The 115,343-nt window shown below is 41.2% G+C and carries 99 protein-coding genes, 2 pseudogenes and 1 other annotated feature (2 of these 102 cut by a window edge); of the genes and pseudogenes, 66 read left to right on the top strand and 35 right to left on the bottom strand.

Annotation, left to right across the window (positions count from 1 at the left end):
- The 4 genes from MKY17_RS23505 to MKY17_RS23490 all read left to right on the top strand — a co-directional run.
- On the top strand, positions 1-257 hold the 3' end of the coding sequence (locus MKY17_RS23505; protein ID WP_179891188.1) for a DUF2705 family protein. The gene continues 700 nt to the left of window position 1, outside the view; only the last 257 of its 957 coding nucleotides appear in the window; its start codon lies beyond the left edge, outside the window; the stop codon is at positions 255-257.
- A 161-nt stretch (positions 258-418) separates the two neighbouring features.
- Positions 419-571, top strand: a complete 153-nt coding sequence (locus tag MKY17_RS23500) for a hypothetical protein (RefSeq protein ID WP_179891187.1) — start codon at positions 419-421, stop codon at positions 569-571.
- Positions 572-635: 64 nt separating this feature from the next.
- Positions 636-1,178, top strand: a complete 543-nt coding sequence (locus MKY17_RS23495) for a hypothetical protein (protein WP_260398206.1) — start codon at positions 636-638, stop codon at positions 1,176-1,178.
- A 187-nt stretch (positions 1,179-1,365) separates the two neighbouring features.
- Entirely contained in the window at positions 1,366-1,569 is a 204-nt protein-coding gene (locus tag MKY17_RS23490) for a zinc ribbon domain-containing protein (RefSeq protein WP_098373407.1), read from the top strand.
- A 64-nt stretch (positions 1,570-1,633) separates the two neighbouring features.
- On the opposite strand, the gene MKY17_RS23485 is transcribed toward MKY17_RS23490, so the two are convergent.
- Complete coding sequence (locus MKY17_RS23485; RefSeq protein WP_098373406.1) at positions 1,634-2,500, bottom strand: LysR family transcriptional regulator; 867 nt, start codon at positions 2,498-2,500, stop codon at positions 1,634-1,636.
- Between the two features lie 137 nt (positions 2,501-2,637).
- On the opposite strand from MKY17_RS23485, the gene MKY17_RS23480 reads away from it, so the two are divergent.
- On the top strand, positions 2,638-3,774 hold the full coding sequence (locus MKY17_RS23480) for an NADH-dependent flavin oxidoreductase (protein WP_339200887.1): 1,137 nt from the start codon (positions 2,638-2,640) through the stop codon (positions 3,772-3,774).
- Between the two features lie 40 nt (positions 3,775-3,814).
- On the top strand, positions 3,815-4,711 hold the full coding sequence (locus MKY17_RS23475) for a DMT family transporter (RefSeq protein ID WP_144529908.1): 897 nt from the start codon (positions 3,815-3,817) through the stop codon (positions 4,709-4,711).
- A 31-nt stretch (positions 4,712-4,742) separates the two neighbouring features.
- Here MKY17_RS23475 and MKY17_RS23470 read toward each other — a convergent pair whose 3' ends face one another.
- On the bottom strand, positions 4,743-6,152 hold the full coding sequence (locus MKY17_RS23470) for a LysM peptidoglycan-binding domain-containing protein (protein ID WP_339200886.1): 1,410 nt from the start codon (positions 6,150-6,152) through the stop codon (positions 4,743-4,745).
- Positions 6,153-6,684: 532 nt separating this feature from the next.
- Here MKY17_RS23470 and MKY17_RS23465 point away from each other — a divergent pair.
- The 3 genes from MKY17_RS23465 (at position 6,685) to argS (ending at position 10,354) form a co-directional block, all read left to right on the top strand.
- The gene (locus MKY17_RS23465; RefSeq protein ID WP_142324010.1) at positions 6,685-7,716 is read left to right on the top strand and encodes a fatty acid desaturase; all 1,032 of its coding nucleotides are present in this window, start codon (positions 6,685-6,687) and stop codon (positions 7,714-7,716) included.
- A gap of 93 nt (positions 7,717-7,809) precedes the next feature.
- Positions 7,810-8,355 (top strand): response regulator transcription factor, encoded by a 546-nt coding sequence (locus MKY17_RS23460; RefSeq protein ID WP_144529910.1) that lies wholly within the window; start codon positions 7,810-7,812, stop codon positions 8,353-8,355.
- 67 nt (positions 8,356-8,422) lie between these two features.
- Positions 8,423-8,640: a binding site (T-box leader), on the top strand.
- A 40-nt stretch (positions 8,641-8,680) separates the two neighbouring features.
- Positions 8,681-10,354 (top strand): arginine--tRNA ligase, encoded by a 1,674-nt coding sequence (gene argS, locus MKY17_RS23455; protein ID WP_098373401.1) that lies wholly within the window; start codon positions 8,681-8,683, stop codon positions 10,352-10,354.
- Positions 10,355-10,463: 109 nt separating this feature from the next.
- Here the strand turns inward: argS and MKY17_RS23450 are convergent, their stop codons facing one another.
- Both MKY17_RS23450 and MKY17_RS23445 read right to left on the bottom strand, forming a co-directional pair.
- Positions 10,464-10,841: an SET domain-containing protein gene (locus MKY17_RS23450; RefSeq protein WP_260398209.1), complete on the bottom strand. Its 378-nt coding sequence runs from the start codon at positions 10,839-10,841 to the stop codon at positions 10,464-10,466.
- A gap of 63 nt (positions 10,842-10,904) precedes the next feature.
- Positions 10,905-11,984, bottom strand: a pseudogene (locus tag MKY17_RS23445) (CotH kinase family protein); the annotation flags it as partial.
- Between the two features lie 160 nt (positions 11,985-12,144).
- Here MKY17_RS23445 and MKY17_RS23440 point away from each other — a divergent pair.
- The gene (locus MKY17_RS23440; protein ID WP_339200883.1) at positions 12,145-12,402 is read left to right on the top strand and encodes a hypothetical protein; all 258 of its coding nucleotides are present in this window, start codon (positions 12,145-12,147) and stop codon (positions 12,400-12,402) included.
- 285 nt (positions 12,403-12,687) lie between these two features.
- On the opposite strand, the gene MKY17_RS23435 is transcribed toward MKY17_RS23440, so the two are convergent.
- Both MKY17_RS23435 and MKY17_RS23430 read right to left on the bottom strand, forming a co-directional pair.
- Positions 12,688-13,869 (bottom strand): NAD(P)/FAD-dependent oxidoreductase, encoded by a 1,182-nt coding sequence (locus MKY17_RS23435; RefSeq protein WP_098373865.1) that lies wholly within the window; start codon positions 13,867-13,869, stop codon positions 12,688-12,690.
- Between the two features lie 39 nt (positions 13,870-13,908).
- Entirely contained in the window at positions 13,909-14,340 is a 432-nt protein-coding gene (locus MKY17_RS23430; protein WP_192206535.1) for a DUF1641 domain-containing protein, read from the bottom strand.
- A 318-nt stretch (positions 14,341-14,658) separates the two neighbouring features.
- Between MKY17_RS23430 and MKY17_RS23425 the strand changes: the two genes are divergently transcribed.
- The 3 genes from MKY17_RS23425 to MKY17_RS23415 all read left to right on the top strand — a co-directional run bounded on the left by MKY17_RS23425 (position 14,659) and on the right by MKY17_RS23415 (position 19,338).
- On the top strand, positions 14,659-14,835 hold the full coding sequence (locus MKY17_RS23425; RefSeq protein WP_179891223.1) for a hypothetical protein: 177 nt from the start codon (positions 14,659-14,661) through the stop codon (positions 14,833-14,835).
- A gap of 464 nt (positions 14,836-15,299) precedes the next feature.
- Positions 15,300-17,339: a hydantoinase/oxoprolinase family protein gene (locus MKY17_RS23420; protein ID WP_144528781.1), complete on the top strand. Its 2,040-nt coding sequence runs from the start codon at positions 15,300-15,302 to the stop codon at positions 17,337-17,339.
- A 16-nt stretch (positions 17,340-17,355) separates the two neighbouring features.
- The gene (locus MKY17_RS23415; protein WP_286177271.1) at positions 17,356-19,338 is read left to right on the top strand and encodes a hydantoinase B/oxoprolinase family protein; all 1,983 of its coding nucleotides are present in this window, start codon (positions 17,356-17,358) and stop codon (positions 19,336-19,338) included.
- Between the two features lie 222 nt (positions 19,339-19,560).
- Here the strand turns inward: MKY17_RS23415 and MKY17_RS23410 are convergent, their stop codons facing one another.
- Positions 19,561-20,145, bottom strand: coding sequence for a DJ-1/PfpI family protein (locus MKY17_RS23410; RefSeq protein WP_098373784.1), 585 nt, complete (start codon positions 20,143-20,145; stop codon positions 19,561-19,563).
- A 149-nt stretch (positions 20,146-20,294) separates the two neighbouring features.
- On the opposite strand from MKY17_RS23410, the gene MKY17_RS23405 reads away from it, so the two are divergent.
- Together MKY17_RS23405 and MKY17_RS23400 are read left to right on the top strand one after the other, a co-directional pair.
- A complete protein-coding gene (locus MKY17_RS23405) occupies positions 20,295-20,726 on the top strand; it encodes an Lrp/AsnC family transcriptional regulator (protein ID WP_098373785.1) in 432 nt (143 codons plus the stop codon).
- Positions 20,727-20,853: 127 nt separating this feature from the next.
- The gene (locus tag MKY17_RS23400) at positions 20,854-21,681 is read left to right on the top strand and encodes an STAS domain-containing protein (protein WP_098373786.1); all 828 of its coding nucleotides are present in this window, start codon (positions 20,854-20,856) and stop codon (positions 21,679-21,681) included.
- A gap of 215 nt (positions 21,682-21,896) precedes the next feature.
- Here the strand turns inward: MKY17_RS23400 and MKY17_RS23395 are convergent, their stop codons facing one another.
- Positions 21,897-22,028: a hypothetical protein gene (locus tag MKY17_RS23395; protein WP_339200880.1), complete on the bottom strand. Its 132-nt coding sequence runs from the start codon at positions 22,026-22,028 to the stop codon at positions 21,897-21,899.
- Between the two features lie 29 nt (positions 22,029-22,057).
- Entirely contained in the window at positions 22,058-22,582 is a 525-nt protein-coding gene (locus MKY17_RS23390) for a GNAT family N-acetyltransferase (protein ID WP_339200878.1), read from the bottom strand.
- A 157-nt stretch (positions 22,583-22,739) separates the two neighbouring features.
- Between MKY17_RS23390 and MKY17_RS23385 the strand changes: the two genes are divergently transcribed.
- The gene (locus MKY17_RS23385; protein ID WP_141994063.1) at positions 22,740-22,886 is read left to right on the top strand and encodes a hypothetical protein; all 147 of its coding nucleotides are present in this window, start codon (positions 22,740-22,742) and stop codon (positions 22,884-22,886) included.
- Between the two features lie 115 nt (positions 22,887-23,001).
- Positions 23,002-23,967, top strand: a complete 966-nt coding sequence (locus tag MKY17_RS23380) for a quinone oxidoreductase (protein ID WP_098373818.1) — start codon at positions 23,002-23,004, stop codon at positions 23,965-23,967.
- Between the two features lie 398 nt (positions 23,968-24,365).
- Here MKY17_RS23380 and MKY17_RS23375 read toward each other — a convergent pair whose 3' ends face one another.
- The gene (locus MKY17_RS23375; RefSeq protein ID WP_098373788.1) at positions 24,366-25,757 is read right to left on the bottom strand and encodes a hypothetical protein; all 1,392 of its coding nucleotides are present in this window, start codon (positions 25,755-25,757) and stop codon (positions 24,366-24,368) included.
- A 201-nt stretch (positions 25,758-25,958) separates the two neighbouring features.
- Here MKY17_RS23375 and MKY17_RS23370 point away from each other — a divergent pair, with 201 nt between their 5' ends.
- A complete protein-coding gene (locus tag MKY17_RS23370; RefSeq protein ID WP_141994066.1) occupies positions 25,959-27,761 on the top strand; it encodes a hypothetical protein in 1,803 nt (600 codons plus the stop codon).
- 102 nt (positions 27,762-27,863) lie between these two features.
- On the opposite strand, the gene MKY17_RS23365 is transcribed toward MKY17_RS23370, so the two are convergent.
- Complete coding sequence (locus MKY17_RS23365; protein ID WP_339200876.1) at positions 27,864-28,556, bottom strand: FHA domain-containing protein; 693 nt, start codon at positions 28,554-28,556, stop codon at positions 27,864-27,866.
- 788 nt (positions 28,557-29,344) lie between these two features.
- A complete protein-coding gene (locus tag MKY17_RS23360) occupies positions 29,345-30,586 on the bottom strand; it encodes an AraC family transcriptional regulator (RefSeq protein WP_339200875.1) in 1,242 nt (413 codons plus the stop codon).
- Positions 30,587-31,022: 436 nt separating this feature from the next.
- Here MKY17_RS23360 and MKY17_RS23355 point away from each other — a divergent pair, with 436 nt between their 5' ends.
- On the top strand, positions 31,023-33,824 hold the full coding sequence (locus tag MKY17_RS23355; protein WP_098373792.1) for a beta-glucosidase: 2,802 nt from the start codon (positions 31,023-31,025) through the stop codon (positions 33,822-33,824).
- A gap of 118 nt (positions 33,825-33,942) precedes the next feature.
- On the top strand, positions 33,943-35,367 hold the full coding sequence (locus MKY17_RS23350; protein WP_339200874.1) for a glycoside hydrolase family 30 beta sandwich domain-containing protein: 1,425 nt from the start codon (positions 33,943-33,945) through the stop codon (positions 35,365-35,367).
- A gap of 362 nt (positions 35,368-35,729) precedes the next feature.
- Here MKY17_RS23350 and MKY17_RS23345 read toward each other — a convergent pair whose 3' ends face one another.
- Positions 35,730-36,107 (bottom strand): phosphotransferase, encoded by a 378-nt coding sequence (locus MKY17_RS23345; RefSeq protein ID WP_339200873.1) that lies wholly within the window; start codon positions 36,105-36,107, stop codon positions 35,730-35,732.
- A 323-nt stretch (positions 36,108-36,430) separates the two neighbouring features.
- Between MKY17_RS23345 and MKY17_RS23340 the strand changes: the two genes are divergently transcribed.
- On the top strand, positions 36,431-37,888 hold the full coding sequence (locus tag MKY17_RS23340) for a YdiU family protein (protein ID WP_339200871.1): 1,458 nt from the start codon (positions 36,431-36,433) through the stop codon (positions 37,886-37,888).
- A gap of 82 nt (positions 37,889-37,970) precedes the next feature.
- Here the strand turns inward: MKY17_RS23340 and MKY17_RS23335 are convergent, their stop codons facing one another.
- Complete coding sequence (locus MKY17_RS23335; RefSeq protein ID WP_076372141.1) at positions 37,971-38,399, bottom strand: MarR family transcriptional regulator; 429 nt, start codon at positions 38,397-38,399, stop codon at positions 37,971-37,973.
- 121 nt (positions 38,400-38,520) lie between these two features.
- Here MKY17_RS23335 and MKY17_RS23330 point away from each other — a divergent pair, with 121 nt between their 5' ends.
- Positions 38,521-39,108, top strand: coding sequence for an NAD(P)H-dependent oxidoreductase (locus tag MKY17_RS23330; protein ID WP_339200869.1), 588 nt, complete (start codon positions 38,521-38,523; stop codon positions 39,106-39,108).
- Between the two features lie 347 nt (positions 39,109-39,455).
- Here the strand turns inward: MKY17_RS23330 and MKY17_RS23325 are convergent, their stop codons facing one another.
- From MKY17_RS23325 to nikC, 7 genes are all read right to left on the bottom strand, one after another.
- Positions 39,456-40,784, bottom strand: coding sequence for a transporter (locus MKY17_RS23325; RefSeq protein ID WP_144548760.1), 1,329 nt, complete (start codon positions 40,782-40,784; stop codon positions 39,456-39,458).
- A 3-nt stretch (positions 40,785-40,787) separates the two neighbouring features.
- Positions 40,788-41,486, bottom strand: a complete 699-nt coding sequence (locus MKY17_RS23320; protein ID WP_098373799.1) for an AraC family transcriptional regulator — start codon at positions 41,484-41,486, stop codon at positions 40,788-40,790.
- On the bottom strand, positions 41,483-42,250 hold the full coding sequence (locus MKY17_RS23315; protein WP_339200866.1) for a histidine kinase: 768 nt from the start codon (positions 42,248-42,250) through the stop codon (positions 41,483-41,485). The genes MKY17_RS23320 and MKY17_RS23315 overlap by 4 nt, the downstream gene beginning before the upstream one ends.
- Before the next feature lie 88 nt (positions 42,251-42,338).
- The gene (locus MKY17_RS23310) at positions 42,339-43,328 is read right to left on the bottom strand and encodes a dipeptide ABC transporter ATP-binding protein (protein ID WP_339200864.1); all 990 of its coding nucleotides are present in this window, start codon (positions 43,326-43,328) and stop codon (positions 42,339-42,341) included.
- Complete coding sequence (locus MKY17_RS23305) at positions 43,328-44,353, bottom strand: ABC transporter ATP-binding protein (RefSeq protein ID WP_339200863.1); 1,026 nt, start codon at positions 44,351-44,353, stop codon at positions 43,328-43,330. The genes MKY17_RS23310 and MKY17_RS23305 overlap by 1 nt, the downstream gene beginning before the upstream one ends.
- Positions 44,354-44,362: 9 nt before the next feature.
- On the bottom strand, positions 44,363-45,283 hold the full coding sequence (nikB, locus tag MKY17_RS23300) for a nickel ABC transporter permease (protein ID WP_034304259.1): 921 nt from the start codon (positions 45,281-45,283) through the stop codon (positions 44,363-44,365).
- A 12-nt stretch (positions 45,284-45,295) separates the two neighbouring features.
- Entirely contained in the window at positions 45,296-46,198 is a 903-nt protein-coding gene (nikC, locus tag MKY17_RS23295) for a nickel transporter permease (protein ID WP_053536318.1), read from the bottom strand.
- 210 nt (positions 46,199-46,408) lie between these two features.
- Here nikC and MKY17_RS23290 point away from each other — a divergent pair, with 210 nt between their 5' ends.
- The 8 genes from MKY17_RS23290 (at position 46,409) to MKY17_RS23255 (ending at position 58,420) form a co-directional block, all read left to right on the top strand.
- Positions 46,409-47,965 carry a glutathione ABC transporter substrate-binding protein gene (locus MKY17_RS23290; RefSeq protein ID WP_339200862.1) on the top strand — a complete coding sequence of 519 codons (1,557 nt, stop codon included), beginning with the start codon at positions 46,409-46,411 and terminating at the stop codon, positions 47,963-47,965.
- A 66-nt stretch (positions 47,966-48,031) separates the two neighbouring features.
- Positions 48,032-49,540 (top strand): amidohydrolase family protein, encoded by a 1,509-nt coding sequence (locus MKY17_RS23285; RefSeq protein ID WP_141994081.1) that lies wholly within the window; start codon positions 48,032-48,034, stop codon positions 49,538-49,540.
- 1 nt (position 49,541) lies between these two features.
- Positions 49,542-51,041, top strand: a complete 1,500-nt coding sequence (locus MKY17_RS23280) for a chlorohydrolase family protein (RefSeq protein WP_339200860.1) — start codon at positions 49,542-49,544, stop codon at positions 51,039-51,041.
- 100 nt (positions 51,042-51,141) lie between these two features.
- Complete coding sequence (locus tag MKY17_RS23275) at positions 51,142-52,707, top strand: glutathione ABC transporter substrate-binding protein (RefSeq protein ID WP_144528796.1); 1,566 nt, start codon at positions 51,142-51,144, stop codon at positions 52,705-52,707.
- Positions 52,708-52,873: 166 nt separating this feature from the next.
- Positions 52,874-54,121, top strand: coding sequence for an amidohydrolase family protein (locus MKY17_RS23270; RefSeq protein ID WP_339200858.1), 1,248 nt, complete (start codon positions 52,874-52,876; stop codon positions 54,119-54,121).
- A 24-nt stretch (positions 54,122-54,145) separates the two neighbouring features.
- On the top strand, positions 54,146-55,393 hold the full coding sequence (locus MKY17_RS23265) for an amidohydrolase (RefSeq protein ID WP_339200857.1): 1,248 nt from the start codon (positions 54,146-54,148) through the stop codon (positions 55,391-55,393).
- Between the two features lie 28 nt (positions 55,394-55,421).
- On the top strand, positions 55,422-56,669 hold the full coding sequence (locus MKY17_RS23260) for an amidohydrolase (protein ID WP_339200856.1): 1,248 nt from the start codon (positions 55,422-55,424) through the stop codon (positions 56,667-56,669).
- A 455-nt stretch (positions 56,670-57,124) separates the two neighbouring features.
- Positions 57,125-58,420: a uracil/xanthine transporter gene (locus MKY17_RS23255; protein ID WP_339200855.1), complete on the top strand. Its 1,296-nt coding sequence runs from the start codon at positions 57,125-57,127 to the stop codon at positions 58,418-58,420.
- 269 nt (positions 58,421-58,689) lie between these two features.
- Here MKY17_RS23255 and MKY17_RS23250 read toward each other — a convergent pair whose 3' ends face one another.
- On the bottom strand, positions 58,690-59,475 hold the full coding sequence (locus tag MKY17_RS23250; RefSeq protein WP_339200853.1) for a LuxR C-terminal-related transcriptional regulator: 786 nt from the start codon (positions 59,473-59,475) through the stop codon (positions 58,690-58,692).
- Positions 59,476-60,278: 803 nt separating this feature from the next.
- Here MKY17_RS23250 and MKY17_RS23245 point away from each other — a divergent pair.
- The 9 genes from MKY17_RS23245 to MKY17_RS23205 all read left to right on the top strand — a co-directional run bounded on the left by MKY17_RS23245 (position 60,279) and on the right by MKY17_RS23205 (position 73,623).
- Complete coding sequence (locus MKY17_RS23245) at positions 60,279-61,742, top strand: aldehyde dehydrogenase family protein (protein WP_063235107.1); 1,464 nt, start codon at positions 60,279-60,281, stop codon at positions 61,740-61,742.
- Positions 61,743-61,795: 53 nt separating this feature from the next.
- On the top strand, positions 61,796-64,111 hold the full coding sequence (locus MKY17_RS23240; protein WP_339200851.1) for a stalk domain-containing protein: 2,316 nt from the start codon (positions 61,796-61,798) through the stop codon (positions 64,109-64,111).
- A gap of 455 nt (positions 64,112-64,566) precedes the next feature.
- On the top strand, positions 64,567-64,842 hold the full coding sequence (locus MKY17_RS23235; RefSeq protein ID WP_098373812.1) for a heterocycloanthracin/sonorensin family bacteriocin: 276 nt from the start codon (positions 64,567-64,569) through the stop codon (positions 64,840-64,842).
- Between the two features lie 143 nt (positions 64,843-64,985).
- Positions 64,986-66,932 (top strand): putative thiazole-containing bacteriocin maturation protein, encoded by a 1,947-nt coding sequence (locus MKY17_RS23230; RefSeq protein WP_339200848.1) that lies wholly within the window; start codon positions 64,986-64,988, stop codon positions 66,930-66,932.
- The gene (locus MKY17_RS23225; protein ID WP_339200846.1) at positions 66,929-68,872 is read left to right on the top strand and encodes a TOMM precursor leader peptide-binding protein; all 1,944 of its coding nucleotides are present in this window, start codon (positions 66,929-66,931) and stop codon (positions 68,870-68,872) included. Before MKY17_RS23230 ends, MKY17_RS23225 begins: the two co-directional genes overlap by 4 nt.
- 23 nt (positions 68,873-68,895) lie before the next feature.
- Positions 68,896-70,461: a SagB family peptide dehydrogenase gene (locus tag MKY17_RS23220; RefSeq protein ID WP_339200844.1), complete on the top strand. Its 1,566-nt coding sequence runs from the start codon at positions 68,896-68,898 to the stop codon at positions 70,459-70,461.
- A 206-nt stretch (positions 70,462-70,667) separates the two neighbouring features.
- Positions 70,668-72,098 carry a PLP-dependent aminotransferase family protein gene (locus tag MKY17_RS23215; protein WP_098373816.1) on the top strand — a complete coding sequence of 477 codons (1,431 nt, stop codon included), beginning with the start codon at positions 70,668-70,670 and terminating at the stop codon, positions 72,096-72,098.
- Positions 72,099-72,685: 587 nt separating this feature from the next.
- Entirely contained in the window at positions 72,686-72,880 is a 195-nt protein-coding gene (locus tag MKY17_RS23210) for a hypothetical protein (RefSeq protein ID WP_339200842.1), read from the top strand.
- Positions 72,881-73,179: 299 nt separating this feature from the next.
- Positions 73,180-73,623, top strand: a complete 444-nt coding sequence (locus tag MKY17_RS23205) for a YfmQ family protein (RefSeq protein ID WP_098373427.1) — start codon at positions 73,180-73,182, stop codon at positions 73,621-73,623.
- A gap of 141 nt (positions 73,624-73,764) precedes the next feature.
- Here the strand turns inward: MKY17_RS23205 and MKY17_RS23200 are convergent, their stop codons facing one another.
- The 3 genes from MKY17_RS23200 to MKY17_RS23190 all read right to left on the bottom strand — a co-directional run bounded on the left by MKY17_RS23200 (position 73,765) and on the right by MKY17_RS23190 (position 77,009).
- Entirely contained in the window at positions 73,765-74,643 is an 879-nt protein-coding gene (locus MKY17_RS23200) for a MurR/RpiR family transcriptional regulator (RefSeq protein WP_260397913.1), read from the bottom strand.
- A gap of 106 nt (positions 74,644-74,749) precedes the next feature.
- Positions 74,750-75,442, bottom strand: coding sequence for an N-acetylmannosamine-6-phosphate 2-epimerase (locus MKY17_RS23195; protein WP_098373428.1), 693 nt, complete (start codon positions 75,440-75,442; stop codon positions 74,750-74,752).
- A gap of 31 nt (positions 75,443-75,473) precedes the next feature.
- The gene (locus MKY17_RS23190) at positions 75,474-77,009 is read right to left on the bottom strand and encodes a maltose/glucose-specific PTS transporter subunit IIC (protein WP_098373429.1); all 1,536 of its coding nucleotides are present in this window, start codon (positions 77,007-77,009) and stop codon (positions 75,474-75,476) included.
- A 360-nt stretch (positions 77,010-77,369) separates the two neighbouring features.
- Between MKY17_RS23190 and MKY17_RS23185 the strand changes: the two genes are divergently transcribed.
- The 12 genes from MKY17_RS23185 to MKY17_RS23130 all read left to right on the top strand — a co-directional run bounded on the left by MKY17_RS23185 (position 77,370) and on the right by MKY17_RS23130 (position 90,594).
- A complete protein-coding gene (locus MKY17_RS23185; protein WP_094246708.1) occupies positions 77,370-77,720 on the top strand; it encodes a DUF2294 domain-containing protein in 351 nt (116 codons plus the stop codon).
- Between the two features lie 192 nt (positions 77,721-77,912).
- The gene (locus tag MKY17_RS23180) at positions 77,913-78,950 is read left to right on the top strand and encodes an ABC transporter substrate-binding protein (RefSeq protein WP_098373430.1); all 1,038 of its coding nucleotides are present in this window, start codon (positions 77,913-77,915) and stop codon (positions 78,948-78,950) included.
- A 21-nt stretch (positions 78,951-78,971) separates the two neighbouring features.
- The gene (locus MKY17_RS23175) at positions 78,972-79,901 is read left to right on the top strand and encodes a nucleoside hydrolase (RefSeq protein WP_098373431.1); all 930 of its coding nucleotides are present in this window, start codon (positions 78,972-78,974) and stop codon (positions 79,899-79,901) included.
- Between the two features lie 24 nt (positions 79,902-79,925).
- Complete coding sequence (locus MKY17_RS23170; protein WP_076372199.1) at positions 79,926-80,750, top strand: ABC transporter permease; 825 nt, start codon at positions 79,926-79,928, stop codon at positions 80,748-80,750.
- 6 nt (positions 80,751-80,756) lie between these two features.
- Complete coding sequence (locus MKY17_RS23165; protein WP_076372201.1) at positions 80,757-81,545, top strand: ABC transporter permease; 789 nt, start codon at positions 80,757-80,759, stop codon at positions 81,543-81,545.
- Between the two features lie 14 nt (positions 81,546-81,559).
- Positions 81,560-82,624, top strand: a complete 1,065-nt coding sequence (locus MKY17_RS23160) for an ABC transporter ATP-binding protein (RefSeq protein WP_098373432.1) — start codon at positions 81,560-81,562, stop codon at positions 82,622-82,624.
- Between the two features lie 16 nt (positions 82,625-82,640).
- Positions 82,641-84,356: an adenine deaminase C-terminal domain-containing protein gene (locus tag MKY17_RS23155; RefSeq protein ID WP_339200839.1), complete on the top strand. Its 1,716-nt coding sequence runs from the start codon at positions 82,641-82,643 to the stop codon at positions 84,354-84,356.
- Positions 84,357-84,580: 224 nt separating this feature from the next.
- A complete protein-coding gene (locus tag MKY17_RS23150) occupies positions 84,581-84,733 on the top strand; it encodes a hypothetical protein (RefSeq protein WP_155726505.1) in 153 nt (50 codons plus the stop codon).
- Positions 84,734-85,429: 696 nt separating this feature from the next.
- Positions 85,430-87,334 carry an endonuclease MutS2 gene (locus tag MKY17_RS23145; protein WP_339200837.1) on the top strand — a complete coding sequence of 635 codons (1,905 nt, stop codon included), beginning with the start codon at positions 85,430-85,432 and terminating at the stop codon, positions 87,332-87,334.
- Positions 87,335-88,282: 948 nt separating this feature from the next.
- Positions 88,283-88,696, top strand: coding sequence for an Rrf2 family transcriptional regulator (locus MKY17_RS23140; protein WP_339200836.1), 414 nt, complete (start codon positions 88,283-88,285; stop codon positions 88,694-88,696).
- A gap of 66 nt (positions 88,697-88,762) precedes the next feature.
- Positions 88,763-89,668 carry an NAD(P)/FAD-dependent oxidoreductase gene (locus MKY17_RS23135; RefSeq protein WP_339200834.1) on the top strand — a complete coding sequence of 302 codons (906 nt, stop codon included), beginning with the start codon at positions 88,763-88,765 and terminating at the stop codon, positions 89,666-89,668.
- Between the two features lie 293 nt (positions 89,669-89,961).
- Positions 89,962-90,594 carry a class I SAM-dependent methyltransferase gene (locus MKY17_RS23130; RefSeq protein ID WP_098373438.1) on the top strand — a complete coding sequence of 211 codons (633 nt, stop codon included), beginning with the start codon at positions 89,962-89,964 and terminating at the stop codon, positions 90,592-90,594.
- 271 nt (positions 90,595-90,865) lie between these two features.
- Here MKY17_RS23130 and MKY17_RS23125 read toward each other — a convergent pair whose 3' ends face one another.
- Positions 90,866-91,009, bottom strand: coding sequence for a hypothetical protein (locus tag MKY17_RS23125; RefSeq protein WP_169803985.1), 144 nt, complete (start codon positions 91,007-91,009; stop codon positions 90,866-90,868).
- A gap of 33 nt (positions 91,010-91,042) precedes the next feature.
- Positions 91,043-92,008: a DMT family transporter gene (locus MKY17_RS23120; RefSeq protein WP_339200832.1), complete on the bottom strand. Its 966-nt coding sequence runs from the start codon at positions 92,006-92,008 to the stop codon at positions 91,043-91,045.
- 134 nt (positions 92,009-92,142) lie between these two features.
- Between MKY17_RS23120 and MKY17_RS23115 the strand changes: the two genes are divergently transcribed.
- Positions 92,143-93,039: a LysR family transcriptional regulator gene (locus MKY17_RS23115; RefSeq protein WP_339200831.1), complete on the top strand. Its 897-nt coding sequence runs from the start codon at positions 92,143-92,145 to the stop codon at positions 93,037-93,039.
- Between the two features lie 93 nt (positions 93,040-93,132).
- Positions 93,133-94,026, top strand: a complete 894-nt coding sequence (locus MKY17_RS23110; RefSeq protein WP_339200830.1) for a LysR family transcriptional regulator — start codon at positions 93,133-93,135, stop codon at positions 94,024-94,026.
- Positions 94,027-94,173: 147 nt separating this feature from the next.
- Here MKY17_RS23110 and MKY17_RS23105 read toward each other — a convergent pair.
- Positions 94,174-94,284, bottom strand: a pseudogene (locus tag MKY17_RS23105) (site-specific integrase); the annotation flags it as partial.
- 500 nt (positions 94,285-94,784) lie between these two features.
- Here MKY17_RS23105 and MKY17_RS23100 point away from each other — a divergent pair.
- The 6 genes from MKY17_RS23100 (at position 94,785) to MKY17_RS23075 (ending at position 101,359) form a co-directional block, all read left to right on the top strand.
- Complete coding sequence (locus MKY17_RS23100; RefSeq protein ID WP_179086174.1) at positions 94,785-94,961, top strand: hypothetical protein; 177 nt, start codon at positions 94,785-94,787, stop codon at positions 94,959-94,961.
- 782 nt (positions 94,962-95,743) lie between these two features.
- Positions 95,744-96,448, top strand: a complete 705-nt coding sequence (locus MKY17_RS23095; protein WP_098373443.1) for a hypothetical protein — start codon at positions 95,744-95,746, stop codon at positions 96,446-96,448.
- A gap of 410 nt (positions 96,449-96,858) precedes the next feature.
- Entirely contained in the window at positions 96,859-98,055 is a 1,197-nt protein-coding gene (locus MKY17_RS23090) for a M20 family metallopeptidase (protein ID WP_339200828.1), read from the top strand.
- 64 nt (positions 98,056-98,119) lie between these two features.
- Positions 98,120-99,550 carry a C4-dicarboxylate ABC transporter permease gene (locus tag MKY17_RS23085; protein ID WP_339200827.1) on the top strand — a complete coding sequence of 477 codons (1,431 nt, stop codon included), beginning with the start codon at positions 98,120-98,122 and terminating at the stop codon, positions 99,548-99,550.
- A 372-nt stretch (positions 99,551-99,922) separates the two neighbouring features.
- Positions 99,923-100,789 (top strand): RNA polymerase sigma-70 factor, encoded by an 867-nt coding sequence (locus tag MKY17_RS23080; RefSeq protein ID WP_339200826.1) that lies wholly within the window; start codon positions 99,923-99,925, stop codon positions 100,787-100,789.
- A gap of 108 nt (positions 100,790-100,897) precedes the next feature.
- Entirely contained in the window at positions 100,898-101,359 is a 462-nt protein-coding gene (locus MKY17_RS23075; protein WP_339200824.1) for a carboxymuconolactone decarboxylase family protein, read from the top strand.
- Positions 101,360-101,567: 208 nt separating this feature from the next.
- Here MKY17_RS23075 and MKY17_RS23070 read toward each other — a convergent pair whose 3' ends face one another.
- The 3 genes from MKY17_RS23070 to MKY17_RS23060 all read right to left on the bottom strand — a co-directional run bounded on the left by MKY17_RS23070 (position 101,568) and on the right by MKY17_RS23060 (position 103,212).
- The gene (locus tag MKY17_RS23070) at positions 101,568-101,795 is read right to left on the bottom strand and encodes a hypothetical protein (RefSeq protein ID WP_098373446.1); all 228 of its coding nucleotides are present in this window, start codon (positions 101,793-101,795) and stop codon (positions 101,568-101,570) included.
- Positions 101,795-102,115: a YbjQ family protein gene (locus MKY17_RS23065; RefSeq protein ID WP_098373447.1), complete on the bottom strand. Its 321-nt coding sequence runs from the start codon at positions 102,113-102,115 to the stop codon at positions 101,795-101,797. The genes MKY17_RS23070 and MKY17_RS23065 overlap by 1 nt, the downstream gene beginning before the upstream one ends.
- A 398-nt stretch (positions 102,116-102,513) precedes the next feature.
- Complete coding sequence (locus MKY17_RS23060; protein ID WP_179891193.1) at positions 102,514-103,212, bottom strand: LuxR C-terminal-related transcriptional regulator; 699 nt, start codon at positions 103,210-103,212, stop codon at positions 102,514-102,516.
- 660 nt (positions 103,213-103,872) lie between these two features.
- Between MKY17_RS23060 and MKY17_RS23055 the strand changes: the two genes are divergently transcribed.
- From MKY17_RS23055 to MKY17_RS23035, 5 genes are all read left to right on the top strand, one after another.
- The gene (locus MKY17_RS23055) at positions 103,873-104,988 is read left to right on the top strand and encodes an endospore germination permease (RefSeq protein WP_098373450.1); all 1,116 of its coding nucleotides are present in this window, start codon (positions 103,873-103,875) and stop codon (positions 104,986-104,988) included.
- Positions 104,989-105,320: 332 nt separating this feature from the next.
- Positions 105,321-107,138 (top strand): sensor histidine kinase, encoded by a 1,818-nt coding sequence (locus tag MKY17_RS23050; protein WP_286177226.1) that lies wholly within the window; start codon positions 105,321-105,323, stop codon positions 107,136-107,138.
- Positions 107,110-107,856, top strand: a complete 747-nt coding sequence (locus MKY17_RS23045; RefSeq protein WP_098373451.1) for a LytTR family transcriptional regulator DNA-binding domain-containing protein — start codon at positions 107,110-107,112, stop codon at positions 107,854-107,856. The genes MKY17_RS23050 and MKY17_RS23045 overlap by 29 nt, the downstream gene beginning before the upstream one ends.
- A gap of 141 nt (positions 107,857-107,997) precedes the next feature.
- On the top strand, positions 107,998-109,791 hold the full coding sequence (gene cstA / locus MKY17_RS23040) for a carbon starvation protein CstA (protein ID WP_098373452.1): 1,794 nt from the start codon (positions 107,998-108,000) through the stop codon (positions 109,789-109,791).
- A gap of 163 nt (positions 109,792-109,954) precedes the next feature.
- The gene (locus MKY17_RS23035; protein ID WP_065310844.1) at positions 109,955-110,110 is read left to right on the top strand and encodes a DUF1540 domain-containing protein; all 156 of its coding nucleotides are present in this window, start codon (positions 109,955-109,957) and stop codon (positions 110,108-110,110) included.
- A gap of 609 nt (positions 110,111-110,719) precedes the next feature.
- Here MKY17_RS23035 and MKY17_RS23030 read toward each other — a convergent pair.
- Together MKY17_RS23030 and MKY17_RS23025 are read right to left on the bottom strand one after the other, a co-directional pair.
- Positions 110,720-111,370 carry an O-methyltransferase gene (locus tag MKY17_RS23030; RefSeq protein ID WP_098373453.1) on the bottom strand — a complete coding sequence of 217 codons (651 nt, stop codon included), beginning with the start codon at positions 111,368-111,370 and terminating at the stop codon, positions 110,720-110,722.
- Positions 111,357-111,692, bottom strand: coding sequence for a hypothetical protein (locus MKY17_RS23025; protein ID WP_098373454.1), 336 nt, complete (start codon positions 111,690-111,692; stop codon positions 111,357-111,359). The genes MKY17_RS23030 and MKY17_RS23025 overlap by 14 nt, the downstream gene beginning before the upstream one ends.
- Before the next feature lie 237 nt (positions 111,693-111,929).
- Here MKY17_RS23025 and MKY17_RS23020 point away from each other — a divergent pair, with 237 nt between their 5' ends.
- Together MKY17_RS23020 and MKY17_RS23015 are read left to right on the top strand one after the other, a co-directional pair.
- Positions 111,930-112,490, top strand: coding sequence for a TetR/AcrR family transcriptional regulator (locus MKY17_RS23020; protein ID WP_098373455.1), 561 nt, complete (start codon positions 111,930-111,932; stop codon positions 112,488-112,490).
- A gap of 36 nt (positions 112,491-112,526) precedes the next feature.
- A complete protein-coding gene (locus tag MKY17_RS23015) occupies positions 112,527-113,882 on the top strand; it encodes a DHA2 family efflux MFS transporter permease subunit (RefSeq protein ID WP_098373462.1) in 1,356 nt (451 codons plus the stop codon).
- Between the two features lie 45 nt (positions 113,883-113,927).
- Here the strand turns inward: MKY17_RS23015 and MKY17_RS23010 are convergent, their stop codons facing one another.
- Positions 113,928-114,371 carry a MarR family transcriptional regulator gene (locus tag MKY17_RS23010; protein WP_339200820.1) on the bottom strand — a complete coding sequence of 148 codons (444 nt, stop codon included), beginning with the start codon at positions 114,369-114,371 and terminating at the stop codon, positions 113,928-113,930.
- A gap of 133 nt (positions 114,372-114,504) precedes the next feature.
- A protein-coding gene (locus MKY17_RS23005; RefSeq protein ID WP_098373457.1) for a low temperature requirement protein A crosses the window boundary here: on the bottom strand, positions 114,505-115,343 show its 3' portion. 253 nt of this gene lie beyond the right edge of the window; 839 of the gene's 1,092 nt are visible here — the last part of the coding sequence; its start codon lies off the right edge, out of view; its stop codon occupies positions 114,505-114,507.

Here is a 115,343-nt window from a genome sequence, read left to right as displayed (position 1 = left end):
TTGCAGTAGGTATATCCATTTTCATCCTATTTGCTTCCTCGACATTAAATATGGTCATTCAATCATTCATCGGCAAATACGAGTGGTTAAAATTCGTTCTATTCCCCCACCTTGATTTAAGGGGCTATATTTCCGGAACCATGGAAATGTTCGATGGAGCTACACTTGGATTTTCAATGAGTGTACTCGGCATCTATTACCTTATCTTTTTAGCGCTAACTTTCTTCTTCTTCCAGAAAAAAGATATCACTAATTAAACAGTCAATTACCGGAAAAACCGAAATCAGTAGCTGATTTCGGTTTTTCTTATGCAATATAGAATGCATGAGCCAGTTGCTGCTGGATAAAGTGAAACCTTTATCCAAATTTATCCGTATAAGATAATATGAGGATATTTAGTAGGGTATAGGGGTGTAAAATGAAAAAAAATAAGGTTCTGTTAATTGGGCTTATAGGATTCTCTTTATTTCTACTAGGCATGATCATTTCACAATGGACAATTGTTGGCGTAGTGATCGGGATAGGCGGAGGATTCATAATGGGAATCAGTTCCTACCTGTTCGCTAGTTAGCAGCTCCATTTACAGAATAGTCGACCCACGGAAATAATCCGATAGAGATGGAGTAGATTCAAAGATGGGAAAAATGCATGATAAACGAAAGTTAATAATTGTACTTATTATTATTGGAACAGCATTAGGTTTCTATGTGTACTCGGCATTCTCTGAAAAATTGACAAAATCAACAGATTTGTCCGATGAATCTATCGGGGGATTTAAGGTTTTGGATAGCATATCGAGTCCAGAATTTATTAGGGAATATGGAGAACCCATCGATCAAGATAATAATAATGCATATGATTATTATTATTGGAAAGGCGGGTTAAAAACGGCCTCTATCAATACAGACGAGGATAAAGGGAAGATTAAGCGGTTAATCATTTTAAGTACGGACGACGATCTATTTGAAAACTCCCTACAAACAAGCAAAGGTATTAAATTAGGAAGTAAGAAAGCGGACGTTCTTTCGAAGTATGGAGATCATTATTATAAAAGTTATGAACAGGGAGCGGATATTATCGGCTACATTGACCATAAACAGAATATTACTTTAGAATTTTGGTGTGTTCAAGGTGGAAGGGTTGCTGAAATACGATTGGATGATGCAGAGGTCATGTAATGTTTTTTCTCGAGTGTCCTCGATTAATAGGTTTGACTGTATAAGAAAGCGATGCGATAAAGAGTAGATTATAGGAATTAATTTCCACTTTTTTATAAGTTCTGAAACCATTCATTACTTTATCCGTATATTTAATTATGTACGGCGCTGGACCGGTATTTATATATAGATTGGGAGATGAAGGATCATGAACGAAAAGGGTTGCATGAAATGCGGAAGCAATGATGCTGCTAAGAAGGACGTAGCCATGACAGGAACAGGATTGTCAAAAATGTTCGATGTCCAGAATAATCAATTTACGGTTGTGTATTGCAAGAATTGCGGTTATTCGGAGTTTTATAATAAGCAATCATCTGCAGGCAGTAATCTGCTGGATCTATTCTTCGGATGATCACTGCGCGAAAAGAATCCCCTTTTTCAAAGGGGATTCTTGTTTTTTTCATAAAGTCAGCTCATTATCCAGTGAAATGGTCTTGAACGACTTTTGAAAATTCCTTTGCGACGGGTGAAAGGTCTTTAGACGACTTCATGACCAATCCAATCTCCCGGGTAAGTTCCGGATTCAAGGGCAGGCTTTTGATCTGTTCGGGCTTTTCCGGTAATGCAAGGTCGGGCATTATCGTGATGCCTAATTTTCCTGCTACCATTGAGAGCACCGTTTGATTGTCTTTAATGTCGTATGAAATGTTTGGTTTTAGCTTGGCTTCAAGGAATCTATCTTCTATGAGTGTTTCACAGCCGGATCGCAGCATGATGAATGGTTCATCAACGAAGTCCTCTAGGTTAATTACGGTTTTCCCTGAAAGTGGATGGCCTTCGTACACGACAGCTGATAAAGGATCTGTTAGCAGATGGATGAATTCCACGTTCTTCACTGGTTTAGCTGCAAAGCCGATATCCACTGTTCCTTCTTCGATCCATTTTAAGATTTCCTCATATCCACCTTCATGAATCAGCAATTCGATATTAGAGTATTTTTCTTTAAAGGCAGAGAATAGCTGCGGTATGAATCTGGCAGTGAAGCTTGGAAAACTGCCAATCGTTATTTTCCCGATTTCCATTCCATTCACAGCTGCAATTTTTTGTTCGATATGTGCGAGGTTGGCAGCGATGGCCCGCATATGTGGAATTACCTGCTCTCCCGCAGTCGTGAGTGTTACACCTTTTCGGTCACGCTTTAATAAAGTCACACCAAGCTCCGCTTCAAGCGCTGTAATGTTATGGCTCACACCTGATTGAGTCAGTCCGATCCGGTCTCCCGCTTTCGTAAAACTTCCGTGTTCAACAACATGTAAAAACACTTCCAACTGGAAAAAATTCATATGCCCCACACCTTTCTTGTAAATAAATTATACATGAGAATCTCTAATCCAAGTAATGAAAAACATTCATTTTACTTATGATGTGGCCGAGAATACAATAAGATTACAAAAATAAAATACGAATGGGTGATGGAAAAATGATGAAACGGAAATACGAGCGAATTTTTTCACCATACACGCTTTCTAATGGAACGGCTCTTAAAAACAGGATTGTAGTTGCGCCCATGACCACTTATTCTGGTCAAGAGGATGGCTTGGTTTCTGACCAGGAATTAACTTACTATAAAAGAAGGGCAGATGGACCTGCCATGTTCATTACTGCCGCTGCCGCCATTTCCCCTGTTGCTACAAGCTTTCCCCGGCAAATGAAAGTATATGATGAACAAAGCATCGCAGGACTCACACAGCTTTCAAAAACAATCAAATCAAAAGGTGCAAAAGCCATTCTCCAGCTTCATCATGGCGGAAGCGAGAGCCTTCCAAGCTGTACAGGCGGAGAAAAAATGGTTAGTCCGAGTGGCATCATCGCAAGCGTTTATAAAGAAATGGGCGGGGAATACATTCCTAGGACAATGAGCCACACTGAGATTCTATCCACTATTCAAGACTTTGGAAGAGCCACCCGCCATGCCATTCGTTCAGGATTCGATGGCGTCGAAATCCATGGAGCGAATGGATATCTCCTTCAGCAGTTTTTCTCACCACACTCTAACAGACGGAGAGATCATTGGGGCGGGAATTTGGAGAAAAGAATGCATTTTCCACTTGCCGTCATCGCGGAGGTGAAGCGGATCCGTGACCTATACGCAGACAAGGAATTCATTATTGGGTATCGCTTCTCCCCCGAAGAACCGGAAGAAGGCGGATTGAAAATGGATGACACAGCTGCATTGGTGGATAAATTGGCAAGTCAAGAGCTTTCCTATATACATCTTTCTGTTAAAAATGTCTGGTCCATCCCCAGAAGCGGATTGAACATGGGGTTAACAAGGACCGAAATCATCCGTGATATCATCGCTGGCAGGACCAGTTTCATATCACTTGGATCGATTCATACTCCAGAGGAAGCAAATGCTGTGCTTGAGAAAAATATACCGCTTTTCGCATTAGGAAGAGAATTGCTGATGGAACCGGACTGGGCCGCCAAAATAAAAGAGGGCAGGGAAGACGAGATCATGACGACATTGCCGCGCGATAGCAGGTGTACATTAATGATTCCAGATCAAATGTGGGCGAATATCATCACACGTGACGGCATGCCCGAGAAATGTTAGTATGAATGTAAAAAATGGGAATTTCTTGAGGGGAAATTAAATGAATAAAATAGCACTTCTTCAACTGTCTCTAGCCATGACGATCTTTGGTTCTGTCGGTTTCTTTTCAGAACTATCAGGACTTCCGGCATTGGAACTGGTTTTTGTTCGCTGCATCTGTGCTGCCATTTTCTTATGTGCAGCATGGATGATTACTGGACATTTCAAGAACGAAATATGGAATTCCAGAGAGGTAATGCTCATCATTTTTTGCGCAGTGACCAACTTGTTAAACTGGATATTCCTTTTTAAATCTTTCGAACTGATATCCGTGACAATAGCCATTTCGCTCTATCATCTAGCCCCGATCATTGTACTCATTATCGGGAGCTTCATCTTTAGGGAGAAAATGAGTTTATTTTCCATCCTGGCCATTTCACTTTGCTTCATTGGCACATTATTCATTATGGGAACAGATGGATTTCGATCATCAACCCCTGAATGGGAAGGGATCATTTATGGGATCATTGCTGCATTTTTCTATGCGGCAACGATGCTTTTAGGAAAGAGCATTTCAAAGACAAGTGTATACGCGACAACTTTTCTGCAAATGTTCATTGGATTTCTATTACTGATTCCTTTTGTTGATTTTTCAGTCTACACAACGCTAAAATCTTCCGAATGGTTTTATACTGTACTTACCGGCATCATCCATACAGGCGTCGTGTATCTTCTGTTTTTTAATAGTATCCGCCATTTGCCTACAAATGTAGTATCTTTCATGATTTTTGTCGATCCGGCAGTGGCCATCCTTTTGGATATTCTGCTTTCAGGATTTCAGCCGGACAGGATTCAAATCTTGGGTATTTCTTTGATATTTATTGGGGTGCTCTATTCACTTAAGACGACAAGACCGACTGAAAAGGATGTCATGCAAAAAAGGCCGCACACAATGTGAGGCCTTTTTTCTTTATGGTTTTTCTATCAATCTATTGATTAAAATGATATACATCCCAAATGTCGGGGGTTTCTGATCCAAGGTACCAAGCAGATACACCGCCTAGATGATTTTGTTTTACCAGGTCAATACGGAGCTTCATCGATTTTTTATCTTCTATCCATATTTGATGCTTTTCCCCTTTGGAAGTATACTCCACGTAATTTTGTTGAGTCTTTTTATCCCATACCTTCTTAAGTTTATGAGATGAAATGATTTTGTTGACCTCTGCCATGGTACGGTCATGGCTTTTCACTTTTTTGGTCGATAAATCGGTTACCCATTCTCTCGTATAAAATGGTACAGCCAATATGATCTTATGGGCGGGTACTTCTTTCATTAAAAGCTTAGTTCCTTCTTTGATCCAAGGTAACGAGGAAACGGACCCGGCTACTGGGCTCCCTCCCCAATGCTCGTCATAACCCATTATGATGATGTAGTCTGCTATTTTGCCAAGTGCTTTCCTATCCAGACTTTTTGACCAAAAAGGGTCTTCATTTTCTCGGGTGACATCCACGGATACTTTAATTCCATGCGGTTTTAGTGCCTTTTTCAGTTCGCCTATGAAAAGAACAAAGTCCTTCTTGTTTTTTGGATCGATGTTTTCAAAGTCTACATTTATTCCATCACTTTTAGTTTTAACAAGTGAATCACATAAAGTTGAAACTAATTTCTGGCGTTTTTTTGTATTGCCTAGTACAGAACCAGTTAAAACAGGGTCAAATTGATTTCCGATAAGCTGCCAAACTTGTTTTCCTTGTTTATGGGCGTTTTGGACGAATTTTGCATCCGCAGAAACGGAAACGAAATTACCGGAATCCTTCAGCGTATAGGAACGGGGAGATACTACATTTAAATTAGGTTGTTTAATTTGTTGGGTGTAGTTTTCTTTCGATCCATTATGCGTCCAGCTCATGACGATAGGTTTTTGCGCCTTTTTTTGAAGCTGGGATGTCTTTATCCATCCCTTTTTACCATCAAGCAATTGAACTTGGTAGTAATAATCAGGAATCTTCAATTTTTGGCCAACTTTAAGGGTAACCGTATGTAAGTTGTTTAATTTCGTCAAATCACTTGTGGTTACCTTATATTTAGTAGAAATCTTCCACAATGTATCTCCTGATACAACCTTATGGATCTTATATTTCTGGGGAATCTTCAGGTTTTGGCCAACATTTATTTCGGTCGAAGTTAATTTATTTTCTTTTTGTAACTCACTTACTGAAACACCATATTGATTTGCTACTTTCCATAATGTGTTTCCAGCCTTTACTTTATGGATAATAGGCCCCGCGGAATCCCCAACGGAAGAAGAAATGACGGGAAACTCCTCGCCCTTTTTTAAGGGCTTTAATTGAGTGGAACCTAATTTAGGAGAACTAAAAACTTTTGTATTGTCCACTTTAACAGAACCTATGTAAAGGGTTTTGTTTGATGAATTACCGTTAGTTGGAAATAGACATGCACAAAGAAGGCTTAATATAATAAAACATCCAAAGAATTTTTTCACAATTATTTTATTCCCCTTTGTAAAATTTAACTTTACCAGTTTACTATGGAGAATCGCTATAAAATAGAGGTACATTGTGGAAAGGCCCTATATAGAAGAAAATAGGGAATCTAATTACGATTCTTCTGTTGTAGTTCCACTCTAGGGCAGGTCGAATTATTTTTGTTTACTGCTGGGAATGTAAGCCTGATATTGACAGTCCCGTTCTTAAAGTAAGGCTACCTGTTATTTCAAGATAACGAAATCCTTTACATATGAACAGGTTAATCAGTTTTTCCTGGTTGGCCTTTTTTACGCTTGCCGTTGAAAATGACTTGTACATGACATTTGTCATCTTCTAGTCATGACACCTGGTACTAATAATTTCAGGTTGATTTCTTTATAATATGAAATAACGACAAATAAAAGGAAGTGCAATTAAATAATGACCTTGCAAAATACAAAAAACTTGAAAAAACAAATTGCTCCTTTTGAACAATCAACGACAAAGCAAAGTATATGGCAGATCGTCAATACCTTGGGGCCGTTCATTATTTTATGGTACCTAGCATATATAAGTCTTTCCGTTTCTTATTGGTTAGCTTTAATTCCAGCTGTGTTTGCTGCTGGCTTCTTGACAAGGATATTCATCATTTTTCATGATTGTACGCATCATTCATTTTTCAAAAACCGCCGTGCGAATAGAATAGTCGGTACGATCATGGGTGTTTTGACTTTATTCCCGTTTGATCAATGGGGACATGAGCATTCTGTGCATCACGCGACAAGCGGTAATTTGGATAAGCGGGGTACAGGGGATATTTGGACCCTTACGGTGGATGAGTATTTGGCTGCACCGCTTAAACTTCGTTTTGCCTATCGTTTTTATCGCAATCCATTGGTTATGTTTGGTTTGGGACCAATTTATGTTTTCCTTCTTAAAAACAGATTTAACCGTAAAGGTGCTAGAAAGAAGGAAAAAATGAATACGTATTTGACGAATGTAATAATCGTCGCTTTAGTGGCATTGCTTTGCCTGGCAGTAGGCTGGCAGTCATTCCTTCTGGTACAAGGTTCCATCTTCATGATTTCTGGTTCAGTGGGCATTTGGCTGTTTTACGTCCAGCATACATTCGAGGACTCTTATTTTGAAGAGAATGAGGAGTGGGAATATGTATTGGCGGCAGTGGAAGGAAGTTCTTTTTATAAGCTTCCAAAACTGATGCAGTTCCTTACTGGTAATATCGGTTACCATCATGTTCACCATTTAAGTCCAAGGGTACCTAACTATAAATTGGAAATGGCGCACAATAATACGCAGCCTTTAGAGAACGTTCCAACGATTACTCTTGCGACAAGCTTGCGCTCACTCCGATTCCGTTTATGGGATGAGGATTCCAAGAATTTTGTTAGCTTCAAAGACATTAAATATTTAACGAAAAAAAGTGTTCCCGTTCAAGTGAAATCTGAACTGTAACGTTCATGTATCATTCCAGACTCCCTTAATAATCCTTGGATTTGGGGGAGTCTTTGCTTCATATAAGGAACTCGATAAAGGAGAGAACTTTAAATGATTCGAATTGTCATTGCAGAGAATCAGCAAATGCTGTTAGAGGCAATAAGTTCTCTACTCAATCTTGAAGAAGATATAGAAATTGTCGGGCAAGCCAGTAATGGAGAAGAAGCGATGGCCCTTGTACACCAATTACAGCCTGATGTGTGTATCATGGATATGGAGATGCCTGTAATGAGCGGATTTGAGGCAGCAGAAGCATTAAAGTCATTTGAATGCAAAGTGGTCATTTTAACGACATTTCGAAGGACTGGTTATTTTCAACTCGCATTAAAAGCTAATGTAAGTGGTTATTTATTGAAGGATAGCCCGGGTGAAGAGTTAGCCTGCTCGATTCGCGGCATAATGGACGGCAAGCGAATATACTCCCCAGAACTTATAGATGAGTCTCCCAGCAATAATGGCCGGGAAATGGGAGTTTTAGGGCTGTTAGCCGATGGTCAATCCAAAATGGAACCGTCTAATAAGCAAAGCAACACAATAGGGACCGTAAGGAAATATTTTTCGACCATCAAGGACAAAATGAAGTTACCGGCTGGTTAGGATTTGTTTCCTAAATCCTGTTGACACGTTTTTTTAAATTGTGTACGATGGATTAAATTATAATATTGAAAATTCTGTGATGAAGAGAGTAGTTCATTTCGAAATGGAAAGCGAGTTAGGGATGGTGGGAGCCTAATGCAGGACGGATGAATGAAGCGCACTTTGGAGAAATTTCTTGAAACGTTTAGTAGGGAACATCGGGGAGTCACCTCGTTAACAATGGAAAGTGGTCACAATTGTGGCAACTAGAGTGGTACCACGGGAATTCATGCTCTCGTCTCTTATTTAGAGGCGAGGGCTTTTTTGTTTAGGAGGGAAAATGTCGATGAATAAACCAATTGCAGAATTGATTTCAACTGCTTTGAACAATGAAATGCCAGCAAGTGAAATAGAAAAATTAATGGAAAAGCCTAAATTGATGGAGTTAGGTGATGTCGCCTTTCCGTGTTTTACTCTTGCAAAAAAATTCAAAAAATCGCCTCAAGTGATTGCATCTGAAATAGCCCAACAATTAAACAGTGAGTTGATCCAAGAAGTGAACGTTGTGGGTGGTTATCTGAATATTTTCGTCAATCAACAGATGGTGACGGAAAACGTTCTGCAAACGATATTAAGGGAAAAGGATCAGTATGGTTCACTGCAGCCTGTACAGGAAAATGTCGTGATTGATTACTCATCCCCGAATATTGCCAAGCCTTTTTCCATGGGGCACTTACGCTCAACGGTCATAGGGAATGCACTGGCTAACATTGCCGAAAAAAATGGCTACAATGCCGTGCGTATTAATCATTTAGGAGATTGGGGCACGCAATTCGGCAAGTTGATCGTCGCGTATAAGCTGTGGGGCGACAAAGAGGCAATTGAAGCTTCGCCGATTCAGGAATTATTGAAAATCTATGTGAAGTTCCATGAAATAGCTGAAACGGATGAATCGTTGAATGAACAAGCACGCGCAAGCTTCAAGTCGCTTGAAGATGGGGATGAGGAAGCACTGGCATTATGGAAATGGTTCAGGGATGCGTCCTTAAAAGAATTTGAGACGATTTATGATTTATTGGGCATCCGTTTTGATTCCTATGCCGGAGAAGCGTTTTACAATGACAAAATGGATGCTGTTGTCGGGGAACTAAAAGAAAAGGGCTTGCTTACCCTATCCGAAGGTGCCTATGTCGTGCAATTGGAAGATATGCCGCCTTGTTTGATTACGAAAACCGATGGGGCGACACTTTATGCGACGCGTGATTTGGCTGCAGCCATGTATCGTAAAAAACAGTACGGGGCGAAGAAAACATTTTATGTTGTCGGGAACGAACAATCCCTGCACTTTAAGCAACTTTTTAACGTCGTTGAAAAAATGGGATATGATTGGTCAAAAGATTTGCAGCACGTAGCATTTGGCATGATGTTAAAAGACGGCAAGAAAATGTCGACACGTAAAGGGAAAGTCGTGCTGCTTGCGGATGTATTGGCAGAGGCAATCGAAACTGCGAAGCGCAATATTGAAGAAAAAAATCAAGCGCTTGAACAGAAAGAACTGGTTGCAAGACAGGTTGGTGTCGGAGCGGTAATCTTTAATGATTTAAAAAATAACCGCATGAACGATATTGATTTTTCATTAGAGCAAATGATGAATTTTGAGGGAGAAACGGGTCCATATGTACAGTACACATTTGCGCGTATTTCCTCATTGCTTGAAAAAGGTGAATTTAAAGAGCAGGCCATCACTTTTGAAGCTTTAGGAGAATATGCGTGGCCGGTCATCCAGATGTTGGAGCAATACCCGATCATTGTCCAAAAATCATTTGAACAAGCCGATCCATCACAAATCGCGAAATTCAGCTTGCATTTATCGCGTGCATTCAATAAGTATTATGCACATACGAAAATCTTGGTTGAAGATGAATGGAAACAAATGAAGCTCTCATTCGCTTTTTCCGTAGCGATTGTATTAAAGGATGCGCTAAGTTTATTGGGAATTTCAGCGCCGAATAAAATGTAAGTTAAAGAGTCCTTGCATTAGCGAAGAAAACTGAATAAAAAAAGAATCCATTTTGATCAATTCTCCTTCAAAATGGATTCTTTCAAAATAAAATGGAAGCAAAAAACGCCTACTCGATGACATCGAACCATAACGGGGATTTATTATCAGGTTCACCATTGTAATTGATCATTATTTCCTCGCCAGCCTTTATATCTTTATGTGCATAAAAGTCTATCGTTAAATCTTCTAAATTATTATCGAATGTCGCATTTGGAGTGTATGAATGATTGAATAGTGAACCATTTCCTAAGGCAATGACAGTTTCATCGTCATCTCCCCAATAGAAACAGTGAGGAAAGAGTGCGGTTTTCTTTAGATATTTCCATTCATGTTTGGGTGAAATGATGACAGGTGATACCTCAATAAGTTCATCTTTTTTAATATCCCTTGTAGCATATACTCCCCTGCCATACTTCCCCGTATTTTTAATGCAGATTGGTGACACGGAAGCAACTCCCCCTTTTCGGTCCTGTTTGGCTATCAGTTGTGTCGTGGCATTTTTTTCATCTAGGCCACCAAGGTGCTTATTTAAGTAATCACTGCGTTTGCGGATGAATTCGAAGATGAATTCCGGTTCTTTGTCGAATAGATCAATCTTTCTCTTTTTATATGGATCAAGAAGGATGTGGGGGCGTATGCCCTGGTGCAGTGGTAATACTTTATTTTCCATATGCTTCACAGTAAATGTGGTTTCCAATGTTTCAACCAAGAGGTCTTTGTAGAACTTACTGTATTCCGGAACCTGCAAGAGCAGAGGAATAAGGTGGTTTGTCTTTTTCCCTCCGATAGGGACATATGTGTGCTCCATGATCCCCCCACTGACTTTGCGTCCCCAAGTGGCATCGTAATCCCAAGGAATGATTTCAAATAACTTCGTTTTACTATTGCGATATAGTGCATAGTTATGAGTGAAACCGTCGTTATTCATGGTGCAAACGGCTCCAACCAGCCAGCGTAAGTATTTATGGATATCAAGATGCTGCGAGACTACTTCAGGAAACTTTGCAAGTGGGGTGGTGTTGATTTTTTTGATGAATTCGATTAGATATTCATCATCGGCGGGTTTGCCAAACGCTTGTTTATAGCCTGACGTAAGGGAGTCTTTCGCTTTCCCGTCCCTTTCCAATGAAAAGTTGGCATTATTGTTGACAGCATAATAAATCGGGCCGGCAGGAAGTCCTCTTTTTTCTAAAAAAACCCCATCGACGGAATCCAATTGTAAATACACACCTTTAAACGTGCCATTTCGGAATAGGTTGATGTGTTGGCTATGAGGGGAAAGGACACCAAGGTCTTGAAAGAAATCGAGTGAGAGTTTATTGCGAATGAGGGAAGGATCCCTGTATTCTGCATTGAGATGGATTTTGTGGGCGCCAAAGAATCGTTCTGGCTCGATGAAATCAATCCAATAGGATCTTTTCCGGAATTTGCGGGTATAAGAGCCCCGATAGGCAATATCGATAACATAAATGTCGTTTTCTACTTTCAAATGGGCGGGAATAGGGTCATCGCTCCAAATATCCGCACGTAAATCTTCTAGATCTTCTTCTTCTATCATTAAGAAATAAGATGGAATATGATAAGACATACACTCACCTTCCTTCCTTGTATAAGATGTTTTATGGACAGTCTTGACCTTAATGAAGCCGTAATATCATAAAATACTTCCACTTGATCAATCAGGGATTAATCAAGCTGAAGCATTTTATATTTAAACTATCTATCTTCTTCTTTTTTTGCCACGTCCAGTGGACGAGCTTGAACTTGATGAAGTAGATGTTGTTGTTGTATATGTGATACCAGTAGTTATGATACCAGTAGCTGTGTTGCCAGTAGTTGTGCTGCCAGTAGATTATTTTCCAGTGGATTTATTGCCAGTGGAATTACTGCCAGTAGAAGTGCTACCAGTAGAAGTGCTACCGGTAGATGAACTGCCAGATGAAGCTGCTTTTCCTTTTTTCCCTTTCGGCATACAAACTCCTCCTTTAATAAGATTAATTTTATGATATGCAGTATCGTACATACTTGAGCGTCAGTTAATGACAAACGGGCTAATAAAAATTAACGGAGAGGATTTAGGAGAGTTGCCTAATCCCAGGAGATTTATAGAATGGATAAGCAACAAAATGGAGTACCGTCCATTGTTAACATCTTTCGTCAATCATTGCATCATGATCAGGCATTATAATAAATTCATGAAAAAAATGCCCTTTAATCCCGATGACCGGGAAGAAAGGGCATGTACCGCGGACATATCAATGAACTGGATGTCACGTCACGGCTATAATAAATTAATAAGCCAGGCTAAATAGGGCTTTGATGTGTGATAGATAGCGAACATTACTTGCTTCTTTCATCAATGTAGCCGGAAGGCCTTTAAGGGAAGTGTTATTGGCCCCAACGGTTGCCACCGCATCCTTACGGCCAAGGCTCGCAAGTGTACCTGAGTTTACAGGTGAAAATTCTTCAAGTTTCTTGCCTTCAAAGGCTGCATATAGGTTGTATCCAACAAGCTCACCCATTTGCCAAGCATTTTGTGCAGTAGGAGCGTATGGACGGCCGCCTTCTGGAGGGAACGCAACGGCACTGTCCCCGACAACGAATACGTCATTATGGGATTTGGATTGCAAATACTCATTAACGGTCGCTTTGCCGCGATCCACTTCAAGGCCTGATTCGCCTACGATAGGAAGAGCCGCAACTCCGCCTGTCCAAACAAGTGTATTGGCCGTTATCGTTTGTCCATCTTTCAATTCGATTTGATTTCCTTTAACACCCGTTACAGGCAGACCTGTCAAGAATTCAACGCCGCGTGCTTCCAAGCTTGTCATCGCACGTTCGATCAAGTGGTCAGGCAGGACCGGAAGGATTTTTGGACCAGCTTCTACAAGCTTGATTTTCAAGTCCTTGAAGTCCACTCCGAATTTTTTGGCGATTTTAGGGAAATGATCCACGATTTCACCGATTAACTCGACGCCCGTCAATCCGCCGCCGCCGATCACGATGGTTGCGTCCGCTTCATTATTCGTTTGTGCATATTCGCGGATGCGATCTTCGATATGTTTGTAAATCTTGTTTGCATCGTTTACGGATTTCAAGACCATGCTGTTTTCCTCAAGTCCCGGAATGCCGAAGAATCCTGTTTGGCTTCCTAAAGCAACAACCAGGGCATCATAAGATAAAGTGGAACCATTGGCAAGTTTCACTTCTTTGTTATCGACTGAGAAAGAATCCACTTTGGAAATGATAAGGTCGATATCTTTTCCTTTGAAAAGTTTTTCCAACGGAATGGAAACAGCTTGTTCAGAAATGGATCCGCCTGCAAGACGGTGCAATTCAGTGATGATTTGGTGTGTTGGAAATTGGTTCACCACTGTAACCTGTACTTCATCTTTTTTGTAATATTCACGTACGGATAAGGCAGATAGCAATCCAGCGTAACCTGCACCTAAGATGACGATTTGTTTTGACATAGTTAATCCCCCGTCCTTACTGATTGAAAGTTTATCAAATTATTTTTGGTTTTTACGTTCTGAAGAGACTTCAAGAAAAGCTTGGGCGAAACGGAAAAGTTTTTGTGCTTGAGGGTCTTTCATCATTCTTAACAGACCAAAAAGACCGATCACGTCATGATTCACTTCAGCACGATCCTTAGCTTCGATGGCAGTAACCGCAAGCCCTTTCACTGAATCGACTACAGGTGTCGCGATCTCCGAAATGGCGCTGACCGTATCGTTTTTCAAAACATCATCAGTCGCAACCGATTGAGCGAAATCATAAGACTTTGTTAAAATATTCACTAACTCAGTTAGTTTTGGTAACTGCTCAACTAAAGTGTTCAATGATTCCTGAACCTCAGGGTTTAATAATTGGTCCAGTACATCTAATTGTTTTTGGCTGGCATTAAGTTGTTCAGTTTGTGATTGGGTAATCGTTTCTGACATATCCAATTCTCCTTTGCAATAAGCATTTTGTTGATGTAAATAGAAAAACTTGTAAAATATTACACAATGTGTGGCAAGAAAAAATACTAACAAAAATGTAATAAAAGCTAAACTATAGTATATCCCTTTAGTTCCATGAAAACAGCTGATTTTTAAAAAAAGATTCATAAAATAATCTTTTCTCGCTTATTTAAGTACAGATTCTGCTGGAAGGTTCCATTCTTTACCTAAAATGGACTTTGAGGGTGTCTATCATCATCGCCTGTCATACATATTTCCATCTTGATTTGCCATCCTAAATGATGGAGGTGAAAAAATGTGACTGATTCAGAATCTAAACTTACAGACGAGAATGATGATAAGAAGCTTCATAAACTGGTTGGCAGTATGGAATATACTAAAGCACAACTATCGGAAGGCATGAATGGAATTTCTGAAGTTTACCTCAAAAACAGTGAGGAAGGCACATCGGAAACACCTGATAATGTTGTGTAAGCATAGCGAAACAGTTATGGTTCCTTAATTTTACTTATTTTTGTAAACTTCTTACCCTTGTAAGTTGTTTGACTATTCTAAAAAATACCCTTGACTTTATGGTGGATTGACGTAAGATAAAGTATATAGCCATAGTGAACAGGTAGTTTTATCTAGCAAATACTACTCTGCCATCGCCTTAAATGGACTTGGTGATTTAAAAGATGAATTCTATAATAACTGTCGAATCTAATAGACTTCGCCGCCCAGCGAAGCTAAACCTAGATCAAAAACCAGTTATATCAATGATTTTTTATTGATATGACTGGTTTTTTTTATTTCATCATTCATCTTGTCCCTTTTTTGGCCTAAGAAAATCCAGCGGCTGGCTGACACTCTTTCACCCAATTAAGCGGTGAAATGGGCACGAAGCAATGTCAAAAGGTATAAATTATTTTAAATCTTGTAGCAGGGGTGGGAATTAAATGATAGGTACGAAGCAAACTAGGCTCGCAATTGATGTAGGAGGAACATTTACGGATGTGTTCGTTTTTGATGAAAGCACGAAGGAAATTTCAATCACGAAAACGTCGTCGACTCCTCTGAATCCAGAAATCGGCATTTTGGATGGAATTGCAAAGGCGGAAATAGATTGTGAAAATATTAAAGTGTTTTCCCATGGTACAACAGTGGGCACCAATGCCTTGATTGAAAGGAAATTGCCAAAGACAGCATTGATCACATCCGCTGGATTTCGGGATGTATCGGAAATCCGCCGAGGAACCAAGCTTGAGTTATGGGATACATATGATGATGTAGCCAAACCGTATATCCAAAGAAGAGACCGTTTTGAAGTGGAAGAGCGCATCGATTTTGCAGGGAATGTCTTGACGGAAATCAATGAAGAGGAAGTACGGTCACTGGCAAGGAAACTAAAAAGACGCGGTACCGAATCAATTGCGGTTTGCTTCATGAACTCGTATGTAAATGGAAGCAATGAGGCGAAAGTGAAACGAATCATCCAGGAGGAACTCCCGGAAGTCTATATATGCATTTCAAGTGAAGTCCTTCCTGAGATTTTTGAGCATGAGCGCATGAGTACGACGATCGTCAATGCGGTTTTAGGACCGACTGTCAGCAACTATATTAAAACCCTTGAAGGTGAAATGAATAAACGGGGGTATGAAGATGACATATTAGTGCTTCACTCCGGCGGAGGGGTAATGACATCCCAAACCGTACCCCGTTATGCGGCAAGGCTGGCAAGTTCCGGAATCGCTGCAGGTGCTATTGCCAGTAAACATATCGCCCAGCTTTGCGGGTTCAATAATGCAATTGGGCTGGATATGGGAGGAACGAGCACCGATATTTCCTTGATGCATGAAGGTGATTTGCGGATTACTAAAGATTGGTATATCGAGTATGGATATCCGATTGGATTCCCAAGTATCGAAATCTTGACGATAGGAGCAGGAGGCGGAAGCTTAGCTTGGGTGGATGAAGGCGGTTCCTTACGCAATGGCCCTCAAAGTGCAGGCGCGGTTCCTGGACCTGCTTGCTATAGCAGGGGTGGCGTGGAACCGACCAATTCCGATGCCAATATTGTATTGGGACGGCTTGGCACAAAACTATTGGATGGACAAATGGAACTTGATAAACAAAAAGCGATTGAAGTCGTGGATAAGATCGCCAAGAAATTCGATTATACGATTGAAGAAGCGGCGAATGCCATCACACGGGTGGCCAATGCCAATATGTGTGATGCGTTAAGGCTGATCTCAGTCAGAAGGGGATACGACCCCCGCGACTTTGCACTTGTGGCTTTCGGCGGGGCTGGACCCTTGCATGGAGCGTACCTGGCCAAGGAAATGGAAATCCCGACTGTCATCATCCCGCCGCATCCGGGTGTTGCCGCCGCAATGGGATGCCTGTTGGTCGATGTTCGTCATGATATATCCAAAACCTATGTCAAGAACGTCAAGGATGTATCGTTAAAGGATTTAGAGAAGGAATTCATCGGAATGGAAAAAGAGGCAGCGGAGTTATTGCAAGAAGAAGGGGTCGCTAAGGAAGCTTCCACATTGGTGCGCTATATTGACATGAGGTATTTGGGACAGTGGCGTTCATTGGCGATAGAAGTCGATTGCCCGATTTCTTCATTGGAAGAGACCCTTGACCGTTTCCATCAAGAGCATGAACGGGAATTTTCTTTCTCCGATAAAGAACAGACTGTGGAAATCTACGGGCTGCTCGTTACGGCTATCGGAACTGTGCCAAAACCTGAATTCCCGACTTATGAACCAGGGGGCACACTTGCTGATGCCTTGAAGGAAACGCGTGATGTCTATTTCGAAGAGGAAGGGTATGTGAATACGAACGTGTATAACCGGGAACTCATTCCGGCCTTTTCTGAAATCTCGGGACCTGCCATAGTGGATCAGCTTGATACAACGACTGTCATTCCGCCAAATTTCACGGCAAAAGTTGATAAATACAGAAACTTGATTCTTTCCCAAAATAAATAAAAAGAGGTGGATTTCATTGTCGAATAAACAGTTAATTGACCAATCTGGAGTTGGAACAGGTTTAGATCCGGTGACATTTGAAGTGATAAAAAATGGCTTCGTTAACCTTGTAGATCAGATGGCTGAACAAATCCTTCGGACATGCTATTCCTTCGTCATTTATAATCGGGATTTCAGCTGTGCGCTTTGTGATGCAGAAGGAAATACAGTCATGCAAGGGACGCAGGATATTTCGGTTCATGTAGGAACACTGCATCTAACGGCAAAGGCGGTGCTCGAGGACTTCGATGGTGATATCCATCCCGGGGACGTATTCTTGGTCAATGACCCGTATCGGGGCGGTACTCATTTCAATGACACACGGGTTCTCTTGCCAGTCTTTCATGAGAACAAGCTCATTGCGTTCATGCAGACGAATGGCCACTGGGCCGACATGGGGGGCTCGACACCTGGCTCCTTTGATATCAATGCCAAGGAACATTTCGGCGAGGGAGTAAGGATTCCGCCGCTAAGGATATATAGTAAAGGAACATTTTTAAAAGATGTCGTCAATGTGCTCGTTTCGAACATGCGCGTCCCTGAGGAACGTGTCGGCGATCTTCGTGCTCAAGTGGAAGCGGCCAAGGTAGGCGAGCGCCAGTTGTTTGCCATCATCGAGAAGTATGGAATCGATACGACTTTGTCTGCCTTTACGGAAGTTCAGAATTATGTGGAGCGATTGGCAAGGGCCAAGGTTGCGGCTTTACCGAATGGAACCTGGGAGACCGTTGATTATATTGATATGGACCCGGAAGCCGGAGACGGTCTGATCCCGATCCGGGTTAAGATGACCATCACGGATGACGAGATCCATTATGATCTTTCTGGATCGCATTCTTATATCGGCTGCTTTTTGAATGCCGGTTTCGGGGCATCTTTATCAGCAGCATACTCGGGAACCAAGACATTCTTTCCTGAAATACCTTTGAACTCCGGCTTTTACAGAGTGGTGAAGATCGAACTGCCGGAAAACTCCGTCGTCAATGCCCCGGCACCGATTGCCGTAACCGGTTTTTGTTCAGGGGCCTATGAAAAAATCATGAGTGCGTGCTTCGAGCTCTGGTCCAACATCATGCCGGAAAGAGCGATCGCATGCTCATTTAACCTGGAGTATTTACTTATCGGCGGTTGGGATCAACGCCAGGAGCAAGATAAATACTTCATGTGGTATGACTGGATGGCCGGCGGTCATGGAGGACGCTATGACCGGGATGGTGTGAACGCCACTTCGCCGACATTCGGTTTGGGCCTCAGTGTACAGCCTTGCGAAGGGCAAGAAAGATTGTCACCAGTCGTGACGATGAAGCATGAAATCATCACCGACTCTGCCGGGCCTGGGAAATACCGCGGCGGGTGCGGCGTAGAAAAGGGTGGAACACTCACGAATGTCAAAAACACCGTCATGTCCTATTGCTGTGACCGTTCCCGTTCAATAACATGGGGGATTTTTGGAGGGCTTCCTTCTTCCCCGCATGGAGCATGGCTGAATCCTGGTAAGGAAGACGAACGATATTTAGGTGCGATTTTCTCAAATGTGAAGGTGCAGCAAGGAGATTCCTTTGTACGCCCATCCGCTGGGGGCGGGGGACTGGGAGATCCGCTTGAAAGAAGTCCCGAAGATGTCTTGGAAGATGTTATCGATGAGTATGTTTCAATTGAGCGAGCCAAAAAAGACTATGGAGTCGTGATCAAGGAAATCGATAAAGATCTCGATTTATTCGAAATAGATGTTGAAGCAACAGAACAAGCTAGGGCGTATATCAGGAACAACCGTAAACAATGGCTTGAGGAAAACATAGAAAGCGTGGAAGATAAATTCGCCAATGGCGAGCTGGATAGTCTGGATGTCATTCGCCAGTATGGTGTCATCATCGATTATGCAACGAATAAAGTCCTGCCAGAATCAACAAAACAGTTCCGTGAATCAATGAAAACCCGTTCATTGGCTTATTGGAAGTAACGTGAAAAAGGTTCCGAATTCATTCGGAACCCCTGACTGTAGATGAACTCGAAAAAAACGAGTTTGCCTGCAGTTTTTTTAGTTGAAAAAAGTTTCAGTTGATTGGAGCGGGTGTTCGAGAAACCTGCTTAGAAAAGCGCGTCCAGGGGAGACCCCGCAGGCGCAAGCCGAGTAGGCTCCCCGACCGCCGAGGAAAGCGAGTGCCTGGAGCGGAAATCAACCTTAATGGAAGCCCATCAATTCCTTCACATGTTTACAATTATCTTTGGAAGTGAGCATTTCCAAGAGCGTAAAGGCAACGTCGAATCCTGTGGAAGGATTGTAGGATGTAATGATATTGTCCGTGACGACAATCGGTTCATTAACGACAATCGCACCAAAATCTTTTAGCTGCCCCTGTCTCTTACTGGTTGGATGATTGTATGTAGTGGCCTTTCTTCCATTCAATATCCCGCTTCTTCCTAGTGGTAGAGAGCCTACACAAATGGTTGCTATGATTTTGTTTTTATCATGAAAATACTTGATCACATCAAGAAACCTCTGATCATAAGCATCCTCATAGAAACCGGCTTCTTCAAAACCTCCTGGAATGGCCAAAGCATCGAAGTCATCAAGGTTCACTTGATCGAGGGTCAATTCCGGCTGCACGATGAAATTCCATGTGCATTTCAATTGTTCATGAAGTCCTACCGTAACCAGATCAGTCGTACCATCACCCTCTAATTTATTCCAGCCCAATACATCTGTAAACACACTTGCTTCAACCGCTTCGAATCCATTGGATAGCAGCATCAATACTTTTTTCATCGTGAATCCCCCTTATTTATATTTGTATTTATTATATAAAAAGCGAATTCCCTAATACATACGATAAATTACGTAATCATTTCTTTTCTGTTTATTTTATAATGTATTTAGGTGAATTCTATTAATAATAAAAAGTGGGAGTGATTGAATTGGATCGAACGGATAAAAAGATACTTTCCTTGCTGGAGAATAATGGGCGCATGTCCATGAAAGAACTGGCACAGGAAGTTTCCTTAACGGCTCCAGCAACGAAAGAACGTGTGAATAAATTAGAGGAAAGCGGAGTGATAAAAGGATATAAAACGGAAATATCACTTGAAAAACTTGATAGGAGCATAACGGCATTCATATTATTCGAAACGGATAGATGCAAAGACTTTTATCAATTTAGCTTGAACCATCCGGAAGTACTGGAATGCCACCGGTTAGCCGGTCAATACAGTTATTTGGTTAAAATAAGTACATTTTCCATGGAAACGCTGGAAGACTTCGTCGATGAAGCCATTAAATATGGGAAATCGTCCACCCATCTGATATTTTCTTCCGCATCGAAAAATATTTTTTCAGGCGAGGAGATGTAACCGGTTTTAACCCATTTACTATCCGTATTTTTAATATAGGAGCAATTAGCAGGAAAAAACTCCACCCATATAGAAAGTAATTAGTAACAAAAATCACAGTTGGAGTTCAAAAAGGGAGTGGGGAAGAGTGAGTTTTGTTTATGAGGAAGAAAAGATAATGGAATTCCTTTTGCAGAATAAAAGTGAGTTTGAAGAATATCTTTTATCAGAAGCTGTCAATGTCAGGGGTAAAATTGAAGAAATTCTGCTGATTGGAAATGTCGACCTTTTGAATAATGCCCATAAGCTCATCCGTTATATAGTGGAACAGAATGAAACGGATATGATTGCATTTGCCGAACAAGAGGGAGTTACGTGGGCAACCCACTCTTTGACGCTTTCATTCAAGCTGGAATGGATTCAGGCCATCCGCAGAACGCTTTGGACATTTCTTTATAAGTTCGAAAGTGCAAAAGTAGTGTTCAGTGAATCCAAAACCTTTTTTGAATTAGAGAAAAAAGTTAATGAAAAGGTTGATGTATTTCTTAAATCCTTTTTCGTCAGCTACTCCGATTACAAAGACAAATTGATTCTGGCTCAGCAAAACTTGGTGGAAAATCTATCCGTCCCGATCATTCCAGTCACTTCCACTACCTGCGTCCTTCCGTTAATTGGTACAATCGATAATACACGTATACAGATAATCGAGGAAAAAGTATTGCAGGAGATAGGTAAACTGCGGATACAGACCTTGATCTTGGATTTATCCGGTATCATCGAAATGGAAGTTGAAATCATTAATGATTTATTGAAAATCCTCGATGGAACGGCAATGATGGGGTGTAAAGCTGTAGTGACAGGATTACGCCCTGAAGTGGTAACGAAAATGATCCGTTCAGGGGTTCAAATCGAGAATAGAGCAGAAACAAAGGGTACGCTGCAGCAGGCCTTGAAGGACTATCTTGTAGTCACCTAATCGTGAGGTGAAGTCGCCATGTTTTGGTGACTTTTTTTTATAGGTAATTTGGAATATTAAGGAAATGGTTTTGCTGTTTTTTTCGACTCGGATAAGTAAATGGAATGGGGAAACGGATGCTCCGATGCCGTTGAACCGAATGAGCTTGGTATCAATATGAAGAGGGTTACAGACTGTAGAAGAAAATCCAGTTTGCCTACAGTTTTTCATTTTCATTAAAAAAAGTACCAGCTGTTTTCAGAAATCCGCTCCCTTTCCGCCGACTGTCTGCCAAGCCTCATCAAAGCAAACGTATCCGGGGTCTTGGCTAGCCAGTTATTCGGTAGGAGTGTCGCAAATTTCTTCAATGGAACCCTCTAAAGAGGTTTTCTTTATTTCACTTCAGCAAAGAATACACATATGTATCATGAGGGATACCGTTTTGGTAAATATAGCTCCTTAATATTCCTTCCTGGATGAAGCCCAGCTTAAGCAAGAGCTCACTTGATGGCTCGTTTTCCAGGAAAACGACCGCGCCGATGCGGGTTAAATCAAGGTCGTTGAAACCGTAAGCGATAATTTCTTTAAGAGCTTCTGACGCAAATCCTTTACGCCAATGTACTGGATGGATTTCATAACCGATTTCCGCCCGTCTGTATTTGGGACTGTGGGCATGAAAACCGATGGTACCAATCAATTCCTGTGTATCTTTTCTTTCAATCCCCCATCGGATTGCTCGTTTTTCAAGATAGTTTTTCGCAAAAGACGTTATGATGTCCTTCGCCTGTTCGACATTTTTCAAAGAATCCTGGCCATAAAAGCGGGTGACTTCATCTTTTGATAAGCATTGGAAAACAGCTTCCGCATCACTTTCACGAATTTCCCGAAAGCGTAACCTTTCTGTGTTCAATACAGGAAACATTTTTTTCCCTCCTTATATATCAGTTTTACATCTATTCGGTCTCCGCGATGGTTTTTCCTTTATTATGAAGCGCTTATTTTGCCGGTATTTTCGGTGGTAATCGGACAAGCTAACAATAGTTCAACATAAATAGCATTGAATGAAGGGGAGATAGATCATGGGAAAAAAACATCGTAACCGTACCGGTTCACCGAAAAAGAATAACCATATTCCGAAAGCGGACATCATTGCAGAACATGAAGCACACGGTAAGGAATATTCTGCGAATAAACGAAAGAACGGCCCTGGTTCCAATACAGATTGAGTAAACTTAGTGACCGCTCTTGCCTTTAAGGGAGGGCGGTTATTTGTATTTCTTGCCAGCAAAGGGTTCATCCTATATCTTAAAGAATGAAGAAGCATTGAAGGGAGTTAGGATGATGAAAGCACTTGTCTTTGAAGATTTCGGCGGGCCGGAAGTCCTGTCTGTAAGGGAAATTGCAGAACCTGAACATTCAAAATCAGCCGTGATCGTTCGAATGAAAGCAATCGGATTGAATTTTGCTGATGTATATAGAAGGAAAGGGAATTATCATTTGGTGGGTGATCCCCCATTCATTCTAGGTTATGAGGGGGCAGGGGTCATCGAATATGTTGGGGAAGATGTCCATCATGTGAAAGTCGGTGATCGTGTCGGGTTCGCTGATGTTCCCCATGCCAATGCGGAGCGGGTTTCAGTTCCAGCTGATAAACTGTTACCGCTGCCTGAGGGCATTTCCTTTGAAACGGCCGCATCCGTTTTACTTCAAGGATTGACTGCCCAATATTTAACTCATGACAGTCATCAAGTTAAAGCAGGTGAAACCATTCTGGTCCATGCTGCTGCTGGTGGAGTCGGTCAATTACTGACACAGATGATCAAGATGAAGGGCGGTCAGGTCATTGGCTTGACCTCATCAAATGATAAAGCGGCTGTTGCTAAACAAATGGGTGCGGCTCATGTTTTCCTTTACGGATCGGACTGGGTGGATTCCATTATGGATGTAACCGGCGGTAAAGGCGTTGATGTCGTTTATGAATCAGTGGGACAAACCTTGATGGATAGTTTCAAGGCGACCAAGACTGGAGGAACTGTTGTATTTTTTGGGATGGCAGGCGGTGATCCTGAGAAAATCGATCCAAGAATGTTAATGGATACATCGAAAGCATTAATAGGTGGAGACCTTTGGAACGTCCTGACTACCCATGAAGAACGGACAAGAAGAACAGCAGAGCTGTTCCAATGGATTCTGTCAGGGGAAATCCTCATCAAAGAACCGACTCTTTTCTCGTTGGAAAATGGGGCGGATGCACATAGACTTCTTGAAAGCCGGAAAAGTTCGGGGAAAATATTATTAATGCCATAACAAGTCATGAGGGCTTTCCATTCTAAATGGGGCCCATTTCTTTTACCCGTATAGCGGCCTGCCTAGATTCAACCCCTTATTCATACTGATGATCAAAACCTTTTTCAGTTCCTTTATATAGACCCATTCTTAGACCCTTAGAATAACTCCATATAAATGCCCTCGCCCATGCAGGGGTCATGGCCTGCCGTCAAAAAAAACTTCTGCCCAAGTTCCCTTATCCACAAGATCCATATGCAACACACGAATTCAGGGGAGAAATCCACAATGTGCCAATTGCCAAACCACAATCGTCATTCTGCAATTCACAGTCGGTTTTCGTTACAAGCAAAAAAAAGAGAACGGATCCGTTCTCTTGGAAAACAAATGACATATAAAAAGGCTTAAACCGTCTGATTTTAAGAGGAAATGGAGAGAACGCCGAGACGTTCCTTTTGGATTGCAAAATAGGATTGGAGGGTTTCCTTTTTCTTAGTGAGAGGGAAGTCCCGGACAGTCGGGGCCACTGCATGATTGCTGAATTTAAGCAGCAAGGTCAACAGCCTGTCCAACTGGTCATATGTATCGTTTCTAATGCGCGTCATATATTCGGCCGCGACCTGCTTATCATAATCGGTACTTTTCCTTTTTCCTTCTGCCCGGAATTCTTCTGTTACTGTCTTTACACGGGAAATGAGCCATGTTTCGCACCAGTCGTTCAGCACATGACGGATGAAGTCTGCTTGATGGTACTTTTGGAGAATGGGCTTGATATGTTCAGCCATTTCCAATTCATTCACTTCCCGGCAGAGAGCTTTCTCGGAGATGTTTCTATGAAAATGAACGCGTTCAAGCAGGCTTTTGATGGATTCTGCCTGGTGGGCATACTTGACCATCTGTTCCAATGTTTCATTGTACATGATCTTGCTTAAATAAGCAGAGGCTTGTTTTGGGGCAAGAAGTAACTGCTCATTGGCAGAAATCGCCTGGCCAAATTTCTTAAGGGAATGAGAATAGACGAAACGGGCTAACTTCTGCAGTTCCTTTTGGATATCATTGGAGATGTTTTTCGTTTCCTGCAGAAATGAACGGAAAATATATTTGCCTGCCCGTTCCAATTCCTTGCATACAGAATCATTGATATGCCCAATGTAGCCAGAGTTGAAAATCGTTCTCCGCAACCATGTCCGTTCCGCCCTATTTTCCTTATATTGCTCCAAGACGCCTTCGGTAAAGGTGAATACCAGAATTTCTTTCTTTGAAAAAGCCCTGCTTGCAAAAGAAATCGTCACTAAATGGCCTAAAGCGTCATGGATGGCATCGACTGCATCCAATAAGCGCTTTCTCGTGAATGGCGAGCTGGAATCAGGAACGATTTCATTATAATCGAATAGAACTTCTTCAGACTTCAAAACAGACATTCGGAAAGCGCCCATAAGCAGCAGCCGTTTTCCATGAATCGTTAAGGTTTTGAAAGCATCGCAATAAAAGAAACGGTATTTCTTGCAATAACGGTCCGTCTTCCTGTTATAGCCAAGATTACTTGCAGGACCGAGGTTAAACTTATATAAAGTATCTTCACCTTGATGAACAGGCACAAACACTTTTTTTAGTGATCCTTGTGGTGCGGTGAATTTATTGATGATCTGCCTTAAGTACTTTTCTGTCGTTCCTACTCCTCGGGCCATCATATGAAGCGGGCTCTGGATGACCCCGTCCCAATCACTGTGGAGCAAGGCATACAAACACGTATCGAATTCAGTAGAAGATACATTCCTTAATAGGTATTGGTAAGTTTCTTCATAAATCATAAGGCTTCGCCCCCTTTGGCATCTATCCTTTTCTAGAGTCTATATAAATATTAAATCGATAAAAGTAGCATCGTAGGAGTAAATAATATTGGTAGTTTTTTTACGTTATTTCGATATATTTTAAAAATAGTAAATTAGTTGTACAAAAGTGATAAAATAGGTAAATGGAAACATACATGACAAGGAGAGATTTTTAAAACCATGATACTTTCACTACTCGTTTTCATCTTGAAAGGAATTTTATTGAAAATGCCATTTGCCATATTGGGACTTTCCTTGATTCCGCAGAGATGGATAAACGCAATCACCAAAAAGGAAATACCTTTTTTCATTGAACAGGTGCTGAGACTTTTAGTTTCTGCTACCGTACTGTTTTTCGTTATCGATATCATGCTGCTGGATCTTACTGCCGCTGCATTCTTTTCGAGTTTTGCCATTATTCTAGGGCTCATTCTCATCATCGATTCAAGAATGTATATGTACAGTGCCAGTGAATCTTCAAGTACCCGACGGAATCGGAGGGGAAATGAAGCTTTGATGCAACCAAAAACACCTTGGAACGTACATTTCAACAGTTTGATAGGTGTCGTTTTGATATTAGCATGGGGCATCATGCAGTTTTACTCCATCACTTTTGCCGCTGATCTGCATGGGTTGGCGAAGGTCGATAAGAAAAAAGAGCTGGAAGAAGTTCAAGATATAAAAACCATGCCGCTTGTTACAGTGAAAATGGCTGACGCAAAAGGCGATGCAGCGATTAATAAAATAGAAAATGCATCATATTTCACTGAAGGCGAATACCGTCTAACCAATATCAATGATGAATTGGCTTATACATCACCCATTGAAATGGACGGGTTTTTGAAAGCCGGGAAAGCGGAATACACGCCAGGTTATAATCTGATTTCCGCCGTATCGACGGATAAAGGGGCAAGTACTGTCAAAGGGAAGATGCTGTATGCTCCCTCACAGTACCTCGATCATGATTTGGAAAGAACCATCCGCAAGGCATATCCGAATAAAATCATCCATGATTCATATTTGGAACCGAACGAAGATGGAAAGCCTTTCTTCGTAGCTTCAGTCGGACATTATTTGAAATACCGCAGCGGTCCCGTAGTCGACGGGGTGGTATTGGTAAATCCGGAAACGGGGGACACGAAATACTATCCAAAAGGAAAAGAACCTAATTGGGTAGATCGGACTTTCACATTGGAAACAGCCCTGGAATATTGGACCTACTGGGGAAAATATGTTCACGGATGGAAAAACCAGTCCTTGATTGGGCCGAAGAAAGATGTCCTGATTCCTAATGAGGATAATATGCAAGTTACGTTTAACGAAAAAGGCGAATTGATTTATGTAGTGGATTTTACCCGGGCTAAATCAAAAGGCAACTCCAAAACCCTTGTAGGTTATGGTGTTTTCAATGCCAAAACCGGTGAAATGACGTACTATAAAGGCGTTACGTCCGTTCTGACTGGAAAGGAGGCAAAATCCAACGCAAATGCGAGTGAGTTTTTGTCTAAATATCCAGGCTGGAAAGCCACTAATGGAATTTTCTATACGATTTACGGTGCTCCCACTTATGTAATTCCGGTTACAAAGGGCAGCAAGTTCCAAGGTGTGGCGATCGTTTACGCCAATAGCGATAATCCCCAAGTGGTCTTTGGGAAAACGAAAGACGAAGCTTTCCGCAATTATAAAAAACTGATTGCCTCTTTAGGGAAAGTGAGTGGTGTGACGCCTCAAAAAGGCTTTGAGATGAAAGAAATAAAGGGGAAGGTAATAAGGATCAATGATGCCAATCTTTCAAATGGATACGTATTCCATTTGATCGTCGAAGGCAATGCCAAGAGGTTCTCGGTGGACCCTGGGGTCAACGCGCTATCTGATATTGTGTTGACGAATGTAGGAGACCGGGTTGTGCTGAAGGTGATGGATATGGAAGAAGACATCGTTCCAGTCGATGAATTCACTAATCTGGACTTGCCAAAGAAATGATAATGGACCGGGTGGATACCTGCTTGCCGTCCTCGATATAAACATGAAAAAAAAAGCATTGTTATCAGCAATGCTTTTTTTCATGTCTTCGAATGATTGTCATTATAAGTCCGATAGATTGAATGAATGGATGGATTCCATATAATATCCTTTTTGAATGACGGCTTTTATTGCGAAGTGCCCATTTATCCGTTTCCGCACCCGGTACAGCAGTGAAGCGATTTCTTCTGCCGTCACAATTTGCTCGGGATCACCGACTCTCTCTGGCCATACATGCTGGACAATCTCTTCTTTTGAAATAAGGTTGTCCAAATTTTCATAAAGCAGCTTAAAGCAATTGAATTCCTTTGTCGGCATTTTAATGGGTGCTTCTTCATTGATGATCACGGTCTGAAGGTGCTCATTGATAGTGACGGTTTGCTGGAAATCGGGGTTCACCGGAGTGAAATCCCGTGTTAAATCGTTGTCGATGGAAATCATGAATTCAATCAGTCCATTGATCAAAGTAATGGAATCCCCCGGTTCAATGTGACGGGGATTTCCCGGTACGAGCGGCATCTGGTTCACCGAGGTACCGTGTTTGCTTGCCAAATCCTCAATGAAGAGTTGTCCTTCCTCCATATAAATCCGGCAATGTTCCCTGGAAACGAAGTCATTGTAAAGCTTGAAATCAGCTTTGGAGTGTTGGCTTGCACGGCCGATCAGCAAGCTTTTCCCTTCAAAAACATAAGCGAATTCCTCGGTTTGGCCTTTGTGCAAGGCTCTTAATACAACCTTGAAAGTTTTATAGATCATTCACTTCATACTCCTTAAAAAGTCTGAATATTTAAATTATTTTTATAGATTTATCATTTTGGCTACATGGCTGTTTAGTGGATTCAATTTTATAATTATAAATTATCAGTCGCTTACTTACTAACGAAAAATGAAAAAATACAAATTAGGCACAAAGCCATTATAACAAAGTGAATGAAGGATGAAGAAGAAACTCTATTTTTGCTGATGTTGGCTTTGACTGTGGGAGGAGTGCTTCCTCAAAGCCGGCCAGGCAGCACCGGAAGAAGTTTGCGATGAAAATGTACCTTACGCTTGTGGAAAAGGAGTTGACCAAAGGTGAGTATGTGGAGAGATAGGATAAATGCCTTCAGCATCCTGCTGATGATCATTAGTATGATAGTATATATTATTTTTCCCCAGCCCTTTACCCTCATTCTGTACTGTATATTTGGCATTGCCTTTATCAGCCTGACTTTACTGAATTAAGTCTATCCTGGATTGGAAGAGGGAAAGAAGAAGACAGAAAAAGGTGGGGGAGCATGGTGAAAACATCAAGACCCATATTTTTTAACCTTTCAATCGCTTTTTGAGAGGTTTCTTTAATAGTATCCGCGACAGCAATCACGTTGGGTTAGCTTGATGGGCATGTGGCGGTACCCCATTATACAAAAAAGTACCCTATAGGTAGACTTTTTTAGTGTCTACTCTATAGGGTACTTTTTAGCAGAATACTCACGCTGTTTTTAGTAGGCTAAATTCCTCAATACGACCCTTGTCATTAGAAAAGTAACAAGAAAAACTGTTAACTAGATTTCAAATTCGTGGCTATTCCTGAACTGTCTTGGCGTAACGTCTGTATGTTTTTTGAATACTTTTGTAAAGTAACTCTGGTCATTAAAATTAAGTATGAAACTTATCTCTGATACAGTATAATCGGTAAGAATTAGAAGCCTTTTTGCTTCCTCGATACGCTGCCTCTGAATATATTCACTTACTGGAATACCCGTTTCCTTTATGAATAACTGTGACAAATAGCTTGGATTTAATCCGGTGTGCTCACCAAGGTTTTCCAGGGTTATCTTCCTATATAAATGCTTAAAAATATAATTTTGACAGGACAATACCGGTTTAGAAACAATTTGCCCCTTATTTCTTCGCTCGACATCAACAAATTCAAGAAGTACGTCAATAATGGCATTTTCTACCTTATAGATTGCTTCTAATTCTTCAATATGTTGAATGTGCATATCACTCATTGTATATGCGGTTTCCCAGTCTAAACCTCCGTTTATAGCGGCTCGTGTCCAAAGCGTAACAGCAGTTATGGCAAAATTCTTCCTGCTTCTTAAATAGCTTTGTTTGGATAAAGTTCCAATCTCTTCCTTAGGGAAAGACAGATAGGCCTTTAACGCTTCATCCTTTTTTCCAACCTTAATGAGGTGGTACAAATTTTTCTCAAAACTCGGATCCATATGGAAGAATTTGTTTTCACGCTGATTCGACACTATGACATCAAGATGGTCGGTTGGGGTAACTTTGGGTGAATAGATATATGACTGCTCCAATACTTCGTTCACCTTAAGAGTTTTCCCACAAACAAGGTAATAGAGGAGCGTTCCGATATAAGCCAGCCTCTTTTGGTTAATCACTGGGATATTCTCGTAATATTGGAACCACTGATCATGATGGTTGCCTGGCACCTTGTTATCTATTATAAGGATTTTTTTGGATTCCTCGGTTAATCCTTTATAGAAAGATGGTCCAATCACAATGGTTCCCAAAGATGGATGACCAGGCAGGCGTAGAATAAGAAAGTGCTCCAAAAAATTAGTCATATGGATAGCCGGCAATAAAGTTCCTTGGTAAAAATGTGTAATTTCACCAAGAAGCTCTTCAATCCCTTCGAATAAGGGATTAGCTTTAAAAGTTTCAGGTAATTTAATTGTGACTTTTTTATTCTCATTTAAATAAAAAACAGGTAAGTCGAATGTTTTGAACATAAGATTGCAAATATATGGAATATCCTTCCTATTAACCATTCTATTCATTTTCATATCACTTGCCTTTTTTTAGATAACTTATTTGTTTTAAATAGATATATCAAAATAACATTAGCTTACTGTAAAAGATCCAAGCCCCATAGATAATGGAATAGCCTATTATTGATTTATAGAACTCTACCTTTTCCGCGCCAATAAGTCGGAAATAATACTCTTTCTAAATTCTTCGAATGATTATTTTGACCCGTTTTTTATAAAATCTGTATAATTTTCAACTTACTAACCTTTAATATAAAACCCTTTCATTTCACCAAAGTCCAGTTTTGACAAATAATAAGGATTATGAAGCAAAGTTAGGCATTTTCACCTGTTTCCTTCGACACCTTGAAATTATACCAAATAACTACTAATTATACCATATATATTAAATATTGTTCTGTAACCTTTAGAAGGCAATAAAAATTTTGAAAGAGGAGCTGGAAAAATGGTTGGTTTATTAGATGGGAAACGGAAACTTACCGTACTAAGCCTTATTTTTACTTTAGTTCTTAGTATGGTAACTATTCCACTGACGACATCTGCTGAGGCAAATTCGTTTCCGTGGATGAACAAGGAACTTTCTGCTGAAGAAAGAACTAATTTGTTGGTGGATGCAATGACACTGGAGGATAAAGTACATTTTATCACCGGTAATTTGAACAATTATTATGGCTTTTATAATAAGGGAGAAGAGAAATATGGGATTCCCGCGTTAACAATGGCAGATGGGCCTGTCGGGGTCCGGATTGCAAATCCGGATGTGCAGAATAAACAATCAACTGCTTTGCCTGCTGCGATTGGATTAGCTGCAACCTGGAATACGGAAACGGCTAAAAAATATGGGGAATTACTTGGGAATGAAGCATTTAATACAACACACAATGTATTGTTAGGACCTGGATTAGATATTGCTAGAAATGCTTTTGGAGGAAGGAACTTTGAATCCTTAGGAGAAGATCCATACTTACAATCACAAATGGCTACAAATTATGTGAATGCGGTTCAAAACAACAATGTATTAGTTACAGCGAAGCATTTTCTATTAAACAATCAAGAAAAAGATCGCTTCACAAGTGATTCACAAGCAAGTGAGAGAGCAATAAACGAAATATATGCAAGACCTTTCGCAAGTGTGATAAAAGATGCAGATTTAGGTAGTGTGATGTGTTCCTTTAACCAAGTAAATAGTATGTATGCTTGTGAAAATGAAGATATCCTAACGAAACTATTGAGAGGAAATCTAAATTTTGCTGGCTTTGTCATGAGTGATTACGGGGCAAACGTAAGTACTTCAGAATCAATTAATGCTGGGTTGGATCTTGAAACGCCTGGAGACCCTAATGGTTTATGGGGCGATCACTTAGTACAAGCAGTGAAGAACGGAAAGGTAAGTGAAGAAACAATAAACCAAAGTACGTATCGCATTTTATATCAAATGTTTGATAAAGGTTTATTTGATAACCCTGTGCAAAATAATGAAATTGACGCAAAAGCACATGGTGCAATTGCTCGACAAATCGCTGCAGAAGCAATGGTTTTACTTCAAAATAAAAAAGATGTCTTACCGTTAAATACGGAAAAACTAGATTCAATTGCTGTAATCGGACCGGATGCAGATACTGCTTCTGCTGCGGGTGGGGGTAGTTCTCTTGTGAATCCTACTTATACTGTAAGCCCACTTGAAGGGATTAAAAACCGTGCAGGGAAAAATGTAAAAGTAGAATATGCGGCTGGAACAGATCCAATTAGTGCGGGAGATATTCTTCCAGGACCAAATTCTGTACCATCTGCATTCCTAAAGCCATCAGCTGATGCAATAGAGAATGGATTAAAAGCAGAATACTGGTCGAATAAAAATATGGAAGGCGACCCGGTCTTTGAACATACAACAAAACAAGTTAACTTAAATCTAGGATTTTATAATTTCGAAGGCTTTAATGCTCAATCTTCTAAATTAGATAAACTTCCTACAAATTTAAATGGCATGATGTCGGCAAGCTATACAGGAGTAATCAACGTACCAAAATCTGGTGAGTACAAACTTTCTACCACTAGCTATGGTTCTAGTAAAGTATATATTGATGGCAATCTCGTTATAGATAATGCTGGAGAAGAACTTGGCACTGAAGAGAAAACTGTAACATTAGAAGCAGATAAAAACTATGATGTTAAGATTGAATATAAAACAGATTATCCAAATGCTTCTAGAAATGATGATGGCGGTCAATTACGTTTCGGCTGGGAAGCTGCTGACGATGTTGTAGATGATAATATTGCTAATGCAGTTGAGCTGGCGAAAAAATCAGATGTAGCTGTTATAGTAACAAGAACGTTTGATAGTGAAGGTTATGTAGATCGTTCCGATATGGAATTAACAAATAACCAAGAACAACTTATCAAAGAAGTTGCAAAAGTGAATAAGAATGTGGTTGTTGTAAATGAAAGTGGTATTGCTATTGAAATGGGAGCTTGGAAAGATAATGTTGCTTCTATTGTACAAGCTTGGTATCCCGGACAAGAACAGGGGAATGCTATTGCTGACGTATTATTTGGAGATGTAAATCCATCAGGTAAATTACCTGTTACTTTCCCAGTCGATGAAGATTCAACACCAGTATCATCGGAAGAACAATACCCTGGTATCGACGAAGTGTCAAAATACACGGAAGGTATTTTTGTAGGGTATCGTGGCTTTGAAAAAGCTGGGATAAAGCCAGCCTTCTCCTTTGGACATGGTTTATCTTATACAGAATTTGGCTACAAGAATTTAAAAACAAAGGTAACCTCTTCAAAAGACTCAGAAGAACCTACCTTTAAAGTATCATTAAACTTACGTAATACAGGCGATGTAACCGGATCAGAGGTTGTACAAGTGTATACTGGCAAACTGCCAACAGACGTAGAGACTGCGCCAAAACAATTAGCAGGCTTCCAGAAGGTAGAATTAAAGCCTGGTAAACAAGAAAGAGTAACTATTAAACTCGATGCAAAAGCCTTCGCTTATTATGATGAAGAGAAAAATGAATGGGTAATGCCTTCGGGTCAAGTACCTATTTACGTTGGTAGTTCTTCTGCTGATATTCGCTTAGAAGGTAGTATTACTGTTTCCAATGATAACAGTAAGAATTTTAATCAAGTGAGCAATGCAAATTCAGATAAAAATAATCTAGCAAAAGCAAACACGAATAAAGCAAACAAAAACAAACGTATTAACTCAAGTAATAGGGACAGTCTATCTAGAAGATAATCCTTTTCCCCACAATGAATTTACGTTCATGTGGGGAATTTTTTTCAGATGAGGTGAGAAAATGAATTCCTATCGGAAAAGAACGATCTTAATCCTCCTTCTCCTGGTGTTATTAATAATGTTTATTAGTCGATTCAATTCTTATCTTGAAAGGGAAGAAATTTGGCAGGAAAAAGAAGTTTCTGTTTGGCTTACGACTGGTGATCAAAAGAACTTGTTAACTAGTAAATCCCCTATTCTTTTTTCAGACAAGGAAAAAACAAATGTACAAACTATAACAATTGATCGTAATACAACTTATCAAACAATGGACGGTTTTGGAGCAGCCATTACTGGTTCTTCTGCCTATTTGATTCAAAAAAAAATGGATGAATCGAAGCGGGAATATTTATTAAATGACTTATTCACCTCTAACGGAATTAATATCAACTATATTCGGCATACCATTGGGGCTTCTGATTTTTCTGTAGATGAGAATGGGAATCCAAGCAGCTACACATATAATGATACAAATGGTGAGCTGGATTTGGAACTAAACCATTTTTCCATCGAAAAAGATCAAGATGTAATTACTACCTTTCAGGCTGTCCTGGCAAAGAAAAGAGATATTAAGATTGTTGGATCTCCATGGACAGCCCCACCCTGGATGAAATATGGTGTAAAAATATTCAATGGCTGGTACTTAGACTATACCAATGAGGAAATATATAGAGCCTATGCTAATTATTTTGTTCGTTATGTACAGGCCTACGAACAAAAAGGGATTCCTATTGATAGCATTACCATTCAAAATGAGCCTGAATTTACTTCACCCAATTATCCGACGATGAGCATGAGTGCAGAAGAACAGGCGAAATTCATTGGACATTATTTAGGTCCAGTATTTGAGTCGAACGGTATCGAAACGAAAATCATCTCCTATGATCATAATTGGGAGGGGGCTTTAGATTATACTACAGCTTTGTTTCAAAATGAGGACGCAAAAAAATATACAGATGGTACTGCGCTTCACTGTTATGAAGGTACTCCGGCTGCAATGACCCAAGTCCATACAAATTTTCCTGATAAAAATATTTATTTTACCGAATGTAGCAGCGGGGAATGGAGCGAAGACTTTGGGGATAATTTAAGCTGGCAAATGTCCAATATTATTATTGGCGCCCCTCGGAATTGGGCAAAAAACGTATTGATGTGGAATATCGCACTCGACGAAAATGGAGGGCCCACAAATGGCGGCTGCGAGAACTGCCGTGGGGTTGTAACTATTAATCAAGCAACCGGTGAAGTTAAGAAGAATGTAGAATACTACGCCATTGGACACGCCAGTAAATTTGTTGGGTCTGATGCCGTTCGGATTGCCTCCACCACATACCTGAGAACAATTGAAACTGTAGCCTATCAAAACCCTGATCACTCTAACGTTTTAATTGCCTCAAATCCAAGTGAAAAAGATCAAGAATTTCAAGTGAATGATGGAGGGGCATTCTTTACTTATACTCTTCCTCCTAAAAGTGCTGTTACTTTTACCTGGGAGTCGAAATAATAAGTTTTATTTATACTTTGATGCAATCAAGGTAATAAATCAATGGAGACAAAAAATTAATTCCTGGTACCAAGGCATTCGGATATAGATTAGTGAACAGTGTGGATCCAAAGTTTTAAAGTAACCAACGTCAGCGTTTTTGCCTTCATGCCAAGTTTTTAAGGTTATCCTTTTCAACTTTTAGGATTGTATCCATTTCCGGATTTAGCTTATCAAGGGGTACAGCCAACATTTTAACAAAAATATACGCTAAGACAATATTTGGAACAAAAATCTGATTAGCCCTACTCTAAGGGCAATCAGATTTTTTAATCAAAATGAAATTACATTTAAGTAAACCATTGCAAAACTAGGAGCACATATCATCCAACAATATTTATCAATGTTTGTATATTTTCGGCAAGGAATTCTTTGTTCTTTTCAATACCACGTTTTTTGCACCAAGCTACTCCACTAAATGCGTGGTAAAAAGAATAAAAAGGTAGAAAAGTTTCTAAATTTGGCAAGGTCCGGATGCTTTTGTATCCCAATATAAATTCCTCTTTAGTCTCTGGGTACACGTCCCATACATATTGCTTTATCTTTGTGAAGTCTATTTTAGATGGACCTCCATGCGCACTTTCAAAATCAATAAGCCCAGATATCTTTGATTCATTAAGAACTAATATGTTACCTGGACGAAAGTCCATATGAACTACGCATGGACCATCCACTTCAATCCCAATGAGGGTTTCATCCATATAATCACGCTGAGCCGTATCACAATTTTAAACGGGAATCGACTAAGATATTCTTAAGCAGGAACCCAGTAAGGGTACCTGCTTTCTTTATTTCTAAGGGACAGGGAGGTTATTGGCGCTTTACACAATCGTTTTATGAAATCCCGGAAGGCGCCAATGATTTTACATGACTTTAAAAGAGCCATTTTTATGCAGAAACGGTATAATTAATTGGCAGAAGTAGACATTAATATGGACTGCAACTGAGTTTTATCGCGTGTTTTAATATGAATCTTGAGAGAAAGAACATTTATACAAAAGTCAAAATAAGAAAAGGAGAAACCATGACTAATGAAACAGGATGGAATTTAGACAATAGCTATGCGCGTCTTCCGGAAAAGTTTTTCACAAGCACGAACCCGACTCCTGTACGTTCACCGGAGTTGATCATTCTGAATGAACCTTTGGCGGATTCTCTTGGTTTAAACGTTCAAAAGCTTCAAAGCGAAGATGGTGTGGCGGTGTTTGCCGGAAACGAGATTCCCGAAGGTGCTTCGCCTCTTGCACAAGCATATGCTGGGCATCAATTCGGTCATTTTAACATGTTAGGGGACGGCCGGGCGATATTGCTTGGCGAGCAGGTCTTGCCAGATGGCGAGAGGGTCGATATCCAGCTGAAGGGTCCAGGAAGAACGCCATACTCCCGCGGGGGCGATGGCCGGGCTGCGCTTGGACCGATGCTGCGCGAATACATCATCAGTGAGGCGATGCACGGGCTCGGCATTCCTACCACCCGAAGTTTGGCTGTGGTGACGACAGGTGAAACGGTAATCCGTGAAACCGGGCTGCCTGGTGCCATCATGACCCGTGTGGCTTCGAGTCATCTTCGTGTCGGAACCTTTCAATTCGCTGCAAAATGGGGCACGCTCGAGGAACTCCGGACACTTGCCGACTATGCCATTAAGCGTCATTTTCCAGACATTGAAGCCGATGAAAGCCGTTATCTCTCGCTGCTGCAGGAAGTGGTCAAGCGTCAGGCTGAGCTTATCGCCCAATGGCAGCTGGTTGGCTTCATTCATGGGGTGATGAACACCGACAACATGACGATTAGCGGGGAAACCATCGATTATGGCCCTTGCGCCTTCATGGATGCCTATGATCCTGCAACGGTATTCAGTTCAATTGATAGACAAGGCCGCTATGCCTATGGTAACCAGCCGGTTATTGGGGGATGGAATCTTGCACGATTCGCTGAGTCCCTATTGCCGCTGTTGCATGATGACCAAGATCAGGCCGTTACACTGGCCCAGGATAAGATTTCTGTTTTTAATGATCTGTATCACGCTAATTGGTTAGCAGGAATGAGGGCGAAACTGGGGATATTCAACGAAGAGACTCAGGATGAAGCCCTTATTAATGGCATCCTCAGTATGATGAAGAAGCATGGTGCCGACTATACCAATACGTTCCGTGCTTTGACCTTTGATAAAGTGGAGGACACGGTCCTTTTCGGTACACCGGAATTCGCTCAGTGGCAAGAGCTTTGGCAGGCAAGACTGGGCAGGCAGAAGGAATCGAAAGAATCTTCGAATCAATTGATGCAGAACAGCAATCCTGCAGTGATCCCACGGAACCACCGGGTGGAAGAGGCGTTGGAAGCGGCAGTGGAACAAGGGGACTACAGTGTGATGGAACGGCTTTTGGATGTTCTTGCAAAACCTTATGCACACTGCGAGGAACAAGCTGAATACGCCGCACTGCCTGAGTCAACAAAACCATACCGGACCTTTTGCGGTACCTAATTATAATGGAGATTATGAAGGAGCTCCCGAGATTGAAGTTGATTCTTTGTCAACTTCAATCTCGGGAGCCGTTTTTGTTTATTTAGTAAAAAAGTTTTGTTTGAAGAATGTCCAGGGCACGGTCAATATCCGCTAAATCTTCCTTTGATGCATGTTGCAGCCGGCTTTGGAAACGGGATTCCACGATTGCAAAAGCCTCGTTCATCATCATTTCCCCCTCTTTGGAGAGGCGGATGTATTGTTTCCGTCTATCTTCCGAATCACTTATTTTTTCAATTAAATTCTTTTCGCTTAATTTTTTCAGTTCACGGCTCGTGTTAGGCATGGAGATGTGCTGACAGTCACTGATTTCACTTGGTGTGACAGGCTGACTGACTGTTATATATTCAAGAATTTTATATTGTACCGGCGTGATGGAATCGGATTTGGCGTTTTGGGTCAATTCGTGTGTCACTTGATGTACGGAAGTTGTAAATGTGACCATTTTTTCAAAAAGAGCTTTTTTGTCCATAACTTTCACCTCTCTTGTGAAGATATCAAAAGAGTTATCAAAATACAATTATCATTTGACAACAAAAATGGCGCTGTTATATTATTGTTATTAATTGATAAGTAAATAGGGGGGGGACGTCATGAACGTGCTGGTCATCTACACATATCCAAATCATGAAAGCTTAAGCCATGCTTTTTTAGAAAAAGTCATCAAAGGCAGTAACGAGAACCCCAACATAAAGGGACTGCAGGTCTTGGATTTATATGAAGAGGGCTTTAATCCGCTCTTGGAGTTCAATGAGCATAAACGAAGGCGTGATATGCATCGTGATCCTCAGCTTGAAAAATATAGAAATCAAATTACCTGGTCCGACAAGATTGTCTTTGTCTATCCAATCTGGTGGGGGAGGCCTCCGGCAATGCTAATGGGATACATTGATCAATTATTTTCTGCGAATTTTGCTTACAGGGATAAAAAGGGCTTGTTCCCAGAGGGTCTTCTAAAGGGAAAGTCGGTCGTATGTGTGTCCACGATGAAGGGACCTGCAAAGTATCCACTTCTCTGGTTGAATGATGCGCATAAAATCTTGATGAAAAGAGCGTTATTCAATTTTGTCGGAATCAAAAAAGTGAAGTTTTTCGAATTCGGTAATATGGAAAGCCCAAAGGGGAAACAGACTCAAAAGCTGGAAAAGGTTTATCGGTATTTCAGAAAGGTGGCAAGCTAATAGAGGCACTTGATTTGGATATTTTGCGATGAACCTTGATTTAAAGGGTAAGAGTCTTTGATTTTGCTATTTTGATTTCCACTCCAGGCACTCGCTTTCCGCGGGCGGTCCGGGAGCCTCCTCGGCGCTTCTTGCGCCTGCGGGGTCTCCCTTGGACGCGCTTTTCTAAGCAGGAGTCTCGCACCTTCCGTTCAATTAACTTAGCTTTTTTCTACAAACTGTCTTGATCTATAAAGATTAGGCTTTTTTTATTTGTGTGATATTGAATTCTCTCAAGACCTGCGGAGCCAAATACACGCAGAGGTGATTACATAGTTTGTTATGTAACCACTTTGCCATCCGCCTTCTTAATCCCGTTTTGTTTTCACGGACCTCCATTTGTTCTTGATGAGGGTAAGGATCATACAAATCACCATGATCGTCAATGAAGCCAATCCGCTAAACCATATGCTTTGGAATTCACTTACATAAGGCCGGATGATGTATGAAGCCACAATGGCCAGGACCGCGCTTATCGGTATGTAATCAGCGACTTTCCCTTTGCTGAATACGATAACCAGGATTGGGGCCAGCAATGCTGAATATATATTGCCTGAATAAAATAAGAGCTCTAATAGGTTTGGGGAATAGAAGAGTGTAGCAACGAAAACCAATCCTCCGATACAGATTGAAAGCAGGCAGGCCATCCTTATTTTTTGCTGGTCGCTTTTTTTTGTTTTTAGTGGTTCAAGAATATTGGCTACGATCAGGCTTACCAATGAATGCAGGCAGGCACCGAATGTTGAGGTGATTGCACTGAAAGCGCATAGCACAAAAAGGATGAAAAAGAATGGTGTCGTTATTTTGTTTGCCAATCCAGCCAGGATCGAGTGTATATCAGTGAAGCCGCCCGTAAAGATAACCATGATGAACAGGGATGAAAAGGAGAGCGGGAATATGATCCAGATAAGGCCGGATAAAGAGAATGTTAAGGGAACCTTTTTCATTTCCATCATGAATAATCGCTGCCATGATGTCAGGTCAAAGAAAAACTGGCCGAACCCGACAAGAAGTCCTGCTAAAAGAAAACTCCATAGATCATACTTATTGATTACGAGCATGTATGGATGGTATAAACGAATCCCATCATAAACAGGCTGAATCCCTTCCTTGACGAAAAAGTATAAAGGAATCAAGATTACCGCGGCAAACATGAAGATGACTTGAAAAGCGGCGAATCCATGAATGAGCTTTAACCCGCCGAATCCAGCATAAAGGACACAAAAACCGAAAAAAAAGAACAATCCGACATAGAGCGGGGTATCGAAAAGAAACTGACATAGGGTGGACGCAGCCATTCCCTGAATGAATAAGATGTGTAAACTGGTTATGACCAGAATCACGATCAATATCCAATATCCGAGGGGGTGAAGCCGGGCTTTTAAATAGTCCCCGATGGTCAACCCCACTGGGAAATCCTGCCGAACCCTTTTCCCGATGAAGCTGAACATGGACAGGGCGATCGCTCCCATCAGGGCGTATCCGATCCCTCCGAAAACTCCATATTTCACCATCGATTCAGGGGAGGATAATATTGTGGTTCCTGTCACCCAGCGTGCCAGGAGGGAGATGATCCCTAAACCCATCCCGATTTGAATGGGGCCTTGTACGTATTCTTGAAATGTACGTGATCGCAATGTTCATTTTCCTTTCTCGCGGAACTCCTTGGGTGTGATTCCCTCTATCTTCCGGAATAAAGTGCTGAAATAATGCTGGCTATTGAAACCCGAGTTTTCAGCGACGTCTGATATGCTCCAGCTGGTGTTATTGGTTAAGGCCCTTTTAGCGGCCTTTATTCTATAGTGCATTAAATATTCCGAAAAGGAAGTGCCGACTTCTTCATGGAATTTCCTGCTTAAATAAGTCGGATTGGTATGCACTTCACGAGCGATGTCCGAAAGGGAGAGTTTTTCGGCATAATTTTCATGAATGAATGAAAGCGAATGGTGAATAAGGGTGGAATAGTTATGAGAAGATTCCCTTTTGTCATACTTGGCCAGGACTTTATGCAAATCACTTTCTATTACGGGTTTCGTTAAATAATCAACAACGCCTATCCTGATGGATTGCTGGGCATAATCGAAACTTTGATGCGCGGTCACCATTATGATTTCGACTTCTTTGTTCAGTGCCCTTAGGTCTTCACCAAATTCAAGACCAGATCGCCCCGGTAGATTAATATCCAGGAAAGCGAGGTTGATTTTATGATTTTGGTTGAGGGTCAGTGCCTGACAGGCATCAGCAGCTTTGTAAAACTTCCAAAAAGGGTAGATGGACTGAATCATATATTCCATTTGTTCAAGGACCAATGGTTCGTCATCAACTAATAATACATTCATTCCGGCTCCGCCTCCTCCAATTTCTTATCAAAAACCAGTGGCCATGATACCTCTACCTTAGTTCCCGATTCATTAGAAGCTATATTCAATTGTGCACGGTCATTAAAATACAAATATAAACGTTTTTGGATATTATCCAGGCCATGGCCGCCTTCGTCCGTAACGGAAGATTCATTTCCCATTAATCCATTATCCGCCACTTCCAGATATACTATCTGCGAATCCAGGTAAAACCGGATATGCAGCAGGGCTTCACCCACTTTTTTTTCCAAACCGTGTTTAAACGAATTCTCCACCAATGTCTGGAGAATGAAGGGTGGGACCAGTGCGATTGATAATGGTTCTGGGCACTCCATGTCAATCTTGAGCCGATCACCGAAGCGAAGGGTCTGGATGTCGAGATAATGCTGGGTATACTGGATTTCCTGGGAAAGGGGGATCAACGGTTCTGATACTTTATATTTGAATTTCAGGAATTGCGAAAATGCCTCTAAGGCCCGTATCAATTCAGCCGTCCTGTTCAGGCGGGCCAAGCCCAGTATGACGTTCAGTGTATTGAACAAAAAGTGTGGCTGGATTTGCTGGTTCAATTTATTATACTGTGCTTCTTGCAGTGCTTGCTCCAGGCGGATCTCTTTGTTTTTATTTTCAAGAAGGTCGATCCTTTTCTCGAATATGAATAGAAATAAAAGAGCGATAGCTCCCATGATGGGAGCTAAAATGAAGAGCATGATAATTAATGTGAATCCTTCGTAACTTAGCATGGAGAACCTCTGCTGGTTATATTTTTAAATAACTTGAATTATTCTGTTTATTAGTATCATACTAAAGACCCCTTCGGAAATCTACAGGTTATGACACAATGTGACAAGCCACTTGATGATTTTGTGCCGATCTTTTTAGTTCAGGCAGCTGTGTTTTGCAGATATCCTGTACAAAAGGACACCGTGTATGGAAGCGGCAGCCGCTTGGAGGGTCGATGGGTGAGGGGACATCACCCGTCAATAGGATCCGTTCTCTTTCATGCACAGGATTCGGTACTGGGATGGCCGATAGCAATGCCCTTGTATATGGATGCTGCGGCTGTTCGAAAATGGACTTTTTATCTGCTATTTCGACTATCTTTCCGAGATACATGACCATTACCCGATCCGAGATATGTCTGACCACGCCTAAATCATGTGAGATGAAAAGAAAGGTAAGGTCGAACTGGCGCTGTAAGGATTTTAATAAATTCAGCACTTGCGCTTGAATGGAGACATCCAGTGCAGATACAGCTTCGTCACATATGATCAATTTTGGGTCCACTGCCAGAGCCCGCGCAATGCCGATCCGCTGTCTCTGGCCGCCGCTGAATTCATGCGGGTATCTTTCCATGGATTCCGGTCTCAGCCCGACATGTCCCAATAAGTCTTCAATCCGGCTCTTTCGGTTTTCTTTAGGTACTACATTTTGGATGGCCAAAGCTTCTCCGAGAATTTTGCCGATCGTCTGTCTCGGATTAAGGGAGGCAAATGGATCTTGAAAAATGACTTGCAGATCCTTCCTGGTACGCCTCATTTCTTTTTTTCCTAAACTCAGTAAATCCTTATCCTGAAAGTGAATGCTCCCGCTTGTTGGTTCATCCAAACGAAGGATGGCCCTTCCGGTAGTCGATTTTCCGCAGCCGGATTCGCCGACTATGCTTAAGGTCTCGCCCTGATGGATATCGAAGGTAATATCATCAACGGCTTTAACATGATTGATGGTTCTTCCGAAAAACCCGCCCTTGATCGGAAAATATTGTTTCAATTGATCCACTTTAAGCAGAACCTTTTTCTCTGCAGCTGGTACACCCATCATTAAATTCCCACCTTCTCTTGAGCGTCATATTCCTTCTCCCATTGGGGGGTGAACATCCAACAGCTGACCTCGGTGCTTGGGCCGATAGCCTGGAGATCCGGTACGGCCTGTTCACAAATGCCCCTCGCATGTGCGCAGCGGGGAGCGAAGCTGCATCCCTTGGGCATGTTGTAAGGACTTGGAACGGTCCCGGGAATTGTAGTCAGTTCTTCCTGGTCCATGTCCAGACGCGGAAGGGAGTTCAATAAACCAATGGTGTAAGGATGTTTTGGGTTTGTGAATATTTCCTTGGCCAAGGTGTATTCAACGATTTTCCCTGCGTACATGACGGCAACCCGATCACAGGTTTCGTATACGACACCCAAATCATGTGTAATCAAAATGACAGCCGTCCCGAAATCCTTTTGCAGCGTCTTGATCAGTTCGAGGATTTGGGCTTGGATCGTCACATCCAGTGCTGTTGTAGGTTCATCCGCTATTAAAACTTCAGGGTGGCAGGCAAGTGCCATCGCAATCATGACCCTTTGCCTCATTCCGCCGCTTAGCTCATGCGGCTCCTGTTTTGCCCTCTTTTCAGGTGAGGGGATCCCGACGAGCCGAAGCATGTCGACGGCTTTATTCCATGCTTCCTTTTTTCCCAGCTTTTGATGGAGCCGGATCGCTTCCGCAATTTGCTCGCCCGCTGAATATACGGGATTCAATGATGTCATCGGCTCCTGAAAAATCATCGAAATTTCATTCCCGCGTATGGACCGCATCTGTTTTTCAGACTTCGTAAGCAAATCCTCCCCTTTAAAAAGGATGCTGCCACCGGCAATCTTGCCGGGTGGCGCTGGAATGAGCCTTAACAATGAGAGCGATGTTATGCTTTTCCCGCTTCCCGACTCCCCGACGATTCCAAGCGTTTCCCCTTTATTAAGGGAGAAACTGATCCCATTGACTGCTTTACTCGTTCCTTCATCAGTGAAAAAGTGGGTCTGCAGGTTTTTTACCTCCAGTATTTTATCAGCAACCTGTTTCATCATCATACCTCCTTAGTTCAAGTCTATTCTTTTGTTAAAGTATCGATAGAGGACATCCACTGCCAAGTTCATGAATACGAAGATAACGGAAGCGATGAGGACCCCGCCTTGGACCATCGGCAAATCCCTCGTTCTGATTGCATCGACTATCAATCTCCCAAGTCCATTGATGGCAAAAACGGACTCTGTCAATACCGTGCCGCCAAGGAGTGCACCGAACTGAAGGCCAACGACGGTAATGACGGGGATGAGCGCATTTTTCAGGCCGTGTTTATAAATGATGATATATTCTTTCAATCCCTTGGCTCTCGCGGTCCGGATGTAGTCCTGGCGAACGACTTCAAGCATGCTCGACCTGGTCATCCTGGCTACAATGGCCGCCCCTCCGGCCCCAAGGGTTATGGCAGGGAGAATCATGTGGCTGAAAGTTCCCCAACCTGAAACCGGAAACAAATGAAGGTTCACGGAAAAGAAGTAGATAAGCATGAGGCCCAGCCAAAAACTAGGTAACGAGATTCCCAATAAAGCAACGATCATGATGGAAATGTCAGCTGCCGAGTATTGCTTGGTAGCCGAGATGATTCCTGCGATCATTCCAAGCACAACGGTTATGAATATGCTGGCAAGTGCCAGTTCAAGGGTGATGGGCAAGCGGACCATGATTTCGTCCAAAACAGGGCGGCTGCTGCGGAGTGATTCCCCAAAGTCACCTTGAACGGCATGAAGGACATAGTCAACATATTGATAGAGGATTGGACGATCCAAGCCAAGCTCATGCCGCAGCGATTCAATTGTTTCTTTAGTCGCTCCTTCACCTGCAAGCAGTGTTGCCGGATCTCCCGGGACCATTTGCATGATGAGGAAAACAACAAGACTTACTCCCAGTAATACCGGTATCGTTTGAAGTACCCGTCGGATAATGAATACGAACATTTTCTCTCCTCCTTATTTTTTCATTCTTGGATCCAGGGCATCTCTAAGTCCGTCCCCGAAGATGTTGAAGCCAAGTACCAGTGTTGATATCGCTATCCCCGGAAACAAAGCGATGTGGGGGGCACTGAACAAATAATCCCGACCGCTGCTCAGCATCGCTCCCCATTCTGGAGAGGGCGGCTGGGCTCCCAGTCCCAGGAATGACAATCCGGCTGCCGACAGAATGGCCGTTGCCAGACGTAACGTAGCTTGAACGATGACAGGTGATAGAATATTCGGAAAAATATGTTTGCATATGATCGTGAAGTCAGTCGCTCCCAATGCACGAATGGCATCGATATATTCCAGCTTCCTGACTGACAATGTGGAACCCCGTACAATCCGGGCAAACATCGGTATCGAAAAGACGCCGACCGCTACCATTACATTGATTAAACTCGGACCAAGGGCACTAATGATGGCAAGAGCAAGCAGTATTCCCGGGAAAGCCAGCAGAACATCGACAATCCTCATAATGACGGTATCAATCCATTTTCCGTAATAACCAGCTGTTAACCCGAGGAGTATGCCAATGAACGCCCCGAAAAATACAGAGACAAATCCAACCGTTAATGAAAGCCGTGTTCCATATAATAATCGGCTTAAAATATCCCTTCCCTTATCATCCGTACCCATCCAATGCTCGGCTGACGGAGGCTGGAGTTTGTTGACTAAATCAATTTCATACGGATCCTGCGGTGAGATCAAAGGTGCAAAGATAGCCAATAAAATATAAAAAAGTACGATGTACCCGCCTACCAATGCCAATTTATTTCGCTTGAATTTTTTATAAAAGGCTTTCCAGTGTCTTAGTTTCGGAGATTTTCTTTCTTTTACATTCAATTCGGTATTATTGATGACGACCTCTGGCTTCATTGGATTTCCTCCTTTTCTTTCATTCAATTTATTCAAAAAAGGGATTGAAGTAAATATGATGCGGAAAAGCAGTAAAGATAATTAAAAAATGAGTAAAGATTCTGAAAATATAAAATTCGGTTTTTTTTTATAATTTACAGTAAGCCCGATGTACTCATAGCTGAAAGTTACTTGGATAAACAAAGGCAGGTTGAAAAGGGAGGAAATAGAATGAGAAAAGGTATGATTGGGTTGCTTTTTGCCTCTTTATTAGGCATCTCATCCGTTTTATCAGGATGTGCAACAGAACAAACCGGCAGCAAGGAAACAGAGGAAAAAGCGAAAGAAGGAGGAACGCTAATCGTCGCGCGATTATCTGACGCGACTACCCTGGACCCTCATTTCATAACAGACATTCCATCTGCAAACGTCATTTATGAAAAGGTTTATCAAACATTGGTCATTCCTGACAAAAACATGAATCCTAAACCGCTGCTCGCAAAAGAGTGGAAACAGCTGGATGATGTCACTTGGGAGTTTAAATTGCAGGAGGGAGTCAAATTCCATGATGGGGCCCCATTCAATGCCGAAGCGGTGAAAACAAATTTCGACAGGATACTGGACCCGGCAACAGCTTCGCCGCAGGCTGGTAAATTGGAAATGATCAAAGAAATTAAAGTCGTTGACGAAACGACCGTACAATTCAAGCTGAAATATCCTTATGCTCCGCTGTTATCGATTTTAGTGAGTAATGAAGGAAGCATCATCAGCCCTAAAGCGATTAAGGAAAATAGTGACAAATTGGCACAAAACCCCGTTGGGACAGGGCCATTCGTTTTTAAATCGTGGAAGCCTGGTGAAGAAATCACACTTTCGAAAAACAAGGATTACTGGGGAGATAAGCCTAAGATCGATGGGGTGGTATTCAAGGTTGTCCCTGAAGATGCCACGAGGATTGCGATGATTGAAACGGGTGAAGCACATGTGACAGATCAAGTGCCAGTTACCGAGATTGATAGGATCGAAGCGTCGGGCACGATGGATTTATATCGCACGGAGGGACTTGCCGTTGAATACTTAAGCTTCAATGTTAAGAAAAAACCTTTTGATGATGTACGGGTCCGTAAGGCGGTCGCTCATGCCATCGAGGTCGATTCCATTATCAAAGGGGTTTATAACGACGTCGGTACGAGGGCGAATTCAACAATGAGCCCAAAGGTGTTTGGTTATGATCCGGATATAAAAGGCTACGACTACGATATTAATGAATCGAAGAAGCTCTTGACTGAAGCGGGGGTCAAGGATGGTTTGGAGTTTACACTGACGACGAGTGATCGTAAGGAAAGGATCAATATGGCCGAGGTGATTCAATCCCAGTTAAAAGGAATTGGAATCAAGGTCAAGATTGAAGTCCTTGAGTATGGGGCTTACATTGACGCGACAGCCAAGGGCGAGCACCAGGTAGCGATAGGCGGCTGGGGCAATGCCACCGGGGATGGAGATTATAATCAATTCAATCTTTTCAATAGCAAATCCCAAGGAGCTGCGGGAAATAGTTCATTCTACAGCAACCCGGAAGTGGATAAATTGATTGAAAATGCACGTAAAGAATCGGATGGCGATAAACGTAAGGAACTATATTCCAAGGCACAAGCAATTGAAAGGGAAGAAGTTCCATATGTTCCTATCCGTAACTATGAACACCTGGCCGTATATGGCGAAACGGTTAAAGGACTTTGGCTGAATCCGGCAAATTATTTAATGCTTGATGACGTAACCGTGAAGTAGGAATTCATCACAAAAGGAAGGCAGCATAAGGATGTTATGCTGTCTTCTCAATTAGGAGGGAAAAATATGATAGATTTACTGCTAATCCATGGGACCGTGATAACCATGGATCAAAACAGGAGAATTCTGCCGGATGGCGCCGTCGCCATACATCAAGGAAGGATTTTAGCCGTTGATTCCACCGAAAATCTGAAATTGCAGTATGAGGCTGTAAAAGTCATCGATTGCAGCCATCAATGCATATTGCCGGGGTTGATAGATGTTCATGGGCATGGGGGACATTCCATGTTCAAAACGATCGCAATGGAGAATATTGATTTTTGGATGCCCATCATGACGAATGCGTACAAGCATTTTGTTACAGATGACTTTTGGTATTACGAAGGAAAGCTATCCTCACTTGAGAGATTAAAGGCGGGCGTGACAACTGGGGTGAGCGTGTTAGGATCGATGCCGCGGTCCGATGAACCGATTTTTGCCATCAATCATGCAAAAGCATACGCCGAAGTGGGGATCAGGGAAGTGGTATGCACGGGTCCTTGCAACCCCCCATGGCCCCATTCGTTCAGCCGGTGGATTGACGGAAAGAGAGTGGTAAAGGAAGTTTCTTATGAAGAAGTGCTACAGGGGGCGGAAGCTGTAATCGAGGCGCTGAACCATGCGAATGAAGACCGCACGAGAGCCTTCATTACACCATTTGTCATCGTGACATCCGTGGATCCCTCGAATCCCACATCTCCTGACAGGCTTTATGGGCTGACTGATCATGACCTTTATCAAGCGAAGAAAATAAGGGAGATTGCCAGGAAATATAACACACGCATTCACTCTGATGCCTTTGGCGGAATGATTCATTTAGCGATACAGGATAAGGAAAATGCCCTATTGGGTCCAGATGTCCATTTACAGCACTGTCGGGGCATTTCCTTCGATGAGGCAAGAATACTGGCAGAAACAGGTACCAACGTCAGTGCATCACCTGGATTTGGCCAGGTTCATGCCCGTACCCCGATAACTGAATTATTGGAGATGGGTGCAACTGTGGCAATCTCCACGGATGGGACTTCCCCTTCCACAAGTTTCGATATGTTTCAGGCAATGAGGAAAACACAGTTTGTTCACCAGGCAGCGCTTAGGGACTACTATTATTTACCGCCAGGCAAGCTTTTGGAAATGATCACGATAGATGCTGCGAAATGCATTGGCTGGGATGATGAAATAGGCTCCATTGAGATCGGGAAAAAAGCGGATGTCATTACGGTCAATCTGCATCAGCCTCATCTGACCCCTGAATTCATGCATGTACACCGGCTTGTATTTCAAGCAGTGGCGAATGATGTGGAGCATGTCATCGTGGATGGGAAATTAATCATGGAAGGGAGGAATGTACGGACGGTCCATGAAAGTACAGTGCTTGATGAAGCGAATGAGGAGGCCTTTTCAACGATAAAGCGTGCGGGGCTTGAAAAGTATATGCAACCGACGAAATATTTCTGGGGCCATGCCAGGGCATATGTAGATGAAAAGCGATATGACGAAAGAGAAGACGCTGCCGCAATGGTGAAAGGGGAATAAGATGAAAACCAAGCTTAAAGGAAGATATGTAATTGGGTATGATGGATGCGATCATGTCATTTTGGAAAACGCAGAAATCATTTATGAAAAAGACACGATTCTGTATGTGGGAAAAAATTATCCAGAAGAAGTGGACGAGGTAATGGATGCCGGTAATGCCATTATCAGTCCCGGGTTCATAGATTTAAATGCATTAGGGGACATTGACCATGATATTTTACATTTTGAAGCCGATGCCGCCAGACAGAAAAACCTTCTCTGGTCAGAGAATTATATAAAAAGCGGACATCCTGAATTAATGACAGAGGAAGAAGAAGCTTTTAAATCACTATATGCTTATTCACAACTCATCCTTCATGGCGTGACGACGGCGATGCCCATTACTTCCGTTTTTTATAAAAGCTGGGCAGAAACCTATGATGAATTGGCAGCTGCGGCAGAACATGCAGCTGGATTGGGGTTAAGGATTTACCTTGGTCCGAGTTTCCAATCAGGAATGAGAGTCGTCCAGCCTAACGGGAATATTAAACTGCATTGGGATGAAAAAGCCGGGGAAGCGGGATTACGGAAAGCGGTCGAGTTTGTAGAAAAATTCGATGGAGCTTATGATGGCATGGTCAGAGGGATGCTTGCCCCAGAACGGATAGAGTCCCAAACGGCAGATCAATTAAAGCAGATTAAATATTACGGCGAAAAATTGGACGTACCGATAAAGCTGCATGCTGCACAAGGAAGTTTTGAATTCAACACCATCTGGAAAGCCCATCAAGTTACACCGATCAGATATTTGTACGACCTTGGCTTTCTCGGTCCAAGAACAGGGATCCCGCATGCCCACTTTGTTTCAGGATATAGTAAAGCGAAATATGGACAGGGTGATGACTTGGCGCTGCTTGCTGAAACGAATACAACGGTGATTCATTGCCCTCTGATCATTGGGAGGCATGGGGAGGCGTTGGAATCTTTTGCTAAATATAAACGGGCTGGGATCAATATCGCCCTTGGAACGGACACATTCCCTCCTGATATGTTCCAGAATGTCAGGACAGGCAGCATGCTCTCGCGGATGGTGGAAGGAGAAACGGAAGGCTCTGTCTATGCCGATTTCTTTCGGTCAGCCACAATTGATGCGGCCGCTTTTCTTGGCAGGAACGATTTAGGACGCATCGCAGCGGGGGCCAAGGCGGATATCATCGCGATTGACTTGGACAGTTTTCATATGGGGGTAATCGATGATCCCATTCGAACCATGTTCGTAAGCGGGTCTGGAAGGGACGTTAAATTATCCATCATAAATGGAAAGGTAGTCATGAAGGATCAAATAATCCCCAATCTGGATTTAACGGAAATCAAATATAAGGGACAACAATATTATAAGAAGATGAGAAGAGGATATATGGAAAGAGATTATCAGGAGCTTCCCGAGAAAGAATTGTTTAAGCCATCATTCAAGGTCGTGGAATCGTTAAGCGAGACGGAAGCGATTTATGACAACAAGTAAAGAAAATGAAAAACATAGTAAAGATATTCGAAATAAGTAGTCAGAATATTTCCTATAATTAGATAAATGTTCGAAAAATGAAATTGGGAGGTAGAAGACCATGGGGTTAAAACGTGGGACAGGTAAGCTTTTTCTAGTCATGATCATGGCTATCATCATTACGGGCTGTTCTTCTAACAATGACGTAAACACAACGGCAAGTGATCCGAACCGGGCATCAAACAAAGGGGGGACATTGGTCATTGCCCGCTTATCCGACGCTGAGAATTTGGATCAGCAGTTCATGTCCACGATTAACGCCGCTAGCGTCACTCACCATAAAGTCTATGAAGGTCTTGTACAACGGGATGAGAATAGTGAGATACAGCCAATGCTAGCAGAAAAATGGAAGCAAATAAATGACACGACCTGGGAATTCAAGCTTAGGGAAGATGTAAAGTTTCATGATGGCACGCCATTTAATGCAGACGCAGTAAAAAAGACGTTTGATCGACTATTAGATCCGAAGGTAGCTTCTCCCAGGGCAGTAGTGTTCGAAATGGTAAAAGAGGTGAAACCGGTTGATGAATTTACCGTGCAATTCATTTTAAAGGAGCCATTTTCCCCTCTCCTTTCCATATTGGCGAATCACGAAGGCGGAATCATCAGTCCGAAAACGATTGAAAAGTATGGAAAAAAGATCATCCAGGAACCGAATGGAACCGGTCCTTTCGTTTTTGATTCATGGTCCCCAGGGCAGGAAATCACATTGACGAAAAACGACAGCTATTGGGGAGACGAGCCAAAAGTGGACAAGGTCATCTTCAAGGTCGTCCCGGAAGACTCCACGAGGATATCGATGATTGAAACCGGTGAAGCGCAAATCGCAGAGCCTCTTCCTGTAGCTGTCATGGACCAGGTTGAATCTTCACCGGCAATGGATGTTTACCGCAGTGAAGGGTATGGTACCGAATATTTAGGTTTCAATGTCAATAAAGAACCGTTCAATGATGTAAGGGTCCGTAAAGCCATCGCCCATGCCATTGAAATGGACTCGATCATCAAGGGTGTCTTTAATAATGTGGGAGTGAAGGCGAACTCCTTGATGGGCTCTAAAGTATTCGGTTACAACGAAGATCTCGAAGCTTATGATTACAATCTGAAGGAAGCGAAGAAACTGATGGCCGAAGCTGGATATTCAGAAGGCTTGGATGCAACCATCCTGACAATGGACAGTAAAGAAAGAGTTAACTTGGCCGAGGTCCTGCAATCCCAACTAAAAGGTATCGGGATTAATTTGAAGGTGCAGGTGATGGAGTACGGTTCGTTCGTTGAACAAGTGAATAAAGGGCAATCGGAAATGTTCATCATCAGTTGGAGAAACGCGACCGGTGATGCCGATTATAATCAATATAATCTATTTCATACGGAATCACAGGGAGCGGCAGGAAATACATTCTTTTACAGTAATGAAAAGGTTGATCGTTTAATAGATGCCGCCAGGAAGGAAAAAGAAGAAGGGAAACGCAAAGAACTGTACGCAGAGGCACAGGAAATCGAGATGGGTGACACCCCGTATATTCCTGTAAGGGTCATAGAAAATGTTGCTGCAGTCGCTAAAGAAGTAAAAGGATTTTCAATCAGCCCTTCAGGCTATCTGGAAATAAATGACGTAACGATAAAGTGATGGGGAAATAAGAAGAAAAGGTTCATCCAATAGGGTGAGCTTTTTTTCTTTGCCGTAATAAGTAAAAATAACATAAAAACGAGTAAAAATTCTGAAATTATTTGTTGATTTTTAGAACTATAATGAAAGTGATGCATATTCAATCTGGAGTGGAAGGGTGAGTTTAATGTCTCAATCGTATTGGTTGACGAATGTACGCTTGGAAAATGGTTTTACTTATAATGAAAATGAAACGATCACCGGCACTGAAACCGGAAATTACCACATCAAGATTGAAAATGGAAAAATATCCTCGATTTTATTAGCGAAGGAATCGATAACGGATCAGGATCCACAGCATGATGTTCACGGTCTCCTGATGGTCCCCTCGTTTAAGGAAATGCATATCCACATTGATAAAACCTACTATGGCGGTCCGTGGAAGGCTTGCATGCCTGCCATTAATGGCGTGAAAACCCGGATAGAAGAAGAGCAGGTCTTACTGCCAGAATTATTGCCTACTGCTAAAGTAAGAGCGGAAAAAATGCTGGATTTATTATTGGACTTCGGATCTACCCATATACGCACACATTGCAACATTGACCCCGTTATAGGTCTGAAAAACTTGGAAGCCACCATTCAGGCACTGGAAGGATATAAGGATAAATTGACGTATGAAATCGTCGCATTCCCACAGCATGGACTATTACGCAGCAATTCCGTCGGTTTGATAAGGGAGGCCATGAAGAATGGCGCGAATCTGGTAGGCGGCGTGGATCCCGCCACCATTGATGAAAACATAGAGCGATCACTTGAAACAATCATGGATATCGCGGTTGAATATAATTCCGATATCGATGTCCATTTACATGATCCGGATCACCTTGGACTCTTCACGATGCAGCGCCTCGCTTCACTGACTGAAGACGCAGGCTGGCAAGGAAGGGTCACGGTTAGCCACGCAAGCGGTTTGGCAGATCTTTCAGTCCCGGACGCAACAGGCATAGCCGAAAGGTTTTCGGAAACAGGAATATCGATTACATCCACAGTGCCGATCTTCAGAACGATTCCCATCCCCCTGCTTCATGAAAAAGGGGTGAAAGTCGAATTAGGTAATGACAGCATCAATGATCATTGGACACCCTTTGGCATCGGGGACAATCTGGAAAAGGCCGGTCGCCTTGCCGAGAGGTTTCGCATGATTGAAGAACGATCCTTAGCGCAAAGCCTACAATTCATAACAGGAGGGAAGACCCCATTAAACCAAGACGGGGTCAAGGCATGGCCTAATGTCGGTGATGAGGCGAATATCGTGTTGCTTGATGCCAGTTGTTCTGCGGAAGCGGTGGCTAGAAGGGCAAAGCGGGCCGCTGTCATCTTCAGGGGCAATGTTGTTAGCGGATCTATTTCATCTTTTGAGACGACAGGTGTTTAATCTTCTTTTAAAGAGAGTGATTTGATGAATGAAGCATACTGGCTTACAAACGTTACACTTGATAGTGGATTTGTTTTTGAGAATGAACGAATTGATAGGACGAAGACAGCTGCATACAACATGTATATAAAAAATGGGATCATAAAGGAATTGCAATTGGCTTCAAGTATGCCTTTGAAAACGGATGATCCTGTTCACGACGCGGGAAAGCTGCTTGCACTTCCTCCTTTTAAGGAGATGCATAACCATCTTGACAAGACTTATTTAGGACTGCCATGGAAGTCATGCACTCCGGTTCCGAATTTAATCGAACGCTTAAAGTTAGAAGCAAAAGAGCTTGCTGAACTGGCTGAAACCGGTCGGCTCCGGGCTGAACGGATGCTTCAATTATTGTTAAGCGGCGGGGCGACGCATGTAAGGACGCATGTTAACATCGATCCATACATCGGTATGAAGAACTTGGAAGAGATTCAAAGCGCATTATATCGTTTCAAAGGGAAAATGACATACGAGATCGTGGCTTTCCCGCAGCATGGACTGCTAAGAACGAATTCAAAAGGGTTGATGAGACAAGCGATGAAAGGGGCGTCTTTGGTGGGCGGCCTGGATCCTGGCGGCGTGGATAATAATATAGAAGCTTCCCTATTTGAAATGGTCGATTTGGCCGTTGAATTTGATGCAGATATTGATATTCATATACATGATCCCGGTCATCTAGGTTTATATACGATCAAGAAACTGGCTTCTTTGATCGATGAAGCAGGGTGGAAAAACAGAGCGGCCATCAGTCATGCTTTTGCGCTTGGTGATGTTTCAATAGGAGAATCAAATGAACTGGCCAGTGAATTATCTAACCTGGGGGTAGCCATCATGTCTACAGTTCCGATCAACAGGGTCATTCCCCCGATTGATTCACTGCATGAAAAAAATGTTCATGTTGCTCTCGGATGCGATGGCTTTTATGACTCCTGGTCCCCGTTCGGTACAGGAGATATGCTGGAAAAGGCAGGCCGATTGGCCGAGAGGTACAACTGGAAGGACGAGTATGCATTGTCTCAATCGCTCCAATTCATTACGGGAGGGGTCAAGACACTGGACCCTGAAGGAAATCGTTTATGGCCGCAAGTGGGAAATGATGCAAGTATGGTTTTTGTGGATGCATCATGTGCTGCCGAGGCGGTTGCCAGGAGATCGAAACGTGCTGCGGTTATGGTCAATGGAAATCTGGTTTACGGCGGACTCGATCGCGAATCTGCCTTGAAGTCGAATTGAAGGTCTATTTCAAGAAGGGATGAAGATCATGAACACAATCTATTGGTTAAAGAATGTTCGTTTGGAATGTGGTTACCGGAAAGAGAATGAAAGAGTTACAGGAACGATGACCGGGCTATTTCATCTGTTGATGGAGGATGGAAGGATCACGAAGATTGTCAAAGATGGGGAAGCCATACATGAAGATTTGCCGGTGGAAGATGCAAAAGGATTGCTGGCGTTACCATCCTTCATCGAAAAGCATGTTCATCTTGATAAGACACTGATGGGGGATGTTTGGAGAGCGTGCACTCCTTCTTCAAGTGTCATTGAACGCTTTGAAAATGAGAAGAGGGTTTTGCCTTCCATTGCAACAAGCACATGTAAACGTGCTGAATCTTTACTGGAAATCCTTTTAGCTTCTGGCTCTGCACATATACGGACTCATGTTGATATTTATCCGGAAGTGGGGTTGCAAAACTTAGAGCAGGTACAACAGGCGCTTGCTGGATATTCTCATAGACTCAGTTCAGAAATCGTCGCATTTGCGCAGCACGGATTATTGCGTTCCGGTTCTGTCAAGCTTGTCAGGGAGGCATTGCGAAACGGAGCAGGAATTGTCGGGGCGGTGGATCCAGCCACAGTCGATAACAATATTGAAGCATCGCTGGTTCAATTGATGGATTTAGCAGTGGAAGCGAACGCTGATGTGGACTTGCATTTGCATGATCCAGGCCATCTGGGCACGTTCACAATGAAACGTTTAGCAGCTCTGACCAAGCAGGCGGGCTGGGAAGGCAGGGTAGCATTAAGCCATGCTTTCGGTATCGGGGACTTATCTAAGGAAGAAGCCTATGATTTGGCTGACATTCTTAGGGATGCAGGGATTTCCATCGTCACCAGTGTCCCTATTAACAGGCAGATGCCCCCTGTTGATTTATTACATGAAAGAGGGGTTGAAGTATCAGTAGGAAATGATAATATCTTTGATGTATGGTCCCCACTTGGGAATGGTGACATCTTGGAGAGAGCAGGAAGGCTCGCAGAACGTTTCAAATGGATTGATGAAGTCTCACTTTCCCGAACACTCGGGTATATAACCGGCGGAAAAACCCCATTGGACGAAAAGGGGAACCAGGTATGGCCGAAAGCGGGAGATGCCGCAAGTCTGGTGTTAGTTGACGCAAGCTGTTCTGCAGAGGCGATTGCCAGGCGTTCTGAACGTAAAGCGGTCATTTACAAAGGAAACTTGGTTTCCGGTTCACTATATAAACAAAAGCAATCAATTGAACGGTAAGACTAAACCAAAAAGGATTTCTGGATACTTCCGGATTTCCTTTTTCGTTTTGGTTATGGAACGGCTTTCGATTCCATGTACTTTTACTTACTTATGTTATATGCTGTGGAAGTGATTTTTTTCTATATTGGTTAAGGACTTCCTCCCATGTCATTATCATATTCCACCGAAATATTTTTAACGGATTGGCTTCTGCTTGTCCATTTGCCTTGCAGCCTTAGTCAAGCAAACAAATTAGCAGGGAGCCGCAGTCTTTGTTACTATTAATGGTAACGTTATCATTTTGAATGCGTCTGCAAAGGTCATATGACATTGACCATTTGTCCAGCAATGGCAGCAGACCATCCTGTAACCGCGTTTATAGCATGGTGCGGTCTTATCGCCTTTTTCAACGGAAGGGCAATTGAAATTCACCATGAGCTTCAAAAGTATCATGTTCAAAGGAGATGGAATCTATGAAAAGTTGGAGTTCTTCTGTGACTCTATTTTCTTCTTTTCAATGGTTGTTTTTTATTTTTGCAAATACGGTAGTAGTGCCCATATCGATTGGCGCAGCTTTTGATCTTCCTCCCAATGTTACGGAAATGACCATGAGAAGCTCGCTCATTTTCACCGGGATCGCTTGCGTGTTTCAGGGGTGGAAGGGGCATAAGTATCCACTTATGGAAGGGCACTCCGGTCTATTGTGGGGAGTGATGCTGAATTTAGGGTTATCAGCACCATCCATAGGGCTCGGTTATGCTGAGATTGGAGGGGGAATTGCTACTGGCCTCATTGCTGCTGGTGTCGTGACCCTCATTATTGCTGCCTTCAACCTAATTTCTTTTGTCCAGAAGATTTTCACCCCCATGGTCATGACGGTTTATTTATTCCTTCTGACGTTCCAGCTCATCTTTGTCTTTTTCAAGGGGATGCTGGGGATTACGGAGAATGGGGAAATTAACATCCCGGTCAGTTTCCTATCAGTGGGGATTGTACTTTTAGTAAGTATATTAAAGATAAAAGGACCAAGGACCATAAGCAATTTCTCCATATTGATCGGGATTATGGTGGGATGGATTTTTTACGAGCTGCTATTTCCGGAGGCCGGGGGAGAAATGGGATCGACGGGTGCTTCATTTTCATTTTTCCCATTAGGTGCTCCAAACCTGGAATTCGGGATCATAGCGATTTCCTTTTTTGCAGGATTACTGAATTTGTGTAACACGTTCGCTTCCATTCAAGCCGCATCGGAATTAATCGGTGATGAAGCTGAACACAAGCAGTATCGAAATTCTTTATTCATGACTGGCGGTTTTACCATTTTCGCTCCGTTTCTTGGACTTGTTCCGTATACACCTTTTACTTCATCCATCGGATTTTTGCAGAGCACACAAATCTATGAGCGAAGGCCCTTCTTACTTGGAGGCATGTTATTGACCATAATTGGGCTCATTCCTCCTTTCATCGCTTTCCTGGCCACCATGCCGATAACAGTCGGGAATGCAGTATTGTTCGTTGCTTACCTTCAGCTGTTCGGTACGGCTTTCAATAGCGTCAAGGGCCAGCATTTCACTTCAGACACGATATTCAGGCTTGCCGTACCAGTATTGATTGGAGTGAGCTTGATGAACATCCTGCCTAATGCATTTTCGAACGTTCCCACGCTTTTACAGCCATTTTTGACGAATGGGCTCATAATGGGCGTATTGATATCAATCGTGCTGGAAAAATCGGTGAACTGGAATCGTTATGAACAGCTGCAGAACTAATTGGAAAGAGTGATGTGTGGATTCTTATTAAGCACAAGAGGTAACTTCCTATTAAAGATTCTATACAGCTTTCTTATATTTTGAAAAGACATGGAGAAACGCCTGATTGGATACGGCAGTACATAAGTGATTCTCCCATCAATAAGGGTGGGGCAATCTTTATAATAAGGATTTTTTCATTGTAAATGACGAAGAAAAAAATTACTTGTAAGGCAATTAATATGAAAACCAGAAGGGTGTTGGGGACCTTCTGGTTTTTTTGATTGTGTTTAAGGTTTAACAATTTTATAGCATAAACTTGTTCGGTTTGAGACATCAAACTTTCTATAAAGATTTTGCAAATGTCTTTTTACTGTGTTAACACTAATAAACAGTTCGCTGGCAATGGTGATATTGGTATGCCCTTTTAGAACCAGTTGTAATATTTCTGCTTCTTTTAATGTTAAATCTGGTTGTCTGAGATCTTGAGAACTAGCCAGAATCTTATTTTTCAAAGGATTAATTAGGTTTTCTTTGGGAACGCTTACAGAATGATAAGGGAAATCGCTTGTTTTTTGCGATAAGAACCTAGAAATAACCTCTAAACACATAATATCGGATGTACTAAAAGGCTTCTCCTTTTTGGATCTAACGAAGTTCAGAACACCTTTAATACTGTTTCTATCATATAAAAAAACACCCACATCATAATAAAATCCATATTTTAACATGAAGTCATTGTAGTATACACTTTTTTCATATAATTCAGGCGGAAGTAAATCAAGGTTTTTTATAACATTTTGTTTACTTGCTTTTTGCATATTATATTTTGGGACTAGCAAATCTAATTGATAAAAGTTATTAAGATAATCATCCATAACATATTTATCTATATTTAACGTAATAGGTTCGAACAAGTCATTATTATCATCACATAACCAAAAAATAGATTGGCAGTAACCAAATAAATTCTCAAAGGTCTGTAGTACTTTTTCACGGAAATTTTCATTAGAAAAAGTAATTTCATCCATAAAAGATAAAATTTTTTTGTAGCTGGGGTTAGACATATCCTTCATAGGCTTTCCTCCATGTTAACTTTTTTTGATTATATAACATTTTAAAATAAAATGAATTACTTTTTGATATAAAATGACCCATTTGGGTAATAGTAAATTTTCTCATTTTTCTGGATAATATAAAATAATTACATGTAATAGTTAATAAATTAGAAAGACTTTTTTAAATTAACCTAAGGAGATGAAAGAAACGGAAGTGTATGAGGTAGGAAAATAAACATCTCCTTATCAAAACTGAATAAGTGGATGCATAGTACACTTTTGAGTTATTGATTTAAGGTTAATTGAAGGAGAGTAATGTTTATTTATATAACGTTTTTGTAACGGTTGTTAAATTTTTGGGTATATTTATGTGTTTTTTAGAGTTGCTAATTACTCTATCTCTTTAAAAAAATCAATAAAATAATGGAAGAGGTATGCATTCATGTACAATTCAGAAATTGAAACGCTAACTCGTGCTGAAATAGAAGCACTATAAATGAGCAGATTTCAGACTACATTATGACATATCTATCTGAATATAGAGTTTATCGTACGAAGTTTAAAGAGCTAGGGATTACTCCTGATGACATTCATTTTTAATGGATGCCATTTACCAAAAACAAGAATTTAGAGTTCATTATCCATGTTGAAAAACCACAAAAATGTAATCGCTTTCCAACGCTGCGTGTAAACAAAGTTAGGAGCTTTTAGCTTATTCAAGATACGCATCACATAAGGAAACCTAGCAACCTATGTTTTTCAAAATTGTATGGTTAGTAATTTCGAAGTTTTAACAAAAAAATAAATAAGAGGTGGAGAAAATGAAAAAATATCAACTATTTATCGATGGAAAATGGACAGATTCACTCTCAGGAGAAACATTTGAAACGATTAATCCTGGCACAGGAGAAGTTCATGCCCTTGTTTCACAAGGGGGCGAGGAAGATTTAAACCATGCAGTTAAAGCAGCTCGAAAAGCGTTCGAATCCGGACCATGGGCGACTATGTCTCCTAGTGACCGAGGTAGACTTCTGTATAAAGCAGCTCAGAAAATGTGGGAGAATTCAGACTTTTTAGCGGAAGTAGAATCAAAAGATAATGGTTTACCAATCAATGAAACCAAGCATATAGCGCTTCCTTCTACCATAGATGTACTGGAGTTCTATGCAGGACTTGCAAATAAGGTTCAGGGTGATACATTAGCATCACCTCACAATCGTTTCAACTACACACTAAAAGAACCATTAGGTGTAATTGGCGCCATTGTCCCTTGGAACTTTCCTTTAATGCTGACGATGTGGAAATTAGCTCCTGCTCTAGCTGCTGGAAATACAATTGTTATTAAGCCAGCAAAAGAAACATCAACAAGTATTTTAGAACTGGCTAAACTGTTCCAAGAAGTCGGTATTCCTGATGGGGTGATTAATATTGTACCCGGTCCAGGTTCAACCGTGGGATCTGGTTTAGCTTCCCATCCAGACGTCGATAAAATTGCTTTTACGGGGTCAACGGACACGGGTCGCTTAATTATGCAAGCAGCTACAAAAAACTTGAAACCAGTTTCGTTAGAACTGGGAGGGAAATCACCTAACATTGTATTTGACGATGCCACTCTTGAAGATGCAGTTAATGGAGCGATGTTTGGCATTTACTTTGCACAAGGTCAAGTTTGTGCTTCTGGTTCTCGTTTATTTGTCCAAGAAAGTATTTATGATAAATTTATGGATCTTTTTGCTAGTAAAGTACAATCAATACGGGTAGGAAATCCCCTTGAAGCGACAACACAAATGGGTCCACAAGTTTCCGCACAACAGTTAAAGACGATTGAAAAGTATGTAGCGGTTGGTCTTGAAGAAGGTGCGGAATTAGTGACAGGTGGCCAAAGAGGCAAGAAAAATGGATATTATTTCACACCTACCATCTTTGGAGATGTAACCAACGAAATGACAATTGCGCGTGAAGAGATATTTGGACCAGTTGTGTCGGTTATTCGCTTCAAAGATGAAGAGGATGCTCTACGACAAGCAAATGATACTATTTACGGTTTAGCTTCAGGGATATGGACCAATGACTTAAAAAGAGCTCATCGTATGGCGCGTGGTATCCAAGCAGGAACTGTCTATGTGAATACGTACAGTATGCTAGATAGTACAACTCCTTTTGGAGGAATGAAACAAAGTGGATTTGGTAGAGAATTAGGGGTACAAGCCATGGATATGTATACACACTCAAAGAGTGTATGGATTGATTTAGGTGAAAAAGGCTTAAATTGGTACGGTGGCTAAGACTAGTATTTAGCAAATGAAAGTTAAAAATAAATAATGAAAGGAAACATTCTATGAAAACAAAGCAAAGAACTTTCAAAGCAGCAATTTTTGTAATGACTGCACTAACTTTCATATTCTCTCCTTATTCACTAATTCATAATAACAATGCTTCTGCTCATGGCAGTGAAGTGGAATTAATTAAGCTAGAAACAGCTTTAGAAGGTACTGGTGCAACTGTTAAATCTGATTTTTGGAGTTTTTTTACAAAAAAAATCACCATCGAAAAAGATGATACGGTCATAAAAATAATACCTGATTCTGATAAAGCGTATATTAATGGAAAAGCGATTACACTTGAATCAAACGTGATAGAAAAAGATGAGAAAATCTACGTAACTGATCATTTTGTGAATGAAGTTCTCCCTAACATCAAGCAAACAGCTAAAATAAAAGAAGCTTATCATCCTTTAGATCCTTTAACTCCTAAAGAAATTAAAGCGGTGGTTAATGTAATCAAAGAGGCAGGGAAATATAAAGATACTCTTCGTTTTACAGAAATTACACTGAAGCTTCCCGAAAAAAAGAAAGTGTGGGAGTGGGAGTACGATAAAGAGAAAAAAGACAACGCATTTACAAGAAAAGCAGAGTTCATTGCATTGAATGGCAAACAAGTTATTGAGGGTGAAGTGAATATATCATCAAAAAAACTAGTTTCATGGAATGAAATGGACGGCGTTCATGGCATGTTAATTCTGGATGATTTTGCTACTGTTCAAGGAGCCATTGAATCAAGTGAAGACTATGCAAAAGCGCTAAAAAAGCGGGGTATAGATGACCCTAAAAAGGTCGTTGCGACCCCTTTGACAGTAGGTTATTTCGATGGTGAAGATAAATTGGAGCATGATAAGCGTCTATTGAAAATAGTATCTTATTTGGATACAGGGGATGGGAATTTTTGGGCGCATCCTATTGAAAATTTGGTCGCTGTTGTAGATCTTGAAAAGAAAGCGGTTATTAAAGTAGAGGATGAAGGTGTCATTCCAATCCCGATGCAATTAAACGCATATGATGGTAGAGATTATGAGAAGAAATCCGATGTAAAACCGCTTAATATTACCGAGCCTGAAGGCAAGAACTATGAAATAAAAGGAAATACGATTAGCTGGCAAAACTGGGATTTCCACTTGCGATTGGATACTCGGGTAGGACCTGTGTTATCAACCGTTACTTATGATGACCATGGGAAAAAAAGAAAAATTATGTATGAAGGATCGCTGGGTGGGATGATAGTTCCTTACGGAGATCCTGACGTTGGCTGGTACTTCAAGTCCTATTTGGATGCTGGTGAATATGGAATGGGCACATTAACTGCACCGCTAGAACTTGGAGCTGACGTACCAGAAAACGCCGTGCTGCTAGATGCAACAATTGCAGATAACTCGGGCAATCCTTACGTTATTAAAAATGCCATTGCAGTATTTGAACAATATGCGGGGCCAGAATATAAACATGCCGACCTTGCGACATTTAAAGAAGAAAATCAAAGCCGTGAACGCCGTGAATTAGTGGTTCGCTGGGTTAGTACAATAGGAAACTATGATTATATCTTTGATTGGAAGTTATCACAAAATGGAATAATTAATATTGATGTAGGAGCATCCGGTATTGAAGCAGTAAAAGGTGTTAAATCAAAAACAATGCATGACAAGACTGCAAAAGAGGATACAAAATATGGTACTTTGCTTGATAATAATATTGTCGGAACCACTCACCAGCACATTTACAATTTCAGGCTTGACCTAGATGTTGATGGCGAAAGTAATTCCCTAATGGAAATTAATCCAAAGGTAGAAAAAAATCAAGAGGGCGGTCCACGCAAAAGTGTTATGGTAACAGAAGAAAAAACAGTAAAGACGGAGCAAGAGTCGATTCAAAAATTTGATTCTTCCACTATTCGACTGTTCAGTAATCTTAATAAGGAGAATAAGGTAGGAAATCCTGTTTCCTATCAAATCATCCCTTTTGCAGGAGGCACTCACCCGATTGCCAAAGGAGCCTTATTTAGTGATGATGACTGGCTTTTTAAGCGAGTTAACTTTATGGACAAGCAGTTGTGGGTCACAAATTATGACCCGGATGAGCGGTATCCGGAAGGTAAATATCCGAACCGCAGCAAAACAGATACAGGATTAGGACAATATTCGGCAGACAACGGTTCCATTGACAATACAGATAATGTGGTATGGATGACCACAGGTGCAACTCATATAGCACGAGCTGAAGAGTGGCCAATGATGCCAACAGAATGGGTACACGCCATGTTAAAACCGTGGAATTTCTTTGATCGTACTCCAACATTAGATTTACCAAAAGAAAATTCAAAGTGATTAAATAAAGTCCTTGTATAAGTTAGTGCAAGGGCTTTATTTTGGTTTGAAGCGAGATTGAATTTCATACATTAATTGTTTGGAGTAGCATCTTAATTCATAGATGAAAAGGATATTGAGGTTCTATGTTTCTAACTAGCACCAGACCCCTTTTCGAGTTGATAAGCTAAGCTCCTATCCTTGGCTTGCCAACTTAGTTCCAGGTTCTTTCAGCTTTGTCTCGAAGTTTTTCATTTGTACTAAGCCGCATAATTAATATAGTGATTATCCTGTTTCCGTCTTGAACCGTTTTATGAAGATTCAATAAAAATAGGCTTTTGAATCAGTGGCAATACCCACTCCCCTGACATATTTTGTTGGAGGAGTATTTGACGTGGTATTAATTCCCTGACCATTTCGTTCAGATTTCCTGTTCTAAGCACTACCTTATAAATAATATACGGAGGTTATATAATATGTATGAATTTCAAAATCAATTGCAAAACCTTAATGTCGATGATTTCCAGGTAAGCCAGCCAATTCTTTGGGATCAAAACCAGTTCCAGCAAGGGTATTCTGCTGACGATTCCCGACTCTTTGGTTTCGGTTTTGGTTGTTTTGGTTGCCTTGGTTGCTTTATTGGAGGATGTGGGTTCGGTCGTTGTGGAGGTTGCGGAGGTTGCGGTTTTCGTTGCGGAGGTTGTGGTCGCTGCGGAGGTTGCGGCGGTCGTTGCGGACGTTGCGGCGGTTAAGTATCTAGGTTTTCTAAAGGAAGTCCCTGCATGTGCAGGGACTTTTCTTTATTGCATTAGACATAAGGGACAAATTGTCGTACATAGGATTAAAGTGAAGTACTGAAGCAGTACTTAGAATGCATCGGGTTAGGAGGAGCGGAATGGTGAATTTGACCCCTTCTATGCGTTTGAAAGTGAAGAGAGATACGTTTTTTCTTCCGGAACCGAATAGAGGTGTGTATTTCAGGAATAACATAAGTTCGTTCCGTATGGAGGGCAGCTCGATCGTCCAGTGGATTGAAAAGCTATTACCGATGTTCAACGGGAACCATACATTAAGCGAGTTGACGGATGGATTGCCTGGCCCATACCGGAACAGGGTGATGGAAATTGCCGAGGTTTTGTACGGTAATGGGTTTGTACGGGATGTAAGTCAGGACAGTCCCCATCAATTAAGAAATCAAGTACTTGAAAGGTATGCTTCACAAATCGAGTTCCTGGAAAGCTGCGGCGATTCCGGGGCTTACCGTTTTGAAACTTATCGAAAGAAAAAGGCGTTGGCTATAGGCTCTGGCCCATTGTTCCTTTCAGTGGTGTCCTCGCTGATTGAATCCGGATTGCCCGCATTCCATATCTTCATTACGGACACGGTACCGACCAATAGAAAAAGATTGAATGAAATCGTGGCGCATGCGCGTAAGACGGACGACGAGGTTTCCATAGGGGAGGTAGTGCTTGAAAAGGGAGAAGAGATTGAATGGCAGGATATCGTGCAGCCTTTTGACTCGATTTTATATGTGTCCCAAGAGGGTGATATAGAGGAGTTAAGAGAACTTCATTCGGTTTGCAGGCAAGGGAAAAAGATCCTGTTTCCTGCATTGATCATCAATCAAGTAGGCATGGCTGGTCCACTTGTCCATCCGGATTCCAAGGGGTGTTGGGAGTCAGCTTGGCATCGTTTACATCAAGCTGAGCTGGAAAAGAATCAGGCACCATCTTCCTTTTCCGCGACAGCCGGAGCGATGTTGGCCAATATAATGGTATTCGAATGGTTTAAAGAGGCTACAGGCGTTACGACAGCAGAACAATCCAATCATTTTTATCTGTTGGATATGGATACAATGGAGGGAAAATGGCATCCGTTCATTCCCCACCCGGGAGTGACGGGAAAAGGGACTGCTGCATGGATTGAAGATTTTGATCAGCGGCTTGAACAGAAAGCGGACCCGAGTGAGCCGGGGAAGGTGTTTATGTATTTCAGCCGGTTGACATCCTTGGAATCCGGGATCTTTCATCGTTGGGATGAGGGAGATTTAAAGCAGCTGCCGTTGGCCCAATGCCGAGTTCAGGTTGTTGATCCGCTGTCGTCCGGTCCGGCCGAACTGCTGCCAGAAATTATCCGTTCAGATCTGACGCATGAGGAAGCGAGAACGGAATCCGGTCTTTCAGGAGTTGAAGCATATGTATCCCGAACACTCAGCCAGCTCATTCCGACTCTTACACCGCTTCAGGGGGTAGACGATATAAAGGAATCGGTCGGTGTCGGAGCAGGGGAAACATTTGCTGAATGTGTTTGCCGTGGACTGCAAAGCTGTTTGGATAAAGAGTTTGACAATAAGCGGTTCAACCATGAGAAACTCGTGTCGGTGCAGTTGGCTCAAGTGGAAGATGAACGCTGCCGGTATTATCTACAAGCGCTGACCCGGCTGCAAGGAGAGCCGATCATCGCGTTGGGTGAGGAAGTGTCCGGTTTCCCGGTAGTTTGGGCAGGAACGAGCGACGGCTGGTCCGGAGCTGTCGGTTTGAATGTAACGATCGCATTACGGAACGCGTTGCAAAAGGCCGTCATGAAAGTACAAAACCAGACCGTTTGCCTCACAGCTCCAGATTTAGTGGTATCACCTGTTCTTAAAGAAGAAAAGCCCTTGAATCTTGTGATTCCTTCGTGCGGGGTGAAAGGGAATTCCGAACTAGTACAGTCGGCCATTCAAGTTTTGAAGAAGAACAGTAAGCGAATCTGTGTTTTCGAATTAAATCTTGAACCTTTATTGAAGGAAGAAATGGCAGGAGTGTTTGGGGTGTTTTTGCGAGAGGAGGAATCAGGGTGAAAACTGACGTATTGGTTGTCGGGGAAGGAGTGCTGGCCGACCATGTTCATGGGGACCTGTCCGGCCAATATCAGGTGAATCGCCAAACCGATTTCGAGGCAGGAATACCGCAAACGACGGCTATGGTCCTTCTGCTGCAAGATGCCTGGAATCCAGCTGTCCATCTAAAGGCGGAAGAGGTGATAAGGCAAGCGGGCATTCCATGGCTGCGGGGGTTCGTATCATTTGGAGAGGGAGTGATAGGTCCGTTGGTGCGCCCGGATGTTCCTGGCTGCTCACAGTGTGCGGACCAAAGGCATCTCATGGCCGGGCGTGATCGAAAAGAAATGTGGGAAATCCGCAAACATCTGGAGGAAAATGGGGGGATAGATCGTGATGCGGCTGCATCACGCACAGGCCTTTTACAGATGGCCCACTTGATTTGTGCAGAGGTAAGGAAGGCGATGAAAGGAGAACGCGCCCGTTCGGAAGGGCGTGTATCAATCATCAACTTGAAAACGCTGAATGGCTCGTGGCACACATTTTTACCAGATCCATTGTGTCCGGTTTGCTCAACATTACCTGATGACTCGAAGGAGCGTGCTAGGATTACGTTGCAGCCAAGTCCGAAAATCAGTCCCGACAGTTACCGTACCCGTTCAATGGAAGAGCTGAATGAAGTTCTGGCCAAGGATTACTTGGACCATCGCACAGGTTTCTTGAATAATAAAATGCTCGACCTTGTGCCACCATTTGCCGATGTAAGTGTTAATTTGCCTTTATTCATAGGAGATGAGGGGACGGCAGGCCGTACTCTCTCATATGCGGTCAGTGAGATGACTGCCATATTGGAGGGATTGGAAAGGTATTGCGGTATGGAGCCCCGCGGTAAACGGACAGTCATGCATGACAGTTACAACAACCTTAAAGATTTTGCGCTCGATCCCATCAGGATAGGGGTACACTCGAAGGAAAATTATGCGCAGCGGGATTTCCCGTTTCAACCGTTTAATCCTGACCGCTCGATAGATTGGGTGTGGGGCCATTCATTTTTGCAAGAGCAGCCGATCTTGGTCCCGGAATTGCTTTCCTATTACAGCTTGGGCTGCGGAGATGGATTTGTTTATGAAACTTCCAATGGCTGTGCTTTAGGGGGAAGTTTGGAGGAGGCCATTTTCTACGGCATCATGGAAGTGGTCGAACGTGATTCGTTTCTTCTGACCTGGTACGCGCAGCTGCCCCTCACACGCCTTGACCCAAATTCTGCAAATGACAAAGAACTTGAGCTGATGATTGACAGGGCGAGGGCGGCAGCGGGGTATGATATCCATTTGTTTAATTCGACCATGGAACATGGTATCCCGAGCGTATGGGCGTTGGCGAAAAACAGGAAACAACAAGGATTGAATATCATATGTGCGGCAGGGGCCCATCTGGACCCGATCCGGGCCGTGAAAAGCGCGGTCTTCGAGTTGGCTGGCATGATGCTGACACTTGACGATAAATTGGAAGAGAATCAGGATGAGGTTGAGAAAATGCTGCATGATTCTTCACTGGTACGGAAAATGGATGATCATGGCATGCTGTACGGTTTACCGCAAGCCGAAGAGCGACTGCAGTTTCTGCTGGATGATGACCGCCCGATGCGAACATTCGCTGAAGAATACGGGGAAAAGGTGAACCATCCGGACTTGACGGAAGATTTGCAGGAAATCCTTCAGGAGTTTCGCCGATTGCAACTCGAGGTGATTGTGGTGGATCAGACGACACCGGAAATTGCACGGAATGGATTACATTGCGTGAAAGTGCTGATACCGGGGATGCTGCCGATGACATTCGGCCATCATCTTACCCGCATAACGGGGCTTGAGAGAATACTGAGGGTTCCGATGGAACTTGGATATGCTAAACGGCCGCTTGAATTCGAACATCTCAATCCGCATCCGCATCCTTTTCCATAAGCGGTGATTTAGGAGGTTGGAGGATGAGTCTAGAAGCATTTTTGCACAATTTGCATTTTGATATCGAAAAGGCAAGTCCGCCGGATTGGGAAGTGGATTGGAATGATGCACCGCTGACGTATAAGCTTTACCGTGACTTGCCTGTTTTTCCGCTATCACTGGAGGTGCCGCTGACGCTAGAGAGTTGCAGCGGGCCTTCTAAACAGGACCTTAAAGGAATCGGTCATTTCCTCTGGTATGCATATGGCCTGACCCAAGTCAGTCAGGTACCGAGCTCCTCGGAATCTGAGGACCTCATGCAGTCATTCCGGCGTTTTCCGCCATCAGGGGGAGCTTTGTATCCAAGCGAATTGTACGTGTACTTGAAGATGGAGGGATTACCTGCTGGTGTATACCATTATGATGCGGCACACCACCGGCTGGTTTTGCTGCGGGAAGGGAATTTTGATTCATATATAACAAAAGCTCTTGGTGAAAACTTTGATATGTCCGCATGCTTTGGCACGGTTTTTGTATCGACGATGTTTTGGAAAAACTTCTACAAATACAATAACTTTTCATACCGTCTGCAAGGTCTGGATGCAGGCGTGCTTCTTGGACAGTTGCTCGAAGTGGCGAAACGCTTTGGAATCGCCGCTGGGGTGTGCTTCCAATTCCTTGATCGGGCCATCAATCATCTGCTCGGGCTTTCGGAAGAGGAAGAGAGCACGTATGCGGTGATCCCCTTATCGGCAGAACCTTCTTTTAGATTTAGAGAAGAAAGGAGTATGGACCGGCCTGTCACTTCAACGGTATTATTGCCGGAATTGACGGATATTCAGCCTGAACACTATGTTCGATCGCAAAGAATCAGGGAATTTCCGATGCTGACTAAACTGAATGCAGCATCCATGATCGAATCCACCCAATCATTCCGGCGGATCAGTCCGAAGAATGGGGCGAAATCCGAAGGACATATTGTAGCCCTTCCTATCGTGAAGCGGCTGTCCTATGACCTGGCATCAGTTTGCCGGAAGCGGTTTTCACCTGAAATGGACTTCGCACTCGGGAAAGTCAGTCAATGGCAGCTGGCTGCTCTCCTGCAGGAGGCAACCGCTTCGTTCTCCTATCGAAATGACTTGGATGGAAAAAACGAGAACAACGAAAATCGCGTTTCAATATATGCATGTTTGTATAATGTGGAAGACATTCAAGATGGTGCATACCATTACGACAGCACGACACATTCATTACAACAAATACAATCAGGAGATCAGCGGCTCCGATTGCAATACGGAATGTCCCTCGATATCATGAATTTTCAGCAAGTGCCGATTTGCATACATGTAGTTGGCGAGCGGGACCATTCCAAAACGCAACTTGGATATAGAGGATACCGCATCCAGCAAATGGAGGCGGGGATGCTCGTTCAGAAATTACTGCTAGCTTCGTCAGCCCTAGGAATGAACGGGCACCCGCTGCTCGGCTTTGATGTGAATATGTGTGATGAACTTTACAGGATAGGCGGTCCGAGGAAAACGAGCCTGATCCAAATCCCGATCGGATACTATCGGGATCGCCCTTGGCTGAAGGGGAGTCTGCATAGTTGAAAAAGATGAAACGAAAGCCTCCATTTCATTTAAGGAAATGGAGGCTTTCGTTTTTATTTTGCAGTACAGCTTTTATCCTAAAAGTGCAATAATCTCGGCTGAAGATTATACTGGAATAAAAGGTTTTACTGCTTTTGGGAATGAATAGGTATATAAAGTTAATAATTTAGTACGCTTTTAACTAAACATTTTAAAGGATGTAGCTTATGGAATGGAAAACTGACAGAAAATCCAAGAAGCCTTTATATAAACAAATAGCGGCTTACATCGAGAGTGGCATTGCTGATGGTACATTTTTATTGGATAAGCCGCTACCGTCCGAACGCTTCTTGGCAAGTGAACTGGGAGTTAACAGAAGCACAGTTGTTGCGGCTTATGATGAATTGGAAGCAAATGGACTGGTTGAACGAATCAAAGGTAGCGGCACGATGATCAGTAAGGATATTTGGGGAATTACACGAAAACGTATACCTAGTTGGAATAGATATATCGAAGCGGGTTCTTTTTTGCCCAATATGCCAGTAACCCAAAGAATACGTAAAGAGACGGAAGGGCATAACCTTATTAACTTAGCTAGCGGGGAGCTTTCTGAAGACTTATTTCCAGTCCAATCCTTACGTGAAATCATTTCTAATAGGTCCTTCATTGGTAGTTTGGGTTATGATCACCCTCAAGGCAATGCGGTTTTAAGGGAAACGATAACCAATCATGTTAAACAGTATAGGAGAATTGATACGCATCCATCTTCCATCCTCATTACTTCTGGTGCACAGCAAGCCCTACATCTGGTAGTCCAATGCTTGTTAAAGCCAGGAGATGCCGTTGTTTTGGAAGATCCATCATATAGTTACAACCTTCCCATCTTTCAATCCGCGGGGCTAAGAATTTTTCCTTTACCAGTTGATAAAGATGGCATCAACCCGGAGGATTTACTGGAACTCCATAAAAAACATCGGATCAGGATGATTTTTTTGAACCCTGTATTTCAAAATCCTACAGGGACTGTCCTTCATATCAACCGTCGTAAAAGGATTCTGGAACTTTCATCCGAATATGGAATACCGGTCATAGAAGACGATCCTTATAGTTTAACTTCCTTTGCCGGTGAAGAAATTTCCACTCTTAAATCGATGGACAACAACGGAAACGTTTTATATATAAGCTCTTTGTCAAAAATTGTTGCTTCCGGATTAAGAATTGGGTGGATTATAGGACCGAAACCCGTTATAGAGAGACTATCTGATGCCAAGCAGCAGGTTGACTTTGGCCATGGCTCATTCACTCAATGGATAGCAAATGATTTTTTGGATTCAGAGTATTTTCCTGCCCATATTGCCTACTTAAGGGAGCAACTGGAAAAAAGAAGGGATGCAATAGTTTCGAGTCTTCACGAATTCCTGCATAAAGAAGTTGAGTATTTTTCGCCAAATGGTGGAATTCATTTGTGGTGTAAGCTGAAGGTGCCATTGAACGAAATAAAGTTACTTGAGGAATCCATCAAAAGGGGAGTCATATACGTTCCCGGTTCAACATTAGGTACAAATAAGGAATATGTACGCTTTACTTTTGCAAGGGAAAATGAGGATTCCATTCACGAAGGCATCAAAAGGTTTGCAGAGGCTGTAAAAAGTTTATAATGATATTCTTTCATATTTACGAGAGAGAATCATGATGATTCCATGATTCCAGACTGTAGACAAACTTGTTCGGTTTGCCTGCAGTTTTTTAATTAAAAGGTTCCGGTGATTTCAGAAATCCACTCCCTTTCCGCCGACTGTCTGCCAAGCCTCCTCGGCGTAAGAACATCATTTAAGTTACGTTTTCCGACCCACTTTTGTCTACTAACTGGAATCATGACAAATTCATGATTCTTTTTTTGTCTTTTTCGAGTAAGCAAGTTAGGTCAGGAGTTGCCACAAGACGTGGTATCTTAGCCATTCCTTCAGAGAAGCTGTGCACCTTTCTATGTAATTAACGGAAGGATTCAGCAAGTGGATGGTGTAAATTTCACTTGATTGGATGGTCCTAAAATTGGTTGTTCTTTTATTATAGAGAAGTAGGGTTTTCTAATATAATTACGAAGTGCGATCTACCTGGCCTATTTAATTTTGACCTGCCAATTAGGAACGATTTTTTATGTAGTTACACTACGATATACGATGAGAATCGGAATAATTTGAAATGGTTCAAGGAAATAGATAATAATATGGGGAGGCGTTGAATCATGACGATAAGCGTAATATTAGTAGTAGCCATTAGTTTAGTTGCCCTGGTTGGCACCCTTTCGTTAGCGGGGAAGAGTGATAGTGATTATTCTACGGCAACGAGAGGGAATTTGTTGAACCTTAGTTATATTTATATTGGTCTTGCCCTAATATTAACTGTGGGCATCATTTACTTCGTAATAAAATTAGCCTAAGATATCACGTGAATGATTATTATAATAGCATACCAAAATGCATAGAAATATAGGCTTAATTGTATAAAACTCATGTTTTGTACGAGTGATTTACAAGACATACTCTATTTGTAGGAAATTGTGAATTTGTTCACATATGTGGCGGGAATGTGAACGAAAAGAATCTGATTGATACGTGAAAAAATCACCATTGTAAGCTGAGTGAACAATAAACACGTTAATAGAACGGTCATTTCAAAGCAAACTGACCGCCTCTTTCAATTAAACATTAAATTATAACGTAGCGGAGATGATGAAATATGACAGTGCCTGTATTGATTTTGACAATTATCTTAGGTTTACTTAAATTATTAGTTACCTGCCTTCCAACCGATGCAGTGAATTGGATTCTGAGTAAATTTAAAATACATTCAGAAATTAGTGGCGCGAATGCAATTGTAACCTTTGATGGAAAACGTTTGGAAGGTGAAGACAAAATTCAAGTAATTAATTATTTTAACGAAGCTAAGTTTTTGAAAAAAATTCATATATTCCCAGGGAACGAGCAATTGTTTTTACATCCAGAGAACAGTGGGATTCCAATAATGATTGATACTAAAAGAGGAAAAAACGATGTTCGATTATTTGTGTACATTTACAACGACCATGTGGATGTAGTCAAACAGTACAAGAATAAAGTAGTTGCGTATAGTCTTCTTTCCGAAAGCCTCCAAGAACGTTCCATGCCAGTAATAGGGATTTAGTTTAAAAGGAACATAAAAATAGACGTCTTTTAAAGTGGACTGCACCCCAATTGTTAGTAACATCCAAACAATTGGAGATGCAGTTTTTTATATGATTCGTGTATGGGTAAGTAAATGTACTTTTTACGGATCGTCCGAAAGTCAGTCATTCTCGGTCAATACCTTCAAAGTCTTTTCCCTGATGCTTATCCTGTTTTTATAATCTTTAGCAACCAACTCTGTATATATTAAATCAAAAAGTAATAGCAGCGGAAGCAATGGAGAGATGTTTTGCCCCATATGCATGCTGTTTTTGCTCGTGACCAATAGCGATATATCGCCAAGCTGTGAGAGCTCGGAATTCTTATCTCCAGTAAAGATCAAGATGCGTGAGCCTTGCTTCTTTGCGATTTTAACTGCAGAAATCACTTCTTTCGTTGTTCCGGAAATGGAAATGCCGATGACAACACTATTCTCGTTACTTAAAGCTGCATCCATCATTGACTGGTGGGGATCTGTAATAGCTTCAACAGTTAAGCCGATACGGAAAAACTTTGACTTGAACTCCTGGGCCGCTATACCTGAACTCCCTATTCCATAAACATGAATCTTATTTGCCTGTGTAAGGTAAGATACAGCTTTTTGGATATCGTCATATGTGGTTATATGAAAGGTATTATCAATGATACCTAAGTGATCTTGATACAGTTTAGCGAAATAATCCACCTGCTTGATGTTCTTCATATTTTTCGGTGTATTTCGGAGATCCACGAACCGTTTTAACTCATGCCTGAACTCATTGAACCCGGAAAAGGCTAGTTTCTGGCAAAAACGCGTAATGGTTGCAGGTGAAATATGAAGCTTTTTAGCTATTTGACTAATGGTTAACTGACTTACTTCTTCAGGGCGCTGCAGAATGTAATTGGCCAATTCTTCTTCTGTTTTGGTGAATTTGTCCATGCTGCACTCAATGCCATATATGAGGTTTTCTGCGAGATATTCCATTTGATCACCCATTTCAAATTTCTTATATGTATTCATAGTTTAATGTATCCATTAGGGACGTCAATAACCTGAGGAACCATGAATCGTAAAAAAGACCCAAACTGTTGCCAGTCTGGGTCTTTTCATTACTATGTGCAACGTTCTATTCTTGGATAGCATCCACGAATCTTTTAGTGATTTGCTGCGGCCTGGTAATGGCACCGCCAACTACTACTGCATGGACATTCATATCCAATACAGAGCGGGCGATTTCCGGTGTTATGACATTTCCTTCCGCGATCACTTTCGCTTTTTTCACTGCTTTTACTATCTCTTTGAGCACTGCATAGTCATCCTGATATATTTTCTGGCCGAACGTTTCGTCCGTATAGCCGTATAAAGTGGGCGCTACAATATCGAATCCTAAATCGTCAGCGAATATGGCTTCCTCAATGGTGGATACATCCGCCATTAGTAAAACATCGGGATATTTTGCTCTTATTTCACCATAAAACTGCTTTAACGTTTTACCGTCCGGTCTTACCCGGGATGTAGCATCCGTCGCAATGATTTCCGCTTTGGTTTCCATCAATGCATCAATTTCGGCCATTGTGGGAGTGATATAGACATCGTTTTGTCCATACACCTGTTTAATGATCCCTATGACTGGAAGGTCCACATTTTTCTTGATTTCCATTATGTCAGCTACAGAGTTTGCGCGAATGCACTTCGCACCTCCTTCTTTGGCAGCAATGGCCATGCGTCCCATAATAAAAGAGCTGTGCAGCGGCTCATTCTCCAATGCTTGACATGATACAATTAAGCTTTTGTGAATTTTATCCAGCACCTGTTGCATGTTTAACACGTCCTTATCGTTATCTATGTTCTCAATGACCCAAGTATTCTTCCACTTCATTTTTGATGATCGTCACTTGGGGACCGTAAACTATTTGAATGCCATTTCCTTTTTTAACGACGCCTTTTGAACCGGTTTGTTTAATGACGTCCTCTTTCACCAATGATTCATCCTTTACCGTGACACGCAGACGGGTTGCACAGCAATCGACTATATCGATATTTTCCTGTCCGCCTAAACCATTGACGATGGTCTGGGTTCTCTCTGATGCGGTTACTTGTGTAACGGCGGCCTGTTCATCATCTTCACGGCCGACCACTTTCAAATTCTTCTTCCTGATCAAGAATTTAAAAGTGAAGTAGTATAGGAAAAACCATGGAATACCGACGAGCAGTACATAAATCCAGTTTGTTTTACTGATACCCTGGAGTATCCCGAATAAAGTAAAATCAATAAATCCTCCAGAAAAGGTTTGACCGATCGTTATATTGAATATATCTGCCATCATGAAGGCAAGTCCGTCAAACAAGGCATGAAAAACATAAAGGATCGGGGCGACAAATAAGAAACTGAATTCAAGCGGTTCGGTGATGCCTGTTAAGAAAGAGGTCAAGGCAGCTGAAAGAAGCAAGCCGGCCACGACTTTCTTATTTTTAGGTTTAGCGCAGTGATAAATGGCCAGTGCAGCGCCGGGTAAACCAAACATCATCGTGATGAACCGTCCGGACATGAACCGGGAAACACCCTCATAGTACTTGACGGTAGTCGGGTCGGCCAATTGCGCAAAGAAGATATTCTGGGTCCCGCTGACAATCTGCCCTTTAATCTCCATCGTTCCGCCTAAAGCTGTTTGCCAGAAGGGAAGGTAGAAAATGTGGTGCAGCCCTAACGGCCCGAGCATTCGTAATATGAATCCGTAAAAGAAAGTCCCGATCGTACCTGTGCTCGTTACCAGCGCACCTAATTGGTTTATGAAAAGTTGGAAATAAGGCCATACGATAAAAAGCACGGCTCCAACCAAGATGGACGCGAAGGAAACGATGATCGGAATGAAACGGGAACCACCGAAAAACCCTAAAACTTGCGGAAGCTGAATTTTATTATATTTATTGTGCAAAAGTGCGGCAACGATACCTACTACGATACCGCCAAACACACCGGTCTCCAGTGTTTGGATCCCGACCGCCATTCCCTGTCCGGCACCTGCCAAATTCTCTTTGGCAAGTTCCCCGTTTATTTGAAGCAGTGCATTTATTGAACTGTTCATGACGAAGTAGCCGATCATGGCTGCCAGTGCAGCGGTCCCTTTATCCGAACGTGCCAGTCCTACTGCAACACCTACGGCAAAAATGACCGGCAAGTTGCCGAATACGATGCTTCCTGCAGAACTCATGATCGTGAAAATGGCCTGCAGCCAAGCAAAGTCTAAAAAAGGATAGGCCTCAACTGTATTTGGATTGGAAAGAGCACCGCCAATTCCCAGCAATAAACCGGCCGCTGGCAAAACGGCAATCGGGAGCATAAAAGATTTACCGAACTGTTGCGCTTTCTCAAAAGCTTTCTTCATAATAATTCCTCCCTCATTTAACGAGCCTTTGATACTCTCTATTTTTAATCGCTCTATACTAACTATATTAAATCCAGATGATAGCGTTTTCAATGCGATGCAAGGTTATATCAATTGTTTTCAATCCTGCGCTTATTTCTCTGAAAAAGTTTTCATTAATAGAAGTGCTGAATCGGATATAAAGTTATATAAATATATTGAAATCCCCATATACTTATTTTTATAATTCGTGTATTGGTCAGTAAATGTACTATTTAATTAAAAAAAACATTTTTTTTGTGTGAAATCCGAATATTATCTTGTGCAATTAAAAAAAAGTATATATAATTACCTCAAACGATAGTTTGGCAGGTGATAGTCATCTTACCGATAAACTCTAACGAAACGAAGAAATTGCTTTCTCATATGTATAATGAGGTATCGAAGGAATTGTTCGGCTTTGGTACGACGCTGCTGAAGGTTACTGTTGAGCAGAATGTGATTACATTCCAGGCCAAACATCGACGTGCCCCGCGCTCTGAAGCTTTAGAAGGGGAAGTTCCCAGCCTGAAGCAGGAGGTTGACTTCCATATGTCCCTGCTTTATAAAAAGAAACTGAAACAAAAGCTGGAAACGCAAACAAATTGGGATATTGAAGCTGTCCTGAGGGATTATGACTCAGCGACGCAGCTGGCATTCACCAATATTGTATTGAAGGAAAAAATTATATAATCATATAAATGGATTTCCCTTCGGATTTATCTGAAGGGAACGCCACTAGAGAGCCAAATGATAAGTTTTATCTTTGTTTACAAAGAAAAGACAATCTTGGGTAGAATTTCAATTCTATTTAAGATTGTCTTTTTTTACATTTATATCAGTAAAAAGGAAATTTTAAACAATATAAAATTGGAGGTTTGAATGATGAAAAAAATATTGATGATGTTATCGCTTTTCACATTAGTTTTAGCTGCATGCTCTTCAAAAGAGGATGGAAAGGAAAAACCAGCCAAATTAGTCGTTTCCACTTGGGGATTCGCCGATGATTTCTTCCGTCCGGAAGTCTATGAGCCATTTGAAAAGGAGCACAATGTCGAGATTGTCGTTGATTCAGGAAATAATGCAGATCGATTGAACAAAGTACGCCAAGCGAATAGCGATGTGGATGTTATTTATTTATCTGATTACTATGCACAGCAGGGCATCGATGAAGGGTTATTTGAGAAAATTGACGATAGCAAAATTCCGAATATTGATAATATATACGACAAAGCAAAAGCGCCGAATGGCGATGACTTTGGACCAGCCTATACGATTGCACAATTTGGCATTGCCTATAATCCTGATGAAGTGAGTAAACCGATCACCTCTTGGAAAGATCTTTGGAGCAAGGATTTGGCAGGGAAGATCACAATCCCATCCATCACTTCAACAACTGGACCGATGTTTTTGGATGCCGCTTCAAAAGTTAGCGGAAGTGAAGAGTTCAATGAAGATAAAGCCTTCGATCAAATGAAAAAGATCATGCCGAATGCGGTTAAGGAATATGGACAAACATCAGAGTTCGTCAACATGTTCTCGCAAGGGGAAATCGCTGCAGGCCCGATCATGGAAATGTATTTTGGTGATTTACAGGAAGCCGTTCCTAATGCTAAGTTCATTTCCCCTGAAGAAGGCGGCTACGCAGTGATGAATACGGTGAATATTGTTAAAGCCAGCGATCAAAAAGAATTAGCCGGCGAATTCATGAATTACATCTTAAGCAAGGAAGTTCAGGAAAAATCAGCGAAAGCGAAAGTGGATTCTCCTGTCAATACGGAAGTCAAGCTCTCTGAAACGGAAGCGAAAGGCTTAACCTATGGAGATGACGTCATTAACAGTCTGCGTGTATTGGACATGAAGTTTGTAAATGAAGACTCTAAACAATGGATTGATCGTTGGAACCGTGAACTTACACACTAAGAAAGAAACGAGGTGTGCTTGATGAAGAGAAAAATGATTCTTGATGTGGATACGGGAATAGATGATGCGATCGGGATCATTCTTGCTGTTAAAAGCCGTCAATTCGACATATTGGCGGTAACAACGGTGAACGGGAATGTATCGCTTGATACGGCCACATTGAATACATGCAAAATATTGGATTTATTGAGTGAACAGGACATTTCAGTCATAAAGGGGGCCGATAGCCCAATTATCAGGAGCCCCTATTTTGAACACCGGATCCATGGCGAAGACGGGATTGGCGGAGCCTTGAAGGATGTGCCAGTCAAAAAGCAGCCTGATGATGGATTTGCTTCTGATTTCATCATCAATTCCATTTTGAATTTTCCTGGTGAAGTGACGCTTGTCATGACGGGACCTCTTACGAATTTGGCCTTAGCGGTGAAAAAATGTCCGCAAATCACCAAGCTCGTTAAAGAAGTCATTTTCATGGGCGGAGTTGTTCAAGGGGTTGGCAATGTCACGCCAACCTCCGAATATAACACGTATGTCGATCCTGAAGCAGCCAAAATCGTTTTACAGGCGGGATTCACATCCATCACGCAAGTTGGTCTTGATGTCACGAGAAAGGTTTTATTGGGTGAAGAGCATATCCAATTGATTCAAAACGATGCACTTGCTGACTATATAAGGGAAAGTACATCAGATTATCGGAAAAGGTATTTTGAACGTAACGGTATATGGGCCTGTGCGATGCATGATCCATTGGCTGTTGCCATTGCTTTGCAAGAAGATCTTGTCACCAGAGAAGAATATTATGTGGATGTTGAAACAAAGAGTGAGCTTTGTGACGGACAGATGGTTTGCGACTTTCAAAATAGGCTGATGAAGCCGCCAAATGCGCATGTTTGTCTGGATGTCGATGCGGAAGCGTTTTTCGACCTGTTTATTCGCATAATCAATTCATAAATAATACGAACAGGGGGTTCCGAGGTGAAAAAACGCTATCTATACCTGTTGCTGTTTCCAGGCGTTCTATTTTTAACGATTTTCATGATCATTCCGATCCTAATGACGATTGGCACGACATTTTTTAATGAAAACGGCGGCTTTTCCATACAAGGATATCTCGATTTTTTCCAAGATCGATACTTTATTGAAATTCTGCTGACGACACTTAGGGTGAGTCTGTTCACGACAATCATTTGCATTCTATTAGGATTTCCAGCAGCTTATTATATTTCAAAACTGAAACAACGAAAAAAAGCCATCATGCTTTTGCTGACGATCTTCCCGCTATTGACAAGTCCTGTGGTCCGCTCATTCAGCTGGATGGTGATTATCGGTAAAAACGGTGTGGTGAATAAATTGCTCATGGGCATGGGATTGATTGAAAAGCCGCTTGATATTTTATACACGCCTACGGCCATCATCATCGGATTGGTCCATTTATTCCTGCCATTGATCATCGTAACGCTGGTGGGTGTGATGGAGAACATCGAGACTGACTTATTAAAAGCGGCGGAGAGCCTTGGAGCATCAAGGTTGGCAGTATTCTCGAAAGTGGTCATCCCGCTTTCGGTTCCAGGTTTGGTCATTGGCAGCATCCTTGTTTTTGTAGGGAGCTTCACTGCCTATACAACGCCTGCTTTATTAGGTGGGAAACAGCGGGTCATTTCGACATTTCTTTATCAAAACGCGATTACATTGAACGAATGGCAAGTGGCATCGATTGTCGCTACCATAATGATTGCGGTGACCGTCCTTATCATATCGATCATGAATGGTTTGGCAAAAAAATTAAATCCAAAGGGGTAGAGGTGTATGCAGGAAAAAAATCGAGGATTGGCCCTGTTTACTCTCCTGGTGTTCCTTTTTTTACTAGGGCCTTTGCTTATCATATCCGTTACGTCATTTGAAGGCGGAAATATTTTGAAGTTCCCGCCAGAAGAGTTTTCTTTAAGATGGTATGAAAATATTTTTAATGTGGAAATGTTTTTGGTCGCTTTTAAAACGTCCATCCTTGTTTCACTGGCAGGAAACCTTTTGGCACTGTTACTGGGAGTGCCGGCTGCCTATGCATTAAGCCGATTCGATTTCAAAGGGAAAAGCGTGATTAATGCATTTTTCGTTTCTCCCATATTAATACCGGGAATTGTGCTTGGCTTTGCGTTTTTACGTTATATTGTGGGGACTTATCAGCTTCCGATTTATGCGGCCCTGTTTGTGGGACATACTGTTATCATGCTGCCGTTCATCATCCGCGTCATTTCTTCAAGCTTATCAAACTTTGACTTTTCCATTGAAGAAGCGGCGGAGAGTCTCGGAGCCAGTAAATTGGGCACATTCTTTACAGTCGTCCTTCCGAATATAAAATCAGGAATTCTTGCGGCAGTCATGATCGCCTTCTTGGAATCCTTCAATAATGTAGACATTTCAGTTTATATGACAGGCCCTGGGGTAAGTACGTTTCCGATTCAGATGCTGACGTATGTGGAGAATTATTTCGATCCTACCATTTCGGCCATTTCCGTATTACTCATGTTCATAACGGCTTTCTTCATGTTTATAGTAGAACGGCTCATGGGATTGTCTTATTTCACAAAACGATAAGGAGGTAATGATGGATGGCTTTATTCACTTTACAAGATATATCTGTAGCATATAACAAACAGAATATATTAAAAGATTTCAATCTTGAGATTGAAAAAGGGAAACTGGTATCCCTTCTTGGCCCGAGCGGCTGTGGGAAAACGACGACCCTGCGTTTAATTGCCGGGTTTTTACAGGCGAACGAAGGGAAGTTTTTATTCAAGGAAAAGGACTATACGAAAGTGCCCGTCAACAAGCGGAATTTTGGCTTTGTGTTCCAAAACTATGCATTATTTCCGCATTTGTCGATATTCGATAATATTGCATTCGGTCTTCGTCTGAGAAAGAATTCTAAAAGTGAAATTGAAAAAAAAGTAATGAATGTACTCGAAATCGTTAATTTAAAAGGGTTTGAAAAGAGATATCCCCAAGAGCTTTCCGGAGGGCAAAAGCAGCGGGTTGCGATTGCCAGGGCGCTGGTGATTGAACCGGACATCTTATTATTTGACGAGCCATTGAGCAATCTTGATGCCAACTTAAGGGTGAATATGAGGGTCGAGATTCGCCGTATCCAACAAGAGCTGGGGATTACAACGGTATATGTTTCCCATGACCAGGAAGAATGCTTTTCGATATCCGACCAGGTGGCGATCATGAATAAAGGGATCATCGAGCAGCTTAGTGATCCTGCGACCATTTACAAATATCCTGAAACCAAATTTGTCGCAGACTTCATCGGCTTCAAGAACTTCATTGACTTCGATAAGCGGACAGATCATCAAGGTAAAATTGAACTGAACAAATCCGGATACTCATTTGTGCTGCACAAGGATGCACAAATGACCAATACAACGGGAAAAATAGGCGCCATCAGGCCGGACGATCTGTTGATCAGGGAAAAAGATAACACTGGAGCTGTTCAGGAAAATAGTTTATCTGGCCGGGTTAAGGTAAGTACCTATCTGGGAAGAAGCTATCAATATGTCGTTGAAACTCCAATAGGGGATTTCACCGTGAACAAGGAAATGGCGGAATCCTATCGGACGGGTCAGGAAATCATCCTTGAAATTCCGAAAAACCAGATGGTGCTTGTTGACTAGCTTAGGAGGGTAAGTTATGCGAATGGATATGCTTGTAAGAGATATCAACGTGTTTAACAGCTATTTTAAAAGATTTATTAAAGGGAATGCAGCCATCAAGGATGGAAAGTTCTATTATATTGGAGACCGGGAATTGGATGCCTTCGATGTGGATCGAATCGTCGATGGGCAAGGGAAGTATATGGTTCCAGGCCTGATCGATATCCATCTCCACATTGAAAGTACGATGGTGACGCCTGCGACTTTTTCCTACGGGTTAATCAAGAATGGCGTGACGACGATCGTGCCGGAACCGCATGAAATGGCCAATGTTTTCGGAATTTCCGGTGTGAAGGAAATGATCAAAGCGAGTAAAGATTGCGTAGCGGATATGTTTTATGCCATCCCGAGTTCCGTTCCTGCCACATCGATGGAAACAACAGGCGGTTCTATCGAAATAGATGATATAGATGAATTGATGCAAACGGAGGACATTAAATGTCTCGGCGAGATCATGAATTACTATGAGGTCATAACCGACCCCGATTGCAAAACGAATAAGATTTTGTCCCATATCCGTTCCCGGTATCCAGATCTGATCATAGAGGGGCACGTTCCAAAGCTGCTCGACTTGGACTTGCAGAAGATTGTTTATGCCGGAGTGAATTCAGATCATACACACCAGACCGTGGAAGGGATGGATGCGAGGATCGCTGCCGGAATGTTCATTGAAATTCAAGAAAAATCAATGACTGAAGAAGTGATAGATTACTTGAAGGAAAATCAGGTGGATGAGCATTTCTGCTTTATCACCGATGATGTCATGACGGACTCTTTCCAAAACAGAGGACATCTGAATGTCCTTTTAAAGAAAGCCATTCAAATGGGGATGACTCCGGAAAAAGCCATTTATGCATGCACCTATACACCTGCACAACGGATGAGGATGTATGATCGGGGCGCCATTGCACCTGGAAAAACGGCAGATTTCCTGCTGCTATCGGACTTGGAAACATTTGAAATCGAACAAGTATACAAAAAAGGTGAGCTTGTTTATGAATCTTCACGGCCATATGTGCAAGAAGTGAAAGAAAGACAATTTCCTGGGCATTTCTATCAAAGTGTGAAGCTTGCCGAACTTACGGAAAACGATTTTACCATCACAATCCCGGATATGCTTGAACGCAGCAAGTGCCGGATCATAAACGTGCAGAATGGTTCTACTTTCACATCTGAAACCCATGATCGCCTAGATGGGAAGAATGGTCAATTATGCTGGGAAGAAAGCCCTTATGGCTTAATCGCCACATTCGAACGATATGGGAAAAACGGTAATCGGGCCCACGGGTTGATCACCGGCGATGTCTTGAAGCGTGGAGCGGTAGCCACAACCTATTCGCATGATAACCATAATCTTTTGGTGATTGGCCATAATAAGCAGGATATGATGATTGCCGCTAACGAAGTCATAAGGAAGCAAGGCGGAGTCTGCTGTGTTGAAGACGGCAAGGTCCTATCCATGATTCCTCTTCCGGTAGGGGGAATCCTTTCCGAAGAGCCAATGGACATCGTATCAAGGCAGGTTCAGCACCTGACAGATGCACTTAAATCGTTAGGCTACGAACATTATAATGTCATCATGTCATTAAGCACCTTATCACTTCCTGTCAGCCCGGCCCTGAAAATAACCGACCATGGATTGATCAACGTGAATGAAGGGAAAACAGTCCCTCTCATAATGAGTGAAGCTTAAACCGCAAAGGGGATTATCCAATGGATAATCCCCTATTTTTAATGGCTAAACAGGCGTCAAATGTAAGCAGCACTTGTAAGAAGCACACTCTCTTATCGTATTTCATTTTCATATAATTACCATATTGGGAAAAATGTGATAAAATAGAGGGACAACTGAGGATAGAGTGGTAGGTCACAGTTTTGCTTTTCCATCTAATGATTGATGGGGAAGGGGGTGGCCGCATGATTCATTTCTTATTGAACTTAATTACTGATATGGGTAAAGAGATATTTGTTGCTGTAGCAACCAGTCTTATCCTGTCTGTGTTCGCCAAGAAACGGAAAAAGAACCACTCATCCTCCCAAGATGGCAATGGTTCTTCTTCTGACGATTAATTAAGTTAGTTGTGACCAACCACTCTTGCTAGTTGTCAGCCTCATGTTAGCGCATGGGGCTGTTTTCAGTTTATGTTAATATAAGGATAACATACCCCCATTTTAAAGTAAATATTCAGACACTGAAATGGGAGTTACTTATCATTTAAAATCATGGGCTTGGCGCATTTTTGTTTTCTTGAATGGAGTGATCCATTGATCGACTCTTTTAATGAATTATACAACTTTGGAGAACACAAAAAAAATAATTGACTCTTTCTTACTGATATGGTATGTTAAATCCAATCTAAGAAAAGGTGTGGTGTTTTATGTCGGGAGTAGGTATCAACTAATTTAGTTGAATAAGGTATTTAATCACTGATATGTCAGTGGATTAAGTATGCCTTTTTTCACAGTGCAATTCTGCATTGTGAATACCTACCTTAAGACTGCTTCCTTTTCCATAAATCGTGTAACATGCAGGTGTTACGGCGAAAAGCATGGTGGGATTTGTCCTATCATGCTTTTTTGTGTACGCAGGTCTATTCGAGCTGCCCAATTTGTTATCGATTTTAGGTACTTATCTATAGATAAGGCCGTGCCCGCAGGAGCTTTCTACTCAAATGGCTTGTTCATTTGTAAAGGTAGGGGGACCATTGCGGGCATTTTTTGGATTCGGGAATTTTAATCACTCACTCATTCAAGGAGGAGCATTAGATGAATACAATGACTTATGAAAAATTACAATATATCCAACTCAAGGAAATGGTGAAAAACCATTGCGTAAGCGGTTTAGGAAAAGCGTTATTGGATCAGCTTAAGCCGAGCAGCACTTTGAAAGTCGTAAAAAATCGTTTGAACGAGACAACGGAGGCAAGGAACTTACTGAATGCGGAAAGCCATATACCCTTGAAAGGCATTTCACATATTGGACTCCATATCGACAAACTGGAAAAAGGAATGATCTTGGAGCCGTCAGAGTTAGTGGCGATAGCAGACTTCTTAAGAGGCTGCAGGAATATCAAGAAATTCATGACCGATAAGGAGTTCTTTGCACCAACACTGAATTCCTATGCCCGCTCCATGACTGAATTCAGGAGCATTGAAGAAGAAATCCAATTCACCATAAAAGGAAATGCTGTCGTTTCCGAAGCAAGCAGGGACCTGAAACGGATCAGGAACCAAATCATCAAAACTGAAAGCAAAATAGAGGAACGGCTGAATAAGTTCTTGAAGAGCGGAGCCAATAAAGAGTTCATTCAGGAATTTTTCATCAGTAAAAAGGATGATCGTTACACCATCCCGATCAAAGCCTCCTATAAAAATCAAGTGGCCGGAACGATCGTGGAAGTATCTGCAAAAGGGGCTACCGTGTTCATCGAACCTGCTTCGGTGACGAAATTGAATGTAGAATTGGCCAGTTTAAAAGCGGAGGAATCGATGGAAGAGTATCAACTTTTGGCCACATTATCAGGAACGGTCTTCGAACAGCTGAAACCGATCAAGATAAACATCGAGTTAATCAGTCAATATGACATGATCTTCGCAAAAGCCAAGTTCAGTAAAAGCATGGATGCCATCGAACCGAAAATCAATGATCATGGCTATATTCAATTAAAGGGCTGTAAACATCCCCTTTTACCTCAGGACAGCGTACCTTTGGATTTTGAAATCGGTAAGGACTATCGCAGCTTGATTATTACAGGCCCTAATGCCGGGGGTAAAACAGTCGTCCTGAAAACGATCGGCATCCTTACATTGGCCGTCATGTCAGGGCTGCATGTTGCCGGGAAAGAAGGGACGGAGCTTGCCGTCTTCGATCAAGTATTCGTCGATATCGGTGATAATCAAAGCATCGAAAATGCACTGAGCACGTTTTCATCGCATATGAAAAACATCTCGGAAATCATGGGGGAATTAACCAATAACTCCTTACTGCTGTTCGATGAAATCGGGAGCGGAACAGAACCGAATGAAGGAGCCGCATTGGCGATCGCCATCCTTGAGGAATTTTATCAGAGGGGCTGCATAACCATTGCGACAACCCATTATGGTGAAATCAAGCGCTATTCGGAAATACACAGTGATTTCATGAATGCGGCCATGCAATTCAACAGTGAAACACTTGAGCCAAAATACAAGCTGATGATCGGTCAATCCGGGGAAAGCAATGCCCTCTGGATAGCAAAAAAAATGAATGTTCGTGAAAAGGTTCTGCAAAAGGCAAAGCTCTATATCGACAATAAAGACTACGACTTGGAGCGTGTCCAGGAAAGTAAAATCAAAAAAGCGAAGCCAACGGCCATTCCTAAGGAAGCATCTTATGAATATGAAGTCGGTGACAAAGTGAAGGTAAGCGAACTGAATGGATATGCAATCGTTTATAAGAAAAAGGATTCATACAATAATGTCGTCGTTCTTTTCGAAGATACCTTCAAGGAAGTTCATGCCAGTAGGCTCGAGCTGGAAATAAAAGCCGTCGATTTATATCCTGAAGGCTATGATCTCAATACTTTATTTGTCAGCTATAAAGAAAGGAAATTGAACCATGACTTAGAACGGGGATCGAAAAAGGCGCTAAAGAATGTAGCAGCGGATATCCGGAAGAAGCTTGGTGAATAAAAAGAGTTGGATTTTAAACGGGAAAAACCAAATCCTGATGATTTATGAAATTGTAATATAGCGGTTGTGATAACCGTGTTCCACCAAAAAAAGTTAGACATCGGCAGGGTATGAGTTCTGTTTTAACAGGGCTCATACCCTTTAATTTTGTCTTAATTTCTCGTGTGGAGAAAGAAGGATTAGGCTCTAGACGCAGATATAAAAGGTATTAAACAATCAAAAATTGTAAAGAGGGAATTTTAAAAGTAATCAAGTTTAATAGCTATTAAATTTTAAAAAAAATTCAAAAAACGAAGAAACAACAAAATCAATTAGAGATGAAAGATAAAATAAGAAAGGGATACATACATCATCTGAAAAAGGTTGTTAGTATCACCTAGATATTTAGCTTCTTACATCTTTTGAATGATCAAACATCTTTAAAATAAAAACTGAACTTAGAAAAAGTACTGGTATTCCTACAACAAAATAATAAATACCTTTGGGCATATACATATCAAAGAAATATAAAAATAATACTACCCGGAGAAATAGGACAATATATTTTTTTGATTTTTTCATTATTAATCAATCATCCTTTGAATTTAATAAAAATCTATCCAATCAAAGCAAAGCCAATTACTCCGTTAAGGTTAAACACCCAAATACCTAGAAAGAAAATTACAGTTTGCTAATCCTTGTTTCCAAAATAAACTATTTTTTTAGTCGGTGGGTTCCAAAAATGACCAGTACAATTCCAGAAATGATACGGCCCTTCTTGTTTAGAGGGAGCGTTGTCGTCGTTACTTTCTCGTGTGGATCGTTACCAGTCAAATTATTACAAGAAAAGATTTCGGCAGTATGATCATCGTTAGGTGAGGTAAAAAGTTTGCGTTTTTTTTGTAGCTTGAGTTACAATCAATTACGGATATTAAAAGTCTGTAATAGTTTTAATTATGAGGTGCATCAATGAAGTATTCAAAGGCAACCAATTATGCACTACATACAATGGTGCATTTAACGATGGAACCAAAAGGTCAGACGGTAAGCGTGGATCAGCTGGCGTACATGCAGGATTTGTCCCCTACTTACTTGTCGAAGATTTTGACGAAGCTTGTGAAGGCTGGATTAATTGAATCAGTGCCAGGGGCAAAAGGCGGCTACAGTATTTCACGCCGGGCGCAGGACATTTCCTTTCTGGATGTTATTGAAGCGGTGGAGGGTCAGTCGGTGCTTTTCAACTGTGCGTTTGACCATGAAGAAAGCGAGTGTTTAATTGAGCGCGTGATGATCGAGGCGGAAGGCAACATGAAGAAAGAACTGGCTGGACGAACGATTCAAAGCATTGCGGAGCAGCGTCAGGAAACAAAAAAAGAAAAATAAATTTTTTTACACAAATTAAGGATATTAAGGGTCTTTAATAGATTTTATAAAGAAGGAGTGTTTTATGTGTTGGATTGTGTAATTGTTGGTGGAGGACCTGCAGGACTGAATGCCGCATTGGTCATGGGGCGTGCTGGGCGGAAAACAATTTTGTTTGATGAGGATAAACCCCGTAACCAGGTGACGCAGGAGTCGCACGGATTTATCACACAGGATGGGGTAAAGCCGTCAGAATTCAAGAAGCGGGCAAGAACGGATGTCCAAAAATATCCGTCCGTCTCCATTAAGGAGGAGCGGGTGGAGATTATTGAAAAAGCCAGTGGTGTGTTCCGAATTCAAACGAAAGGCGGAACGGATTACATGGCAAAAAAAGTGCTTCTCGCAACAGGTCTTCGGGATGTTTTGCCGGAGATTCCAGGCATACAGAATGTATACGGAACGAGTGTTTTTGGCTGTCCGTTTTGTGATGGCTGGGAAATGCGGGGCCAAGCATTGGCGGTGATTGCAGAAAATGAACGGGCTTTTCATATGGGAAAACTGCTGTCAAACTGGAGCGGTGATGTAATTGTGTTTACAAATGGCTATCAGGTGCTTGATGAGGAGAAGGATATCTTTGCTAGGCAGCACGTAACAGTCGTGGAAGAAAAGATTGAAAGTCTTAAATCGAAAGGAGGGAAGCTGACATCGATCCGGCTGCAAAACGGACAGGAAATCAAAAGGGAGGCAGGGATTGTGGTCACAGACTTGGCGCAGTCTGCTCCTTTTGCGGAACAGCTCGGCTGCGAGATCACTCCAAACGGCGGGATTAAAGTGGATTCATTTGGACGAACAACAGTTGAAGGAGTATTTGCATGCGGAGATACATCACTCAGCACGCCTTCTCAGCTGGTGATTGCGGCGGCGGAGGGCAATAAAGCGGCGGCTGGAGTCATCATGGATTTAGTTGAAGCTGCATTTCTTTTGGAGGCATAAAATCCTTGAATGCATAAGAGTATTTTTCAAAAGAAAAAGATCTTTTCGTAAAGATTGTTGTTTTTAAAACGAAACTATTTAAGGTTGATTGGAGCGGAAGTGCGAGACTCCTGCGGGAGCAGCGGGACAGGTGAGACCCCACAGGCGTTCACGCCGAGGATGCTCACCGCCCGCCCCGCGGAAAGCGAGCAATGGAGGGGAAATCAACCACACCGCATTATTTGGTGAATAGCAACAAAGTATGCGAAAACAGCCAAAGAAAGAGAGCTAATATTTGTAAAGGAGATTGAGGTATGACAGAATTCTGGGAATCAAGTTTTATAGAAAATCAAATGATGTGGGGATTTGAACCTTCAGACTCCGCAATCTTGACAAAGGACTTTTTCCTTGAGAATAAAGTTAAGGATATATTGATTCCTGGTATTGGATATGGCAGAAACGCAAAGGTTTTTATTGATAATGGAATAAATATAACAGGTATTGAGATTTCAAAAACAGCGATTGATTTGGCAAGGCAAAATGGGCTTAATATTAGTATTTTTCATGGTTCAGTAACCGATATGCCTTTTGATAACAAACTTTATGATGGTATATTTTGTTATGCACTTATTCACTTATTGAATAATCGTGAGAGAGAAAAGTTTATTAAAGATTGCTATAATCAGTTAAAGCCAAACGGTTATATGATTTTTACTACTATTTCAAAAGAAGCGCCGATGTTTGGAAAGGGCAAACAACTGGATAAAGACTATTTCGAGATAATGGAAGGGGTAAAAATGTTTTTTTATGATTCCGATTCGATAAAACAAGAATTTGGGAAATATGGATTGATAGAATCTTCGGAAATTGTCGAGCCCCATAAGAATATGGAAAACAAAACTCCATTTAAATTTATAATGGTAAAATGTCAAAAAGAACTATCATAAAAAATCAAAAATAGTGAATTGTTAATTGATAAGGCTTATGAAGTGCTTACGCATTAGCCATAAAAAGGGCATGTTTTGATCAATCATTTTTCAACGCATGCTCTTTTCTATTTGCTCGCGGCCGCCTACAAAGCGAAGGTAAGCGAACTGTGGATATGCAATCGTTTATAAGAAAAAGGATTCATAGATGATGACGTCGTTCTGGTTAATCGTACAAAAAAAGCCTATCTAAATGACAGGCTTTTTTGCGTTGTATCGCCAAAAGTCTATTTTACTTAATTCTTTTACTTCTATTATGATATAGATTAATTAATTCTGCATTTTGCTCATTCATCTTTTTCACATTCTTATTAATCGTGGCCAATTCCCACAGTACAGCTAATCCAAAGATTAGCATAAGCGTTAATAAATCCATTGTTGCCCTCCTATTGATGTTTTGTACCTTTAATCAAATGATTTTTTTCAATTTCCTTGGATTCAATTTCTCAACTTGGGAAGGCAAGTTTTTTCTTTGATAATAATTGTTTTGAAACAATGCATATATCACTAAAAAAGTTCCCAGTAATTCGAATGATGATAGTGATTTTCCTTGGATAAAAACGATGACCAACGTGGTTATTGGAACTAAATTGATAAATAGGATCCCATTGATCGGCGTTAAAAGTTTAATGCCTAAATTCCAGCTTAAAAGGGCAATGGCACCGGGGAAAATAATCATGAAAATCATTTCGCCATAAATGGATTGCATAACCTCTGCTGTAGGGACAGACAGGCCCATTGCAGTTGCGAGGAATGTTATGAGTGCTGATACTGCCGTTCCTAAGATGCACGTTAAAGTCGAATAGCGGAGTGTTGACCATCCATTAAATTGTTCGCCGCCCATCGTATATATAACCCATCCTATAACCCCGATGAGTATGAAAAGGATAGGGATGAGGCTATCTTTCAATAAAAATACGAATGATATATTGCCATTGGTAATGACAAGAATGGCCCCTATCAAGGCAATGAACATGCTGGCAATGGTATATTTCATGGGCCTGGCATTTTTGAAAACCCACAGAATTAAAATTGAAATCATGGGCATTAATGATTCCATGATGGAAGCGACAATTACCCCGTTATGTCCCAGTAAGTCTTGACCTGCGAAAATGAGAAAGTTGTATACAGTGAACGCCATCGTTCCAAAAAACAATAATTTCTTCCCTTTCCCTTCCAGGCTAAAAGACTTCTTCCCCTCTTTAATTAAAAGTAATATCCCTAAAATTACGCTAACAGCTAAATATCGCAAAAAAGAGAAATAAAAAGGATCAATATACATTAAGGCCCTTTCTGCAACTGGAAACATCGCTCCCCAAGAAATGCTGGCTGTCAAACATAAAAGTGCACCGATTAAAACTTGATTTTTTTTCATAAAAGCTTCCCCTCAAAAATAATGATTGATTAAATTCCTATACACACCTTATGATAAAGTCATTATCATGTAAAATGACTTAAAATGAATATAATCATCATTATTAATGATAGTTGAGAAAGGGGGGCACTTTTATGGAAATGCGGGATTTGCAAATATTCCAGTGTGTCGCTAAATATGGCAGCGTAAGTAAGGCGGCTGTTGAATTGAATTACGTCCAATCCAATGTAACGGCTAGGATTAAGCATTTAGAGCAGGAGTTACGGACGCCTTTATTCAATCGACATAAACGTGGCATGTCTTTAACTGCAGAGGCTAGAAAAATGCTTGAGTATGTAAACAAAATTTTGCTTGATGTGGAAGAACTCAAGCAAGTATTCCTGGATAGTGAAACACCTACAGGGATATTGAACATCGGTACAGTTGAAACGGTCAGCGATCTTCCCAAGATTCTTGCCTCTTATTATAAACAGTATCCAAATGTCGATTTATCCATAAAGGCGGGGATAACCGAGGATTTAATTAAAGATGTTATCGAACATAGGTTGGATGGCGCTTTTGTTACAGGACCGATTAAACATCCGCTCATTCAGCCATACGATGTGTGTACAGAACAACTTGTCTTAGTTACAAGAAATGAAACATTTAACCTTGAAGAAATTATAACAGAACCATTTTTAGTATTCAGTCAGGGTTGTGGCTATCGCTCTAAACTGGAACAATGGCTGAAAGAAGAAGAAGTGATGCCCAAAAGGATCATGGAGTTCAATGTATTGGAAACGATCTTAACCAGCGTGACACTCGGCCTTGGCATTACCCTCGTACCACAATCAGCGGTAAATCACCTTACAGTCACTGAAAAAGTGCACGTGCATGCAATTCCTGAAGAATACGGCAATATCTCGACTGTCTTCATTCACCGTAAAGATGCCTATATGACAAACTCCATGCGAAGCTTCTTACAAACCATTGAAGTTCATCATGACAACCGATTTAAGCAAAATCTTGGATACACTCCTGAGCTAATATGAAGGAAGGGGAGCAGCATATTCTTTACATAGAATGATGGAGGATCACTGAAACCGATTATTAGGCTGCGAAACTATTAGGGGTGGCGAAAACGTATGGATGAAAAAGATTGTTTAATTTTGCAATATTTATATAAAGACCAGAATCTTACAAAAGCTGCAGAGCGACTTTACATGACCCAACCCGCATTAACGTACCGCGTAAGACAAATTGAAAAGGAATTCCAGACTGAAATACTAGCTAAAAATGGGAAAAATATCAAAATGACACCTGCTGGAGAATATTTGGTAAGCTATGCAAAAAAAATGCTCATAGATTTACGTGAAACCAAAGAGTATTTATTGAGTATGGGAAGCGAAACGAAGGGTAGTTTGAAATTAGGTATAAGCAGCCATTTCGGACTTTATAACCTGCCTTCCATTTTGGAAGAGTACATGGTGAATTGTCCTATGGTCCATTTAAATGTTGATACGGGCTTCAGTACGGAAATGATGGAATTGCTTATGCAAGGTGAGATTGATGTTGCGATTGTAAAAGGCGATTATGAGTGGTTCGATGAAAAGTTTCTTCTTGAGGAAGAAAATATATGCATCATTTCAAAAGATGAGATATCTGTTGATACCCTTCCAGACTTCCCGATGATTAATCGCAAAGAACCGAATGTTTTGCTGAAATATAGAAATATATCGCAAATTCCCTCTGAAAAAGGTATTGATTATTGGTGGAATGAAAGGTTTACATCCCCTCCTCTGGTAATGATGCAAGTGGATAGTTATGAGACATGCAAGGAAATGGTCAAAAAAGGGTTTGGGTATGCCATTATTCCTCGTGTTTTTTTGCAAAAAGATGATGACTTGTTTTCCCATGATTTGATCTTAAAAAATGGTGAAGAGATAAAAAGAAGAACATGGATGTTATACCGGCAATCATCTTTACAATTAGCCAGTGTTTCCAAGTTTGTGAGTGAAATTAAAAGGCTATATTGCTAAAAGGAGTTATTGATTGTACTCCTTTCAGACTGTAGGCAAACTCGAAGAAAAGCGAGTTTGCCTACAGTTTTTTTCTTTTAAAAACGTTCCAGTTGATTGGAATGGAAGGTACGAGACTCATGCGGAGGGCCCCCTATGCTTATTACATGGATGAGAATGGTGCAGAATCCGTTGCAGCATGGCAATATCTTTGGTCGCCTTGTAAAACCAATAGCCAAACGTTTTTCGCAAGGTATGGTTTCCGACATGTTCTACGCCAGTTTGAAGGCTATAAGATGAGAGGTAAAACAAAATAGATCCCTAAAAGCTTAAAGGAGTCTATTTCTTGTGTCGTTGATTTGTATGAATTTTTTACATCTTTTCAGTTACTAAAAATTTTTAAAATAAAGAGCGCACTAAAGAAAATAACCGGTATCCCTATAATAAAATAAAAAAATATGGGGATACTGGGCCAGCGGTATAGCATAGCAGTGGTATTTATTATTGCTTCGGTTTCCTTATGTTTGGTTTACTAATCTTGTTACCTCTAGAAAGGTGAATCTAACGATAACTTGGAAAAGCATTTGTGAATTATTTAGACAAAAAGCCAACGATTTCGTTGGCTTTTTGTCTGTACGATCATTTCAATTATCATACATTCAAATTAGAGAAAAAAATACCCTTCTTAAACTAAACTGGTTGTTTAGTTAAAGAAAAATTGTATTACTTTTCATCAATTGGGAAAATATATAAATAATAACAAAAAGGAGGGAACAAAGATGGAAGTAAATATGAGTGTTGAAGAAGTCGTGAATCAAATTTCTGAATTAGTAAAAAAAGAAGGGAAGCCACCTCGAAAGAAAGAGGTAAAGAAGTCAGATCCGGAGTTAATGAAAAATGCATTGTATTATTTTCCTAGTTGGGATACTGCAGTAGAACAGAGCATTGGATCTTAACCATAAACGATACATAAACATTTATTTTTCAATTAGTATATATAAGGCAAGGGAAGTTATGAAGGCCGCCAATTGGCGGCCTTTTGAACGTGCGATTCTTTACATTATCATACATTCAAATTGGTTTTAAAAAGTACTCCTTATTCAAACTATCTATCGAGTAGTTTAGTTGAATAAAGATATGACGCATCAAGGGATTCCTTTTCCATCCCTAAATTTGAATTGCACAGTTACACCTTAAGGAATAAGTAATTTAGCTTTTGGTCGTGTGGAAACAAAAACATGTTCAACATCAAAAAATTGTTCTAATACATCGTTTTCAACAGTTAACGCCTCACGCATCCGTAAGCCATCGACATTAATACGGGCTTGCCGGAAATAATCTTCCCTAATTGAGACCTCAATTGTGTTCACTACCTTATTGGGCAATGCAAATGAAATCAACTAACTTTGCATATTTTGATTGTTCCTTTATCGGGCCTTTTCCTGAACTGGAAAGCGTCGTCTTTGTTATAGAAAAAAGAGATATTAAATAATGCCTTATTGTGAAATGATACTTATTAACTTAAGGGTAGTTTTTCCTTGAAATTAGTAAATGAATCAATTTCATAAAAGAAAAATAAAGCCAAATGCACGATTTCTTATATTTTTTCTTTTCGGAAAGAGTGAAGTATCGATCATTTTTAAGTCTAGAGTCTGATACTTGCAAAGAAGCATAGAGTAACTTTTTTACATATGGAGCCGTATAATAATTTGTTAAAACACATGAAAAGAGGGTTCCAATGAAAAAGATATTGTTGATTTTGGCAACCGTTTTTTTGGTAACAGGACTTAGTGCTTGTAAAGGAGTCCAGGAGGGAAATAAGGAATCTCCACCAATTTCAGAAAAGCCAAATGATAATCCTAAGCAAACTGACGGGCAAGATGAAGATCCTCCAGGTGAATCGGTCGATGATCCGACAAAAGATCGGCCAAATACGAAAACGGATATGATCATATTAGAAGGTATGGAAGAATCATTCCAATTCACGCTTCATCATAGTCAGGCATTGGGATTCTCAACCTACATCGTGGATGACATGGTTGTTGAAGAGGCTAGTTCTGGAGAAGGAGATGCAATGATTGTTTTTGCAAATTTTGCAGGCAAGAGAAATGAGGATGCCAAAGTTCAGATATTTTCCAAAAGTGAGGGTACGAACGCGACAATAGAAGAACAGGCAGAGTTTGCGAGGGTAGTTGTGATAAGCAACGACTTTGAGATAGAACAGCGATCTGATAATGCGCCTAACCGATTTGATTGGTCTGAGGTCGAATTTGACATTAGTCAGAAGGGCAGTAATTATTCAATATTGGGTACAGTGTCGGTTTTTCAACATGGCGACCGCGTTTACTATGCGATAGTTCAATACCCGGAAGATTATGAAGAAGGCTTCATACCGCGGGTTGTGAAAATGTTTGATGATATCGTATGGTATGAAGCACCTTGATAACTCTAATTCAGTCTTAGCCTAATTTCTCAGAATTTTAGTGAGAAATTAGGCTTTTTTTACCTTTCATTATCCTTAATGTTGTAAATCCGCACTTTCCTGACTTTACCCCATATAAAACAGTAAAAAATCATGGATTATAACTAATTCTTGTTTTGAAACTATGGGGATCCCCATACAGTTAATCCCGTTAAAGCTCCATGCTGGTTCAAAATGAGACCACGCCTACCCCACTTTTTGTATTCGGAAATTTCGATAATTTTATAAATATTCATACATGTTACTATTTCAATCTATAAAATTTTTTTTTAGTTTCATAAAAAAACCTTAATTTTACTTATCATTGAAGTGAACGTAATATTTAAAAATAAACATTTAATTTTCTGAATTTTTTTGGAGGTTGTATATTTATGTCAATACATGTTGCGGAAGGAAAGAAATCGATTCAATTGGCAGTTGATGCCCGTGATGCTCAATTACGTGAGCTTGCATTGAACATCCATGCTCATCCAGAACTTAGTTTCCAAGAATACCAGGCAATGAAATGGTTGATAGAGCCTTTAGAGAAGGCCGGCTTCTCGATTGAAAAAGGGGTTGCAAATTTAGAAACTTCATTCAGGGCAACATGGGAGGGGCATAACGGTGGTCCAACGATTGCCATTCTAGCTGAATATGATGCACTGGCAGGACTGGGCCATGGGTGTGGCCATAATATTATTGGAACATCAGCCATTGGAGCGGCATTGGCACTGAAAGATGCTCACCCTGACCTTCCGGGGAAAATCGTTGTATTGGGAACGCCTGCGGAAGAGGAAGGCGGAGGGAAAATTTTGATGGTAGAGGATGGCATTTTCGATCATGTGGATGTAGCCATGATGTGTCATCCGCAAAAACAGTCCATGGTATTGCGTGGTGGACTAGCATGTGTGGATGCTACTTTTAAGTTTTATGGTAAAGCATCACATGCATCTTCTGCTCCCGAAAAGGGAATCAGTGCTCTTGATGCAGTCATTAATACTTTTGTTGCCGTCAATTCTTTGCGTCAATTTTTTAAAGATGATGTGAGAATCCATGGAATCATAACAAAAGGCGGGGATGCAACAAATGTAGTTCCTGCATATTGCGAGGCTGAGTTTTTACTGAGGGCAAGCACTGTGGAAGAGTTAAATGTTGTTCGTGAGAAAGTTTATGCTGCAGCTCGTCATGCTACAGAAGCTATGGGTGCCAGGATCGAGATGACCGAAGGCCTGATATATGCTGAACGAAATAATAATAAAGCATTAGCCGCCTTATTTAAAGATAATCTAGAGATGCTAGGGGAGGTTGTATGTGACCCGCCTGCTAAAGGGGGAATCGGTTCATCGGATATTGGTAATGTTGGACAAGTAACTGCAACGATTCATCCGTACATCAAAATAACGGATGACGCAATTACCCATACTCCAGAGTTTGTACAAGCTGCAGCTTCAGAGAGGGGAATGATTGGATTAAATAAAGCAGCAAAGGCTTTAGCGATGACTGCATACGAAGTATGTATGAACCCTCAGCTTCTTAAAGAAATTCGTGAAGAATTCGAATTGTGGAAAGCTAATAAATCATGTAAATGAAGATAGGGAAGATTCCGTATTGCGGGGGATCTAGGTGAAAATAATGTAAAAGGTGGTACGATAAATGAGTAAAGTGAGTGCTGAAACTATAAAGAATGAACCACCATTCAAAAAAAGCAAAATAAAAATGCCACACACATTTGTAATTATTATTTGTATGATCCTAGTTGCAGCTGCATTAAGCTATTTAGTGCCCGCAGGTGAGTTTGACAGAGTGGAAGATAAAAAAACGGGTAATACGGTAGTAGTAGAAAACTCTTATCATTCTGTAGAGAACAACCCCATTGGTATATTCGAGGTTCCTTTAGCGATTGTTCATGGCCTTATAGATGCTAGTGATACAGTTTTCTTTATTTTTATTGTCGGTGGAGTATTTCAAATCATTAATTCCACAGGTACGATCGAAGCCGTGGCTGCAAGGGTTGGAAAGACTTTCATGAACCAAGGAATCGTCATCATTCCCATTTTTTTAACCCTATTTTCAATCGGTGGATTCACGATTGGAATGTCAGCAGAAGTCATGGCATTTGTACCCATTGGCATTGCGATCGCAAGGTCATTAGGCTATGATGCTTTGACTGGAACAGCCATGGTGACGCTCGGCGCAGCTGTCGGCTTTACAGCTGGACTCCTTAATCCCTTCAATGTAGGAATCGCTCAAGCTATTGCAGAAGTTCCGATGTTTTCCGGTATGTGGTTACGTGGAATCATTTTGGTTGTTTTACTAATTGCCACGAGCATTTATATCATTAGATATGCAAAAAAAGTGAAAAAAAATCCACATGCCGGTATTGTTTATGACTTGGAAAAAGAAGAAAAGCACGAGAATTTGGATATATCCACTTTATCCTCCATGAAGCTCAATCATTACTTAACTATTTTTGTCGTGTTGATAGGATTTAGCTTCCTTATTTGGGGTGTTTCCAAAAAAGGCTGGTGGATGGAAGAATTAGCGGCATTCTTCTTAACATTAGGAGTTATTGTTGGCTTTTTATCTAAATATGGTCCAAGCAAAATTGCCAGCGAGTTTGTTCAGGGGGCAAGGGATATCACTTTCGGTGCTTTTATTGTTGGTCTGGCAAAAGGTGTAGTCGTAGTGTTAGAGCAAGGACATGTTATCGATACAGTTGTAAACGGACTTGCAGCAACAGTAGGCCATTTGCCAAGTTCCATCCAAGTTCTAGGCATGTATGTATTTCAGACCATCATGAATGTGTTCATTACTTCAGGAACGGGTATGGCTGCAACGACCATGCCGATATTGACACCGCTTTCCGACCTGATTGGTGTTACGAGACAAACGACAATCCTCACGTATCAGTTGGGAGATGGTCTATCAAACTGCATTCTCCCTACCTCTGCCATGCTTATGGGAAGCTTGGCAGTCTCCAAAATTAAATATCAAGAATGGGTGAAATTCTTCTGGCCCTTGTTGTTGATCTGGATAGTAATAGGTGCAGTGTTTATATTAATAGCTGATTTCATTAAATACTAAACGTTAAAAAAACGAATGGCTATTTGGCTGCTCTGAGTAGACAAAAGGGGTTCTTTCTAAGTTTAAAAAAAGTTGATTGGAGCGGGTGTTCGGGACTCCTGCAGGAAAAGCGTGTCCAAAGGAGACACAACAGGCCCAATGACCGCCCGCGGAAAGCGAGTGCCCTACGTTCCAATCAACGTTCACTGTAGGCAAAGTCAATAATTATCGATTTTGTCTACAGTCTGGGAGCAGCTCTTTGGCTGTTCTTTTTAAGTTGTAGATTGTCTGCTTTAAACCGGGTGAAGAAGGATAAATGATTGGTTTAGAGAATAGTTATGGAAAGGGTCATACAACTCAAAAAACGAATTTGATAGAAAATAGGTGAAGCAAGTGGAGTTGGATACATTATATAAGACATATCAACCTTTTCTTTTTTCCATCGCATACCGGATGCTTGGAACGGTTACCGACGCAGAAGATATCGTCCATGATTTATTCCTGCAGCTTAAGCTTGATACCGAACAAATTAAGGACATGAAAGCATATCTTGCGAAAATGACGACAAATCGCTGTCTGAACTTTTTAAATTCAGCCCGTAAGAGAAGAGAGGTTTACACAGGACCTTGGCTGCCTGAACCCCGTGTAAACGAAACAGGACAGCCTTTAGATAAGGTTGTAACGGATGAAACGGTTGCGTATGCCTTCCTCGTTTTGCTGGAACAGCTTTCACCTGTTGAAAGAGCGGTTTTCGTGCTTAGAGAAGCATTCGCTTACAGCTATGAAGATATTGCCAAAATGCTGGAAAAGAATGAAGTGAACTGCAGAAAGATCTACAGCCGGGCTAAGCGGAAATTACAGAATGATCTGCCAGTCCATCCGGAGGATACGAAACATGTCGATCTTTTGGCACAAAAATTCATAAAAGCATCTACGACAGGAAACTTTGAGGAGTTTTTGGATATCCTTACAGAAGATGTTGTCCTTGTTACTGACGGCGGAGGAAAAGTGCTTTCTGCATTAAAACCGATTGTAAACAAACAGCGCGTATTCTCCTTTCTTACAGGAGTTACTGCTAAAGGAGGTTTCATAGGAGAACTTCTTCCGGTGATGGTCAATGGTCAGGAAGGAATCTTGCAAATGAAAGAAGGAAAGCCTGTCAAAGTCATCTGCTTTGAATTGGATTCAAAACAAAAAAATATTCGAAAAATCTTTATTGTTACCAATCCCGATAAATTAAATCATATTCTTGTTCCTTAATAGGGTAGACTGAGGGCTCATGACGGGCTCTCTTTTTTGTATGTCACAAATCAAACCCCTATATTGTCTTATAAGTGGAACCAAAAAGATTTAATGGAGGAGATAGACATGGAACAACGCATTAACTACATGAAGACAAATCGGGAAGTGGTCAAATTAATGATGGAATTGGAGGAATACAAGAAAACAACGGGAATCGATAGCAAATTAATCGAATTGATTAAAATTCGCGCGTCTCAAATAAATGGCTGTGCGTACTGCTTGGATATGCATACAAAGGATGCCCGGGCAATGGGTGAAACGGAACAAAGAATCTACTGCTTGAGTGCTTGGCGTGAATCACCATTCTATTCTGAACCGGAAAGGGCAGTGCTGGAATTGACGGAAGCGGTAACGGCCATTTCTTCAAACGGTGTACCTGATGAACTGTATGAGCGGGTCCGCCTTCATTTTGATGAAAAACAATATATCGATCTCGTTACCATCATCATCACGATCAACGGCTGGAACAGATTGGCCATTTCAGCTAAAAGCATCCCCGGGCACTATAAGTCTGTAATGCAAAAATAACTTTGTTATTAAAATCCCTTGAAACCGAATCAAATGATACTTCATCATCATGTCCATTATTGTTTCGCAGAAGTTTGCTAAAAACTTAATGCTGAATTAAAAGATGAATCCCGTTAAATCAACATTCATGGGTAAAAACTGAGATCAAATCGCTTAAATAAAAAACAATAAAAAGCCACGTTTCATACAAAAACGTGGCTTTTTATAATCATTTTTCTTTTTTATAAAAGCGTTCACCCGTATCAGGATTATAATACACCCTTGTTTTTTCTCCATTCACAGGGTCTATATTTATTTCATCTGTCGATTGAAATCCATCAGGAACTTTTACACCGTGATTACGTTTAAACCGTTTATCATAGATAAAGTATCCAAGTAGAATACATAAGATAACTATAACAATTTGTAATATATAGTACCCTATGATGAATTTCATTATATTGCCTCCACAATAACGGCAGTTCCATATGCAACGATTTCACTCATATTTTTACCGATTTCCCCAGAATCATATCTCATCATTACAATTGCGTTTGCTCCCATTTGATTGGCATTTTTAATCATACGGTCCATAGCTTCTTTTCTTGAATCTTCAAGCATAGCTGTATATTGCTTGATTTCTCCACCTACTAAGGATTTTAACCCTGCCATGATATCGCCGCCAATCCCTCTGCTTCTTACAATTAGTCCAAAGGCGGGTCCTTTCACTTCTACAATTTTGTACCCTTCAATTTTTTCTGTGGTAACTACCAACACATTAATCGCCTCCATCTTATTTACTTTATTCTTTTAAAATTTCTCTTGAAATTTCCTGAACTGAAAGTCAGTCCACAATATCATTTATATCTATGTGCTGTGCAGCCCTATTCTCCTTAAACAGAAGGCATATCATCAGCCATTGTGTTGCCTCCATTGAATAATGATTACCTATTTATCAAGCACAAAAATACTACCATTCCTTTAAATTTTAACATAATAGATGCTTTATCCTTTTTAACACCTAGCATATTTCGAGTAAACATAAAAAATCCCATTTCGCAGAAAAGAAATGGGATGAAATATTGATTTAATTGTTATTTGTGTGTAGATTCAAGAAGCCAATTGGAGTATCAATGATATAAACCCTAGTGACTAAAAAAATCTGAATCTTCTTATCATAATTCCTCTAAATAGTCGTTTTTTATCTTTATTTCATTAAGAATGTCATACAATTTATTTTCATAGTATAAGCAGATTAATTGTGATCTGGAGGTTAAATCCAATTCTTCAAACAGTTTATTTATATAATTACGAACTGTAGAAACACTTATATGCAGATTGTCAGCTATTTCTTTATCTCTGAGACCTTGAGTTATATTCTTTATGATTCGCAATTCAACTGCATGTTGATCGTCCCTGGTGATTAAAGATGATGTGTCTGTTTTTATTATTTCTTCAATTAATAGTTTCTCTCGATACACATGTAACTCGTAGGAGATTTGAATGGCCAGCATTTCAGAAATCACTTTGAAATTTTCACTATCATCCGTTGTGATTATACCTACATAACCTTGCAATTCTTTATTTTTAATTTCATGAATCGGGGAAGATATAACACTAAAATCCTTGCCGAAGATTTGATTTTTAGTTTTTACAGTAGTATTTTGCAATGAACTTAAAACAAATGCATTATTTTCAACAGAATCATTAATAATCAATTTACTTAAATCTTTTTTTTCAAAATTACTCTTTGAGTATAAAACATTTAGCTCTTTATCAAAGATAAAAAAAATAGTCTCAAAATTGAATTTGAAATTCTTAATACTGTTCAATACTTTTTTACTGATATAAATGATTTGATTTTTCAATTCCATATTCATACCTCATACTTGTTCCTAAAATGAAATAACTTGTTTACTCTCCTCGTTTCACAATAAACTATTTTTGGTTGTGGTGGGTTCCAAAAATGACGACTGCTGTTTCAGAAATGATACCGGGGTATGACTAACCTTTTCGGATCCCCCAAAGGTAATTTCGAGAGCGCAGTTAGGGCAATTCTATTAAATGTAAGAAGGGCTTGTTTTGATTAATCTTTTTTCAAAACATGCCCTTTATTTCATTACAAATTATTTTATTTAAATGGATATATTTGCATCCAAGGTGAAACCATAACCGTAGCATTCATCTTACCTACTATAGTTCTAACTGGCTGCGGGAACAGCAATTCGAGATTTGGAAGTGAATGTGACCGTTAAAGTAAAGATAATAACCTGAGGAGTAAAATCAATGTGGGCAATGATTGGAACAGTGTTTACTGGAGCTGTTATTTCATATTTCGAATTACCTCAACTTATTAAAAATAAATGCTGGAGGGAAATCTCCGTTTATATTCTATTGCTTTTAGTTGGCATGACGTTGAGTATTTTATTAATCAAAAATATTACCATCCCTAATCCCTTAGACTGGATAACAATATTTTATGATCCCTTCACATCTTTCATGGAACGGATTCTGTCTTAGGGGGGGTACTGATTATGCTCGAGAAAGGAAAAATTAGCTCCGGAGAATTTCTAATATTGGTCATCATATTTACGATAGGAGGTTCGATACTTAATGTACCTGCTCTACTTGTCACGTTAGCAAAGCAGGATGCCTGGATTTCCTATATCATAACTACGCTCATCAGTTTGTGTTTTGTTTTCTTATATAATAAATTAGCCTCTATTTATCCATCTAAGACTTATGTCGAAGCTAATGAAAAAATATTGGGGAAATGGGTTGGGAAAATCTCGGCACTGCTCTTTCTTTTTTATATTTTGTATCTTTCGTCTGCTTTACTGTATGAAATAGGGAGTTTTTCAACGACACAAATTTTGGTTGGAACACCTATCGAAATGATTATGGTTCTTTTTTTATTGACATGCATAATCGGTGTACGGTTAGGATTAGAAGTCATCAGCAGAACTGCATTAATCTTTTTTCCTTGGATAGTATGTCTGCTTTTCATGTTATTTTTACTTCTTATCTCTGATATCAAAATAGAAAATATACAACCTATTTTTGAAGAAGGCATGAAACCAATTATTAATGGCTCATATCACACTTTAGCACTCCCTTATGTACAGCTCGTTTTCTTTTTAATGATCATGCCCTATGTAAATGAAAAGGATGAAATGAAAAAAAACTTATATCGAGGAACATTATTAGGAGGCATCGTTCTATTCTTGGTGATTATTTTCAGTATCCTCGTATTGGGTACTGATATTACCGCACTGCAAAAAAATCCTTCTTATAGGTTAGGAAAGGTGTTGAGTGTTGGTGATTTTTTTGAACGTATTGAAGTCATTGTAGCCATCATTTGGATTCTTTCCGTGTATTTCAAGCTAACGATTTGTTATTATGGACTCTCTCTGGGGTTAGCTCAAGTACTAGGATTAAAAAATCACAAAATTCTTCACTTCCCATTAGCATTTTTAATTTTTGCATTCTCCATCATTACACATCCAAATACAGTACATAGTCGAAACTTTACTTCAAAAGCGTGGACGCCATTTTCCTTAACCATTTGTTTTCTGCTCCCGGTGTTATTGTTAGTGATAGGACTATTGAAAAAAAAGCGTTCCATTTCAAAGGCGACCAAAGGATGGTAAAAAAAATTCAATTACTGCCTTTGGTCTAATATCGTGCATCTGTCAGGAACTTCTATGACGAAAAACTTGATAATTGTCTACATAAGGATGGTGACAGGTTCCTATATAAACGACTCAGATAAAATGATTTCCTCCTTATGAAAAAGCCTTGGTATTTATAGGCTTTTTTTTTTGAATGATCATACCGGGATTGAACCAACCATAGCATTCTCATGTTCCCTATGCTATTTGAAGGCGTATATCCTAAATGTTAAATGGAGGTTCCATGTTCTTGGATTATTCGTGTTAATCGTAAAAACAAAATTCGACAAGGATTTCATGGCTGGTGTAAGATGAATGAAAAAGCCAGAAATGGGGTGAATGCTTTGGTTGATTTATTACCGTCGCTGTTTGAAAAAGTGGGAATCATCGTAATTGCCGCATTCCTGCTTTCCTATATGAAACCCTTTCGGCAAATGATAGGCCATGAACATGACATGTCAAAGAAAATCATGTTTATCGCACTTTTTGGGACGTTCGGCATCATTAGTAACTATACAGGGATCGAAATCGGGAATCATGCCATTCCAGAGGGGAATTGGCATGCTGAGATTGCTCCCGATAACGCGATTGCCAACACAAGGATTATGGGCGTGGCTATCGGCGGTTTGCTGGGAGGACCATTTGTTGGGTTGGGAGTAGGTTTGATTTCGGGGCTTCACCGTTATTTTCTCGGGGGTTTTACGGCGGGGGCTTGTGCGATCGCTGCGATTTTGGCTGGGGTTTTATCGGGTTTTTTGGGGAAAAGGCGGCGAAAGCATGGGACGATCACTCCTTGGTTTGCCCTTCCCATTTGCATGGCATTGGAAGCGATCCAAATGGGCATCATCCTGGTGACGGCCAAACCATTTGAAAGGGCGTGGGAGCTCGTACAAGTAATCGGACTGCCCATGATCATTATCAACGGGTTCGGGACTTTACTATTCATGCTCATCATTCAGTCGATCACGAGGGACGAAGCACGGACGCGGGCTGTACAAACCAATCTTGCGTTCCTGATTGCGGATCAGACTTTGCCCTTTTTCCGGCAAGGTCTGAATCAAACTTCATGCAAACGAATAGCCCAAATCATCTTGGGGCTGACTGAAGCTGATGCCGTGGCTATTACCAATGAACATAACGTACTTGCCCATGTGGGTGCTGCGTCCGATCACCATGTCCCTAAGGTTGGAATAGCGACAGGCTTAACGAAAAAAGCCCTTGAACAAGGGAAAATCATCGTGGCCAAAACAAAAAAGGACATTTATTGTTTTCATGATCAATGCCCATTGCAGGCGGCAGTGGTCCTGCCGTTGCAGGTCCAACAGAAAACGGTCGGGACTTTGAAGATGTATTTCAAGCATCCCGATAAATTAAGCCAAGTGGAACAAGAGTTAGCTGAAGGGTTGGCAAAACTATTTTCCACTCAATTGGAACTCGCTAAAGCGGAAATGCAAACGAAATTATTGAAGGATGCTGAAATTAAGGCCTTACAGGCACAGGTCCATCCTCATTTTTTATTTAATGCAATCAATACGATATCCGTTCTATGCCGGACGGATGTCGAGAAGGCAAGAAATTTATTGCAGGAGCTCAGTGCCTTCTTTCGTTCTAATTTACAAGGTGCCCGACAAATACTTGTGCCACTGGAAAAGGAATTAGAGCATGTTAACGCTTATTTATCACTGGAGCAGGCGCGTTTTCCAGATAAATATCATATCAACTTTCGAATCGAACCAAGGCTTAAGGAAGTTCTCATCCCTCCATTCACATTACAGCCACTTGTTGAGAATGCGGTACACCATGCATTTCCACCTGTGAAAGGCAAAGGTGAAATCATCATTCACGCATACTTTAAAGACGATACGATGCGCATTGTTGTGGAAGATAACGGAAAAGGGATTTCAAGCGGGAGAATAGATGAATTGGGTAAGCATGCTGTAGAATCGACTAAGGGTACAGGAACGGCCCTTCATAATATCAGTGAACGGCTGGAAGGGATCTATAAAGGGCAGGCCAGCCTTTCGATCGCAAGTGAACCGGGGCACGGAACACAAGTGAAAATATCAATACCACTCAACGAAAAAGGAGCATATGTCAACGATGATGAAAGCATTTATCGTAGAGGATGAACCACTGGCAAGAGATGAATTGAAATATCTATTGAAGAGAAGCAGGCAAGTTGAAATCGTGGGAGAGGCCGAGGGGATAGAAGATGCCATGAGGGATATCTCCCGACTTAAACCTGAACTTGTCTTTTTGGACATTGAGCTTGCAGAAGGCAATGGCTTGCATTTGGCTAAGCAATTGGCGGAACTTGACCTTGCACCTTCGCTCATATTTGCGACCGCTTATGATGAGTTTGCCCTCCAAGCTTTCGAGTTATATGCATTTGATTATCTATTAAAGCCATTTAATGAAAAAAGGATTCGTCAAACATTGGATAAGCTCATGAAGCAGCGGCAAATCGGGAAAGATGAATCCAGTACAGCACCTCCGGCCAGCCGTACGGCGGTGGAACATACAGGTAAATTGGCTGTATCGATAGATGATCGGATCGTTTTGATCGACCGGGATAATATTTTGTTCATAGGACTCGTGGAAGGAAAGACGATCATTAAAACCGAAGAAAATGAATATAAAATCGGCGAGCCCCTCATCGTGCTTGAAAGGAAGCTCGATAATCGCTCATTTTTACGGGTGCATCGCGGTTTTATCGTGAATGTCATCCATATATCTGAAATACAGCCTTGGTTCAACTCGACTTATAATCTCATTATGAGTGACGGATCAAACATTCCGGTAAGCCGCACATATGTGAAGGAGCTAAGGCAGCTTATCGGTTTTTAAAAATTTTCATAATTCTGCATTTTACCTTCTTCATAATGCAGTCCATCCCTCGATATCTGCATTATAACTTGAAAACCCATTGAAGCCGTTTTCATTGTGATATCATCATTTTACGATGTAAGAAATAGAGGGGGTTCAAATATGAATGCGGTTACAATTGTCATAGGCTCCATTTGTATATTAATGATTGCCTACCGTTTATACGGGACATTCATAGCACTCAAAGTATTAAAACTCGATGATTCCAAGCCGACTCCGGCCCATAAATTAGAAGATGGAAAAGATTATGTTCCAACAAATAAATGGGTGGCATTCGGCCACCATTTTGCAGCCATTGCAGCGGCCGGTCCTTTGGTGGGTCCGATCCTTGCTGCACAATTCGGCTATTTGCCAAGTTTATTATGGCTTTTAATCGGGGCTGTAATCGGGGGAGCCGTCCATGATGCCGTCGTGCTTTTCGCGTCGATGCGGAAAGACGGCAAATCCCTTTCGGAAGTTGCGAAAGAAGAACTTGGACCTGTAGCAGGCTTCTGTACAGGACTCGCGATGCTTTTTATCATTACGATCACGATGGCAGGACTTTCAATGGTCGTTCTGCATGCTTTGGAAAATAATCCATGGGGGACGTTTGCAGTCGGGATTACCATTCCCATCGCCATGGGTGTTGGGCTTTACCATAAAAAAACCGGCAATCTGAAAGGTGCGACCATCGTCGGGTTTACGCTTATCATGGCCGCTATTTTACTTGGTCCGAACATTCAAGGAACGGCACTTGGTGACTTATTGACACTTGAGGCGAGCACACTTGCCATCATCTTGCCGATCTATGCTTTCTTCGCTGCCGCATTGCCTGTTTGGCTGCTGCTGGCACCTCGTGATTACTTGAGTACATTTATGAAAATCGGTGTTTTTGCCGCATTGATTATCGGCGTTTTCGTGGTGAATCCAGAAATCCAGTTTCCTGCGTTTACCGAATTCATTAATGGCGGGGGCCCGATTGTAGCCGGACCCGTTTGGCCATTCATTTCAATAACGATCGCCTGTGGGGCGATTTCAGGATTCCATGCATTTGTCGGCTCGGGCACAACTCCAAAAATGTTAAACCGTTGGAGTGATATCAAATCCGTCGGTTTCGGAGCGATGCTTGTGGAATGTGTCGTTGCCATCATGGCATTGATTGCTGCGGTTTCGCTGCAGCCAGGGGATTATTTTGCGATTAACTCTTCACCTGAAGTATTTCAAACATTGGGTATGGAAACCGTGCACCTTAACGAACTTAGTGAAGAAATCGGCATTAACCTGGAAGGACGGACAGGCGGTGCAGTGACCCTTGCTGTCGGAATGACCTATATTTTTACTGAAATTCCCTTCTTTGACAAACTGGCTTCGTTTTTCTTCCAATTCGTCATCATGTTCGAGGCGGTGTTCATATTAACCGCAATCGATTCAGGGACACGTGTTGCCCGTTACTTAATCCAGGACTTCTTCGGGGAGTTCTATAAACCATTAAAAAGGGTAGACTGGCTGCCGGGTAACATCTTCGCCAGCGCGTTAGCCTGCTTTATATGGGGATACCTGCTTTACTCTGGGGACATTAGTTCGATCTGGGCACTCTTTGGCGTATCCAACCAGCTCATGGCCTCGATTGGACTCATCATCGGTGCGACCGTCGTATTGAAAATTGCAGACAAACGCTGGTATATGTGGACATGCCTCGTACCCCTTGCCTACTTATATGTAACGGTTAATGTAGCAGGGTACTGGATGGTCAGAAACGTTTACCTGAACCCGGACTCTGCAGGATTCAGCATCTTGAACGGAATATTATCGATCACCATGTTAATCCTGGGCTTAATCATCCTGGTTGCCGCCTTGAAAAAATGGCGGGAGCTTTGGAAAATCCCTCAAGCAGAACTACTGAAAAGATCAGCATGAGCATAAAAAATCCGGGCGGAAGCTGCCCGGATTTTTGTTCGCTGCGAATGTTAAAAAATGCCCTTAATTCCGTTTTCCTTAAAATTAGACACAAAAACCTGAAAAAGGAAAGTATCAATAACCCCAACTTTGTTAATGATAGCAAATGAGGAGGTGTGATAAGATGGCAAAAGATGTTCTATGTGAAGTAAATAATTGTAAATATTGGGATTCTGGAAACAAATGCAGTGCTGATGCTATTTATGTTGTAAGCCATAAAGGGAATCAAGCATCAAATAGCAAAGAAACGGATTGCAAAACATTTGATCCAGAAATTTAAATCATCGGGGGTAACCATCAACTGGTTACCCTTCTTTCTTTTTATTATTGATAATAAAAATCATTTTCATTCAGAATTCTAGAAATTCATTTTATTTTTCTTCCTGAAAAGGAAATTTTGGCGATATATACGAACGTTTGAGCGATAAATTTGCAAGTTTGAGCGATAAATTCAAGAGTTTGATCGATATATACGTGAGTCTAGGCGAAATCATGTGAGATCGGGCGATAGTTCGCACATTACTCGTGAATTTAGCTGTTTTACTCGTGAGATTGAGCGCTTTACTCGTGAATTTAGCTGTTTTACTCGTGAGATTGAGCGCTTTACTCGTGAATTCGCACATTACTCGAGAGATTGAACACATTACTCGTGAATTTAGCTGTTTTACTCGTGAGATTGAGCGCTTTACTCGTGAATTTAGCTGTATTACTCGTGAGATTGAGCAATTTACTCGTGAATTCGCACATTACTCGAGAGATTGAGCGCTTTACTCGTGAATTTAGCTGTTTTACTCGTGAGATTGAGCAATTTACTCGTGAATTCGCACATTACTCGTGAGTTTGAGCACTTTACTCGTGAGATTGAGCATTTTACTCGTGAATTCGCACATTACTCATGAATTTGAGCACTTACTTTTGAAATGGTGAGCCCATCACCGATTGGAATTAGCATGGATTCCAGTTGAGGGTGATTGGCCACAGTTTCATTGAATGCCTTCATGAATGCAGTGTGACGTTCAGGTTCAGCATCCGGATCTGCGACACTGCCCCTCGCAAGTACGTTATCCATGACGATTAGAGCATCCGGTTCTGCCAGCTTAATGCAATATTGCAGGTAATTTTCATAATTGTCCTTGTCTGCATCTATAAAGAAAAAATCAAATTTCTTGTTATCACGAACGAGTTTTTCAAGGCTTTGCAGAGCTGCTCCGGTCATATATGATACTTGATCGCCGAAGCCCGCTTTTGATAGATTGCCATAAGCTAACTTTGCGTACTCCTCCTTTAATTCAAGGGAGGTTAATTTTCCTTCGTTGCCGAATCCCCTGGCAAGGCAAATCCCGCTGTAGCCCCCAAGTGCCCCTATTTCCAAAACATTTTTAGCTCCTGAAATGGATATAAGCATTGTAAGAAGTTTCCCAGATGAGGGGGATACCGATATGGACGGCATTCCGTTTTCTTGTATGGACGTAATGACTTCTTCCAAAAGGGCATCTTTGGTATAAAACACTGAATCGATATAACTGTTAATTTGTTTCATTCATTTCCATTCCTTTCTCACCATTATTGGAAGTTTCCTTTTCTTCACTTTTCTTATCGGCTGATTCATTTTCTTGTATTTCAAATAATTGAATGAATTCGTTGATTAACATATCAATGGCTTTTAATTCACCGACTAAGATTTGATTAATGGATTGAAACTCTGGTTTATCTAACTGTTCCTTAATGGTTGAACGTTTAACATTCATCATTTCTAAAAAAGCAATGGCCCTTCCGCGGCGAAATGTTTTTGGGCCACGATGGTGTGAACCATGGTCTTTTCCTTTGTGATGGCCTTCTTTTTTGAGTTTTTCATTTCTCATGTTAAAACCTCTTTCCGTGTATACATATGTATACGCTTCTTTCTTGTGTTAAATGTATACATATGTATACAAAATGTCAACTGATAATAGAATAGAAAAATCAAATACCGTTTATAAAAAGTTTGTCTAAATTGTGAATTCGTTATTTAGAGAGGCAAAAAAGTACTTACATCCAAAGAATTTTTTTTGTTATAGTAACAAATAGACCGGTTGGTATAGTGGGGGTGTGCTACGGAAATGGATACAAAATCGTTGATAATCGAAAAAGCAACGATTCTTTTCCAGCAAAAAGGATATAAAGGTGTTGGACTAAGCGAAATCTTAAAGGTATGTAATGTTACGAAAGGTTCGCTTTATCACCATTTTCCTAATGGAAAAGAGGAATTATTAATCGCTTGCCTTCATTCCTTGAATGAAGTAATTACGACGGATATCGTGGATATTTTTGAACGGTATCCGACAACGTTAGAAGCGACAAATTACATGATTGAAAAGTTAATCGTCAATTTAGAAAGTGAAGGGACGATTACGGGTTACACATTTAGCAGCATGGTAAGTGAAATGGCCACATTAAGTGATCCTGTACGAAAGGCTTGCGCCGAACTTTATGTGAAAATTCAAGGGATTTATTTTAATAAGCTTATGGAAGATGGATTTTCAAAAGAGTTGGCTTCCAATATTGCATTGATGATGACAGCCTCTATCGAAGGGGCAATGATGCTTTGTTTGGCCGAAACATCGGCAAAGCCGCTAAAAGTAATTTCGCAATTGTTACCCAATATATTGAAGGAGTTTTAACAAGTGGATAATAAAAATATTAAAACAGGACCGATAATGGGAGCTCTTTTGGTAGCAGGCTTTGTTGGGCTATTTAGTGAAACCGCATTGAACATCGCCTTAGGTGAATTGAGCCATATTTTTGGCGTGGATGCGACGACGATACAGTGGCTTGCAACAGGCTACTTTTTAACGCTTGGTATATTAGTGCCAGTAACAGGAATTTTAATGCAAAAATTCACAACACGCCAAATGTTCATGGCGTCTTTATTTTTTTCGATCATCGGAACGGTCATCGCTGCAGTAGCACCGGTTTTTAGCATGTTATTGACGGCGCGTGTCATTCAGGCAGCTGGACTGGCGATCATTTTGCCATTGACGCAAAATGTCATTTTCACGATTTTCCCACCGAATAAACGCGGCGGGGCAATGGGTGTGATGGGCTTAGTCATCTTGGCGGGTCCAGCATTCGGTCCTACATTGGCAGGAATGATTTTAGATACGTTATCATGGCCTTGGATATTCTGGTTTACGATTCCATTCTTGTTATTCTCGCTTATCTTCGGCTATATCTATATTCCGAATGTCAATGAAACTCGACAAGTATCAATCGATATCTTGTCAGTTGTATTATCGACGATTGGCTTTGGTGGAGTTGTATACGGTGTAAGTGTAGGCGGGGATCATGGTTGGACGAGCATGACGGTAATTGGCACGATCATTGTTGGATTGATCGCCCTAATCCTCTTTGCAATCCGTCAAACGAAGATGGAAAACCCGATGTTAAATTTAAAAGCATTCAAATACCCACTATTTGTGCTAGGTCTTGCGATGAACATGATTACATTCCTCAACATGTTATCGATGCTGGTTGTGTTACCTATGTATATGCAAATGGCGTTATTGGTTTCTGCGTTCGCCACTGGGCTGATCATGCTGCCAGGCAGTCTATTAAACTGCATTTTTGCTCCGATCATCGGCAAGCTGTTCGATAAATATGGACCTCGTGCCGTAATTACACCAGGAACGATTCTGGTTGTCATTGGCTACGGGCTATATGCAATGTATGGAACAGACACAGCACTATGGATCATGGTTGTTACGCATATCGTGATGATGCTTGGCATTGGCATGGTACTCGCTTCAGTACAAACGAATACATTGAATGCATTGCCAAAACAATTCTATCCGGATGGCATCGCTATTACGCAAACATCACAGCAAGTATCAGGGGCAATTGGGATAGCGGTCATGGTTTCGCTATTCTCTGCGAAGCAAAATGGCTACTTGACTGATGTGGCAAATGATTTACCGGCAGCCGCTGCCTCAGGTTCATCACTTGTATTTAAAATTAGTTTGATTTTCGCCATCGTGAATGTGGTGCTTTCATTGTTCATGAAAAAGCCGAAGTAAAAAAGATAAAAAAAACAGATCACCATTCTAGCAGGTGATCTGTTTTCATTTTTGAACTTTACTAAGTAAGTCCAAAAGCTGTTGTTTTTCCATCTCATTCAAGTTGGCAAACTGTGAAGCCTGAAAATGCTCTTGTTTTGGAACAACTTCATGAAAAAATTCTTTTCCTTCCTCAGTCAATGAAAGGTATTTTGTTTTCCATTCCTGTTCCCGTTTAATCAATCCCAACTCTTCCATTTTCCTTAATAGTTGAGTGATATTGCCTTTTGTCACAAAAAGCTTGTTTGCCAGTTCTTGCTGAGACAATCGTTCATGGGAACCCACTTGGACCAAGATATCGAATTGGGCTGCCGATAGATTCCATTTCTTTAAATGTTGATTGGACTCCCGGATACTCTGGTTATATATTCGTGTTATTCGGAACCATAACATTAAACCTAGTCGTTCCTCATTATTAGATGAGGAGGGATTCGCTGTGTTTTCTTTCATGAATGTCACCCCATTCTTTCTTCGTCACAATCAGTTTATGAATAAACCAATATGGTGTCAAATGCAAAAACTTCCATCTTTGAATTAAAGAAACCAGTATTATCTATTGATACTGGTTTCTTTGATTCCTTTATTATGTGGTCGTTAGTTTAGCAAAGATGATAAAAAACAGTGTTAATTCGCCTATTATCACAATATTCGGTACCACGACAAACAAATTAAAAATAAAAAAGACTGCTAAAATCCCTAAAAATAGTCCTAAATGATATATTTGCAACCGCTGGTGCTTATGTCTATATTGATGGAAAACAAAAGTGGCCGACATGAAATAGAGCAATACAGAACCGAAAACAAAATATAGGATAAATGAATAATGGACCTCATGTAAAAACAATAATCTGATGGCTGCTGCAATCATGCTTATAGACATTAAAATAAACAGATGACCGTAAATGATGATTTGGCCGGAAGATTGTACAGACTTGTCGACTTTTTTCTCCATGTTATCGAAATATTGCCACCACATGGCTATTATCAGGGCAAATGAAATGATGGAAAAGGCTATCGAATCCCAATTTCCTTGTTTAGGTTGAATGACCGCAAGAGTGCTTACAAGAGCTTCCCCAAAGAGAATGATGGTAAATAGACCAAAGCGCTCCAACAAGTGGGCCGTATTTGTAGGAACCTTTTCTAAGCACTTTCTTCCAAGGATTGGGATAATGATATCGATTAGGATGCCCAAATACAGCACTGCATATCGAAGCCAGGAATCAAAAAGGACGGAGAATAATGAAATGGCGATTCCAATCCAAAAATACCTTCCCAAAAAGAGTGCTGCCTTTTTTCGAACTCCCTCTTCTATCCGCTGTACAACAAGATATTGGATGGCGGTCACGGCTCTTAAGCCAATATAACCAATTAAAAAAGAAAGATAATAAGGATCAAAATCAACAGATAAGCTTGATGTCATAA

Source organism: Peribacillus sp. FSL P2-0133, assembly GCF_037975445.1.
In the GTDB taxonomy this organism is placed as follows: domain Bacteria; phylum Bacillota; class Bacilli; order Bacillales; family DSM-1321; genus Peribacillus; species Peribacillus simplex_E.
Note: the sequence above shows the minus strand (reverse complement) of the source record. Positions and strands in the feature narration are given on the sequence as shown.

Coding starts and splice junctions, on each gene's coding strand:
- MKY17_RS23375 (WP_098373788.1), bottom strand. CDS start 25,757: ATGATTTATGAAGAAACTTACCAATACCTATTAAGGAATGTATCTTCT.
- MKY17_RS23050 (WP_286177226.1), top strand. CDS start 105,321: ATGAATGAAAAAGCCAGAAATGGGGTGAATGCTTTGGTTGATTTATTA.
- MKY17_RS23280 (WP_339200860.1), top strand. CDS start 49,542: ATGAAAACCAAGCTTAAAGGAAGATATGTAATTGGGTATGATGGATGC.
- MKY17_RS23010 (WP_339200820.1), bottom strand. CDS start 114,371: ATGAAAGAAAACACAGCGAATCCCTCCTCATCTAATAATGAGGAACGA.
- MKY17_RS23390 (WP_339200878.1), bottom strand. CDS start 22,582: ATGTTTCCTGTATTGAACACAGAAAGGTTACGCTTTCGGGAAATTCGT.
- MKY17_RS23290 (WP_339200862.1), top strand. CDS start 46,409: ATGAGAAAAGGTATGATTGGGTTGCTTTTTGCCTCTTTATTAGGCATC.
- MKY17_RS23020 (WP_098373455.1), top strand. CDS start 111,930: ATGGATACAAAATCGTTGATAATCGAAAAAGCAACGATTCTTTTCCAG.
- MKY17_RS23250 (WP_339200853.1), bottom strand. CDS start 59,475: ATGAAGGATATGTCTAACCCCAGCTACAAAAAAATTTTATCTTTTATG.
- MKY17_RS23095 (WP_098373443.1), top strand. CDS start 95,744: ATGAAAAAGATATTGTTGATTTTGGCAACCGTTTTTTTGGTAACAGGA.
- MKY17_RS23180 (WP_098373430.1), top strand. CDS start 77,913: ATGAAAAAAATATTGATGATGTTATCGCTTTTCACATTAGTTTTAGCT.
- MKY17_RS23070 (WP_098373446.1), bottom strand. CDS start 101,795: ATGAAATTCATCATAGGGTACTATATATTACAAATTGTTATAGTTATC.
- MKY17_RS23030 (WP_098373453.1), bottom strand. CDS start 111,370: ATGAAACAAATTAACAGTTATATCGATTCAGTGTTTTATACCAAAGAT.
- MKY17_RS23215 (WP_098373816.1), top strand. CDS start 70,668: ATGGAATGGAAAACTGACAGAAAATCCAAGAAGCCTTTATATAAACAA.
- MKY17_RS23330 (WP_339200869.1), top strand. CDS start 38,521: ATGAACGTGCTGGTCATCTACACATATCCAAATCATGAAAGCTTAAGC.
- MKY17_RS23285 (WP_141994081.1), top strand. CDS start 48,032: ATGATAGATTTACTGCTAATCCATGGGACCGTGATAACCATGGATCAA.
- MKY17_RS23435 (WP_098373865.1), bottom strand. CDS start 13,869: ATGTCAAAACAAATCGTCATCTTAGGTGCAGGTTACGCTGGATTGCTA.
- MKY17_RS23260 (WP_339200856.1), top strand. CDS start 55,422: ATGAACACAATCTATTGGTTAAAGAATGTTCGTTTGGAATGTGGTTAC.
- MKY17_RS23085 (WP_339200827.1), top strand. CDS start 98,120: ATGAGTAAAGTGAGTGCTGAAACTATAAAGAATGAACCACCATTCAAA.
- MKY17_RS23240 (WP_339200851.1), top strand. CDS start 61,796: ATGAAAACAAAGCAAAGAACTTTCAAAGCAGCAATTTTTGTAATGACT.
- MKY17_RS23315 (WP_339200866.1), bottom strand. CDS start 42,250: ATGCTAAGTTACGAAGGATTCACATTAATTATCATGCTCTTCATTTTA.
- MKY17_RS23175 (WP_098373431.1), top strand. CDS start 78,972: ATGAAGAGAAAAATGATTCTTGATGTGGATACGGGAATAGATGATGCG.
- MKY17_RS23015 (WP_098373462.1), top strand. CDS start 112,527: ATGGGAGCTCTTTTGGTAGCAGGCTTTGTTGGGCTATTTAGTGAAACC.
- MKY17_RS23055 (WP_098373450.1), top strand. CDS start 103,873: ATGCTCGAGAAAGGAAAAATTAGCTCCGGAGAATTTCTAATATTGGTC.
- MKY17_RS23220 (WP_339200844.1), top strand. CDS start 68,896: ATGAGTCTAGAAGCATTTTTGCACAATTTGCATTTTGATATCGAAAAG.
- MKY17_RS23345 (WP_339200873.1), bottom strand. CDS start 36,107: ATGGATGAAACCCTCATTGGGATTGAAGTGGATGGTCCATGCGTAGTT.
- MKY17_RS23420 (WP_144528781.1), top strand. CDS start 15,300: ATGATAGGTACGAAGCAAACTAGGCTCGCAATTGATGTAGGAGGAACA.
- MKY17_RS23125 (WP_169803985.1), bottom strand. CDS start 91,009: ATGGATTTATTAACGCTTATGCTAATCTTTGGATTAGCTGTACTGTGG.
- MKY17_RS23060 (WP_179891193.1), bottom strand. CDS start 103,212: ATGGAATTGAAAAATCAAATCATTTATATCAGTAAAAAAGTATTGAAC.
- MKY17_RS23075 (WP_339200824.1), top strand. CDS start 100,898: ATGGAACAACGCATTAACTACATGAAGACAAATCGGGAAGTGGTCAAA.
- MKY17_RS23200 (WP_260397913.1), bottom strand. CDS start 74,643: ATGAATACATATAAGAAATTTGAAATGGGTGATCAAATGGAATATCTC.
- MKY17_RS23035 (WP_065310844.1), top strand. CDS start 109,955: ATGGCAAAAGATGTTCTATGTGAAGTAAATAATTGTAAATATTGGGAT.
- MKY17_RS23120 (WP_339200832.1), bottom strand. CDS start 92,008: ATGAAAAAAAATCAAGTTTTAATCGGTGCACTTTTATGTTTGACAGCC.
- MKY17_RS23265 (WP_339200857.1), top strand. CDS start 54,146: ATGAATGAAGCATACTGGCTTACAAACGTTACACTTGATAGTGGATTT.
- MKY17_RS23100 (WP_179086174.1), top strand. CDS start 94,785: ATGGAAGTAAATATGAGTGTTGAAGAAGTCGTGAATCAAATTTCTGAA.
- MKY17_RS23025 (WP_098373454.1), bottom strand. CDS start 111,692: ATGAGAAATGAAAAACTCAAAAAAGAAGGCCATCACAAAGGAAAAGAC.
- MKY17_RS23410 (WP_098373784.1), bottom strand. CDS start 20,145: ATGAAAAAAGTATTGATGCTGCTATCCAATGGATTCGAAGCGGTTGAA.
- MKY17_RS23310 (WP_339200864.1), bottom strand. CDS start 43,328: ATGATGGGTGTACCAGCTGCAGAGAAAAAGGTTCTGCTTAAAGTGGAT.
- MKY17_RS23205 (WP_098373427.1), top strand. CDS start 73,180: ATGACAGTGCCTGTATTGATTTTGACAATTATCTTAGGTTTACTTAAA.
- MKY17_RS23140 (WP_339200836.1), top strand. CDS start 88,283: ATGAAGTATTCAAAGGCAACCAATTATGCACTACATACAATGGTGCAT.
- MKY17_RS23255 (WP_339200855.1), top strand. CDS start 57,125: ATGAAAAGTTGGAGTTCTTCTGTGACTCTATTTTCTTCTTTTCAATGG.
- MKY17_RS23320 (WP_098373799.1), bottom strand. CDS start 41,486: ATGAATGTATTATTAGTTGATGACGAACCATTGGTCCTTGAACAAATG.
- MKY17_RS23360 (WP_339200875.1), bottom strand. CDS start 30,586: ATGAATAGAATGGTTAATAGGAAGGATATTCCATATATTTGCAATCTT.
- MKY17_RS23385 (WP_141994063.1), top strand. CDS start 22,740: ATGGGAAAAAAACATCGTAACCGTACCGGTTCACCGAAAAAGAATAAC.
- MKY17_RS23110 (WP_339200830.1), top strand. CDS start 93,133: ATGGATGAAAAAGATTGTTTAATTTTGCAATATTTATATAAAGACCAG.
- MKY17_RS23490 (WP_098373407.1), top strand. CDS start 1,366: ATGAACGAAAAGGGTTGCATGAAATGCGGAAGCAATGATGCTGCTAAG.
- MKY17_RS23190 (WP_098373429.1), bottom strand. CDS start 77,009: ATGAAGAAAGCTTTTGAGAAAGCGCAACAGTTCGGTAAATCTTTTATG.
- MKY17_RS23485 (WP_098373406.1), bottom strand. CDS start 2,500: ATGAATTTTTTCCAGTTGGAAGTGTTTTTACATGTTGTTGAACACGGA.
- MKY17_RS23165 (WP_076372201.1), top strand. CDS start 80,757: ATGCAGGAAAAAAATCGAGGATTGGCCCTGTTTACTCTCCTGGTGTTC.
- MKY17_RS23045 (WP_098373451.1), top strand. CDS start 107,110: ATGATGAAAGCATTTATCGTAGAGGATGAACCACTGGCAAGAGATGAA.
- MKY17_RS23370 (WP_141994066.1), top strand. CDS start 25,959: ATGATACTTTCACTACTCGTTTTCATCTTGAAAGGAATTTTATTGAAA.
- MKY17_RS23270 (WP_339200858.1), top strand. CDS start 52,874: ATGTCTCAATCGTATTGGTTGACGAATGTACGCTTGGAAAATGGTTTT.
- cstA (WP_098373452.1), top strand. CDS start 107,998: ATGAATGCGGTTACAATTGTCATAGGCTCCATTTGTATATTAATGATT.
- MKY17_RS23355 (WP_098373792.1), top strand. CDS start 31,023: ATGGTTGGTTTATTAGATGGGAAACGGAAACTTACCGTACTAAGCCTT.
- MKY17_RS23365 (WP_339200876.1), bottom strand. CDS start 28,556: ATGATCTATAAAACTTTCAAGGTTGTATTAAGAGCCTTGCACAAAGGC.
- MKY17_RS23090 (WP_339200828.1), top strand. CDS start 96,859: ATGTCAATACATGTTGCGGAAGGAAAGAAATCGATTCAATTGGCAGTT.
- MKY17_RS23500 (WP_179891187.1), top strand. CDS start 419: ATGAAAAAAAATAAGGTTCTGTTAATTGGGCTTATAGGATTCTCTTTA.
- MKY17_RS23465 (WP_142324010.1), top strand. CDS start 6,685: ATGACCTTGCAAAATACAAAAAACTTGAAAAAACAAATTGCTCCTTTT.
- nikC (WP_053536318.1), bottom strand. CDS start 46,198: ATGAAGCCAGAGGTCGTCATCAATAATACCGAATTGAATGTAAAAGAA.
- MKY17_RS23130 (WP_098373438.1), top strand. CDS start 89,962: ATGACAGAATTCTGGGAATCAAGTTTTATAGAAAATCAAATGATGTGG.
- MKY17_RS23275 (WP_144528796.1), top strand. CDS start 51,142: ATGGGGTTAAAACGTGGGACAGGTAAGCTTTTTCTAGTCATGATCATG.
- MKY17_RS23115 (WP_339200831.1), top strand. CDS start 92,143: ATGGAAATGCGGGATTTGCAAATATTCCAGTGTGTCGCTAAATATGGC.
- MKY17_RS23350 (WP_339200874.1), top strand. CDS start 33,943: ATGTTTATTAGTCGATTCAATTCTTATCTTGAAAGGGAAGAAATTTGG.
- nikB (WP_034304259.1), bottom strand. CDS start 45,283: ATGTTCGTATTCATTATCCGACGGGTACTTCAAACGATACCGGTATTA.
- MKY17_RS23475 (WP_144529908.1), top strand. CDS start 3,815: ATGAATAAAATAGCACTTCTTCAACTGTCTCTAGCCATGACGATCTTT.
- argS (WP_098373401.1), top strand. CDS start 8,681: ATGAATAAACCAATTGCAGAATTGATTTCAACTGCTTTGAACAATGAA.
- MKY17_RS23160 (WP_098373432.1), top strand. CDS start 81,560: ATGGCTTTATTCACTTTACAAGATATATCTGTAGCATATAACAAACAG.
- MKY17_RS23230 (WP_339200848.1), top strand. CDS start 64,986: ATGGTGAATTTGACCCCTTCTATGCGTTTGAAAGTGAAGAGAGATACG.
- MKY17_RS23195 (WP_098373428.1), bottom strand. CDS start 75,442: ATGCAACAGGTGCTGGATAAAATTCACAAAAGCTTAATTGTATCATGT.
- MKY17_RS23245 (WP_063235107.1), top strand. CDS start 60,279: ATGAAAAAATATCAACTATTTATCGATGGAAAATGGACAGATTCACTC.
- MKY17_RS23210 (WP_339200842.1), top strand. CDS start 72,686: ATGACGATAAGCGTAATATTAGTAGTAGCCATTAGTTTAGTTGCCCTG.
- MKY17_RS23235 (WP_098373812.1), top strand. CDS start 64,567: ATGTATGAATTTCAAAATCAATTGCAAAACCTTAATGTCGATGATTTC.
- MKY17_RS23495 (WP_260398206.1), top strand. CDS start 636: ATGGGAAAAATGCATGATAAACGAAAGTTAATAATTGTACTTATTATT.
- MKY17_RS23305 (WP_339200863.1), bottom strand. CDS start 44,353: ATGATGAAACAGGTTGCTGATAAAATACTGGAGGTAAAAAACCTGCAG.
- MKY17_RS23340 (WP_339200871.1), top strand. CDS start 36,431: ATGACTAATGAAACAGGATGGAATTTAGACAATAGCTATGCGCGTCTT.
- MKY17_RS23480 (WP_339200887.1), top strand. CDS start 2,638: ATGATGAAACGGAAATACGAGCGAATTTTTTCACCATACACGCTTTCT.
- MKY17_RS23380 (WP_098373818.1), top strand. CDS start 23,002: ATGAAAGCACTTGTCTTTGAAGATTTCGGCGGGCCGGAAGTCCTGTCT.
- MKY17_RS23150 (WP_155726505.1), top strand. CDS start 84,581: ATGATTCATTTCTTATTGAACTTAATTACTGATATGGGTAAAGAGATA.
- MKY17_RS23155 (WP_339200839.1), top strand. CDS start 82,641: ATGCGAATGGATATGCTTGTAAGAGATATCAACGTGTTTAACAGCTAT.
- MKY17_RS23460 (WP_144529910.1), top strand. CDS start 7,810: ATGATTCGAATTGTCATTGCAGAGAATCAGCAAATGCTGTTAGAGGCA.
- MKY17_RS23430 (WP_192206535.1), bottom strand. CDS start 14,340: ATGTCAGAAACGATTACCCAATCACAAACTGAACAACTTAATGCCAGC.
- MKY17_RS23145 (WP_339200837.1), top strand. CDS start 85,430: ATGAATACAATGACTTATGAAAAATTACAATATATCCAACTCAAGGAA.
- MKY17_RS23335 (WP_076372141.1), bottom strand. CDS start 38,399: ATGGACAAAAAAGCTCTTTTTGAAAAAATGGTCACATTTACAACTTCC.